Raw genomic sequence first — 112,657 nt, 5'->3', positions numbered from 1 at the left:
GCAAGCAGGGCCCCGGCCTGGTCACCGCCGCGGACATCGCCCCGCCGGCCGGCGTCGAGGTGCACAACCCCGACCTGGTCCTGGCGACGCTGAACGCCAAGGGCAAGCTGGAGATGGAGCTGACCGTCGAGCGCGGTCGCGGCTACGTCTCCGCCGTCCAGAACAAGCAGGTGGGCCAGGAGATCGGCCGTATCCCGGTCGACTCCATCTACTCGCCGGTCCTCAAGGTCACCTACAAGGTCGAGGCGACCCGAGTCGAGCAGCGCACCGACTTCGACAAGCTGATCGTCGACGTCGAGACCAAGCAGGCCATGCGCCCGCGTGACGCCATGGCGTCCGCCGGCAAGACCCTGGTCGAGCTGTTCGGTCTCGCCCGCGAGCTGAACATCGACGCCGAGGGCATCGACATGGGTCCGTCCCCGACGGACGCCGCCCTGGCCGCCGACCTGGCGCTGCCGATCGAGGAGCTGGAGCTCACCGTTCGGTCGTACAACTGCCTCAAGCGCGAGGGCATCCACTCCGTGGGTGAGCTCGTCGCCCGCTCCGAGGCCGACCTGCTCGACATCCGCAACTTCGGTGCGAAGTCGATCGACGAGGTCAAGGCGAAGCTGGCCGGTATGGGCCTGGCGCTGAAGGACTCGCCTCCCGGCTTCGACCCGACCGCCGCCGCCGACGCGTTCGGCGCCGACGACGACGCGGATGCGGGCTTCGTCGAGACCGAGCAGTACTGAGCTCGGGTCCGACGGACGGATCTTGGGTGCGGGTGCGCTGTGCCTGATCGCGCACACGCGACGGAGTCGCATAGTCGACACCGCCCCGCGCCCCTTCCGGGCGCCTCTTCGAGGCGTCCCGGATCTCCGACGGGCGACCGCCCGCTCGGATACTGACTCCGGTACCTGATACGGCCGGGGCAGACACCTAGGAGAAACACCATGCCGCGTCCCACCAAGGGTGCCCGTCTGGGCGGCGGTGCCGCGCACGAGAAGCTGATGCTGGCGAACCTCGCCCGCTCCCTCTTCGAGCACGGCCGCATCACCACCACCGAGGCCAAGGCCCGTCGCCTGCGCCCGGTCGCCGAGCGCCTGATCACCAAGGCGAAGAAGGGCGACATCCACAACCGTCGCCAGGTGCTGCAGACGATCACCGACAAGGGCATCGTCCACACCCTCTTCACCGAGATCGCTCCGCGCTACGCCGAGCGTCCGGGTGGCTACACCCGGATCACCAAGATCGGTAACCGCCGTGGCGACAACGCGCCCATGGCCGTGATCGAGCTGGTCGAGGGCGAGATCGCCAAGAAGGCGACCGTCGCCGAGGCCGAGGCCGCCACCAAGCGTGCGGTCAAGGAGTCCGAGGCCGCTGCCGCCGAGGCGCCGGCCGAGGAGTCCAAGGACGCCTGACGCGTCCGACGGATGCGTGTGTGCACGGACGGGTCCGCTCCCTCACGGGGGCGGGCCCGTCCCGCGTTTTCTGAGAGGAACTCTGGTGAGTGACGAGGTGGAACCCGGTCACGTCCGGGTGCGGCTGGACCTGTCGTACGACGGCAAGGACTTCTCCGGGTGGGCCAAGCAGCGCGAGGGCCAGCGGACGGTCCAGGGCGAGCTGGAGGACGCGATCCGGACCGTGACGCGGTCCAAGACCACGTACGAGCTGACGGTCGCGGGCCGGACGGACGCCGGGGTGCACGCCCGCGGCCAGGTCGCGCACGTCGATCTGCCCGTCGAGGTGTGGGCCGAGCACGAGGACAAGCTGCTGCGCCGGCTGGCCGGCCGGCTGTCGCACGACGTGCGGGTGTGGCGGGTCGCGGAGGCGCCCGCCGGATTCAACGCGCGGTTCTCCGCGATCTGGCGGCGGTACGCGTACCGGGTCGTGGACCACCCGGCGGGGGTCGATCCGCTGCTGCGCGGGCATGTGCTGTGGCACGACTGGCCGCTGGACGTCGACGCGATGAACGCGGCCGCCGAACGGCTCGTCGGGGAACACGACTTCGCCGCGTACTGCAAGAAGCGCGAGGGTGCCACGACCATCCGTACGCTCCAGCGGCTCGACTGGGAGCGGGACGCGGACGGGGTGATCACCGCGACCGTGAAGGCCGACGCGTTCTGCCACAACATGGTGCGGTCGCTGGTCGGCGCGCTGCTGTTCGTCGGCGACGGGCACCGGCCGGTGGACTGGCCGGGGAAGGTGCTGGCGGCCGGGGTGCGGGACTCGGCGGTGCATGTGGTGCGGCCGCACGGGCTGACCCTGGAGGAGGTCGGCTACCCGGCCGACTCGGAGCTCGCGGCCCGCAACCGGGAAGCGCGCAACAAGCGCACGCTCCCCGGGCGTTCCGGCGGTTGCTGCTAGTCCGTCAGGTGGATTCAGCGGCCGGGCAGTTGACGGCCAGGTCGCTGTTGACGGTGAGGTACGGGCGGACGCCGCCGACCGTCGGGTAGATGTCGGTCTTGTTGCGGTCGACGATGTCCCCGACGATCCGGCCGATCCGCACCGGCTCGGCGTCGCCGGCCAGCCGCAGCGCCAGGTCCCAGATCGCGCCCTCGTCGCCGCGGGCCGCCTTGAGCTGGGAGGTGCGCAGGGTGAAGCGGAAGCTCGTCGGGTCCAGGACGGTGACCTCGGCCGAGATGTCGGCAGCGGACTCCGCGCGCGGGGTGCCGATGACGAACGGCTTGGTGTCCTCGGTGAACGAGGTGCCGTAGAGCCGGCCCTGGACCGTCAGCGACGTCTCGGTCTGACGGATCGACAGCGCCTCGGCGTGCGCGGGGCGGTGCCAGGCGCGCAGCGCCAGGTAGCCGTCCACCGTCGGGTAGGCGATCATCCAGGTGAACGGGGAACCGGGCAGCGGCTCCAGGCCCAGCAGGTTCTTGCCCTCGGCGAGGTGGGAGACGACGCGGCGGCGCGCCTTGTCCTCGTCGCGGACGACGTGCAGGTCCCAACGGCCCTCGTCCAGCCGCAGCTTGGCGCGGTCCAGGACGGCCGTGTAGGGCGCGCCCGGAGTGGCGGGGGTGGCGAGGGGGACGCTGACCGGCTTGCCCTCCTTGCGGCGGGTGACGGTCAGCGAGAGGTCGTCGCCGGCCAGGCCCTTGCCGTCGACGGAGACGACGATGTTGCCGTCGGCGTCGACGCGGGTGGAGGCGGTGGCCTTCAGCGGCCGGCGGACTATCTCCTTCAGCGCCTCGGACACCGGCTTGCGGGCCGGCTGGGCGACCGGGCGGTGCCGCAGCGGCCGGATGACCTTGCCGATGGTGCGGCGCAGGCTCTGGCCCAGCGGGACGGTCTTGTCCGGGGCGGCCGCGGCGTCGGCGGACCGCGGGGTGGTGTCCACGCCGAGGCCGCGGATCAGGTCCTCGTAGGCGTCGGCGATCTGCTCGGGGGCGTAGCGCTGGGCGGAGACCTGGGCGGCGGCGCCCATGGTGCGGCGCAGTTCGTCGTCCTCGATGAGCCTGAGCAGGCCCTTGGCGATGCCCTCGCTGTCGCCGACGGGGACGAGGAGGCCGTCCTTGCCGTCGGTGATGATCTCGCCGGGGCCGTGCGGGCAGTCGGTGGCGACGACGGGGACGCCGCAGTTCATGGCCTCCACGATCGTCATGCCGAACGACTCCTCGCGGGAGGTGACGGCGGCGATGGAGCCCTTGGCCCACTCGGTCTCGATGGGCGAGTGGGCGCCCATGAGGGTGATCGTCTCGGTGAGGCCGAGGCGCTCGATCTGGGCGCGGAGCTTGGCCAGTTCGGGGCCGCGGCCGTAGATCCGCAGGTTCCAGTCGGGGCGCTTGGCGTGCACGGTCGCCCAGGCGGCGACCAGCAGGTCGTAGCGCTTGACCGGGATCAGGCGGCCGGCGGCGACGACGAGCTTGGTGGCCGGGTCGGCGGGCTCGACCTCGCTGGGCGGGCAGCCGTTGGGGATGCAGATGATCTTCGTCTTGACGTCGGGGAACTGCTCGCGGTGGGTGCGGGCGTCCGCCTCGGAAACGGTGGTGTGGGCGTCCAGGTGCGGGATGGCGCGGTCCTGGGCGGCGCGGATGTTCGGCTCGTGGGTGCCGTAGATCCGGTGCTCCTGGCCGATCTTCAGGTAGCGGTCCTGGCCGAAGCCGGCCAGGTACATCACCAGGCCGGGGCGGGTGGCGACGACGACGTCGGCGTCCGTCTCGGCGAGGTGGTCGGCGACCCGGCGGTCGGTGAGGGCGCTGAAGTGGGCGCCCTTCGCCTCCTTGGGCGGGATGTAGGCGCTGTCCTGCGACAGAAGCGGGTCGCCGCGGTCGGCCCCGTGGTCCTCACGGGTGTCGATGAGGTTGACCAGCTTGACCTTGGGGTGGAGCGGCAGCCGGGGGACCTTGCCGGTCCGCAGGATCGACACGATCTCCACGTCGTGCCGGGCGGCGAGCGCACTGGCGACGTTGAACGTGGAGCGGATGGTGCCGCCGATGCCGTACGCGTTCTGCAACAGGAAAGAGATCTTCATGGCGGTGTGTGCGCGACACGCCTCTGCCGGCGCCGCGTCCGTCCTTCCCCCTGGCCTGGGTACTCGGGGTCCGTCCCCTGCCGGCCGGTCGTGGAGACCGGTCTGTACCGGATGAGACCGCCGACGGGGGGTTCGGTTGCCTGGGCAGCCTACATTGTGGCCTCTGTCACGCGTCGGGCGGTGGTCGGCGGGGACCGTGCCGGGGGTGAACCGGGGGCGTGCGGGTGGACCGTCGTGCGCCCTCTGGTCGTCTGCGCGTTCGCGTTTCGTGCTCGCGTCGTGATGTCCCCGTGCGTCAATCGTGGCGCCGCCCGCTCATCCTGAGATCTCGACGAGATCGAGGCGTCCCCCGGGGGACCCGACACCGGAATGACCGCCGGTGGCCGGGGTGCGGGACGCGGGGCCGCGGGGAGCGGCGGTGCGACGCCGGTGTGGCGTGACGGGCCCCGGCCCCTGGCGACTGGAAGGGTGGGGGACGTGAAGGCGAGAACGGCGGCCGCGCTGTGTGCGGCCGTGACGGTGGGAATGCTGGTGCCGGTGGCCGGCTGCGCGGGGGACCGGGCCGGGGCCGGGCACGGGAACGACGGGAAGCGCTCGGTGGGGTCCGCCGACGCCCGGGACCGGGGGCCGGCGGCCGGAGAGTCGCCCGGTGCGTCCGAGGAGAGCGGTGACGGGCGGCGGGCCGGGCGGCTCGGCGGCGTCGAGCTCACCAAGGACGAGGTGTCCGGGCTGGTGATCGAGCAGGCGCCACCGGGCTCCGCCGGCCGCGGCACGCCCACCGCCGACCGGGCCGCGTGCCGGCCGCTGGCCACGGCCCTGGGCTCGCAGCCGCGGCCGCGGCCGCTGGAGTCGGTGATGTCCACGTTCGCGGGCGAGCAGGACGGGCCCGACGAGGGTCTGCTGGGGACCGTGCGGGTCGCCGAGTACCGGCCCGGCGAGGCCGCGGCCACGCTCCGCGGACTCCGGGACGCGGCGGCGGGCTGCGCGGGCGGGTTCACGATGCGGACGGGCGAGGGCGAACGGCAGGTGTTCGACGCGGTCGAGAACGTGGCGGCGCCCCGGCTGGGGGATGAGGCGGCCGCCTATCGGCTCACCAATGCGGTGGAGGAGGCGCCGACGCTGATCACTGTGGTGCGGTCGGGGGAGGTGCTGTCCATGTTCTTCGCCACGAGCCTTGGGGATCCCGGGCGGGCGGAGATTCCGGAGCGGTTGGTGGGGGCGCAGGTGCGGCGGGTTGAGGCGGCGGGGTTGCGGCCGACGGGTGCCGCCGATGACAAGGGGGGCGGTGGGCCGGGGGTGCTGCCGCAGGGGGACGAGGGGTAGCGCCTGCGGCGGGCGGTGCCCCGGTCCTGCCCCTTCGCCGATTCCCGGGGGCAAGCCCCCGGACCCCCGAAACCGCGCTCCGCGCGGTTGTCCTCAAACGCCGGACGGGCTGAGTGGTCAGCCCGCCCGGGGGTGCGGGGGCTCGCCCCCGCAAGAAACGGTGAAAGGGCGGGACCGGGGCACCAGCCCGCCGCAGGCGCCCCCCGTCAGTGGGTGACCGACGACGCCGCCGCTGCCGCAGCCGCCGCCCGCCCCCGGGCCAGGACGCGGCCGAACGCGTACGTCGAGATATCCCGACCGGCATCGAGCGCCTTGCGCTCGTCCGCGGTCACCGGCCTGTTGTCCGCGTTCCCCGCGACCGTGAAGTACGCGTACCGCCCCTCCGCGTTCGCCGTCAGCCGGCAGGCCGTCGCCTGGCAGAAGGCGGCGGCGCCGTCGCCGGACAGAGCGGCGATGTTGCCCGCCGACTGGGCCTTCGCCTTGTCCGCGGCGGCCTTGGTGTCGAAGACGGCGACGCCGACCGTCACGGCCACCCCGTCGCGTACGTAGGTGGCGCGCAGCACCTGGCGGCAGCCGTTGGACGACAGGACGGAGCCGAGTGCGCCCTGGGTGACGGAGGCGCAGTCGGTGGTGGCCGCGGTGGCGGTCCGCTCGTACGTCCGGCCCGACAGGGCGGGCTTGGCGTCGGGGAACAGCGTTCCGGTGGTCAGCGGGGCCTTGTCCTTCTCCGCGCTGGAGATGAAGGCCCGGGGGTCCTGGGGCGGGGGCGGGGCGACCGGGGCGAAGGTGGGTTCGGGGGTTCCGGGGGTTCCGGGGGAGGAAGCGGGCGCGGAGGCTCCGGCGGCCCGCTTGCCGCCATCGCCACCACCGCCGTCCGACCGCACGATCGCGGTGGCCACGATCGCCGCCACCCCGCCCGCGGCCAGCACCCCACCGCCGATCATCAGCAGCTTCCGGCGGCGGTCGCGCGCCGCCGTGTCCGCGGCGAGCGCCGCCCAGTCCGGAGTTCCCCCGCCCGGCTCCCCCTGCCCAAAGCTCATGGGGCGCATCGTAGACCGGGCGCCCGCCGGGTAAACGGGTTGGTGGCGTCCCGGAAAGCCGACACAATGCGCGCTATGGGGCATGTCGAGGTCGCGCACGTCGAGTACTACCTGCCGGACGGCCGGCCGCTGCTGGGGGACGTGTCCTTCCGGGTCGGCGAAGGGGCCGCCGTCGCGCTGGTCGGCGCCAACGGCGCCGGGAAGACGACGCTGCTGCGGCTGATCGCCGGGGACCTCCAGCCGCACGGCGGGACGGTCGGCGTCGGGGGCGGGCTCGGGGTGATGCCGCAGTTCGTGGGGTCCGTACGGGACGAGCGGACCGTGCGCGACCTGCTCGTCTCCGTGGCGCCGCCGCGGATCCGGGAGGCCGCCGCGGCCGTCGACGCCGCCGAGCGCGCGATCATGACCGTCGACGACGAGGCCGCGCAGATGGCATACGCCCAGGCCCTGTCCGACTGGGCCGAGGCGCGCGGCTACGAGGCCGAGACCACGTGGGACATGTGCACCATGGCGGCGCTCGGCGTGCCGTACGAGCAGGCCCAGTGGCGGCAGGTGCGCACCCTGTCCGGCGGCGAGCAGAAGCGCCTGGTGCTGGAGTCGCTGCTGCGCGGCACCGACGAGGTGCTGCTGCTGGACGAGCCGGACAACTACCTCGACGTCCCCGGCAAGCGCTGGCTGGAGGAGCGGCTGTGCGAGACGAAGAAGACGGTTCTCTTCGTCTCGCACGACCGCGAGCTGCTCGCCCGTTCCGCCGAGAAGATCATCAGCGTGGAGCCGGGGCCGGCGGGCAGCGACGTGTGGGTGCACGGCGGCGGCTTCGCCACGTACCACGAGGCCCGCAAGGAGCGCTTCGCCCGCTTCGAGGAGCTGCGCAGGCGGTGGGACGAGAAGCACGCCCAGCTGAAGAAGCTGGTGCTCTCGCTGCGGCAGGCCGCCTCGATCAGCCACGAGCTGGCCTCCCGCTACGCCGCCGCCCAGACCCGGCTGCGCAAGTTCGAGGAGGCCGGCCCGCCGCCCGAGCCGCCGCGCGAGCAGGACATCCGGATGCGGCTGCGCGGCGGCCGGACCGGCGTACGGGCCGTGACCTGCGCGGGGCTGGAGCTGACCGGGCTGATGAAGCCGTTCGACCTGGAGGTCTTCTACGGGGAGCGGGTCGCCGTCCTCGGGTCGAACGGTTCGGGGAAGTCGCACTTCCTGCGGCTGCTGGCGGGGGAGGAGGTCGCGCACACCGGGCAGTGGAGGCTGGGCGCCCGCGTCGTCCCCGGCCACTTCGCGCAGACGCACGCGCACCCCGAGCTGATGGGCCGCGCGCTCGTCGACATCCTGTGGACGGAGCACGCCAGGGACCGGGGCGCCGCGATGTCCGCGCTGCGCCGCTACGAGCTCGACCGGCAGGGCGACCAGCTCTTCGACCGGCTCTCCGGCGGGCAGCAGGCCCGCTTCCAGATCCTGCTGCTGGAGCTGGCGGGCACCACGGCGCTGTTGCTGGACGAGCCGACGGACAACCTGGACCTGGAGAGCGCGGAGGCGCTGCAGCAGGGGCTGGAGGCGTACGAGGGGACGGTGCTAGCCGTCACCCACGACCGCTGGTTCGCGCGTGCGTTCGATCGGTTTCTGGTCTTCGGCGCCGACGGGCGGGTGCGGGAGGCGTCGGAGCCGGTGTGGGACGAGAAGCGGGTCGCGCGGGCGAGGTGAGGGCGGCCGGGGGTCCGGGGGGTGCCCCCCGGGAGGGCGCGGCGGACGAGAAGCGGGTCGCGCGGGTGCGGTGAGGCCGGTGGGGGGCCTGGGATCCGCCGCCGGTGGGACCATGTGTTTTGACCCCGCGGGTGGGCGCCCGGTACTCTACGAGTTCGTTATGCGTATTGGCTTGGTCGTTCTCACGCGAGGGGCCCTTACGCTTGTCCGTCAGGCCGATCACCGGCGGTCGGCACGCGGGTTGCGTCCCCGTTGTGCGGCCAAGCTCGCGCGATCGTCCCATGCGGACCGTGTCAGGACCCACACTCACTGAAGAAGCGAAGGCTACGACCGTGCGTACGTTCAGCCCCAAGCCCGGCGATGTCCAGCGCCAGTGGCACATCATCGACGCGCAGGACGTCGTCCTGGGCCGTCTGGCCTCTCAGGCCGCCTCCCTGCTGCGCGGCAAGCACAAGCCTGTGTACGCCCCGCACATGGACATGGGTGACTTCGTCGTCATCATCAACGCCGACAAGGTCCACCTGTCCGGCAACAAGAAGACCCAGAAGATGGCCTACCGCCACTCTGGCTTCCCGGGTGGTCTGCGCTCCGTCCGTTACGACGAGCTGCTCGACAAGAACCCGGAGAAGGCCGTCGAGAAGGCGATCAAGGGCATGCTGCCCAAGAACTCCCTCGGCCGTCAGATGCTCTCGAAGCTGAAGGTCTACTCGGGCGACCAGCACCCGCACGCCGCCCAGCAGCCGCAGCCGTTCGAGATCACCCAGGTCAAGCAGGGCTAAGTCCCGGCCACCGCCGAACCAGAAAGTCTGAGGAGAATCGTGGCTGAGACCACCGCCGAGATGCCGGTCGAGGGCGTCGAGGAGTACACCACCGAGACCGAGGTCGTGGAGTCGGAGTACACCTCCGAGTCCCTCGCGTCCCGCTTTGGCGACCCGCAGCCGGCTGCCGGCCTGGGCCGTCGCAAGAACGCCATCGCCCGTGTCCGGATCGTTCCGGGCTCCGGCAAGTGGAAGATCAACGGTCGCACCCTTGAGGACTACTTCCCCAACAAGGTGCACCAGCAGGAAGTCAACGAGCCCTTCAAGGTGCTCGAGCTCGACGACCGTTACGACGTCATCGCCCGCATCTCGGGTGGCGGCGTCTCCGGCCAGGCCGGCGCCCTGCGCCTCGGCGTGGCCCGTGCCCTCAACGAGGCCGACGTCGACAACAACCGCGGCGCCCTGAAGAAGGCCGGCTTCCTGAAGCGCGACGACCGTGCGGTCGAGCGCAAGAAGGCCGGTCTCAAGAAGGCCCGTAAGGCCCCGCAGTACAGCAAGCGCTAATCCGGCGGTTCGCTGCTTCTGCTCGAACGCCCCGGCGGCACGATCCGTGCTGCCGGGGCGTTCGGCTATACAGCACCCGTGGCCATGCGGCATCCGCGGCCGCGCGCCGCCTGTGGCTTCGCGTCACCCGTACGGGTCAGGGGTCACTCGTACGGGCCACTCGGGGCGGGTACCCCGTATACCTGGGAGACTTCGGTCACCTGGCGGCAACGCTTTGGCCCAGGGCTCGATACCTCAAGTACAAGGCTCAAGGACAAGGGGCTCCCTCCAGGGCCCCGCACTCCCGCGTTTTTCGGAGGACACCAGTGGGACGACTCTTCGGTACGGACGGTGTGCGCGGCGTCGCCAACGCCGATCTGACGGCCGAGCTCGCGCTCGGCCTGTCGGTCGCCGCGGCGCACGTGCTCGCCGAGGCGGGGACGTTCGAGGGCCATCGCCCGGTGGCGGTGGTCGGTCGTGATCCGCGGGCGTCCGGGGAGTTCCTGGAGGCCGCCGTGGTGGCCGGACTGGCCAGCGCGGGCGTCGACGTGCTGCGGGTCGGCGTGCTGCCGACGCCCGCCGTCGCGTACCTCACCGGCGCGCTCGGCGCCGACCTGGGCGTCATGCTCTCCGCCAGCCACAACGCGATGCCCGACAACGGGATCAAGTTCTTCGCCCGCGGCGGTCACAAGCTCGCCGACGAGCTGGAGGACCGCATCGAGCGGACGTACCGGGCGCACGCCACCGGCGAGCCCTGGGACCGGCCCACCGGCGCCGGCGTCGGCCGCGTCCGCGATTACGACCAGGGCTTCGACAACTACGTCGCCCACCTGATCGGCGTCCTGCCCAACCGCCTCGACGGCCTCAAGGTCGTCATCGACGGCGCGCACGGCGCGGCGTCCCGCGTCTCGCCCGAGGCGTTCTCGCGGGCCGGCGCCGAGGTCGTCACCATCGGCACCGACCCCGACGGGCTCAACATCAACCACGAGTGCGGCTCCACGCACCTGGAGAAGCTGCGGGCCGCGGTCGTCGAGCACGGCGCGGACCTGGGCGTCGCCCACGACGGTGACGCCGACCGGTGCCTCGCCGTGGACGCCACCGGCGCCGAGGTCGACGGTGACCAGATCCTCGCCGTCCTCGCGCTCGCGATGCGCGAGGCGGGCTCGCTGCGGAAGAACACCGTCGTCGCCACCGTCATGTCCAACCTGGGCTTCAAGCTCGCCATGGAGCGGGAGGGCGTCCGGTTCGTCCAGACCGGGGTCGGCGACCGCTACGTCCTGGAGGAGATGAAGGCCAACGGCTTCGCCCTCGGCGGCGAGCAGTCCGGGCACGTCATCGTCCTCGACCACGCGACGACCGGCGACGGCACGCTGACCGGGCTGATGCTGGCCGCTCGCGTCGCGGCGACCGGGCGGCCGCTGCGGGAGCTGGCCGGGGTCATGGAGCGGCTGCCTCAGGTGCTCATCAACGTCCGGGACGTCGACAAGACCCGGGTCGGGTCGTCGCAGGAGCTTGCCGAGGCTGTGACCGACGCGGAGCGGGAGCTGGGGGCCACCGGGCGGGTGCTGCTGCGGTCGTCCGGGACGGAGCCGCTGGTGCGGGTGATGGTGGAGGCCGCCGATATCGAGCAGGCTCGGGCTGTGGCTCAGCGGCTCGCTGATGTGGTGAAGTCGGCGCTCGGGTAGCGCCGGGTGCGGGCGGGATGGGGTGCCCCTGTCCCGCCCTTTCTCCGTTTCCTGGGGCTGCGCCTCAGACCCCCTTGTCGCGGCTTCGCCGCTCGTCCTCAAGCGCCGGACGGGCTGGTGGGGGCTGATCACAGCTTGCGGAGCGACAAGCGCTGCACCTTGTGGTCCGGGCCCTTGCGGAGGATGAGGCTCGAGCGGCCTCGGGTGGGGGCCACGTTTTCCAGGAGGTTGGGCTTGTTGATGGTCCGCCAGTTGCGGCGGGCGAAGTCCAGGGCCTCCTCCTCCGAGACCTGGGTGTAGCGGCGGAAGAACGAGTCGGGGTCCTGGAAGGCCGTCTCGCGGAGCTTCTTGAACCGCGAGTAGTACCAGCGCTCGATGTCCTCGGCCCGGGCGTCCACGTAGATGCTGAAGTCGAAGAAGTCCGCGAGCCCGACCCGGGTCCGGCCGTCGCGGCCGGGCAGGGCGGGCTGGAGGACGTTGAGGCCCTCGATGATCAGGATGTCCGGGCGGTGCACGGTGAGGCGCTCGTCGGGGACGATGTCGTAGATCAGGTGGGAGTAGACGGGCGCGGACACCTCGTCCTTCCCGGCCTTCACGTCCGCCACGAAGCGCGTCAGGGCCCGGCGGTCGTACGACTCCGGGAAGCCCTTACGGGACATCAGGCCGCGCCGCTGGAGTTCCGCGTTGGGCAGCAGGAAGCCGTCCGTGGTCACCAGCTCGACGCGCGGGTGCTCGGGCCAGCGGGCCAGCAGGGCGCGCAGCAGCCGGGCCGTGGTCGACTTGCCGACCGCGACGCTGCCGGCGACGCCGATGACGAACGGCGTGCCGCGCTGGGCGCCCTTCTCGCCGAGGAAGGTGTTCAGCGCGCCGCGCAGGCTTCCACTGGCGCCCACGTAGAGGTTGAGCAGCCGGGAGAGCGGCAGGTAGACGTCGCGGACCTCGTCCAGGTCGACGACGTCGCCGAGCCCGCGCAGGCGCTCGACCTCCTCCGCGGTGAGCGGGAGGGGCGTGTTCTCGCGCAGCGCGCTCCACTCGGCACGCGTCAGGTCGACGAAGAGCGACGCCTGGTGCGTGGGCGAGTGAGCCGTGCGGCGTCGTTGCTGCGGCTGCTCTGGGGTGGTCGGCACGGGGCCCATTGTGCGTGGGAGGCGCGGGGCGATCACTGCGGGGTGTGGGGTTCGGGGTACCAGCGGGGCGCCAGGCGGAAACTTCAGGGATCTTCCGGGGTCTGCGGGGTACCCGTAGGGGACCCGGCGGCGCGGGGGAGTGAAGATCCGGCGCGGGCCCTGTACCTACTCGCGGGTCAGGAATACGGTCCCACCCTCCGGCCGCCCCGGCATCCTGCGAGGGACCCCCCGTGTTCGTTCTCCGGCTCGTTCTCCGGCTCATCCGCAAGACCTTCCACCGTGTCACGCGCCCCCGCGCCGGTGTACCCGGCGCACGTCCTGGGGCGCACGAGGCGAGTGACGCCTTCGCCGAACGGGTGCGGGCCGAGCTCTGCGACGACCTGCCCGACGAGGACCTCGGCCAGGACCTGGGGGACTGCCTCGACCAGTACCACTTCGGCAGCAAGCCGCGCTGCGAGGAGGTCGAGTACCTGGAGCTCGTCCAGGAGGCCATCGACCGCATCGAGCGCGGACGTTGACCGGCGAGGGGTGACACCGGGGCCGTACGCTGCACTCCATGTGCGGAATCGTGGGTTATGTGGGAGGGCGGTCCGCCCTCGACGTCGTCTTGGCCGGGCTGCGCCGGCTGGAGTACCGCGGCTACGACTCGGCCGGGGTCGCCGTGCTCGCCGACGGCGGGCTCGCCGCGGCCAAGAAGGCGGGCAAGCTCGCCAACCTGGAGAAGGAACTCGCCGACCGGCCGCTGCCCTCCGGCACCACCGGCATCGGCCACACCCGCTGGGCCACCCACGGCGGTCCCACCGACGCCAACGCCCACCCGCACCTCGACAACCCCGGGCGGGTCGCCGTCGTCCACAACGGCATCATCGAGAACTTCGCCGCCCTCCGCGCCGAGCTCGCCGAGCGCGGGCACGCGCTGGCCTCCGAGACGGACACGGAGGTCGTCTCGCACCTGCTGTCCGAGGCGTTCTCCTCCTGTGGGGACCTCGCCGAGGCCATGCGGCAGGTCTGCCGCCGGCTGGAGGGCGCGTTCACGCTCGTCGCGGTGCACGCCGACGACCCCGACGTGGTCGTGGGCGCCCGCCGCAACTCGCCGCTGGTGGTGGGCGTCGGCGACGGCGAGGCGTTCCTCGCCTCCGACGTCGCCGCGTTCATCGCGCACACCCGCGAGGCCGTCGAGCTGGGCCAGGACCAGGTCGTCGAGCTGCGCCGGGACGCGGTCACCGTGACGGACTTCGAGGGCGCGCCGGCGGACGTCCGGGCGTACCACGTGGACTGGGACGCGTCCGCCGCCGAGAAGGGCGGCTACGACTACTTCATGCTCAAGGAGATCGCCGAGCAGCCGAAGGCCGTCGCCGACACGCTGCTGGGGCGCATCGACGCCGCGGGGTCGCTGACGCTGGACGAGGTCCGCATCCCGGCGTCGGTGCTGCGCGAGGTCGACAAGGTCGTCATCGTCGCGTGCGGGACGGCGTACCACGCGGGGATGATCGCCAAGTACGCGATCGAGCACTGGACCCGCATCCCCTGCGAGACCGAGCTGGCCAGCGAGTTCCGCTACCGCGACCCGATCCTCGACCAGCGCACGCTCGTGATCGCCATCTCGCAGTCCGGCGAGACGATGGACACGCTGATGGCGCTGCGGCACGCGCGCGAGCAGGGCGCGAAGGTGCTCGCCATCTGCAACACCAACGGTTCGACGATCCCCCGGGAGTCGGACGCCGTGCTGTACACGCACGCCGGGCCCGAGGTCGCGGTCGCGTCGACGAAGGCGTTCCTGACGCAGCTGGTGGCCTGCTACCTGGTCGCGCTGTACCTGGGGCAGGTGCGCGGGACGAAGTGGGGCGACGAGATCCAGTCGGTGATCCGGGAGCTGGACGGCATCGGGACGCAGGTCGAGGAGGTCCTGGAGACCATGGAGCCGGTGCGCGAGCTGGCGCGCTCGCTGGCCGGCAAGAACACCGTCCTCTTCCTCGGCCGGCACGTCGGCTACCCGGTGGCCCTGGAAGGCGCGCTCAAGCTCAAGGAGCTCGCTTATATGCACGCCGAGGGCTTCGCGGCCGGTGAGCTCAAGCACGGGCCGATCGCGCTGATCGAGGACGATCTGCCGGTGGTCGTCGTCGTCCCGTCGCCGCGCGGGCGGTCCGTCCTGCACGACAAGATCGTCTCCAATATCCAGGAGATCCGGGCCCGGGGCGCCCGGACGATCGTCATCGCCGAGCGCGGCGACGAGGCGGTCCGGCCGTACGCCGACCACCTCGTCGAGATCCCGGCCACCCCGGTGCTCCTCCAGCCGCTCGTCGCCACCGTGCCGCTGCAGGTCTTCGCCTGCGAACTGGCCACCGCCCGCGGCAACGAGGTCGACCAGCCGCGCAACCTGGCGAAGTCGGTGACCGTCGAATGATCGTCGGAGTCGGCATCGACGTGGCCGAGATCGAACGCTTCGACGCGGCGCTGCGGCGCACGCCCGGGATGGCCGGGCGGCTCTTCGTCGAGCGCGAGCTGTACCTGCCGAGCGGCGAGCGGCGCGGGATCGCCTCGCTGGCCGCGCGGTTCGCCGCCAAGGAGGCCCTGGCGAAGGCTTTGGGCGCGCCGCCCGGGCTGCTGTGGACGGACGCGGAGGTGACGACCGGTGAGCACGGGCGGCCCGGGCTGACCGTGTCGGGGACGGTCGCGGCGCGGGCGGAGCTGCTGGGGGTGCGGTCGTGGCATGTGTCGCTCAGCCATGACGCGGGGGTGGCCTCGGCGGTGGTGATCGCGGAGGCGTGAGCCCTCGCGGTGTGATCTTCGAGCTGGCGGGGGCGGTCGGGGCGGTGCAGGATGCCGCGCATGACGGACGCCACGCACCTCACGTACATTGCGGCCCCTGAAGGGGTCGCCCCCGCCGGTGGCTACAGCCACGTCGTGACCGGGACCGGCCGGCTGGTCGCGATCTCGGGGCAGGTCGCCCTCGACGAGGACGGACACCTCGTCGGGCAGGGCGACATCCGCGCCCAGACGCGCCAGGTGTTCGAGAATCTGCGGCGGTGTCTGGCGGGGGCGGGGGCTTCCTTCGGCGACGTCGTGAAGTTGACGTACTTCCTGACGGACGTGGCGCATCTGCCGGTGATCCGAGAGGTGCGGGACGAGTTCGTGGACGCGGGGCGCCTGCCGGCGAGTTCGGCCGTGCAGGTCGTTGCACTGTTCCGGCCGGATCTGTTGATCGAGGTGGAGGCGTTCGCGGTGGTCGGGGGGTGATGCCCCGGTCCCTCCCCCAGAGGGGGCACCCCCATTCGCCGTTTCCTGGGGCTGCGCCCCAGCCCCCCTTTTCGCGGCTTCGCCGCTCGTCCTCGAACTCCCCCAGAGGGGGTGCCCCCAACGGGCTGATTCGGCCCGTCCGGGGGTGCGGGGGCGGCCTCACCCCTCCCAGGACCACAGAACGTCCGCCACCGACGCCGCCGTCGACCCACGCCTGCGCAACTCCGTCGCCAGCGCCGTCACGCGCTCCTGCGTGAGTTTCACCTCCACCCCCGAGGTGACCAGGTAGGCGTGGGCCACCGCCACGGCCACCCGGAGGTTGGAGCGCTCCAGCCAGCGGAGCTGCCCCAGGGTGTGCGCGAGGGCGGCCGCTCTCGCGCGGGCCCCGTCGTAGACGTCGTGGCCGGCCAGCACGGCGCGGTGGCGTTCGACGGCGGCGATCGGCACGCCGTAGTCCTCCGGGGCCGGGTCGTCCTCCCCCGCTTGCCGGGCGACGTCGAGGATCCAGGAGAGGTCCACGTGCAGCGTCATGCGGTGCCCTCGATCTCGTCGATGAGGTCGCCGTATCCGTCCAGGACTTCCTGCGCCGCGGCGAGGAAGGTCGCGCGCAGTTGCTCGTTGTCCGCACGGATCAGCTGCTCGACGTACTCGTTCACCGGAATGTGGCGGGTCTCGGCGGCCTGTCTGGCCATTTCGGCGGCGGATTCATCGAGCCGGAGGTTGACTTGGGTCTTCGCCATGCGAGGGAAGCTATCACCTGCTATCACCTTGTGGATGCCGTTCACGGCGGATCCGTGAGTATGGCTCCCCCGGCCATCTCTCCCGCGTATCGTCGGCAGTTGACCTCGAGAGCGGTAGGCGCGGAAAGGGACGGACGTGCATCCCGCAAAGGAACGCATCGCCGCGGTGTTCGGCGACACCCAGGGCAGCGGCTACCTGCTCACCCCCCGGGTGGTCCTCACCGCCGCCCATGTCGTCGGCGGCTGTGACGCGCCGCGGGTGATCGTGCCCGGTGGTGTCGGGCAGGTGGGCTGCCGGGTGGTGTGGGCGCGGGACGACAGCCGGCGGTGTGACGCCGCGCTGCTCGTCGCGGAGCGGGACGTCGTGCCGGAGGACGTGGCGGACGGGTTCGAGCCGCTGGTGTGGGGGCGGGCGTACGACCTGCGGGCCTGGGGCGGGGCGCAGGCGATCGGGTTCCCGCAGGTGCAGCGGGACGGGCACGGCGAGCTGGACACCGAGCAGCTGCTCGGCACGCTCAAGCCGGGCAGCAACCTGCTCAGCGGCCGGCACGTCCTCGACTGCGCGTACGGCGCGCCCGAGCCGCCGGGCGGCGGCGGTTCGCCGTGGGCCGGGATGTCGGGTGCGGGCGTGTTCGTGGACGGGCTGCTCGCGGGTGTGGTGTGCGCGGACCCGGCCGGCTGGCGGCACGGGCGGCTGACGGTGACGCCGTCGGCCACGCTGTGGGCGGACTTCCGGTTCCTGAGCGAGTGCCTGCTGGCCGGGCACAAGCCGGAGTCGCGGTCGCTGGCCTCGCCCCGGCAGCTGGAGACCGAGGAGTTCGAGCGGCGGTTCCGCGAGTACGTGATCGAGAAATCCGGCGAGCTCACGATCATCGGGCTGACCCTCTCCGACGGCGAGGCCGAGACGTGGCCGCTCGACACCGCGTACCTCAGCCTGGAGCTCGTCGGCCGGGCGCGGGACGCGCGCCGGGACGGGTTCGGGCTGCGGACGGCCGTCGAACCGCCCGACCGCTCCGAGCCGACGCCCCGCCGCGCGGAGGAGGCGCTGGCCGGGCACCGGCGGGTGCTGCTGCGCGGTGCGGCCGGCTCGGGCAAGACGACGCTCCTCCAGTGGCTCGCCACCGTCACCGCGCGCGGTGATCTGCCGCCGGGGCTGGGGCACTTGAGCGGCTGTTTACCGCTGCTGCTGCCGCTGCGGAACCTCGTCCGCGGCGGGGAGCCGCCGCAGCCGGAGGAGTTCCTGGCCGCCGCGGCCCGTCCGCTGGCCGGGCTGCCGGCCGCGCAGGGCTGGGTGACCCGCCGGCTCACCGAGGGCACGGTGCTGCTGCTGATCGACGGGGTGGACGAGGTCCCCGAGGCGGACCGCAGACGCACGCTGGCCTGGGTGAAGGACCTGCTCGCCGCGTATCCCGAGGCCCGCTACATGATCACCACGCGGCCGTCGGCGGTCCGCGAGGGCTGGCTCGCCGACGCCGGGTTCGTCGAGCTGGAGCTGCTCCCGATGGGCCGCGCCGACGTCCTCGCCTTCATCGACCGCTGGCACACGGCCGCCGGGCAGGCGCGGGACGAGCGGCTGCGCGGCTTCCGGGACGCGCTGGCCGCCGCCGTCGTCACCAAGCGCGACCTCGGCCGGCTGGCCACCAACCCGCTGATGTGCGCCCTGATCTGCGCCCTCAACCGGTCCCGGCGCGGCTACCTCCCGCACGGGCGGATGGAGCTGTACCGCGCGGCCCTGGACCTGCTGCTGATCCGGCGCGACCGCGAGCGGGACATCGCGGTGGGGCTGGAGGGCCCCGAGCTGGAGCAGGCGCAGCCGGCGCTGCTCCAGAAGATCGCCTACTGGCTGATCCGCAACGGGCGTTCACAGATCGAGTGGCACAAGGCCGTGGAGATCCTCGACCGGGCGCTGCCCGCCATGCCCGCCGTCGCCGCGCGCGGCAGCGCCGAGGAGATCCTGCGCCACCTGGTGCTGCGCAGCGGCCTGCTGCGGCAGCCCACGGCCGAGACGCTGGACTTCATCCACCGCACCTTCCAGGACTTCCTGGGCGCCCAGGCCGCCGTCGACGACTGGGACTTCGACCTGCTCGTCAACAACGCCCACGACGACCAGTGGGAGGACGTCCTGCGGATGGCCGTCGGCCACGCCCCGCCCCGCGCCCGCGGCGAGCTGCTGCGGATGCTGCTGGACCGCGGCGAACGCGAGGAGCACCACCGGCACCGGCTGCGGCTGCTCGCCGCCGCCTGCCTGGAGCACGCCACGGAGATCGCCCCGGACGTACGGGACCGCGTCGAGCGGGCCGCCGCCGAGCTGGTGCCGCCGCGCGACACGGAGGCGGCGAAGGCCCTCGCGGAGGCCGGACAGGTCGTCCTCGACCTGCTGCCGGGGCCGGAGGGGCTGAGCGACGAGATGGCGCATGCCGTGGCCGTCACCGCGACGGCCGTCGCGGACGACCGGGCGATCCCGCTGCTGGCCCGCTACGCCCGGCACCCGTTCCGCCAGGTGCGTGCCCAACTCGCTTGGTCTTGGGACAACTTCGACACCCGGCACTACGCCGACGCCGTCATCGGCGAACTCTCCCACGACGACGGGCTCGCCTTCGTCGCCAAGAGCGTCGCGCACCTGCGGGAGCTGGCCCGGCTGGGCGGGCGGCCCGAGGTGTGGTGCCGGGGGGTGTGGCGGCCCGAGGAACTGCGGGAGGTGGTGACGCCCGTCCTGCGGGACCTGTCCCTGAGGGAAGGGCCGGAGGACACCGACCTCCGCTTCCTCCGCGACGCCCCGCCGCTGCGGTCCCTGCGGATCGCCGACACCCGGCGCGTCACCCACCTGGGGGCCGTCCCCAGCGGCGCCCTGGAACGCCTCAGGCTCTCGCTGCGGGAACGCCCCGACGGGCTGGAGCGGCTGCACGGAATGGCCCGGCTGCGCTCCCTCCACCTCGACTGGCTCCAGCCGGAGGGCGAGCCGCCGGCCCTGCGGCTGCCGGCCGGCCTGGAGGAGCTGGTCCTCGGCCGCTGGGCCTCCGCCTGGGAACCGGAGGCCGTCCGCCTGGAGGGCCACCCCTGCCTGCGCCGGCTCTCCTTCGAGTACTCCCTCTTCCCGGCGGACGCCCGCGCCGCGCTCGCCACGCTGCGCGGTCTGCACACCCTGAGCATCATGGGCGAGGACCCGCGCTTCCTGGAGCGAGCCGAACCCCTGCCCCGCGTCCGCCACCTCTCCCTCGGCCTCGACTCCCTCACCGGCCTCTCCCACCTGCCGTCCGCCTACCCCTGCCTCAAGGTGCTCACCCTGCACACGCCCGAGGGTACGGGCGAGGTGATGGATCTGTCGTTCCTGCGGGAGCTGCGGGGGGTGGAGGTGTACATCAAGCACTCGGGGCCGGTGATGAACGCCCACTTGCTGACGGGCTATCAGGAGACGATGCGGGGGCGGTTCCTCACGTATCGGGGGGAGTGAGGGGGTCCGGGGTATCGGGGGAGTGAGGGGGCCCGGTGCGTCACCTGTCGGCGGTGCCTCGGCGAGGCGGCGGTCCAACTCCGCGTCCAGCCGCGCCTCATCTTCCGGATCCGGGTCGTAGCCGTTCCAGGCGCGCAGCGCCTGCCGGACGCGGTCCACCTGCCGGATGCGGTCCACCTGGGCGTCGTCCCGCGCGGGGCGGGCGGCGCCACCGGCCAGGCGGATGAGGTACGCGCGCAGCGACAGGCCCTCCGCGGCTGCGGCTGCCGCGAGGCGGTCCCGGATCTCGGCCGGGACGGGGATGTGGGCGTCGGGCATGGATTCCCCTTTCGGCGAGTGAACAGACCGGCTGCTAAGCGCTCTCCGGGCGGTATCGGCGCAGTTCGCCAGTGTCGAGGGTCCACTCGCCAATGGTGATCTTGTCGCCGAAGGCGTAGGGGGCCGTGCCCTCGTACACGGGGGCGCCGTCGTGTACGCCGATGTGCCAGTGGTGGACGCACGTGCCTCGGCGCGGGTCCACGATCAGGTAGTGCGGCATGCCCATGGCGGGGTAGTCCCGCAGCTTGCCCTCGTAGTCGTTCTCCGGGTTGGTGGCGGAGACGATCTCCACGGCGAGCCGTGCGGCATGGGGGTCGATGCCCCGCGCGTCCTCCGCGCTGCCGTCCGCCTCGAAGGCGGACTCCGGGACGACGAGCACGTCCGGGCGCCGGAGCTTGCCCAGGGTCACGTCCTCGACGTCCCCCAGGTTCACGGCGACGAGATCGCCGGTGAGCTGCGGGTCGAGTTGGCGCCGGATGCGCAGGGCGTTGAGGCCGTGGGTCCGGGGCGGGCCCATCATCATGATGATCTGTCCGCCGCTGATCTCCGGCGGGGCGAACCCCGGGGGCGGCACGAGCTCGCCCCGGCACTCGCGCAGGTGCCGGTACGTCTCGTCAAGACTCAGGGTCTCAGTCTATCCGCGCCGCTCCGGGGCGATGTGTCCAAGACGCCCGTACGGAAAGGGAGTTCGAGGGCCCTTCCCGGGGTGTGTGCGCCGGGCCGGGTCCCGCCCTCACCCCGCCGCCACGTCCTCCCACACCCCCCGCAGCTCCTCCGCCACTCCCATCGCGGTGATCGGCGCCTCGCCCAGGGCGCGCGCCGCGAGGCCGTGGAGGTACGCGCCCACCGCGGCCGCGTCGCGGCCGGTGAGGCCGGCGGCGAGGAGGGAGCCGGTGAGGCCGCTGAGGACGTCGCCGCTGCCGGCGGTGGCGAGCCAGGGGGTGCCGGTGGGGTTGACCCTGACGGGGCCGCCGTCCGGGGCGGCGACGACGGTGGTCGAGCCCTTCAGGAGCGCCGTCGCGCCGTACCGCTCGGCCAGGGCGCGGACGGAGGCGAGGCGGGCGCCCTCGACCTCCTCGCGCGCCGTGCCGAGCAGCGCGGCGGCCTCGCCGGCGTGCGGGGTGAGGACGGTCGGGGCGCGGCGGGCGCGGACCGCGTCGGGGGTGAGCAGGCGCAGCCCGTCCGCGTCCACCAGGACCGGGACGTCGGAGGACAGCACGTCGTCGAGGGCCCGCCGCGCCTCCGAACCGTCGCCCAGGCCCGGGCCGACGACCCACGCCTGGACGCGGCCGGCGTCGGCCGGGCGGCCGGAGGTGACCAGCGTCTCGGGGAAGCGGGCGATCACCGCGTCCGCCCCGGGGCCGGCGTAGCGGACCGCCCCCGCGCCGCCGTGCAGCGCGCCCGCGACACACATCACCGCCGCGCCCGGGTAGCGGGCCGAGCCGGCGACCACGCCGACGACGCCCCGCCGGTACTTGTCGCTCTCCGCGGCGGGGCGCGGCAGCAGCCGGGCGACGTCCGCGTGCTGGAGCGCCTCGACGTCCGGGACGGCGGGCAGGTGGGGCCCGAGGCCGATGTCGACCAGGCGCAGCGCCCCCGCGTGCTCGCGGGCCGGATCGACGAGGAGACCGGGCTTGTACGTGCCGAAGGTGACCGTCGCGTCGGCCCGTACCGCGTCGCCGCGCACCTCGCCGGTGTCCGCGTCGACCCCGCTGGGCAGGTCGACGGCGACGACGAGGGCGCCCTCCGCCGCCCGCACCAGCGGCAGCGCCTCCGGGCGGAGGCCGCCCTTGCCGCCGATGCCGACGATGCCGTCCAGCACGAGCTCGGCCCGCTCTATGGCCCGTATGCCCGCGGGGCCGGCGTCCCGCGTACGCCCCCCGGCGGCCAGCAGCGCCCGTACGCCGCCCTGGTGCGCCCGCTCCGGCGTGAGGAGCACGGCGGTCACCCCGGCGCCGCGCCGTGCGAGACGGGCACCGGCGTACAGGGCGTCGCCCCCGTTGTCCCCGCTGCCCACCAGCAGCGCGATCCGCGCCCCCGACACCCGCCCCAGCAACCCCGCGCACGCGGCGGCGAGGCCGGCGGCGGCGCGCCGCATGAGAGCGCCCTCGGGGAGTTCGGCCATGAGCGCTCGCTCGGCGGCCCGTACGGTGTCCACGCGGTAGCCGGTTCTCATGCCGTCCAGTGTCCCCGGCGGCGCGGTGGGGCGGCACGCGGGTGGGGTCGATCGGTGGCCCTTACGGCGGCCGTCCGGGCGCCGCCGCGGCCCGTGCCGGAGCGGTGTCCGCGGCCCTGGTCCCGTACCCCCGGCCCCCGGACCGCGCCCGCCGGGGCCGTGGCCTGAGACACTGGCCGGGATGAACGAGACACCGATGCGCGCCCGTGCCGTGGTCGATCTGGCCGCGTTGCGGGCCAACGTGCGCGTTCTGCGGGCCCTCGCCCCCAAGGCGCAGCTGATGGCAGTGGTCAAGGCGAACGCGTACGGGCACGGCATGGTGCCCTGTGCGCGGGAGGCCCGCCGGGCGGGGGCGGCCTGGATCGGGACGGCCCTGCCCACGGAGGCGCTGGCGCTGCGCGCGGCGGGCGACAGGGGCCGGCTGCTGTGCTGGCTGTGGACGCCGGGCGGGCCGTTCCGGGAGGCCGTCGAGGCCGATGTCGACATCTCGGTGAGCGGGCTGTGGGCCCTGGAGGAGGTGCTGGCGGCGGTCCGCGCCGCCGGCCGCCCGGCCAGGGTCCAGCTGAAGATCGACACGGGCCTAGGCCGCAACGGCTGCACCCCCGGCGACTGGGAGAAGCTGGTCGCCGCCGCCCGCGAGGCGGAGATCGGCGGCGCGCTCCGCGTCACCGGCGTCTGGTCGCACTTCGCCTGTGCGGACGAGCCCGGGCATCCGTCCATCCGGGCCCAGCTCGACGTCTTCCGGGACGCGGTCGCGTACGCGGAGGCCCAGGGCCTCGACCCCGAGGTGCGGCACATCGCCAACTCGCCGGCGACGCTGACCCTCCCCGAGGCCCATTTCGACCTGGTCCGCACCGGGGTGGCCGTCTACGGGATATCCCCGAGCCCCGAGATCGGCACCCCGGCCGACTTCGGGCTGCGCCCCGTGATGACCCTGACCGCCTCCCTGGCGTCCGTGAAGCGGGTGCCCGCGGGGCTGGGCGTGTCGTACGGCCACCAGTACACGACCCCCGGCGAGACGACCCTCGCCCTCGTCCCCCTCGGCTACGCGGACGGCATCCCGCGCGCCGCCTCCGGCACCGGCGAGGTGCTGATCGGCGGCAGGCGGCGGCGGATCGCGGGGCGCGTCGCGATGGACCAGTTCGTGGTCGACCTCGGCGACGACACGGCGGAGGCGGGTGACGAGGCCGTCCTCTTCGGCCCCGGCGACCGTGGCGAGCCCACCGCGGAGGAGTGGGGGCGGGCGACCGGGACGATCGGGTACGAGGTCATCACGCGGATCACGCAGCGGGTGCCGCGGGTCTACGTGGGGGCGGACGACCCGTCGGACGGGGCCGGTACGCCCGTCGGGCCGGGGGCGGCCGGATGACCGAGGCGGGCGGCGTCCCGGACCCGGCCCTCGGCGCCGTCGCCGCCGCGGCGGCCCGCTCCGGCCGGGCCGGCGCGTCCGGCTGGCTGCGCGGCGCCGGGGTCGCCGGCGCGGCCGTGGGCGTCCTGGCGGCCGGCGCGGCGGCGGGCGTCGCCGTGGAACGGCTGACCGTCGGCCGCGGCATGCGCCGCAAGGCGCGGCTGGCCCTGGACTCGACGGGCCCCTACGGGACGCTGCGCGGCACCCCGGGGACGGCGGTCGCCGACGACGGAACCGAGCTGTACTACGAGGTCGAGGAGGCGACGGGCGCCGCTCGGGGATCCGGCGGGCCGCCCGTGACCGTCGTCTTCAGCCACGGCTACTGCCTCAACCAGGACTCCTGGCACTTCCAGCGCGCCGCCCTGCGCGGCGCCGTCCGCGCCGTCTACTGGGACCAGCGCAGCCACGGCCGCTCCGAGCGGGGGCGCGGGCAGCGCGACGGCAACGGGACGGTCTCCATCGACCTGCTGGGCCGCGACCTCAAGGCCGTCATCGAGGCGGCGGCGCCCGAGGGGCCGCTGGTGCTGGTGGGGCACTCGATGGGCGGGATGACCCAGATGGCGCTGGCCTCCCAGTACCCCGGGCTGATCGAGGAGCGGGTGGCCGCCGCGGCGTTCATCGGCACGTCCTCCGGCCGGCTCGCCGAAGTGACCTTCGGGCTGCCCGCCCTGGGCATCAACGTGGTGCGGCGCGTGCTGCCCGGCGCCTTCCGGCTGATGACCGCCCAGACGGAGCTGGTCGAGAAGGGGCGCCGGCTCAGCGCCGATCTGCTCGCCGGGGTCTACCGGCGGTACTCGTTCGGCGCCCGGGACGTCGACCCGGGGGTGGCCCGGTTCGCCGAGCGGCTGCTGGAGAGCACCCCGGTCGACGTCGTCGCCGAGTTCTACCCGGCGTTCGCCGAGCACGACAAGACGGCGGCGCTCGACGTCTTCCGCGGGCTGCCGGTGCTCGTGCTCGCCGGCGAGAAGGATCTGATCACTCCCGCGTCTCACAGTGAGGCCATGGCCGCGGCGCTTCCCGACGCGGAGCTCGTCCTCGTCCCCGGGGCGGGGCATCTGGTGATGCTCGAACAGCCTTCGACGGTCGACGCCCGCCTGGCCGATCTGCTCACGGGGGCGGGTGCGGGACGCTGTGACGCGGCGGAGGCGCGGGGGAGGGGTGAGGCGTGAGGGTGCCCCGGCCCCTCCCCTTCGCCGATTCCCGGGGGCCGGCCCCCAGACCCCCGGAACCGTGCTCGGCGCGGTTGTCCTCAAACGCCGGACGGGCTGGGTAGGTGGCCCCCGTCCCCGCCCCCACACCCCGTACCATCGGGCGGTATGAACGCCCCGCTCGACTCCTCCGCCGTGCCCGCCCCCGGCGCCTCCGGCGCGACCCGTACGGCCGCCGCGCAGCTCACCGTCCGGACGTCCGAGGAGATGCGGGAACTGGGCCGCAGGCTCGCCGGGCTGCTGGGCGCCGGTGACCTGGTGCTGCTCTCGGGCGAACTGGGCGCGGGGAAGACGACGCTGACGCGGGGGCTCGGCGAGGGGCTGGGGGTCCGGGGGGCCGTCACGTCGCCGACGTTCGTGATCGCCCGGGTGCACCCGTCGCTGACCGGCGGGCCGGCCCTCGTGCACGTCGACGCCTACCGGCTGTCCGGCGGGCTCGACGAGATGGAGGACCTGGACCTCGACGTCTCGCTGCCCGAGTCGGTGACGGTCGTGGAGTGGGGCGACGGCAAGGTCGAGGACCTGTCGGAGGACCGTCTCCGCGTCGTCATCGAACGCGCGGTGGGCGCCGAGGCGCCCGCGCCGGACGGTGACGACGCCGATGCCGCCGACGACGTCCGTACGGTCACGGTGAGCGGCGTGGGGGAGCGCTGGGCCGGGGTCGATCTGTCTCCGCTGGCCTTCTCCTAGCGCCTACGTCCACGCCCCCGCCGCCGCGGCCCGTTCCGCGTACGCCGTGAAGTCCACCGGCTCCCGGCCCAGCACCTGCCGCACGCCGTCGGTCACGGTGGCCGTGTGCCCCTCCCGGTGGAGGGCGAAGAGGGCGTCCAGGGCCCTGACCGCCGGCTCCGGGAGGCCGGCGGCCAGCAGTTCGGCGCGGTACTCCGCCGGGGTCAGCTCCACGTACGCCATCTCCCGGCCGGCCGCCCGGCCCATCACCGTCACGGCCTCGTCGAACGTCAGGGGGCGCGGGCCGGACACCTCGGTCACGCCGTCCGTGTGCGCGGTGCGTGTGAGCAGTGCCGCGGCCACCGCCGCGACGTCGTCCGCGTCGATGAACGGCTCCGGGACGTCCCCGATGGGCAGGGCCAGGCGGCCGTCGAGCAGCGGGCCCCGCCACAGGTCCTCGTCGAAGTTCTGGTTGAAGTTGTTCGCCCGCAGGACGGCCCACTCCGCTCCGGAGGCGCGTACCGCCTCCTCGGCCGTGGCCATGCCCTGCCCGAAGTCCGGGCCGACGTGTTCGATGCCCCGGCCCGAGAGGGCCACAAACCGGCCGACGCCCGCCCGTACGGCCCGGGCGGTGAACTCCGGTACCGCCTCGTACCCCTCGTCGGGGGCGACCAGGTAGACGGCCGAGACGCCGTCCAGGGCGCCGGACCAGCCGGCGGGCTCGGTCCAGTCGAAGCGGACCTCGCCGGAGCGGGACGCGGCCCGGACGGGTACGCCCGCGGCGCGCAGCTCGCGCACCACGCGGCGGCCGGTCTTGCCGGTCGCCCCGAGGACCAGGACCGGGCGCGGGTCGGTGGGAGACATAAGGCTGTTGGTCATGCGGACGAGTCAACCCGGCGCCCGGCGCACGGGACATAGGCGGTCATCCGCCCTCCATGTCCGGTCGTCCGCGCCGACCGCGCGGCTCCGCATATCGTGCCGATCATGGACCCCTTCGACGACCTGCTGCGCGGCGTGCGCGCCAACGGCGCCGTCTTCGCCGGCTCCGTGCTGACACCGCCGTGGACGCTGCGCTTCGCCGAGGACGCCTACCTCACCCTGTGCGTCCCCCTGTGCGGGATGGGCTGGATCGTCCGGGACGACGGCGGGGAGCCGCAGCCGCTGCGCACGGGCGAGGCCGCGATCGTGCGCGGACCCGAGCCGTTCGCCTTCACGGACGACCCCGGGACGGGCCCGGACGCGGGGGGCGGTGACGGTCCCGCCATGCTTCTGGCCGGCGCCTACCGCGTGCCCGGCGAAGTGCCCCGCAGGCTGCTGCGCGCCCTCCCGCCGGTCGCCGTCGTCCCCGACGAACACGACTGCGCCGCGATGCGCGGCTACCTGGAGGCGCAGCTCACCACCGGTCTGCCCGGCCGACAGATCGTGGTCGACCGGCTGCTCGACTGGCTGCTGGTGTGCACGCTGCGCCAGTGGTTCGACCGGCCCGGGGCCGCCCCGCCCGCCTGGTACCTGGCGCTGGGGGACGACGTGGTGGGCCCCGCCCTGCGCGCGATGCACGACGCCCCGGAGCGGGCCTGGGCCCTGCCGTCGCTGGCCGCGGTCGCCGGGGTGTCCCGTTCCACGTTCGCCAAGCGCTTCCAGGCGCTGCTGGGCGAGCCGCCGCTGACCTACCTGACGGAATGGCGCATGGCGCTGGCCGCCGACCTGCTGTCCGAGCCCGGCATGACGGTGGCCGCCGTGGCCCGCCGCGTCGGCTACGCCGATCCGTTCGGCTTCAGCACGGCGTTCAAGCGGGTCAGGGGCGTGAGCCCGAGCGCCCACCGGGCCGAGCCGGAGCCGTCGTCGGTCTTGCCGTCGCCCGTCGCCCGGCTCGCGCGGGCGTCAAAGCCGGCTCGCGAGAAGTAGCCGACAAGGTGTCGGGAAGATGTTGCGATGTTGCCGTCGGGCGTGGTGACATGGAGGCAGAGACATGGTTAGGCATGCCTGACCTTGACCGGCTGCCCGAGGAGGCGTTCATGTCGGCCCACGAGCCCCAGCCCTCAGCGGCCATGGACGATCGAGGGAGCGACGAGCGGACGCCCTCGGTGCGCGACCTCCTGGCCGCCTGCGCCGCCGCCGACGCGGTCTCCACACCGCCGCGGGCGCCGGCGCCCGGTCCGGTACCGGACGCGGACGCGGACGACGAGGGGGAGCCGGACGGCCCGCACCGCCGGGCCGCGGCCTGACGTGAAGCGGTCTGACGTGAAGCGGCCTGACGTGAAGCGGTCTGACGTGAAGCGGCCCGTGCCGTTACGGGACCACGACTACGGGACCACGACCACCTTGGTGCCCTTGGGCGCGAACTCCCACATGGCCAGCCCGTCGGCCGGCCTCTCGCGGAGACCGCCCGTCTTCTTCGCCGGGTCCGGCTGCGGCGGAGAGCCGTCCACGGCGGCGCTGAAGCCGAAGACGACCCCGTTCGCGTCCCGCAGGAAGCGCACGATGTGCTCCAGGCGCACGCCGTCCGACCCGGGGCCGTTGAGGTCGCGGGAGGTCACCGCGTACGTCCCCGGCTGCGGGTTCACCGTGCTGGGCGTGACCTCGAAGGACCGCACGTCCTTCGTGTCGCCGCTCACCAGCCACACCCGCTTCTGGCCCACCGAGTAGACGACCCGCTTGCCCGTGCCCGAGCCGCTCGGCACGGCCGGAGGGGCGTCCTTCCGCGTGGCGCCCTTGCCCTTGTCGTCCTTGCCCGAACCCTTGGCGTCGCCGGGCGTCGCGGAGGCGGCGGCGGACGAACGGTGGACGCGGTGGGGCGCGGCCGACGCCTCGTAGGCGAGGTAACCCACCACGGCCAGTGCCGCCGCGGTGAGCCCGGTCACGAACACCCCGGAGCTGCTGCGTGCCACCCTGCGCACCCTTTCGTCCCCCGTACGGCCATGCGGCGTACGGTCATCCGCCCCGACCGTAGCACTCGGGCGCACCCCCGCCGCGCCCCCGAGACGCCTCCGGGGCGCCCCTGGGATCCCCCTGAACCGGGCCCACGCGGGCACCGGCGGCCCCACGGCGCGCCGTAGGCTTGTCATTGTGCTGCTGCTCGCTCTTGATACCGCCACGCCCGCCGTCACCGTAGCCCTCCACGACGGGGACTCCGCCGTCGCCGAGTCCCACCAGGTGGACGCCCGCCGCCACGGGGAGCTCCTGCTGCCGGCCGTGGACCGGGTGCTCGCCGAGGCCGGCCGCACGCTGGACGAGCTCACCGGCGTCGTCGTCGGCGTCGGCCCCGGCCCGTACACCGGCCTGCGCGTCGGCATCGTCACGGCCCTGACCTTCGGCGCGGCGCTCGACGTGCCGGTGCACGGCCTGTGCTCGCTGGACGGCATCGCCTACGCGGCCGGGGCCGCCGGGCTGGCCGGCGAGTTCGTGGTGGCCACGGACGCCCGCCGCAAGGAGGTCTACTGGGCGCGCTACGCCGACGCCCGGACCCGCGTCACCGAGCCCGCCGTCGACCGGCCCGCCGAGCTGACCGAGCCGCTGGCCGGGCTGACGGCCGTCGGCGCGGGCGCCGTCCTGTACGCCGACGCCTTCACGGACGTCCGGGCCGACCTGCCACAGCACCAGTCGGCGGCGGCGCTGGCCGCGCTCGCCGCGGAGAAGCTGCGCACGGAGGGTCCGGACGCCGGGTTCCTGCCCGTCCAGCCGCTGTACCTGCGCCGCCCGGACGCCCAGGTGCCGGCCAACTACAAGGTGGTCACGCCGAAGTGAGCCCTTCAGCGAGCCCGTCCGCGGGCCCCTCGGATCCCGGGGCGGAGACCGTGCGCGTCCGTGAGATGCGCTGGTGGGACATCCCGGCCGTGCTGGAGCTGGAACGCGCGCTGTTCCCCCAGGACGCCTGGTCCAAGGGGCTGTTCTGGTCCGAGCTGGCGCACGCGCGCGGCGCGAACGCCAACCGGCGCTACATCGTCGCCCAGGACGCCGCCCGTCGTGTCGTCGGCTACGCGGGCCTCGCCGCCGTCGACGGCACGGGCGACGTGCAGACCATCGCCGTCGCCACCGACCACTGGAGCACCGGCCTCGGCACCCGGCTGCTCCGCGAACTGCTCGCCGCCGCCACCGCCTTCGAGTGCCGCGAGGTGCTGCTGGAGGTCCGGGTGGACAACACCCGCGCCCAGCGCCTCTACGAGCGCTTCGGCTTCGAGCCCGTCGGCATCCGGCGCGGTTACTACCAGCCGGGCAACGTCGACGCGCTCGTGATGCGCCTGCCCACGGAAACGGAATCCGACGGCGGCCCCGCCGCGGACACCAACGCAGTGCAAGAGGGAATGACCCATGGCTCCACTGACTGACGAACCGCTCGTCCTCGGCATCGAGACCTCGTGCGACGAGACGGGCGTCGGCATCGTCCGCGGTCACACCCTGCTCGCCGACGCGGTCGCCTCCAGCGTGGACGAGCACGCGCGTTTCGGCGGCGTCGTCCCCGAGGTGGCCTCCCGGGCCCACCTGGAGGCGATGGTCCCCACCATCCAGCGGGCGCTGAAGGAGGCCGGCGTCTCCGCCAAGGACCTCGACGGCATCGCCGTCACCGCCGGCCCGGGCCTCGCGGGCGCCCTCCTCGTCGGCGTCTCGGCGGCGAAGGCCTACGCCTACGCCCTCGGCAAGCCGCTCTACGGCGTCAACCACCTCGCGTCGCACATCTGCGTCGACCAGCTGGAGCACGGCGCCCTGCCCGAGCCGACGATGGCCCTGCTGGTCAGCGGCGGCCACTCGTCCCTGCTCCTCGCCCCGGACATCACCTCCGACGTCCGGCCCCTCGGCTCGACCATCGACGACGCGGCGGGCGAGGCGTTCGACAAGGTGGCCCGCGTGCTCAACCTGGGCTTCCCCGGCGGGCCGGTCATCGACCGCTACGCCCGCGAGGGCGACCCCGGGGCCATCCGGTTCCCCCGCGGCCTCACCGGCCCCCGCGACCCCCTCTACGACTTCTCCTTCTCCGGTCTCAAGACCGCCGTCGCCCGCTGGATCGAGGCGAAGCGCGCGGCGGGCGAGACGGTGCCGGTGGCGGACGTCGCCGCCTCCTTCCAGGAGGCCGTGGTGGACGTCCTCACCCGCAAGGCCGTCCGCGCCTGCAAGGACCACGGCGTCGACCACCTGATGATCGGCGGCGGCGTCGCCGCCAACACCCGCCTCCGCGCCATGGCCGAACGCCGCTGCGAGGACGCCGGCATCACCCTGCGCGTCCCCCGCCCCAAGCTCTGCACCGACAACGGCGCGATGGTCGCGGCCCTCGGCGCCGAAATGGTCGCCCGCGGCCGCGCCTCCTCCTCCTGGGACCTCCCGGCGGACTCGTCCCTGCCGGTGACGGAGCCGCACGTGCCGGGCACGCACGAGGAGACGGCCGGCCACTCGCACGGGCACGGCCACTCGCACGGCCATGCTCATGGGCACGATCACGACCACGTACACGAGTTGAGCAAGCAGAACCTGTACGACGCCTAGCCCGCCCACGGCGGGCGCGTCACGGTTCCACGCGCCCGCCGCCGCAACGGCCCGCTCCCGTAGGCCCGTTCGCGGCATTCCGCCCCGAGCCGCCGCGCTGTACCTTTACCCGGTGTCGAGGGGGCAGCGTGAATCCTTCCTGGCGCAAGCCCGCGCCGCTCGGCTGGTCGGCCGCGCGCGAAGGGCAGTACACGACCGCGGCGCCCCTCCTGGGCGGCGCGAGCATCACCCTGCTGGGGCTCGTCATCACGGACCGCGACAGGTTCCGCTGGCCGGACCCGACGCTGTTCGCCCTCGCCCTGACCGCGCTCTTCATGGTCATGGCGGTGGTCTGGGGCGTCCGCTCCCGGCAGTACCTCTACTCGCGCGGCGACGTCGAAGCGTGGTGGGGCCCGCTCTCCGAGATGCCCGCCAACCGGCACGCGGAGCTCATCCAGGACCAGCGGGAGCACTACTCCACCTGGGCCAGGCTGGCCGGCCGAGCGGACTTCTGCTACACGTCCGGGCTCCTGTGCCTGGCGGCGGGAAGCAGCCTGGCCCTGGCCCCGCCGGCCCACGCGGCGGCACCCGCGTGGCGGTGGTGCGCCGCGGGGACGACGGCCGCCCCGGTGGTGGCCGTGCTCCTCGCCTGGGCGGTGCGCTTCTTACGCGACGTCCTGCGGAGCTGAGGGCGACGGACCGGCCGCCCGACCGCCCGATCACGACCCGACCGACACAGCGACAAGGAGCACCATGCCCCCACGCCAGTGCCCCGCCTGCGACGCCGCCCCGAGCGAGCGGGACACCCACTACGCGGACTGCCCGTTGCAGGACGTCCCGCTGTCGCAGGTCGCCGGCCTGACGCTCGACGAGGCCCGGGCGAAGGCGGCGCGGTGGCGGTCGCGGAACGCCTGACCCACGGAGGTCCGCCTGGTCCCTTCGGCGTCAGGGAAGCAGGACGGAGGTGTCCAGCACGAGGTAGGGGGCGGGAAGCGCGAGCTTCTCGCCGAGCTCAGTGCTCGTGGTGGTCCGATAACGGCTTCGGCCCGGGTGCCGGGAGTCCTCGACGGGCTCGGAGTGGACGTACACCCGGCCGTCCTCCCGGTTGACGAGCACGTAGACCGGGACCTTCGCGGCGGCGTAACTGCGGTACTTGGGACCGGTGTCCGTCTCGCGGTGGTCGGACGTCACCTCGCCGACGAGGGCGAGCAGGCCCACCGGGTACCAGCCCCTGTGGGCCTTGTAGTGCGCCTCGTCCGGTTCGGTGGGCGGGTGCTTCAGGACGTAGAAGTCGGGGATGGCCAGGGTGCGCGTCCCGCCGTCGCCGTTCCTGCCCAGGCCCGCGCGGAAGCCCATTCCCGTACCCGCCTACCGGACCCCCGCCGAGTACAACTGACGGGTGAGTTCGAGCCGCGCCTTGCCGTGGCCGTAGTCCGGCGGCGGTGGCACGATCACCATCCCCTCCAGGTACTCCGGCCGGATCGGCGCCTCGGACGCCTCCTCGAACGCGATCAGCAGGTCGACGGGATCCTGCCCCCGCGGCCCGTCCGCCGGCCCGGCGGGGGGATCGGTGTTCATCGCTGCCTGCCCTCCCTCGCTCCCCGTCGGCTTACCGCTCACACCGGGGCTACGCCCGGACCGGCTGCCCCAGCAGCATCGTCGGGGCGCCCGCCACCCGCGTAAGGACGATCACACAGGAGTTCACCCCTTCGAGCTTCAGCTTCTTGCGCAGTTCCTCCGGCTCCACCGCCGAGCCCCGTTTCTTGATGACGGCCACGCCGATGCCGCGCTCGCGGACGAGGGCCTTGAGTTTCTTGAGGTTGAAGGGGAGGACGTCGGTGATCTCGTACACGGAGGCGTACGGGGTGGGGTGGAGTTCGTCGGAGGTGATGTAGGCGATCGTCTCGTCGATCAGGCCGCCCGACACCTCGGCCGCGACGTCCGCGACGAGGTGGGCGCGGATGACCGCGCCGTCCGGTTCGTAGAGGTGGCGGCCGACCGGGCGGACGGCGGGGTCGGGGAGGCCGGTGCCGGTCAGGGTGGTGCCGGCCGGGAGGAGGGTCGCGCGGCGGGTGCCCGGGGTGGTGCCGAACCACAGGACGGCTTCCTTCACGTCGCCGCCGTCCGAGATCCACTCCGCCTCGGCGTCCTCGGGGATCGCCTCGTGCGGGACGCCCGGAGCGATCTTCAGGGCGGCGTGCGGGGCCGTGCGGGCCGTCTCGACGGCCCAGGACAGGGGCGGGGAGTACGCCTCGGGGTCGAAGATGCGGCCCCGGCCGCCGCGCCGCGCCGGGTCGACGAAGACCGCGTCGTACCCGGAGACGTCGACCTCCGTCACGTCCGCGCAGCGCACCTCGATCAGGTCCGACAGGCCCAGGGCCGCCGCGTTGGCACGGGCCACCGCGCACGTCAGCGGGTCGCGGTCGACGGCGAGGACGGAGACGCCGGCCCGGGCCAGGGCGATGGCGTCGCCGCCGATGCCGCAGCACAGGTCGGCCAGGCGGCGTACGCCGAGGTCCGCGAAGCGGCGGGCCCGGTACGTGGCGACGGAGGCGCGGGTGGCCTGCTCGACGCCGTTGGGTGTGAAGTACATGCGGTACGCGTCCTCGGTACCGAACTTCGCCACCGCCCGCTGCCGCAGCCGCGCCTGCCCGAGGGCGGCGGAGACCAGTTCGGCGGGGTGGTCGCGGCGCAGCCGGGTCGCGACGGCCAGCTCCCGGGCCGGGTCGTGGTCGCGCAGCTCCTCCAGGAGCCGGCGGCCCTCGTCGGTGAGGAGGGCGGCGAAGCCGTCGACGGCGGTGAGGGCGCTGGTATCGGTGTTCGGGGCGGGCACGGTTCCATTCTCGTGCACCACTCGTCCCGCCCCCTCCACGGTGCGATCACTCGAATGAATGAACAAGAATCGTTCTTGTGACTCCGCCTGGAACCGGCCCACACCGCGGCCGAAACCGCAGCCGAATACGCAGCCGCATCCGCCGCTCCGCCCGCCTCTCCCTCGTCCCGCTCTGCGCCGCCGCCCTGCTGCTCTCCGGGTGCTCCTCCGGGTCGGACGGCCCGAAGAAGGAGGGCGGGGGGACGGGGTCCGGCACCACGAGGGCCGCCGAGCAGCCCAAGGAGAAGCGGAGCACCCCCGCCCCGGACCCCGCCGCGTACCGCCGCTGGGGGCTCGACAAGCCGCTCGCCCCGCCCCCGGCGCCGCCCGCCACCCGGCTCACCGAGCACCACAAGGGCGGGACGCCGCAGATCGTCCGGCGGGTGCCGACCAAGGACAAGGTCGTCTTCCTGACCTTCGACGACGGCGCCGAGAAGGACCCGGCGTTCCTGCGCATGGCCAAGGACCTCAAGCTGCCGTTCAGCATGTTCCTGACGGACAGCGCCGCGCGCGCCGGGCGCGGCTACGGCTACTTCGACGAGCTGCGCGCCCTCGGCAACGGCGTGCACAACCACACGCTCACCCACCCCAATCTGCGCACCCTTTCCGCCGAGGCGCAGAAGCGGGAGATCTGCGGGCAGCAGGAGACGCTGAGGAAGCGGTTCGGCAAGCGGCCGGAGCTCTTCCGTCCGCCGTACGGCAACTACAACGACGCCACCCTGGCGGCGGCCGGCTCCTGCGGGGTCAAGGCCGTCGTGCTGTGGGAGGCCACGATGCAGATCAATGACATGAGGTACGCCGAAGCGGGGAAGCTTCGTCCCGGCGACATCGTGCTCGCGCACTTCCGCGGTCCCGCCGAGCTCAAGGGCACGACCATGACGGGGATGGTCGCCAACATGGTGCGCAGCGTCCAGCGGCAGGGGTTCACCGTGGCGCGGCTGGAGGACTACGTCTGACAGCGGGCGCGTCACCGGATGAAGGGGCGCGCGACGCGCCCGGAAGCCCCCGGCGCGCGCCCGCAAATTGGCACTCCGCTTGACCGAGTGCTAAGCGCGTCATAGTCTCGGCTCCGTTGGCACTCTCCACCGGCGAGTGCCAAACACAGCGACGGGCAGGTCCGGCACCCGCGACGACGGATCCACCTGGTCGCCACCTCAGACAATTGACCCCGTGAGATCTCCGAAGGGGGAGGTCGGATCGTGACGACCGCCAGCTCCAAGGTTGCCATCAAGCCGCTCGAGGACCGCATCGTGGTCCAGCCGCTGGACGCCGAGCAGACCACGGCCTCTGGCCTGGTCATCCCGGACACCGCGAAGGAGAAGCCCCAGGAGGGTGCCGTCCTCGCCGTGGGCCCGGGCCGATTCGAGAACGGCGAGCGCCTGCCGCTCGACGTCAAGGTCGGCGACGTCGTGCTCTACAGCAAGTACGGCGGCACCGAGGTGAAGTACAACGGCGACGAGTACCTCGTCCTCTCGGCCCGCGACGTGCTCGCGATCATCGAGAAGTAGTTCACCCCGAAGCTTTCGAATTCTCGAGGCTTTTGTTCTGTGCCCCTGGTACCCGCGTCCAACAACCGGGCGCCGGGGGCGCAGTTCGTTTGAGAGACACGGCGAAGGATACGTAACCCATGGCGAAGACCCTGAAGTTCGACGAGGACGCCCGTCGCGCCCTCGAGCGCGGCGTCAACAAGCTTGCCGACACGGTCAAGGTGACGATCGGCCCCAAGGGCCGCAACGTCGTCATCGACAAGAAGTTCGGCGCCCCCACCATCACCAACGACGGCGTCACCATCGCGCGCGAGGTCGAGCTGGAGGACGCGTACGAGAACCTGGGCGCCCAGCTCGTCAAGGAGGTGGCGACCAAGACCAACGACATCGCGGGTGACGGCACCACCACCGCGACCGTGCTGGCCCAGGCGCTGGTCCGCGAGGGTCTGCGCAACGTCGCCGCCGGTGCCTCCCCGGCCGCCCTGAAGAAGGGCATCGACGCCGCGGTCAAGGCCGTCTCCGACGAGCTGCTCGCGACCTCGCGTCCGATCGACTCCAAGTCCGACATCGCCGCCGTGGCCGCGCTGTCCGCCCAGGACAAGCAGGTCGGCGAGCTCATCGCCGAGGCGATGGACAAGGTCGGCAAGGACGGCGTCATCACCGTCGAGGAGTCCAACACCTTCGGTCTGGAGCTCGACTTCACCGAGGGCATGGCCTTCGACAAGGGCTACCTCTCGCCCTACATGGTCACCGACCAGGAGCGTATGGAGGCCGTCCTCGACGACCCGTACATCCTGATCCACCAGGGCAAGATCTCCGCCATCGCCGACCTGCTCCCGCTGCTGGAGAAGGTCATCCAGGCCGGTGGCTCCAAGCCGCTGCTGATCATCGCCGAGGACGTCGAGGGCGAGGCCCTCTCCACCCTCGTCGTCAACAAGATCCGCGGCACGTTCAACGCCGTGGCCGTCAAGGCCCCCGGCTTCGGCGACCGCCGCAAGGCGATGCTGGGCGACATGGCCACCCTCACCGGTGCCACCGTCGTCGCCGAGGAGGTCGGCCTCAAGCTCGACCAGGTCGGCCTGGACGTGCTCGGCTCCGCCCGCCGCGTGACCATCACCAAGGACGACACCACCATCGTCGACGGCGGCGGCAACTCGGACGAGGTCGCCGGCCGCGTGGCCCAGATCAAGGCCGAGATCGAGACCACCGACTCGGACTGGGACCGCGAGAAGCTCCAGGAGCGCCTCGCCAAGCTCGCCGGCGGCGTGTGCGTCATCCGCGTCGGCGCGGCCACCGAGGTCGAGCTCAAGGAGAAGAAGCACCGTCTGGAGGACGCCATCTCCGCGACCCGCGCCGCGGTCGAGGAGGGCATCGTCTCCGGTGGTGGCTCCGCCCTGGTCCACGCCGTCAAGGTGCTGGACGACAACCTGGGCAAGGACGGCGACGAGGCCACCGGTGTCGCGGTCGTCCGCCGCGCCGCCGTCGAGCCGCTGCGCTGGATCGCCGAGAACGCCGGCCTGGAGGGCTACGTCATCACCTCCAAGGTCGCCGAGCTCGACAAGGGCCAGGGCTTCAACGCCGCGACCGGCGAGTACGGCGACCTGGTCGCCGCCGGCGTCATCGACCCGGTGAAGGTCACCCGCTCCGCCCTGGAGAACGCCGCCTCCATCGCCTCCCTGCTGCTCACGACCGAGACCCTGGTCGTCGAGAAGAAGGAAGAGGAGCCCGAGGCCGGCCACGGCCACGGTCACGGCCACGCCCACTGAGGCCACGCCCACCGAGGCACCGGCAGCACCGCCGAGGCCCGGCACCCCCGAGGGGGTGCCGGGCCTCCGGCATGTCCGCGCCGCGGCGCGTCAGTTGGGCCCGTACCTGCGGCCCGTCGAGGACGACACCCGGGCGACCGCACCCCGCGGCATCAGCTTCGACAGACCCGTCAGCGCCTTGTACCGCGGATCGGGCACCGACAGGGACTTCCCGCGCGCCAGGTCCTTCAGCGCCGCGTCCACCAGCCGGTCCGCGTCCAGCCACATCCAGCCCGGGATGTTGTCCGTCCCCATCCCGGCCCGCGCGTGGAACTCCGTCCGGACGAAGCCCGGGCACAGTGCCATCAGCCGCACCCCGCTGCCCGCCAGGTCCCGCGCCGCGCCCTGGGTGAACTGCACCACCCACGCCTTGCTCGCCCCGTACGTGCCGCGCGGTACGAACGCGGCGACGGACGCCACGTTGATCACCCCGCCGCGCCGCCGCTCCCGCATCCCGCGCGCGGCCGCCATGGTCAGCCGCAGCACCGCCTCGCAGTGCACCTTGAGCATGGTGAGCTCGTCCTGGACGGTGACCTCCAGGAAGCGGCCCTTGTTGCCGAACCCGGCGTTGTTGACCAGCAGATCGACGGGTTGCTTCCGGTCCGAGAGCCGTTCCTCGACGGCGGCGATGCCGTCCTCCGTCGAGAGGTCGGCCCGCAGCACCTCCACCTCCACCCGGTGCCGGTCGTGGAGTTCGGTCGCCTGCTCGCCCAGCCGCTTCTCGTCGCGGGCCACCAGCACCAGGTGGTGACCTTCGGCGGCCAGCCGTCGCGCGAAGGCCGCGCCGATGCCGGCCGTCGCTCCCGTGATCAGTGCAGTCGTCATACGGGAACGTTAGTGCCCGGCGACACCGCGTGGCGGCTTGCCTTCCGTCAGGCCGGTACCTCCTCGGCGGCCGGGGGCGACGCCACGTACCGCTCGGCCTTCGCCCGCAGGTCGGGGTGCAGCCCGTCGCCGGCCGCCAGAACACGGGGCAGCAGCGCCCGTTCGGTCGTCCGGGCGCGGAAGGCGAAGGCGACGCTGACCTCGTGACCGGGGCGGTGGACGACGGTGACGGGATCACCCGCACGGACCTCCCCCGGTTCGAGCACCCGCAGGTACGCGCCCGGGGCGGCCTCCTCGGTGAACCGCCGCATCCAGCCCCGCTCGCCCAGCCAGTCCGCGAACGTCCGGCAGGGGATACGCGGCGAGGTGACCTCCAGCAGCAGCCGGTCGCCGACCCGCCACCGCTCCCCGATCCGGGCGCCGCTCACGTCCACCCCGGACGTGGTGAGGTTCTCGCCGAACGAACCGTCCGGCAGCGTCCGGCCCAACTCCCGCTCCCAGCGGTCGAGGTCCTCCCGGGCGAAGGCGTACACCGCCTGGTCGTCCCCGCCGTGGTGCTTCCACGAGACGACCGCGTCACCGGCGAGCCCGCCGCCGGCCTCGCCCTTGGGCCCGGGCGCGGCCACCGCCACCGGGCCGGCCACGGGCCGCTTGTCGATGCCGGAGGCGAGGCCGGCCGCGAAGGCGCTGCCCGGCAGGGAGCGGTCGGCGGCGGTACGGGGAAGGCCGACGTTGACGGAGAGGATGCGCATCCGACGAGGTTAGGCGGTGGGCGCGGCCCGAGGCCGCCCCGGACGCCCCAAAGGCCCCGGGTGGTATTTCCGGTCTCCTCCAAGCGCCGCTTATGCTTTTTCTATGATCGAGGCCCGCCACCTGCGCGTGCTGCGCGCCGTGGCCACCACCGGTTCGTTCTCCGCCGCCGCCCGTGAGCTGGGCTGCACCCAGCCCGCCGTCAGTCAGCAGATGAAGGCCCTGGAGCAGTCCGCGGGCACCCCGCTGCTCGTCCGCACCGGCCGGGAGACGCGGCTCACCGAGGCGGGCCGGGCGCTCGTCCGGCACGCCGCCGGCATCCTCGCCGGGCTCACCGCCGCCGAGGAGGAGATCGCCGCCATCGCCGGGCTGCGCGCCGGCCGGGTGCGGCTGGTCTCCTTCCCCAGCGGCAGCTCGACGCTGGTCCCCACCGCCCTCGCCGGGATGCGCGCCGCCCGTCCCGGCATCCAGATCTCCCTGGAGGAGGCCGAGCCGCCGCGCTCGGTGGAGATGCTGCGGGCCGGTGACTGCGAGATCGCGCTGGCCTTCCGCTACCCCGAGACGCGCGGTCCGGGCTCTCCGGCCGGCGCGGACGCGGAGGCCGACGGGGGCTGGGGCAAGGACGACCTCGTCGTCCGGCCGCTGCTCACCGACCGGCTCGTCGGCGTGGTCCCCGAGGGGCACCCGCTGGCGGACGCGGAGCGGATCGGCATCGACGAGTTCGCCGGCGAGCCGTGGATCGCGGGTTGCCCGCGCTGCCGCCGGCATCTGGTCGAGATCTGCGAGAACGCGGGCTTCACCCCGCGGATCGACTTCGCGACGGACGACTACCCGGCGGTGTTCGGCCTGGTCGGTGCCGGTCTCGGGGTGGCGGTGATGCCGGAGCTCGCGGTGGAGTCGGTACGCCACCGGGGGGCCAGGACGGTGCCGGTGGAGCCGGTCGTGGAGCGGGAGGTCGTGGCGCTGACGCTGCCCGACCTGGCGCGGGTGCCGGCCGTCGCGGAGATGCTCGACCGGCTGGCGGCGGCGGCGCGCCGCTGACCGTCGGCCGGCGGCCGCGGCCCCGGGGCCGCGGGCGTGCCCGCCTCACGTCCGCCGAACACGCTTCGTGACCGGGCGGGGGCGTGCTTCACCCTCCGCCGCGGGGCCGGCCGGCGCGCCTGGTGGCCCGGGGGCTCCGGTGGTTCCAGAGGGTGTCCGCCCGGCCGCCCCGGGTGCCCCCGGTGTACCCGGCGGCCGCCCGTCCGCCCCGCCGGCCTCACGCGCTCATCGGACTCGTGCCGCCCGCCGGTACGGGCCGCTGTCGCGCCCGGCCCATGAGCTCCTCGCGTTCGTCCTCGGTGAGTCCGCCCCACACCCCGTAGGGTTCCCGGACCGCCAGCGCGTGCGCCGCGCACTCCGCGCGCACCGGGCAGCGCATGCAGACCTCTTTCGCCGAGGCCTCGCGGGCGCTGCGGGCGGCGCCGCGCTCGCCCTCCGGGTGGAAGAACAGCGAGCTGTCGACGCCGCGGCAGGCGGCCAGCAGCTGCCAGTCCCACAGGTCGGCGTTGGGGCCGGGGAGCCGGGAGAAATCTGCCATTGCGTGTCCCCTCGAAACGGATCGAAGCGCATCGATGCGACGGTGGTGGGACCGCGGTGGTACCGGCGGGCCCGTCAGGATCCCTATGAGCAGATGAAAATATGACTCATTGCGAATCTAGCCACAGTTGTCCGCGAATGTGAAGAAAAACGGCTCCAAGCGGGCAAATGGGGCACGACTCGAACGATCTGACGAGCGCCCCCCGTGCGCCCTGCTCCGTATCCGGGCCCTCACGTAGAGTGCCGAACACGGCCGACCAAGCCCGTAACTCTTTCGGGTGACCGTCGTTGAGAGTGCGGAGGCGGTTGGCGAATGCAGCGGTCGGGCAGGTGTCCGAGATGGTCCGCGGCGGTCTGCTCAGCAGGCGTCTCGCCAATCGCGCAGGTGACGATCAGTACCAGCCTGGAGGCTCAAGGTGACGCGCATCAGCTGCGGAGGACGGCCATGACATCCGTCCTCGTCTGCGACGACTCCCCGCTTGCCCGAGAGGCGCTCCGGCGTGCGGTGGCGACCGTGCCCGGCGTCGAGCGCGTGACGACGGCGGCCAACGGCGAGGAAGTCCTCCGCCGCTGGGGCGCCGATCGTTCGGACCTCATTCTGATGGACGTACGCATGCCCGGTCTGGGTGGCGTCGAGACGGTGCGCCGGCTGCTCTCCGCCGACCCCGGCGCCCGCATCATCATGCTGACGGTCGCCGAGGACCTGGACGGGGTGGCCCTCGCGGTAGCCGCCGGCGCCCGCGGCTACCTGCACAAGGACGCCTCGCGCGCCGAGCTGCGGGCCACGGTGACCCAGGCGCTCGCCGACCCCACCTGGCGGCTCGCCCCCCGGCGGCTGCGCTCGGCCGAGATGGGCGCGGCGCCCACCCTCACCGCCCGGGAGATCCAGGTGCTGGAGGGCATGAGCCACGGGCGGTCCAACGCCGAGATCGGCCGCGAGCTCTTCCTCTCCGAGGACACCGTGAAGACGCACGCCCGGCGGCTGTTCAAGAAGCTGGGCGCCTCGGACCGGGCGCACGCCGTGGCCCTCGGCTTCCGCTGGGGCCTGGTCCGCTAGCGGCGGAGCGGGTACGCGGCGCCGCGCGGTCGCGGCGCGTGGTCACACCTCGGGCGACGACGGCCGGTGTCGGCAGGGCCGTCGACGGGAGGAACCGGAAGGGCCGGACGGACCCCGCGCGGGCGGGGCGTCCCGGGCCGCGCGGTGCCGGGTGACGCGCACGGCGACCCCGCGGCGCCGACGCCCGGCGCCGAAAGCCCGACGGATGCCGCATCCTTGAGGTGTGACTCCTCCCCGCCAGAGGCCGGCTCTTCTCGCTCGGCCAGAAGAGACCTCATGACGGACAGGCGCAGCCCGTGGTCGTACGGCCGGACGTCGGACGGCACGGGCCCAAGCTATCGGGGGAGTCGTGGGCGCGGGGCGGGTATACCCGGAAGGGGGCGACGCGAGACGTGAGTGCGAGGACACCGACGCGTAACGGTTCGACGCACAACTATGAAGGCGGTGCCGTGGATCGTCGGACACCCAGGCACCATGGACCGATGCGCGACGACGAGACCCCGGGGCCGCTCCTCGCCACGGGTCCGGCCGCAGCCCCCCCGACGGGCCCCGGCGCGGGCCCGGCCACCGGCGCACCCGCGGGAGCGCCCGCCGGCGCGGCGCCGTCCGGAGCGGCGGGGCCGGGCGAGATCGGCGCCCTCGTCACCCGGGCCGTCGAGGGCGACCGGCGCGCCACCCACGACCTGCTCGCCCTGGTGCACCCGCTGGCGCTGCGCTACTGCCGCACCCGGCTGTCGCGGCTGCCCGGCGACGCCCGGCACTTCGTGGACGACCTCGCCCAGGAGGTCTGCCTCGCCGTGCTCTGCGCGCTGCCCCGCTACCGGGACACCGGCCGGCCCTTCGAGGCGTTCGTCGTGGCCATCGCCGCGCACAAGGTCGCCGACCTCCAGCGGGCGGCCATGCGCCACCCCGGCAGCACGGCCGTCCCCTCCGACGAGATGCCCGAGCAGCCCGACGACTCCCTCGGCCCCGAGGAGCGGGCGCTGCTCAGCAGCGACGCGGAGTGGGCCAAGAAGCTCCTCGCCAACCTCCCGGAGAACCAGCGCGAGCTGGTGCTGCTCCGGGTCGCCGTGGGGCTGACCGCGGAGGAGACCGGGCAGATGCTGGGCATGTCGCCGGGCGCGGTCCGAGTCGCCCAGCACCGGGCGCTGAGCAGGCTGCGGGCGCTCGCCGAACAGTGAGCGCCACTGCTTGGCAGGCCTTGGTAGGAACGTCCAAGTGACGCGATCCTCACCGATCGTGGAATGGGACACCTGCGGCGGCCGTTAGCATGGGAGTCCTCGCTGAGGCAAGGGGGTTCCGGGTCCCGCGGCGGCAGCCGCCGGTGGTGACGGCCCCGCCCGGCCCCGCCGCAGAACTCCGTATTTGGGAAGGTGTCATGACTGACCACGCCGCCGGGATGCCCGCCAAGTTCGCGATGCTCGGTCTGACCTACGACGACGTCCTGCTGCTGCCGGGCGCCTCCGAGGTGCTGCCGAACGCGGTCGACACCTCCTCCCGCGTCTCCCGCAACGTCCGGGTGAACATCCCGCTGCTCTCCGCCGCCATGGACAAGGTCACCGAGGCCCGGATGGCCATCGCCATGGCCCGCCAGGGCGGCGCGGGCGTCCTCCACCGCAACCTGTCCATCGAGGACCAGGCCAACCAGGTCGACCTGGTCAAGCGCTCCGAGTCCGGCATGGTGACCGACCCGATCACCGTCCGCCCGGACGCCACCCTGGCCGAGGCCGACGCGCTGTGCGCCCGCTTCCGCATCAGCGGCGTGCCGGTCACCGACCCGGCGGGCAGGCTGCTCGGCATCGTCACCAACCGCGACATGGCCTTCGAGACGGACCGCAGCCGCGCCGTGCGCGAGGTCATGACGCCGATGCCGCTGGTCACCGGCAAGGTCGGCATCTCCGGCGAGGACGCCATGGAGCTGCTCCGCCGCCACAAGATCGAGAAGCTGCCGCTGGTGGACGACGCCGGGGTGCTCAAGGGCCTCATCACGGTCAAGGACTTCGTCAAGGCCGAGCAGTACCCCAACGCCGCCAAGGACGCCGAGGGCCGGCTGGTCGTCGGCGCGGCGGTCGGCGTCGGCGCCGAGGCGTACGAGCGGGCCCAGGCGCTCGTCGAGGCCGGTGCGGACTTCCTCGTCGTGGACAGCGCCCACGGCCACAGCCGCGGCATCCTCGACATGATCTCCAAGGTAAAGTCCAACATCGACGTGGACGTCGTCGGCGGCAACGTCGCCACCCGCGACGGCGCCCAGGCGCTGATCGACGCCGGTGTGGACGGCGTCAAGGTCGGCGTCGGCCCCGGCTCGATCTGCACCACCCGCGTGGTCGCCGGCATCGGCGTCCCGCAGGTCACCGCCATCTACGAGGCCGCGCAGGCGTGCCACGCGGCGGGCGTCCCGCTGATCGGCGACGGTGGCCTCCAGTACTCCGGCGACATCGCCAAGGCCATCGCCGCCGGTGCCGACACGGTGATGCTCGGCTCGCTGCTCGCGGGCTGCGAGGAGTCGCCGGGCGAGATGGTCTTTATCAACGGCAAGCAGTTCAAGTCCTACCGGGGCATGGGCTCGCTCGGCGCGATGCAGTCCCGCGGCCAGGCGCGCTCCTTCTCCAAGGACCGCTACTTCCAGGACAACGTCCTCTCCGAGGACAAGCTGGTGCCCGAGGGCATCGAGGGCCAGGTGCCCTACCGCGGCCCGCTGGCCTCCGTCGCCCACCAGCTGATCGGTGGACTCCGGGCGTCCATGGGCTATGTGGGATCCGCCAATGTGCAGGAGCTCAAGGACAAGGGCACCTTCGTGCGGATCACCTCGGCGGGGCTCAAGGAGAGCCACCCGCACGACATCCAGATGACGGTCGAGGCGCCGAACTACTCGCGGCGGTGAGCGCCGGTGGGGCGGGGCGGGGTCTCTCCCCGCCCCGCCCCTTCCCGTTTCTCGCGGGGGCCGGCCCCCGCACCCCCGAAACCGCGCTCCGCGCGGCTGTCCTCAATCGCCGGACGGGCTGAGTGGTGCGCGCGTCGGTGATACTGGAGTGCGGCAGTCGTAGAAGGAAAGGCCACACACGTGACTGAGATCGAGATCGGGCGCGGCAAGCGCGGACGCCGGGCGTACGCGTTCGACGACATCGCCGTCGTCCCCAGCCGGCGCACCCGTGACCCGAAGGAGGTCTCGATCGCCTGGCAGATCGACGCCTACCGTTTCGAGCTGCCGTTCCTGGCCGCGCCGATGGACTCCGTCGTCTCCCCCGAGACGGCCATCCGCATCGGTGAGCTGGGCGGCCTCGGCGTGCTCAACCTCGAGGGCCTGTGGACCCGGTACGAGGACCCGGAGCCGCTGCTCGCGGAGATCGCCGAGCTGGACGAGCACGCCGCCACCAAGCGGATGCAGGAGATCTACGCCGCGCCGATCAAGGAAGAGCTGATCGGGCAGCGCATCAAGGAGGTCCGCGACTCCGGTGTCGTGACCGCCGCCGCGCTCTCCCCGCAGCGCACCGCGCAGTTCTCCAAGGCCGTCGTCGACGCCGGTGTCGACATCTTCGTCATCCGCGGCACCACCGTCTCCGCCGAGCACGTCTCCGGCGCCGCCGAGCCGCTGAACCTCAAGCAGTTCATCTACGAGCTCGACGTGCCGGTGATCGTCGGCGGCTGCGCCACGTACACCGCCGCCCTGCACCTGATGCGCACCGGCGCGGCCGGCGTCCTCGTCGGCTTCGGCGGCGGCGCCGCGCACACCACCCGCAACGTGCTGGGCATCCAGGTCCCGATGGCGACCGCGGTCGCCGACGTGGCCGCCGCCCGCCGCGACTACATGGACGAGTCCGGCGGCCGCTACGTGCACGTCATCGCCGACGGCGGCGTGGGCTGGTCCGGCGACCTGCCCAAGGCCATCGCCTGCGGCGCCGACGCCGTGATGATGGGCTCCCCGCTCGCCCGCGCCACCGACGCGCCGGGCCGCGGCCACCACTGGGGCATGGAGGCCGTCCACGAGGACGTGCCGCGCGGCAAGCGGATGAACCTGGGCGCCGTGGGCACCACCGAGGAGATCCTCCTCGGCCCCTCGCACACCCCCGACGGGTCGATGAACTTCTTCGGCGCGCTGCGCCGGGCGATGGCGACCACGGGCTACAGCGAGCTCAAGGAGTTCCAGCGGGTCGAGGTGACGGTCGCGCCGTCGCAGCACGACAACCGCTGACGTTCCGTCTTGTGCGGCCGAAGGGCCCGGATCGCTTCGGCGGCCGGGCCCTTCGGCGTCTTCGGCCTCGTGCGGGCGGCCGGTCTCCGCCGTCAACTCCGTATAAAGGTTCGGTGATGGTGAATACTGGCGACTTATGGCGCAAAGTAAGTCGTTCAGCGGCAGGGACATGGGCATCGACCTCGGCACCGCCAACACACTGGTGTACGTGCGGGGGAAGGGAGTGGTGCTCAACGAGCCCTCGGTCGTGGCCGTCAACGCTGATGACGGCAGTGTGCTGTCCGTGGGTTCCGAGGCCAAGGAGACCATCGGCCGCACCCCCTCGAACATCGTGGCCATCCGCCCGATGCGCGACGGCGTCATAGCCGACTTCGAGGTAGCCGAGCGGATGCTGCGGCACTTCATCAAGAAGGTCACCGGGAACCGGCGGTTCTCCCGGCCGCGGGTCGTGGTGTGCGTGCCGTCGGGCATCACGGGCGTCGAGCGCCGGGCCGTCATCGAGGCCGCCTCCCAGGCCGGGGCGCGCGCCGTGCACCTCGTCGAGGAGCCCATGGCGGCGGCGATCGGCGCGGGCCTGCCGGTCAGCGAGCCCACCGGTTGCATGGTCGTCGACATCGGCGGCGGCACGACGGAGGTCGCCGTCATCTCCCTGGGCGGCATCGTCACCGCGCGGTCCGTGCGGACGGCGGGCGACGCGATGGACGCGGCGATCATCTCCTACGTGAAGAAGGAGTACGCGCTCGCGATCGGTGAGCGCACCGCCGAGGAGATCAAGCTGAGCATCGGCTCCGCGGCGCCCACCGGGAAGTGGACGGCCGCCGGACTCGCCGCCGTCGCACGGCAGTTGGAGAAGCACCCGGAGGCCGACGGGGGTGGTGACCCCGAGGAGACGCAGGGGCTGCTGCCTCCTGACCGGTTCTCCATCCGGGGGCGGGACCAGGTGAGCGGTCTGCCGAAGACGCTGTCGCTGACCGCGGACGAGATCCGGCACGCCTTGAGCGAGCCGGTGGACGCGATCGTGATGGCGGTGCGGCAGACGCTGGACGAGACGCCGCCGGAGTTGTCGGGGGACATCATGGACCGGGGGATCGTGCTGACGGGTGGGGGTGCGTTGTTGCGGGGGCTGGATGTGCGGTTGAGTCGGGAGCTGGATATTCCGGTGCTTGTGGCGGATGAGCCGCTGGATTGTGTGGCGGTCGGGACGGGGCGGTGCGTCGAGGACTTCGCGAAGTTGCGGACGCTGCTTGACGCGCAGCCGCGGTTGCCGGCCAGCGGCCGGCTGTAGGAGGCCCCAGGCCCGCCCCTTCCCGTTTCTTGCGGGGGCGGGCCCCCGCACCCCCGAAACCGCGCTCCGCGCGGTTGTCCTCAAGCGCCGGACGGGCTGAATCGTGCGCTCGGGCGCGATATTCAGCCCGTCCGGCGTTTGAGGGCAAGGGGGTCTGGGGCGCAGCCCCAGGAATCGGCGAAGGGGCGGGACCGGGGCACCTCACAGCCGGTACGCCGCCCCCGCCGGACTGGCGCCCCGCGTGTCCAGCAGGAGCTGCGCCTTCACGGCCAAGCCCTGCAAGTCGTACGTCCGGTGGTGCTGGAGGAGCACGGTGAGGTCGGCCGCGGCCGCCGCCTCGTACAGGCAGTCCACCCGCGGCACGGGCCGGTTCATGACGCGCCACTGCGGCACGTACGGGTCGTGGAAGCCGATCTGGGCGCCGAGTTCCATCAGGCGGCAGGCGATCTCGCGGGCGGGGGAGCCCTCCTGGTCGCCGATGTCGGCCTTGTAGCCGACGCCGAGGAGGAGGACGCGGGCGCCGCGGGCGGACTTGCCGTGTTCGTTGAGGAGGGCGGCGCAGCGCTGGGTGACGTAGCGCGGCATGCGGCCGTTGACCTCCTGGGCCAGTTCGACCATGCGGAGCGGGTAGCCGAGGCTGCGGCCCTGGTAGGAGAGGTAGTTGGGGTCGATGGGGGTGCCGTGGCCGCCGACGCCGGGGCCGGGGCGGAACGCCTGGAAGCCGAAGGGTTTGGTCTCGGCGCAGCGGACGACGTCCCAGAGGTCGACGCCGATGTCGTGGCAGAAGACGGCCATCTCGTTGGCGAACGCGATGTTGACGTGCCGGTAGTTGGTCTCCCACATGCGGACCGTCTCGGCCTCGCGGGGCCCGCGGGCGCGGACGATCTTCTCGCAGAAGCGGCCGTAGAAGGCGGCGGCGGCCTCGGTGCAGGCGGGGGTGAGGCCGCCGACGACCTTGGGGACGCGGGCGACGCCCCGGTCCCGGTTGCCGGGGTCGGCGCGGCCGGGGCAGTAGGCGAGGTGGAAGTCGCGGCCGGCGCACAGGCCGGAGCCCGCCTCCAGCAGGGGGCGTACGACGTCCTCGGTGGCGCCTGGGTGGACCGCGGACTCCAGGAGGACGGTGGTGTGCGGCCGGAGCCGGGCCGCCAGGGCGCGGGCGGCGTCCTCGACGGCCCCGAGGTCCAGCGCCCGGTTCTCGCCGAGCCGGGTGGGGGCGCAGATGACGGCCGTACGGACTCTGCCGAGCTCGGCGTCCTCCGTCGTGGCGCGGAAGCCGGCGGCGAGCATCCGGCGGAGCTCGGCGGCGGTGAGGGTGCCGCCGTCCTCGGCGGGCGGGCGGCCGGCGCGCAGCTCGGCGACGGTGTGCGGGTCGGGGTCGTAGCCGATGGTGACCAGGGAGGCGGCGGTGGCGGCCTGGGCGAGCGGGAGGCCGAGGTGGCCGAGGCCGATGACGGCGAGGTCTGCGGGCATGTGCGAGCGGTCCTTCCCGGTGAGGAGCCGTGGGGTCCTGCGGGCGGGGACGCCGGACCGATCCCCGAACGTTGACGAATGACGTAGTCGGATGTCGTAGATCAGGTTAAGGGGATATACGACATATTCCGGGCATTGTCGCGTCAGGCGTCGCCATTCGTGTCACGGGTGTGGCGGGAGACGGCCGAGGGTTCGGTGCGGCGCGGGATGACCGTGGGATGACTTCTGCCCGGGCGGGTACCCGGCACAGCCGGGCCGCCGGATCTGGTGCAGCATCGGAGGTGACGCCGGCGGGACCGGCGGTGGCCGGCAGGCACCGGCGGACGGACGGCACACGCAGCGGACGCGGCAGCGGGAGGCAGCGGTGAGGACAGCGACACTCGGGCCGGCCGAGCGCGGCGAGGCGCTCGCCCGGATGGCGGAACGGGAGCTCGACATCCTGGTGGTCGGCGCCGGCGTCGTCGGCGCGGGCACCGCGCTCGACGCCGCCACGCGCGGCCTGGCCACCGGGCTCGTCGAGGCCCGGGACTGGGCCGCCGGCACCTCGAGCCGGTCCAGCAAGCTCATCCACGGCGGCCTGCGCTATCTGGAGATGCTCGACTTCGCCCTCGTGCGCGAGGCCCTGAAAGAGCGCGGCCTGCTGCTGCAGCGGCTCGCCCCGCACCTCGTCAAGCCCGTGCCGTTCCTCTACCCCCTCCAGCACCGCGGCTGGGAGCGGCTCTACGCGGGCTCCGGCGTGGCGCTGTACGACGCGATGTCCGTCTCCTCCGGCCACGGCCGCGGACTGCCCGTCCACCGGCACCTCACCCGGAAGCACGCGCTGCGCGTGGCGCCCTGCCTGCGCAAGGACGCCCTGGTCGGCGCCCTCCAGTACTACGACGCCCAGATGGACGACGCCCGCTACGTCACCACCCTGGTGCGCACCGCCGCCGCGTACGGCGCCGCCTGCGCCAACCGGGCGCGCGTCGTGGGCTTCCTGCGCGAGGGCGAACGGGTCGTCGGGGCGCGGGTGCGCGACCTGGAGCAAGGTGGCGAGTACGAGGTACGGGCCCGGCAGGTCGTCAACGCGACCGGAGTGTGGACGGACGACACCCAGCAGCTCATCGCCGAGCGCGGGCAGTTCCACGTCCGGGCGTCCAAGGGCATCCACCTCGTCGTCCCCAAGGACCGCATCCACTCCACCACCGGGCTCATCCTGCGCACCGAGAAGAGCGTCCTCTTCGTCATCCCCTGGGGCCGTCACTGGATCATCGGCACCACGGACACCGACTGGGACCTGGACAAGGCCCACCCCGCCGCGTCCAGCGCCGACATCGACTACCTGCTGGAACACGTCAACTCGGTGCTCGCCGTCCCGCTGACCCGGGACGACGTACAGGGCGTCTACGCCGGACTGCGCCCGCTGCTGGCCGGGGAGTCGGACGCGACCAGCAAGCTCTCCCGCGAGCACACCGTCGCCCATCCGGTGCCGGGGCTCGTGGTCGTGGCGGGCGGGAAGTACACCACCTACCGGGTGATGGCCAAGGACGCGGTGGACGAGGCGGTGCACGGGCTCGCGCAGAAGGTCGCCGACTGCGTCACCGAGGACGTGCCGCTCGCCGGCGCCGAGGGCTACCGGGCGCTGTGGAACGGCCGCGCGCAGCTCGCCCGGCGCACGGGCCTGCACGTCGCCCGCGTCGAGCACCTGCTCAACCGGTACGGCTCGCTGGTCGGCGAGGTCCTCGACCTGGTGACCGCCGACCCCTCCCTCGGCCGGCCGCTCGGCGGTGCCGAGGACTATCTGCGCGCCGAGGTCGTCTACGCCGCCTCCCACGAGGGCGCCCGGCATCTGGATGACGTCCTCACCCGCCGCACCCGCATCTCCATCGAGACCTTCGACCGGGGCACGCGGTGCGCCCGGGAGGCGGCCGAGTTGATGGCGCCCGTGCTGGGCTGGGACGCGGAGCAGGTGGAGAAGGAGATCGCGCACTACGAGAAGCGGGTGGAGGCGGAGCGGGAGTCGCAGCTCCAGCCCGACGACCGGACGGCGGACGCGGCGCGGCTGGGGGCGCCGGAGATCCAGCCGTTGGGGTGAAGGGGCGCCTCCGTCAGCAGAACTCCGCGCGCAGCAGCCGTTCCTCCGCCGCCGCGTCCACGCCCGTGTCCGAGTTGGCCCGGTAGGTGAGGACGTGCCGCCCGTCCGCCGTCCCCATCGTGCCCGCGTACGAGCCGTTGATCTCGCCGTTGTGCCCCCACAGCGTCACCCCGCACGGGAGGCGCACCGGGAAGAGGCCCATGCCGTACCGGCCGCGCGAGGCGCCCGTGTCGCGCATCAGGCGGAGGGCGCCGACGGGGAGGAGCTCGCCGCTCAGCAGGGCGGCGAAGAAGCGGTTGAGGTCCGGGAGGGTCGAGACGAGTTCGCCGGCCGCGCCCGCGACCGAGGGGTTGAGGTCGGTGACGTCCGCCGGTCCGCCCCGGGGCGTCGGGGAGTAGGCGCGGCCGTGCGGCTCGGGCAGGGTGACTCGGGTGCCGGGGAGGCTGGTCCCCGTCAGGCCGAGGCGCCGGATGACGCGGCGGCGTACCTCTTCGGCGTAGGGACGGCCCGTCACCTGACGGATGGCCATACCGAGGAGTACGTAGTCGGTGTTCGAGTAGTGGTAGCGGGTGCCGGGCGGGGCGTACGGGCGGTGGCCGAGTGCGGTCCGTACCAATGCCTCGGGCGGGTGCGTCTCGAAACGGTGGCCCGCGAACCCCGTGCCGAAGGACGAACGGAGCAGCGTCGCGTCGTCCGTATAGGAGAACAGACCGCTGGTATGGGTGAGGAGTTGGCGGATCGTGACCTTCCGTCCGCTTTCCGCACTGCTTGCCGTCCGGCTCCCCGCGCGGCGCAGCCAGGCCGCGGCCCGCCGCGGCAGCAGTCCGGCCACCGGTTCGTCCAGCCGCAGCCGGCCCTCGGCGGCCAGCTGGAGGACGACGGTCGCGACGACGGTCTTGGTGATGCTGCCGGCCCGGAAGCGGTCCGTGCGGCCGATGCGCCGCCCGGTGCGCAGGTCCGCCACCCCCGCGGTGGTGAACCGGGAGACACCGTGAGCATCTTGTGACAGCTCGGCGGCGCCGGGAACCGGTCCTCGTGCAACGATGTCCTGTACAGGGGAGCGGGCAGGGTCGCCATCGCACGCCGTCGTCAGGGCCGTGACGGTGCAGCACAGCGCGGTCATGGCCGCCGTGAGGCGCGAGAAGGCACTGCGCGTCGGCATGCGCTCATCATCCATGGTCGCCCGGACCCTGGCCTTCCTCTGGTCGGCGGATGAGAGACAATGGTCCCTCGGCCGGGGTCGGTTGGTCGCAGAGCTGAATGCCAGAGGGGACGCATGTCGGACGCGGAGCAGACGCAGGGCACGACCGGGCGCCTCCTCGCCGGGCGCTACCGCCTCGGCGACGTGCTCGGCCGGGGTGGCATGGGCACGGTCTGGCGGGCCACCGACGAGACGCTGGGACGCGTCGTCGCCGTCAAGGAACTGCGCTTCCCCGCCAACATCGACGAGGACGAGAAGCGCCGCCTCATCACCCGTACCCTCCGCGAGGCCAAGGCGATCGCCCGGATCCGCAGCGCCGGCGCCGTCACCGTCTTCGACGTGGTGCACGAGGACGACCGCCCCTGGATCGTCATGGAGCTCATCGAGGGCCGCTCGCTCGCCGACGTCATCCGCGAGGACGGGCCGCTGAAGTGGCGGCGCGCCGCCGAGGTCGGCCTCGCCGTCCTCGACGTGCTGCGCGCGGCCCACCTCCAGGGCATCCTGCACCGCGACGTGAAGCCGTCCAACGTGCTCATCGCCGACGACGGCCGCGTCGTCCTCACCGACTTCGGCATCGCCCAGGTCGAGGGCGACCCCTCGGTCACCTCGACGGGCATGCTCGTCGGCGCCCCCTCGTACATATCCCCGGAGCGGGCCCGCGGCCAGAAGCCCGGCCCGCCGGCCGACCTGTGGTCGCTGGGCGGCCTGCTCTACGCGGCCGTCGAGGGCGCCCCGCCGTACGACAAGGGGTCGGCCATCGCCACCCTGACCGCCGTCATGACCGAGCCGCTGGGCCCGCCGAAGAACGCGGGTCCGCTGGAGGGCGTCATGTACGGGCTGCTCGCCAAGGACCCGCAGAAGCGGCTGGACGAGGCGGGCGCGCGGGCACTGCTGACGGAGGCCGTCAACGCGCCCGACGAGCGGCTGCCCGCCCGGACGCCCGCCACGGACGCCACGCAGGCCATCGCCGTGCCCAAGGGGCTCGCCGGGCCCGCCGCCGCTCAGGGGGCCGATCGGGCCGGTGGTCCCGGTGGTGGCGAGCGGACCGAGCGGACGGCGCGGCCCGAGCGGCCCGCGTCCGGGAAGGCGGCGCGGAAGCCCGTCGCCGCCTCGGCGTCCTCCGAGCGGCCCGGCGGGGGCTTCGGGGCCCCCGGTTCCGCGGGTGTGGTGGGTTCCAGAGGCTCCAGAGGATCCGCGGGGGCCCAGGGGAGCGGCGAGACGTCCGGCAGCGCCTTCCGGCCGCTGCGCGACGCGCCCCTCTCCGGCTCCGCGGCCACGGCACGCACCGAGCCGGCACCGACGGGCGGCGCCTACACCGAGACCCTGGTGCGGATGCGCCCTCCGGTGCAGAAGCGTGTGCTGCTCCTGGTGGTGGCGGTGGTCGTCCTGGCGGTCATCGGGACGGTCATCGCTCTCGTCGTCCAGAAGTAGCGAGACCGGCGTCCCGCTTCCGGCGGGTCCTCGGGGCGGCCGGGCCTGGTCCGTCGCCGTCGCTGTCCTCGGATGAACGCGGGCGCGCGACGGGAAGGTCCGGACCGGTGGCCGGTGTTGTGTACGGAGTCCGAACAGCCGGGTGAGCGGCCCGTGTTCGGTGGGGTTCATCAGGTCCGACGATCTGAGCGGTACGCGCCCGCCGTGGCGCGTTCGGCACGTATCGTGAAGGGCCGGGGACGGAACGCAGCCGTGCGGCACCGCCAAGTGCCCGTCGGCGGCGGCCGGATCGGGCGTCGGGTGCAGGGATCGCGCGCTTTGGGGAGGCGTCGTGGACGACTATGCGGGCCGGGTGCTCGCCGACCGGTACCGCCTTCCGCTGCCGCCGTCCGACGCGTTCGAGCTGGTCGAGACGCGCGCGTTCGACACGTACAGCGGCCAGGAGGTGCTGGTCCGGCAGATCCCGCTGCCGGAGGTGGTCGACGCCGAACTCGTCGAGGGCGGGCCCGGGTCGCCCGCGCCCGGCCGCGCGGGCGGGACGGGCCGGCAGCCGGGACGGACGGTCGCCGGGGCCTCGGACCCGGCGGTGCGCCGCGCGCTGGACGCCGCGACGGCCGCCGCGCGGATCCCCGACCACCCCCGCCTCGACCAGGTCTTCCACGTCTTCGCCGAGGCGGGCAGCCTCTGGATCGTCAGCGAACTGGTCCCCGCCCGCCCGCTCGCCGCCGTGCTCGCGGAGCGCACCCTCTCCCCGCACCGGGCGGCCGAGGTCGCCGCCGACGTGCTCACGGCCCTCCGCGCCCTGCACGCCCAGGGCTGGACCCACCGGAACATCACCACCCGCACGGTCCTCATCTGCGAGGACGGCCGGGCCGTCCTGACCGGCCTGGCGGCGGGCGCGGCGGAGGAGGCGCTCTGCGGCTACGACCCGGTGCCCGCGGGGGAAGCGCGGGGGGACACACGGCCGGGCGCGGACGCGGGTGCGGGCGAGAACACGGGCGCCGGTGCCGGAACAGGCGGTGCGGGGGCCGGCGGTACGGGCCCCAACGGCGGGTTCCCGGGCGGCGGGTCCCCGGGCGGTGGGCTCCCCGGTGACGGGCGGCCCGTCCCGCACGGCGCCCGGCGCGGGCCGCGTGCCGACGCCATCGCCGCGTACCGGGCCGGCACCCTCGCCGCCGCCCGCGCCGGACGCCCCCCGACGAGCGCCTCCACCTGGGGCGGCGGAAGCGCCGCCAGCGGCACCGCTCCGGCCCCCGGCACCGCCGCGCCCTGGAGTGCCGACGCGCTGGTGGGCGGTGCGGCGCCGGGACCCACCGCGCATGACGAAGGAGCGGGCGGAACCCCGTCGTCCGCCGAAACCGCGGCCCCTTCCCCATGGGGGAGGACGGCCGGCTCCGCCGGGGCGCTCGCCGCCGAGCGGGCCCGGCAGGCGCGGATGCTCGTGGTGGGGCCGGTCACCGAGCGCTGGGCGCCCGAACAGGCGTGGCCGGTGCGCGAGGACTGGCAGTTGGCCCCGCCCGTCGGCCCGGCCGCAGACCTCTGGGCGCTGGGCGCCCTGCTGTTCCGCGCGGTGCAGGGCCACGCGCCGTACCCTGAGGAGAGCGCCGCCGAGCTCGTCCGGATCGTCTGCTCCGAACCCCCGGCCTACGCCGAGGAGTGCGGCGCCCTGCGCCCGGTCGTCGAGTCGCTGATGCGCAAGGACCCGGAGGAGCGGCCGGACTTCGAGGAACTGCGCGGCTGGCTGCGGTCCCTGATCCGGTCCGCCCCGGAGCCGGACGTCGGCAGCCGTACGGTCACCGTGCCGCCGCCCGTGCCCGGCGACCCGGCGGCGGCACCGGCCGCCAAGGGCGGCGCCCGGCTGCCGATCGTCCGCCGCCGCGGCGAGCTCGTGCGCCGCCGCCGGGGACGCGGGGCCGCCGCCGCGCCTCCGGCCCACGGCCGGCACAAGCGGGCCGACCGCGGCAGACCACAGGTGCCGGGCGGCGTCGCCGCCACCGGACACCTCCAGGAGCAGCACGTCTACGCGGCCCCGCCCGCCCACCGGCTCGGCCGGCTCCTGTTGGGCGCCGTCCTGCTGCTGCTCATCGGCGCGGTGCTCTACGCGCTGCTGTTCATGCCGCGCGCCTCGGAGAGCGCGGGCGCCGGGCAGGGGACGCGGCGGACGGCCGACGCGCTGAGCGCGGCGCCGGGCGCCGGCGGCACGGCCGGCCGCTCGGACGTGCCCCGGGAGGAGGAGGCGACCGCCGAAGCCGGCGGCGCGGCCAAGGGCTTCACGCTGCGCCGCGACCCCAAGGGGTTCACCGTCGCCGTGGCCCGGGAGTGGCAGCGCCGGGGCGACAACGAGCGCGGCCAGGTCGTCTACGCGGACGGGGACTTCGAGCTCATCGTGGTGCCGGGCCGGGACAAGGTGTCCGAGTTCGGGGCCGATCCGATGGCGTACCAGCAGGAGAAGGAGCCGGAGCTGGCCGCCTTCCGGTCGTCCTCCTGGTCCGCCTCCTCCGGGCTGCGGCGCGTGGACGTGGGCCGGACGGCCGGCGCCGAGGGCACGTTCAACTGGAACGACGGCAGCGGACGCCAGGTGTACGTCCGCAACTCGGCGGTCATCCGCGACGGGCGCTACCACGTGATCCAGGTGCTGGGACCGATGGACGGGCAGCGCTCGGTGGACGGCTTCTTCGATCAGGCGACCGCTACGTACCGTGCCGGTGGCGACTGACGCGTCGTCACGGTCCGTGCCGCGGCGCCTATTTCCGCGCACGTCGTGCGGGGGTCTCCGGAAGTCCGCGGTGCCGGGTGCGGATGACCGGGAAATCGAACGCCGGTATCGCGGTGATCCGGTCGCCGGGAGGCGTCGTCCCGTCCGGAAGGCCCGACGGCCGAACACGGGTGGTAATGGTCCGGAAATTCGCTCGGGCGAAATTCTGAGCGACGGAAATGCACACCGTAATCGGGAACGGGAAATACCCGGGTGGCGCGTTCGGAATGATCACGCTGTGTTGATATCGAGTTGTGTTCTCCGTGGAACTCGTCACGCATCGGAGTAGGGTTCGCCTCGGGTACTCTCCCTGGAATGTCCCGTGCTCGTATCGGCATGGAGGTCGCCATTCCCCCGTGTTCGAGTTCGCGCGGTGTGCTTCGCGCACCGCGTGGCGCAGATACTCCTTTGCGCCGGAATATCCCTGAAGTGGTTGTTGGGGTAACTGTGGGTCAACCATGCTGTACGGGAGGGGAGTCACGGTGCGTGATCCCCTGGAGACGCGAGGCGTTGTGTCCGCCGGTTCGGATGGTGTGAGCGGTGCAGGTGCTTCAAGTGCAGATGGAGGTCGGGGTCGACCCCGCGGAGGTGGGGCGGGCCCGCAGATGGGCGCGGTCGCGGCTGGCGGGGTCCGGGATAGGGCTCGACGAGCCGCTGGCCGAGACGCTGATCCTGCTGATCTCCGAGCTGGTGACCAACGCCGTGGTGCACACGGGCCGCCCGGCCGTGCTGCGGATGTTCTTCCCGGGGGTCCCCGGGGCGGCGGGGGCGACGGGGGCCTCGGCCGTCGCGGGGCCGGCGGCGGGCGGCTGCGGCGCCGGCACGGTCCGCGTCGAGGTCGTGGACATCAGCACCCGGCCGCCACGCCGGCGGTGCGCCAGGGGTGACGAGACGGGCGGCCGGGGCCTGGAGCTGGTGGACGGGCTGGCCGACCGCTGGGGCTGGCAGCAGGAGGGCTCGGGCAAGCGCATCTGGTGCGAGATCGACCGGGGTCCCGTACCGGCGCGGACGCTGCCCCGCTGGAACGGTGCTTTCGAGCCACAACACGCCCTCACAAATGGGGCGTAGGAGGCAAAGTCCAGACCAGGTGTTGACGGGAAGTGTTCACCTGATCACCCTTGGATGAAGCGATTCGTTGCGAGGGGACGTCGAGACGCCCAGGTGACCCCGGACGACTTGGCGAGTACGGGTCGCGGTCCGGCGCGACGACAGGGCTCAGGCGCCGGAGCTGGGCGGCGGCGGCGTGCGGTGCCGTGCTCGGGGTGCGCATCGAGGCGCCGCCGCCGGCTCGTCTCCGCGGATGGCCCGTATCCGCCCGTCCAAACCTCCAGGGGTGAACCGCGTCACAGATTCGGGGCGGTTGCCGTCCGGACGGGGGCCGATGCGGTCCTTCCCGGTGGAACGGTTTCCCGGCCGCCTCGGGGTGAGGTGCCCGTCGGGGGCCGGTCCGGGCCCTCGGGCCGCCACTCGGAGCAAAACGGGCATTTCGCGGTAACGACCCTTTGCCAGGGAACCTCTTGGCCTCTGAGGGAATCATTCTTGGAGAGAGGGGCGGATATGACACAGCAAGCTGAGCCGGGCGCGATACCGGACGAGGCGCCGGCGGCCGCACCCGACGACTCCGCCGGGGCGGACGGCGCCGGAGACCGGGAGCGGGCGGACCGGGCGGATCGAGAGGACCGCGCGGCCCGCACGGAGGGGAAGGGCCCGTCGGACCGGGCGCGCGCACCCCGCCACCCGGACGGCTTCGGTGCCGCGTTCTGCGCCTCGATGGCCGCGCTCTGCGCCGAGGTCGTCGTCGCGGCCAGCGTGGGCGTCCTCGTCCTGCTGTCGCGGGAGCACCAGGGGCTGCCCACCGCCCCCGCCCTCGCCGTCGCCGTGGCGCTCGGCGCGCTGCTGCTCACCGTGCTGCTCAGCGGGTTCGTCACGGCGGCGGCCGTCATGCCCGCGCTGGAGCTCTCCCGCCGCGCCGCCGCGCGCGCCGGCCGGCCCGAGGGCCGGTGGTGGACGGTCGGCGCGGTGCCGGCGGTGGCCGCCGCGCTGGTGGTCGTCTTCGGCGCCGTGGCGGCGCTCGGCACCCTCGCGCCGGCCCACCCCCTCAAGTACCTGACCTGGTGGGGCGTCCTCACCGCCGGCCTGCTGCCGCCCGCCCTCGCGGCGCGCCGCGCCGCCCGCCGGGTGCGGGAGGACCGCCCCGGGAGCGTGGCCCGGCGGGTGGCCAGGGACGGCGTCCTCGCCTGGCTGCTCGTCGGCGCGATCGGCGCGACCGCGTACGGGACCGGGCTCGCCACCGTCTACCAGCCGCCGAAGCTGCACCGCTCCGACATCGCCGGCGTCTGGAACGACGGCCGCGGCGGCGTGGTCCGGCTGAAGGAGGACGGCAGCGCGGTCGCCGACGGGCTCGACACGTTCGAGTGGGACGGCATGGGGCACGACCGGATCCAGGACTGCAAGGGCTCCGGCAGCTGGACCCCGGTGAAGGAGAGCGGGGCCGTCGTGGGCGTCGGGCTGAAGATCGACGCCTGTGGACGGTACGAGAAGAACTGGAGCGTCGGCGGCACGGCGAAGGAGCCGCGGATCTTCCACGAGATCGGCAAGCAGGGGTCGGGCAAGCGGTACATGCTGAAGAAGATGCACGGGTCCAGGGGCTGAGGGGTTGAGGGCGCGCGGCTTCGCGGGGCGAGGGCGCGCGGCCTCGCGGGCCGGGGTCCGGGCGGGCGCGGGCCGTGCGGCCCGGGGCGGTGACCGGGTCCGGACGCGCGAACGGCGGGTCACCGGGCGGGCTGGCCGTGCCCCGGTGACCCGCCGCCGTTGCTGACAGGACGGGTGTGCGCCGTGCGGTTACCGCGCGGGCTTCTTGCCGGTGATGCCCAGGTGCACCAGCAGCGCCAGGTTGGGCTTGAGCTCGGCCTGCTTGACGCCCCAGCCCTGGAAGCCCTTCTGGTGGGACGCGACGCCCGCCAGCATCACGACCAGCGAGCCGGCCACGGCGGCGGCGCTGACGTCCTTGTCCACCTTGTTCTTGGCCTGGAGCTCCTTCACGGATTCGGTGAGGGAGTCGGTCACGGCGTTGAGGATCCGCATGCGGATCTTGGCGAACCGCTTGTCCCCCTCGGCCGCGCCCAGGTCGATCACGCGCAGGATCGCGTCGTTCCGCCGCCAGAAGGCGAGGAATCCGTCCACCAATTCCTCGGCGGCCTGCCGGCCGGCCTTGCCCGCCCAGGAACGGCCGGCCACGAGTTCCCTGAGGCCCGTCCCTTCCTTCGCCACTTCCTCGGCGAGTTCGAGAACAGCGCCCTCGACGTCCGGGAAGTACTGGTAGAAGGTCGCGGGCGAGGTGCCGGCCCGCCGGGCGACGTCGATGACCTTGACGTCGCGATAGGGGGAGGAGCTGAGCATTTCCCCGAGGCAGTCGAGCAGCTTCTGTCGCGTCGCCTGTCCTCGGCGGCCGGCCACCCGGCCGTCGACGGTGCGTACTTGTCCTGTCATGCCGTCAGCTTACCGAGGGGTGATCGGAGCGCGATTCGGTCGCATGCAAATGGGGGCGGGGGTGTGAATAGGGATGGATAAGCAGGTCAGAGGCGTTTTGGAGGGCCGATTTCCGGGCGGTCGCGGATTGGCCCGTACCGGTGAATTGTCTTATCGACAAGTCGTGGATCCGACCGTCCGGCCCGGTGCGGCGGAGGCCGCGCGGGAGGCCGGGACGGGGGGTGGCGCCGGGGCCGGTTCCGGCGCCGTACGGGCCCGTCCGGTGGCTCGCCGGGGCCCCGCTGGTCCGTACGGGGGGCGGCGGGGGGAACGCGGTACGGGCTCCGTCGGCGGCCGCGCGGGACCGGGCGTCCGTCGCTACCGTGGCCGGTGCGACACCCCGCGCGGCCGTCCGGCCCGCGCGGGCCGGACCGGTGCGGTGCGGAAGGAAGGGAGCGGGCGCCATGGGCGCAGCGACGGACGGAGCCCCGCGGACCACGCCGTGCTGGGCGGACGTGACCCTGCCCGACGTCGAGGCGGGCAAGCGCTTCTACGGCGGGCTCTTCGGCTGGACCTTCGAGGAGGGCGACCCGGAGGCGGGGCCGTACGCGCGGGCCCTGCACGAGGGCGCGGAGGTCGCGGCCCTCGCGCCCAAGCCGGACGGGCGGATGCCCACGGCCTGGTGCGTCTACTTCTCCTCGCCCGACGCCGAGGCCACCGCCGAGCGGATCCGGGCGGAGGGCGGACAGGTCGTCACCGGCCCGGCCCGGGCGGGCGGGTACGGCACGCTGCTGCTCGCCGCGGACCCGGGCGGGGCCGTGTTCGGCGTCTGGCAGGCCGCCGCCCACCGGGGGTTCGGCAAGCGCGGCACCCCCGGCGCGTACGGCTGGGCGGAGGTGTACACGCGCGAGCCGGCGGCCGTCGACGCCTTCTACGAACGGGTCTTCGGCCTCACGGCCCACGACCTCGGGGAGCCGGGGGAGGGCGACGGGTTCGACTACGTCGTCTGGACGCCCGCCGGGGAACCGCTCGCGCCGGAGCGCGCGGTGGCCGGACGGGCCGTCATGGACGAGACGACCTTCCCGGCGGCGATGCCCGCCCACTTCCTCGTCTATTTCGTGGTCGCCGACTGCGACGAGGCGTGCCACACCGCCCGGCGGCTCGGCGGCCGGATCCGGCGGGAGGCGCGGGACTCGCCGTACGGGCGGTTCGCGGTGCTGACGGACGACCAGGGGGCCGACTTCGCCGTCATCGACACGGCGCGGGCGGGGGAGGGCTGAGGGCCGTACGAGGGGAGTCTGTCGGCCTCCTGTGGACAGTGCTTCCGCAGGGTCCGACCCCTGCTGCAACGCCTGATGTCGCTGTGCATCGAGGGGCCGGGCAGCCCCCTGTGGCGGGTGGGAATCCCCCTCGGTGCGGGGGCGGAACTTCCGCTTTCGGCATGGACACGCCGAAGCACGACCCGGGTTCGCAACCACCGCCCCGGCCAGGGAGAATCAGGGGGCGTACCCCGGGATAATTCGCGGTGAGACGCTGCACGGGGCCGGAACAATCCTTTCGAGCCCCCACGGGGAGGTGGCAGGCCAGTTGGAGCAGCTCACACAGCACGACCCGAGACGGATCGGCCCGTTCGAGGTGCTCGGCCGGCTCGGGGCCGGCGGCATGGGACTGGTCTATCTCGCCCGTTCGGCGTCGGGCCGACGGGTCGCGATCAAGACGGTCCGTACGGAACTGGCCGAGGACCAGCTCTTCCGCGTCCGCTTCACCCGTGAGGTGGAAGCGGCCCGGGCGGTCAGCGGCTTCTACACGGCCGCCGTCGTCGACGCCGACCCGCGGGCCGCCGTGCCCTGGCTGGCCACCGCGTACGTCCCCGCACCGTCCCTGGAAGAGATCATCAACGAGTGCGGGCCGCTCCCGGCCCAGGCGGTGCGCTGGCTGGCGGCCGGCATCGCCGAGGCGCTCCAGTCGATCCACGGCGCCGGGCTCGTCCACCGCGACCTCAAGCCGTCGAACGTGCTGGTGGTGGAGGACGGGCCGCGCGTCATCGACTTCGGCATCGCCTCCGGCGTCTCCAACACCCGGCTGACCATGACCAACGTGGCCGTCGGCACCCCCGCGTACATGTCCCCCGAGCAGGCCAGGGACTCCCGCAGCGTCACCGGCGCCAGCGACGTCTTCTCGCTCGGCTCCACCCTCGTCTTCGCCGCCACCGGCCACGCGCCCTTCCACGGCGCCAACCCGGTCGAGACGGTCTTCATGCTGCTGCGCGAGGGCCCGGACCTCTCCGGCCTGCCCGACGAGCTGCGCCCGCTCATCGACTCCTGTATGCAGATGGCGGCCGAGCACCGGCCCAGCCCGGCCGACCTCCAGGCCCAGCTCGGCCCGCACCTGTTCGCGTCCGGCGGGGGCGACGACAGCGGCACGGCGTCCGCCTGGCTGCCGACCGACGCCGTCTCGCTCATCGAGCGGCGCCGCGCCGGGCAGCGGCCCGCCGCGGCCCCCGCGCGGGGCCGCTCCGGCCGTTCCGCCGTCCCTCCGCCGCCGGCGCGGCCCCCGGCCGAGCCCCCGTACGACCCCTCCCGCGCCGCCCAGCCGCCGAGCTGGAGCGACGCCCGGGCGACGGGCCCGCACCACGGCCGGCCCGCGGGCGCGCCCGACCCGCGCGGCGCGTCGGCCGTGGCCTCCGCCCCCGTCTCCGCGCCCCTCCCGGCCCCGGCACAGGGCCGGCACGCCGCCGCGCCCGCGCCCGCCTACGCCGACGACGGCTCGGTACGGCTCTCCGGCGCGCAGCTGCCGATCGGCCCCGGCCCGCGCGTCGCCGACGCCCGCGAGCCGTACGCGCCCTCGGCCGCCGGCACCGCCACCGGCTGGGTCCGCCCGCCCGGCGGCACCGCGGCCCCCGCGGCACCCGACCCGGCCCCCAACGCGACGGTGGACCCGGCCCGTTGGCGGCCGTGGCGGTTCCGGATGTCCAACGACGTCTGGGGCACGCCCGTCGTCACCGGCGACCTGGTCTACGTCACCTCCTTCGAGGTGCACGCGCTCGATGTGGCCAGCGGGCGGCGGCAGTTCAAGACGCGCGACGTCGCCTGGGCGATGGCCGTCGCCGACGGCCGCATACACGCCTCCGACGGCCCGACGCTCTACGCCCTCGACGCCGCCGACGGCGGCGAGCGCTGGCGGCTGTCCACCGACGGCTGGGTGTACTCGCTCGGCGTCGACCGCGGCACGGTCGTCACCGGCACCCGCGGCGGCGGCGCCCAGGCGTGGGAGGCGGCCACCGGCGAACTCCTCTGGGAGACCTCCGGCCTCCAGACCGACTTCGAGACCCCCGACTGCGGCCCGGCCGTCCAGGACGGCACGGTCTTCCTCTGGTCCGACGCCCGGCTGCGCGCCCTCGACGCCCGCTCCGGCACCGAGCGCTGGAGCTACCCCGTCGGCGACACCGGCTCCTGCGGCGGCGTCCCCGTCCGGCTGCACGCCGCCCCCGACGGCGTCGTCTACGTCGCCGCCGGCACCCGCCTGCTCGCCATCGACACCGCCCGCGGCGACGTCCGCTGGCGCTTCGAGGCCCCCGCGGTCTTCCTCAGCCCGCCCGCCGTCGGCAACGGCGGCGTCTACGCGGCCGACTACCTCGGCACCGTCTACGCCCTCGACGCCGCCGGCGGCCAGGAGCGGTGGCGCATCGCCACCGAGGCCCGCCAGTCCACCGAACCCGTCCTCGTCTCCGACGGCCTCGTCCACCTCGGCAGCGGCGGCGCCCTCTACACCCTCGACGCCGTCACCGGCACCCCCCGCTGGCGCTTCGCCGCCGGCGGCGACATCGTCGGCTCCCCCGTCGTGGCCGACGGCCGCGTCCACTTCGGCTCCGCCGACCACTGCCTCTACGCCCTCGACGCCACCGGCGGCCAACTCCGCTGGAAACTCGCCACCGGCGGCGAGATCACGGGCACCCCTCTGGCCTCGGGCGGCGTGGTCTACGCCTGCAGCAAGGACCGCTGCGTGTACGCCCTGGACGCGGCGAAGGGGACGGGGCAGGCGCGGCGGTAGGCCGCCGCCGTCCCCGGTGGGCGGGGCCGCTCCGGTGGGGGCCGCCCCGGTGGGAGGGCCGCCCCCACCCGCCGCCGACTCGTGCGGCGCGGCACCGGCCGGCGGAGCGGCCCCGCCGTCCTCCGGGCGCCCGGCAGGCCGCGGGGAAGCGGGGGCGTGCCGGGTGTCCGCACGGACGAGGGCATGGTGCGGGCACGCCACCCCGGCACCGGCGTTCTCCGGGGCCTCCATCGCCATCCCCCGTGAAGCCGTGCGCCGTGACGGCTTTGGTCCACAGGCGTCCTTCCGGCTCGGCGTAATAGAGAAGACGGATGTCAGTGGTGACCCTCATGATGGGGGTACTGGTCACCGATTCCGGGCCGGCGTTTCACTCCCCTTCTCTCGCCTGCGCAGACAGGCGACTTCGACGTGGGCGGAAGCGGGATGCCAGGGCCCGGTGGGCAATTGGAGCGGAGGCGACACGATGCGATGGAACGAGATGGCGACGATTTCCCCGCTGTGTGCGGCCGTACGCGGCAACGACGATGACGAGCACCTGGGGTTCTCGGCCCGCCGGTGAGCGGCGCCCGGATTCTCCTGTCACACAAGGGCGAGATCATCGGAAAACATGGCAAGGCAACGGCAACAGCACGGTAGTGCGGTGCGGTTCATAACCACCTGGGGGCCCGGCGCAGCGTCCTGAGACGACGGCGCCGGCCCCCGCTCGCCTTCGAGCAGAGGGTGAGCAGGACGGTCAAGGCCGCGGCGCCGATCGGGAAGTGTGCTGTGGAATGCCGCACAGAGTGACTCCTTTCTTCGGTCGGGGGACGGCCGAGGAGGACTCTCGCCGGGCCGGTGTTTGTCCGCCAGTGCGAATGTGCTCGTTCGCATGTCAGCGGTGCCCGATTGACGGACAATGCAGACGTGCCCCAGGACAGTCGCCCCGGGGGAGGCGGAAGTGGGAAGGCCGGGCCGTCCGCAGGAAGGAGCGAAGGGGAGGAGCGCGGAAGCCAACGAACTCGCGGCGCTGTTAAGGAGCGTGACGTCCGGCCGGACGGTACGCCAATTGGCCGCTAGGTATACGGCCGGTAAGACCGCCTGGAGCGAGTACCGTTCCGGGGCGCGGATGATTCCCCTCCCCCTGCTGCGGGAGGTGGTCGACGACATGATGCCCGACTCGCCGGCGAAGGACCGGTTGTGGCGGAGAGCGAGAGCGCTGCACGCCGCCGCCGCGAAAGCGGGCGATGCCGTCGCGCCGTACGGTTCCCCGGCGAAACCGGGATCCGGCGAACCGGGGAACGGCCGGGACGACGGACCCCTGCTCGCGGTATTCGGCCCGGTCCGGCACCGCCGGGACGCCGCGTGGGCGCCCGTCGGCCCGCCACAGCGGTGCGCCCTGCTGGCCGCCCTCCTCCTGCGTGACGGCCGCGGCGCCACCCTGGCGGAGCTCGTCGGCGATCTCTGGGGCGCGCACCCGCCACGGTCCGCCGTCGCGGCCCTCCGCACCCACGCGTCGGGCCTGCGCAAAGTGCTGGGCGGAAGATCGGTTCTGCTCAGCGACTCGGGCGGCTACGCGCTGCCCGTCCGGCGGGGGCTCGTCGACCTCCACCGCGCCGAGGACGCGGGTGGAAGCCCTGACGGCCCGGGAACGAGTCGTGGCCCACCGCCTTCGGGCGGTGGGCCACTCGCCGTCGCGCGGGGTGAGGCGTTGCGTCAGCCTGCGTGGTGGGTGCCCGTGCTGTGATCGTCGTTGCCGCCGGTGACGACAGTGGTGTGGTCGTCGTTCGTGCCGGTGGTGAAGGTGGTGTGGTCGTCGTTCGTGCGGTCGGCACCCGTGGTGTGGTCGTCGAACGGTGCCGCGACGATTCCGGCCTTGCTGCCGATCACGGTGGTGTGGTCGTCCGCGAGCGCGGAGCCCGCGCCGAAGGCGGTGGCGGCACCGGCGATCGCGAGGACCGCGAATGCCTTCTTCGCACGGGTGAGCTTGGTCTGGGACATGGCAACTCCTGGGGAAGATGTGATCTGTGTTACTGAAGGTGCACGTGTGGTCCGCAGTCTAGGCAGACGGGTGATGGGAACGCGAGCCTTCTCACCCTCAACCCCCTACATGTAGCGGGGAGTTGGTGCCCTTGGTGGCGCGGTGTGCGCTAAGTGGTGAACTGCTGTCGAAGCCCTTGCTTGCCGGGCTTCGGCGTTGGCCTTGTCCGTGATCGACCGGGTTGATCCGCGCCCATGGTGCTGTTGCCGGCAGCGCTTGCCGGAACCAGGTCGCAGAACGACGGAGTGGTCGGGGGTGCCGGATCAGCCCCGGTGGCCGCCGGCGGGGGGAACGGTGCCGTGGTCGTCGACGGGGGCGACCGTGCCGTGGTCATCCACCGGGGCCGCCGAGGCGGTGCAGACGTCGCGGCCGGTGTGGTCGCTCGCGAGAGCCGAACCGGCGCCGAGGGCGGCGGTCGCGCCGACGATCCCGAGGACGATGAACGCTTTCTTCGTATGGCCGAGTTTGTTGTGCGACATGGGTATCCCTTGAGAAGCGTGTGACTGCAGCGTTCTCAGATGTATCTGATGCGTTCGAACATGGCAGAGACGCAGAGGGAAAGCCAGCGGACGCGACACAACTCCGGGGCACGTAGCGGTTGTTGTTGGTAACAGGCGACACCGGAAGGGTGATCGCGCAAGCGCCGGGCCGTGGGGGTCGTGGCGCGCATTGGCCCACTGGCCACACCTCGGCCTTCGACTTTCGAGGGGGCCGTTGTCAGTGGTTTCCATGAGAATGGAGGCACTGGTCAGCAGGGACGGACCGGTCTCCCTGCCGTCAACGTTCCCGCCTGTCGTCGACGGGCGTGTTCGGCATGGGCGGCCACGGGTGCGACGTCGTCGTGCCGGGTCCGGCGGCTTCGACGAATCGGGGGTGGCGATGCGGGTGGGCGGAATGTGGCCTCGCGGGATGAGCGGCCGAGGGCGGCCGGGCGTCGGCGGGGATGACCACGCGGGATGAGTGGCGGGCACGGTAGGCGGGTGCTCGGCCCGAGAGGTGTGCCCGAGGGCTGGTACGTCGCCGGGGCGCTCCGGTGGGGTCGGCGGCCGTGATCCGGTGCCACGAAGCCGATGGGCGACCCTCGTGATGTTCGGAGGGTCGCCCGGGGCGGCGGCCGGACGATCAGCCGGCGTGGTGCTCGTCGATGCCGGCGGTGGTGGCGCCGCCGTGGTCGTCCGTGGCCAGTCCGGCGGACGAGGCCACCGCCGGCCAGCTGCCGCCGTGGTCATCCGCTGACGCCGGCAGCGCGCTGAGGGTGACCGCGACACCGGCTATCGCGAAAGCGGCCAGCAATCTGCGGGGACGGTGGGCTGTGGCGCGAGCCATGGGTGACTCCTTTTGCTCGTATCGGTTGCTGGGATCTGTGTTCCGCGGTCGTCCACTGGTGCGCCTCGGGCTTCGGTGGAGCGGGGTCCGTCGGTGAAACGGCGAGGAGCCGACACCGACGGCACCCCCTCCGTGTCGTCGATGTCGGCTCCCGGCCGCGACCGTACGAACGGGGCCCCCGTTCCCCGTCCACTGGTTCCCTTGGCCGACGAGCCTGGTGGGCGGCCTTCCCCCGCGGCACCGCCCGAGGAGGCCGTCCGGCCGGCGTCCCAGCCGGACGACCGGTTCGTCAGACCGGCTCGGAGCCGGCGTGGTCGTCGAGGACCACGGCCGGTACGCCGCCGACGCCGTTGACTTTCGGCTTGGGCGCTTGTGCCGCCAGGCCGGTGGTGCTGCCCGCGTGGTCGTCCTGCGGTGTGGGCAGAGTGGGCTTGAGCTTCTTGTCCTCGCTCATGTCGTTCAACTCCGTGGCTGGGTGCGAGTCGTGCGGTACAACGGGGATGCAGAACCCGCCCGGCGACTCCCCCGAAGGCCGCCGGACGGGCTGTTGTTGCTGCCAGGACTCTGGTACGTCCTGTCGGTGAGGCCACACCCACGACCCGCCTGCCCCCCGACGCGACGGATCGATATCCCATAGGTTGACGGGTCGCGATAAACGTTCGATGAACGGGCGCGTTTAGGCGCTCCGATCGCCTGGGTGTGGTGGTGGCACTCCCTTGGAGGAACGGTACCGGCCGGGCGCCTCTGCCCGGCCGGGTGCTCTCAGACTGTGGCCAGGGAGAGGAGTCCCTGGACCGTCCGGGCCTCCCGCTCGTGCCCTAGTTGCTCGAAAACGGTGAGCGCGTCCGCCCAGCAGGCCCGGGCGCGGCCCGGTTGCCCGAGGGCGTCCAGGCATCTCCCGAGCGTCAGCAGGATGCTGCCCCGGCGCCATTCGCCGCTGATGCCTCGGATCCGGGCCAGGGCCTGTTCCGCGTGGGCGGCACCACGGGCGTACTCGTGGGTGGCCAGATGCACCTCCGCCATGCGGTAGAGCGTCCAGCCCTCCCACATGCGCTGCCTGTGGTCGCGGAATACCGGGAGCGCCTCGTCGAACTGAGCCAGCGCCTCCTGATACCGGCCGGCACTGGTCAGCGCGGTGCCGTAGGCGTACAAGCCGTTGGCGAGGCGCCAGGACACGTTGGTGTCGCGGTAAATGGCGAGGCACCGCTCGGCGAGCGGCACGGCGGAGCGCGGTCGCCGGGTCTCCGTATGGACGCGGGAGAGGTTGCTCAGCGCGCTCGCCTCACCGTTGAGGTTGCCGTCAGCACGGAAGCACGCCAGCGCTTGGTTGCAGTACTCCTCGGCGTCCTCGTACCGCTGCTGGTAGATGGCGATGATGCCGCGCACGTTCGCGGCATAGCCGCAGGAGACCGGGTCCTGGCACTCCTTGCCCAGCCGCACGGCGTGCATCGCCTGCTCGTCGGCTTCGGCGAAGCGTCCGGAGAAGTTGCGGACCTGGGCGAGGATGGTGCGGGCGCGGGCTTCCGCCCGGCTGTCCCCCGAGGCCTGGGCGGCGCCGAGCAAGGCGGTGGCGGCGTGGGCGTACAACCGCGAGTAGGCCCCCGACTCGGTGAGGTCCTTCGCGACGAACAGCAGGTCGACGGCGCGCTGTAACGTGCCCCCCGAGGGACGGGCATGCTGCCGCGCACATGCCAACAGGCAACCCGCCTCGGTGAACAGCCAGTCGGCTGCCGCCCCGCTGTCCTGGAAGACGAGCCCCGGGTGCTCGGTCGGACCGATGTGCTGGACCAGTTGCTCCCCCGGCCGCTCCAGCACGTACACCCCCGCCGCCGTCGACAGGTAGAAGTCCAGCAGGCGCGACATCGCCGCCTCGCGTTCCGCCGGGGGCTGTTCGTCGCGTTCGGCGCAGGAGCGGGCGTAGAGGCGGAGGAGGTCGTGGAAGCGGTAGCGGCCGGGGGCGGCGGATTCGAGGAGGGAGGCGTCGACGAGGGTTTCGAGGAGTTCTTCCGTGGTGTCGACGTCGAGGTCGAGGACGGCCGCGGCGGCCGGGAGGGAGATGTCCGGGCCGTCGGGGAGGCCGAGCAGGCGGAAGGCGCGGGCCTGGGCCGGTTCGAGCTGGCCGTAGCCGAGTTCGAAGGTGGCCTTGACGGCGAGGTCGCCGGCGCGGAGTTCGTCGAGGCGGCGGCGTTCGTCGCCGAGCTTGCGGGAGAGGACGGAGACCGTCCAGGTGCGGCGGGCGGCGAGGCGGGACGCCGCGATGCGGATGGCGAGCGGCAGGAAGCCGCAGGCGGCCACGGTGTCCATGGCCGCGTCGCGCTCGGCGGCGACGCGTTCGGTGCCGACGATGCGGGTGAAGAGGACGAGGGCCTCCTCGGGGCTCATCACGTCCAGGTCCACCAGGTGCGCGCCGGCCAGGTCGACCATGCGGGTACGGCTGGTGACGAGGGCCGCGCAGCCTTCCGTGCCCGGGAGCAGCGGGCGGACCTGGGCGGCGTCGCGCGCGTTGTCGAGGAGGGCGAGGACGCGGCGGCCGTCGAGGGTGGAGCGGAAGAGGGCGGAGCGCTCCTGGAGGCCCTCGGGTATCGCCGAGTCGGCGACGCCGAGGGCGCGCAGGAACGCGCCGAGGACGGCCTCGGGTTCGGCGACGACGGGCCCGGTGCCCTGGAGGTCGACGTACAGCTGCCCGTCGGGGAAGTGCTCGCGGGCCGCGTGCGCGACGTGCACGGCGAGCGTCGTCTTGCCGACGCCCCCGATGCCCGCCACCGCGGACACCGCCATCACCCGGCCCTCGGCGGTCGCCAGTTGGTGGCTGAGCTCCTGGACGAACGCGTCCCGGCCGGTGAAGTCGGGGACGGTGGCCGGGAGCTGGGCCGGCCGGACGAAGGCCAGGCCCGTGCCGGCGCGGTCGCCCGACGGGTGCGGCGCGAGGTCGGCGTCGCCGCGCAGGATGCGCTGCTGGAGCTCGGAGAGCTCGGCGCACGGCTCGACGCCCAGTTCGTCGTCGAGCAGCCGCCGGGTGTCGGTGTACACGGCCAGCGCCTCGGCCTGCCGGCCGCTGCGGTACAGGGCGAGCATCAGCAGTTCGCGCAGCCGCTCGCGCAGCGGGTGCGCGGCGGTGAGCGCGGTGAGCTCCGAGACCGCCTCCGCGTGGTGGCCGAGCTCCAGGTCCAGGTCGAGCCGGGTCTCCACCAGGCCGAGCCGCCACTCCTCCAGGCGGGCGCGCTGGGTGTCGGCGTACGGGCCGGGGACGTGCGCGAGCGGCTCGCCGTCCCAGACGGCCAGCGCCTCGGTGATCAGCGCCCTGGCCCGGGTGCCGCTGCCCGCGGCGCGGGCCTTCTCCGCCTCGGCGGCGAGGCGTTCCGCGGAGTCGATGTCCAGGCAGCCGACGCCGGCCCGGAGCGCGTACCCGCCCGCCTCGCTGGCCAGTACGTCCGCGTCCGGCCCGAACGCCTTGCGGAGCCGGGACGCGTAGGTGCGCAGCGCGGCGAGCGCCGCGTGCGGGGGGTCGTCGCCCCACAGCGCGTCCACGAGCTCCGCGGCCGTGGCCGTCCGGCCGCCGCGCAGCAGCAGCGCGGCGAGCAGGGCCCGTTGCTGGGGCGAACCGGTCCGCAGTTCCTCGCCGCCGCGCCAGGCGCGGACGGGCCCGAGCACGGCGAAGCGCAGTCGCTGTCCGTGCCCTGTGTCGCCGGCCATCGTGACCCCCTGCTCGTCCTGCTCGGTGGCACCGGCCAGTCTGCCCTGTCCGGGGCCCCGGCGTCAGCACCGGTCCGGCCCTCTCCACAGGGCCTTCAAACGCTGTGGACGGGCCCCGGCGGGGGGAGTCCGGGGGCCGCGCGGCGCTCCGGCGGAGGCCCGGAGTCCGCCGGGCCGCCGCTCCGGCGGGCGGGGGTACGGGGGGTGGGGCGCGGGCCCGCAGCGACGTGAACAGGGGGATGTGGGCGGACCGGTTCCCTCAACTGCCCGTGCGGGGAAGGGCGTCGGGTGCCCGGCGGGCCGGCCCCGGTGGTGCCGTGGCGCGGGTGTCCGGGGACCGGGCGGGGGTCCCTCCGGGGGCGGACGGCGGTTCCGGGGGGTTCCGTGGGACGTGGCGTACGGCCGGATGTCGCTGTCGAATGCTCCAGGGGGCCGGGCCCGGAGGGTGACGAGAGTCGCAGGGGGTTGGTGGGGTGGGTGGGGTGAGTGGGGGAGGGGATGGGGGTGGTTCGTCGTCGCCCCGCGTTACCGTCCGGCGTCACCGTCTGTGTCACTGTCCGGCGTCACCGTCCTGTGTGGCCGCCCCGCCTTACCGTCCGGTGTGGCCGCCTCGCCTCACCGCTTCGCGTAGTCCGTGAACCCCTGCCAGTCGACGATCACGCACGCCTCGTCGCCCACCACCCACGCGTCGTGGCCCGGCGGGCACGACATCACGTCACCGGGGCCGAACTCCTCCTCCTGCCCGTCGTCCATCACGACCTTGATCCGGCCCGAGACGACGTACGAGGTGTGCGCGGCCTGGCAGCTGTCGGTGCCGGCGATCGGCCCGACGTGCGCGGACCAGCGCCACCCCGGCTCGAACGTCGCCCGGCCCACCGGTCCGGTGCTCAGGCTCACCAGCTCCAGCCGCCCCTTGCCGTCCTCGAACGGCCGGACCTCCTCCGGGGCGTCGAAACTCTTCCGCATGAGACCGGCCATGGCGCTCTCCTCGGTTCGTCGGTCCTCGGACGTCCGGCCGGCCGGTACCCGGCCCGCCCTCACGAACGTAGGCGCGCGCGGCGGCGGGCGGCGAACGGTGTGGGCCGGACGGGTGACGTCGGGGGCGGGTGACGTCGCGGACGGGACCGGGCGGCGGGGAGGGCGGGAGTCGTGCGCCGGGTCCGGGGCACGGGGTCCGGGGCGCCCCCTCCGAGCCCCGGGCCCCGGACTCCGGACCCGGTGGGTCCGGCCGGGCCTCAGCCGCGCTCCTTCGCGGCGGGTATCGGCGCGAGCTCCGCGTGGCGGACGGTGAAGCCGCCCGACTTCAGCGGGACGAACGGCGCGGGGGCCATGCAGGTGCCGACGCGCGCCGCGGTGGGGACGCCGCCGACCTCGTCCACGTTGCTCACCGCCCAGTGGAACCCGAACCGGCCCTTGCCCGGACCGCCGGTCCGGGCGCTGAACCCGTACCGCTTGCCGGCCTCCCCCGGGATGTCGGACTTGGTGACGATGGCGGTGAACGTCGCCGTGTCCCCGCCCGTGACCAGGCAGTCCACGGCGGCCTCGGCCCGTCGGGTCGTGTGGTCGGCGGCCTGCCAGTGCGACCAGGAGACCGTGCCCCGGGCGTCGGTCGGCAGGCCGTGCTTCAGGTCGGGGTCGGCCCGCGGGCGGCTGAACGGTACGGACCTCGCGTCGACCTTGAAGCGGATGACGTCCCGGGGGACGTAGGCGAAGTCGAGACGGGCCTCACCGGTCACCCGGGCCGGGGCGGCCTTGGCCGGCCGCGTGGGCTGCGCCTGCCGGGCCGGTGCCGCGGAGTCCGACGCCGAGGCGGCGGGGCCGAGCCCGGAGACGGCGGCGCACGTGGCGGCCACCGCGAGCGCCGCGGCCACCGTCCGCCGGCGGACGGCCGTACCGCCGCGCCCGCGTCCCCCGCCGTTCTCGTACTCCCTGGTGCCTCGCATGCTGAACTCCCCTTTTCGGCTGCCCGGTTCGGTGATCACCACTCTTCCGGTCGTGGGGGCGGCCCGCCATCTGCCGATCGGCGGATCCGCGGGGGCCGCGGCACGTCGGTCTCTGCCGTTCGGCGGCCCGGCTTGAACCTCACGTCGCGTGAGGAGGCAGGGTGGTGCCGTGACCGCTTCCCCTTCTCCTTCCGCTTCCCCTTTCATGACCTGGCGCGTGGGCCCCCTGGCCGAGGCCAGCGGGCTGACCGTGCGCACCCTCCACCACTGGGACGGCTTGGGGCTGCTCAGCCCGTCCCGGCGCACCGCCGGCGGCCACCGGGAGTACACGGAGGCCGACGTCGTCCGCCTCTACCAGGTGCTCGCGCTGCGCGGCCTCGGGCTGAGCCTGGAGACCATCGGCCTCTGCCTCGACTCCGGCGTCGACCCCGCCCGCGTCGTCCGCGACCACCTGGCCGAGGTGGAGGCGTCGCTCGCGCGGCTCGGCGCCCTGCGGCAGCGGCTCGTCGGACTGCGGGACGCGCTGGACGCACCCGGAGACGGAGACGCGGACGGGCCCGGCCGGCCCTCGTCCCCGATCGGCCCGCTGCTCGACGCCCTGCGCGCGACCGGCGGCGCCGCCGACCACGGCGAAGGGGTGCTCCGGCGGCACCTGGACGCCGACGGCGTCGACGTCCTGCGCACCCGCGCCGCCGGACTCGGCCCCGCCGCGCACTACCTGCTGGAGGTCGAGTGGCCCGAGCTCTACCGCCGCGCGGAGCGGCTGCGCGTGGACGGCGTGCCGCCCGCCGACCCCCGGGTACGGCGGCTGGCCGCCCGCATGGACGAACTGAGCACGCTGTTCACCGGCGGCGACCGCGAGGTCTCGGCGGGCGTGCGGCGGGCCTGGGACGAGGACCCGGCCGCCCTGTCCGGCGACCCGGACGCCCCGGCGGACGGCTGGCGCGACCTCTCCGCCTACCTCGACGCCGCGCGGCGGGGGGTACGCGGATGAGCCGCCGTGCCGGGGACCGCCGGCAAGTGCGCCTCCTTAAGAAGGACTTCCGTAAGAGGGACTTCCGCGCACACGTCCTCGCCCTGATCCCGCTGCTTCCCCTTCTCCTCCTCGCCCTCCCGGCCTGCTGCGCCCTGGCGGCGTTCGGCGCGCTGCCCTGGTCGGTGCCCGTCGTCGCCCTGCCGGTGGCCCTGGCCGTGCTGTGGGTACGCCGCTTCCTGCGGATCTCGGGCCGGAGGGCCTGAGGGGGCGGGCCTTTTGCCGGAGGGGGCGGCCCTCACGCCCTCACAGCGTCTTGACCAGCCGCGCCGCCTCCGCCAGCGGCAGCGACGGGTACGTGCCCCGGACCGCCCGGACCGCCGCCGCCACGCCCCGCTCGTCGCGGATCCGGCGGAGGGCGGGGGCGTCGACGGCGGCGCGGAGTTCGTCGAAGGAGGCGAAGGTGCGGGTGTACCAGTCGCGCCGCCTGCGGCGGTCCGCGTACGCCTCCGCCGTGCCGGCGAGAACGGTTCCGAGCGCGGCGCAGAGGGCGAGGGCCCAGAAGGCGTGGGCGGCGTAGGCGACGACGGCCAGCACGAAGGCGACGGCCGCGCCGCACCACAGGGCCAGGCGGGGAAGGTGCATGGGCGGGTGCCTCCTGTGTCGTGCGGTACCGCTCGGGCCGGCCGCGGCCGCCCCGAGCGCTGCGATCGCCGCGGCCGGTCCGGAGCGTTGCGGTGCGCCGCGGCCGGTCCGGAGCAGGTCGGTCCGCAGCGCGGTCGCCGCGGAGTGCGGCCGCTCGGACCCTAGCCGTTCAGGCCGTCGCCACCGGCCACTGTCCGCCCGGGAACGCCCGGTTGTCCTTCGCCTCGCCCTCCACGGCCGTCATCTGCTGGGCCTGGGCGCCGAGCGCGGCGACGAGCGTGGTGACGGCGGTGATGATGAGGGCGGTGTTGACGCCGGCCTCTTCGACGATGATGGCCGCGCCGGCCGCCGAGAACACCACCGAGCCGAGCGCGGCGATGGCCGCGATGATGGCGGCGATGAACTTCACCAGGATGACGCCGAGGGCCACGTAGAAGGCGAGGCCCGCGACGGCGCAGAGGGTGAGCGCCGTGGCGATCTTGTCGGAGCTGGTCGCGATCTGCGTCGCCGCGGTGGGCTGGAGCTTCACGGCCGAGGTGTAGGCGGTCGCGCCGTCGCCCTTCCACTGCTTGGGGGCCCGGAGCGCGTCGGCGGCGACGTTGCCGGCCACGTCGGTGGCGTGCCCGCGCACGTCGTGCTGCCAGGTGTAGGCGTCCTTGAAGGCGGTGACGGGGACGGCGGCCCCCTTGAGGAGCTCGCCGATCTTGTTCAGGATCCACTTGCCCAGCTCGATCAGCTTGTTGGCGCACCAGATCAGCGCCTTGCCGATGATCTCGGGCACGTACCACTTGTTGGCGGTGGACTCCGCCTTCGGGCCCACCTGGTTGAGCTTCGCCGTCAGGTTGGTGAGCCCGGAGTTCAGCTTGTCGATGGTCGCCGTGTACTGCGCGGCGTTGAATGCCACGTTTCCCCCTGTTGTGCCGTTCCCGCGGTGCCCGCGGTGCGGTGCCTGCCGTTCCCGTCGTTCCTGCGGCGCCTGCGGTGCCGCGGTTCAGTACGCCTTGTTGACGCTCTTCGTCGTGTCCACCTCGTGGTCGTCGTACGCGCGGGCGTTGGCCGCCAGCGCGTCCGCGACCTCCTTCATGCGGTCCCGGCCCTCGGAGGTCCGGGAGGAGATCTGGTCCACCGCGTCCATGTAGGCGGACACGAGGACCTGGAACAGACCGGCCTCCAGGCGGGTCATGCGCAGGCCCTCCACGGTGTTGTGGATGCCGCCGAGCGCGGTGCTCTGCTTGTCCCACATCCCCGCGTCGGTGCGGATGCCGTCGGTGATGACCTTCAGATCGGGGTCGCCCATGGGCTGCTTCCTCCGGTGGTGTGCGGCCGATTCCCTGCGGCCGGCTGGGACGGATCTGCGTGTGAACGCGCGCGGCCGGAGCCGGCCCGGCCCGCTCAGTCGGCGAACCGCGCCGGATCGGCGAGGATGGCCATGGCCTCCTTGAACAGGCCGTCCAGCTGGGGCGCGGACGGCCCCCGGGAGGCGCCGGCGGCGAGGCGGTCGCGGGCGTCGGACAGGGCCTCGGCGAGGGCCTGGTTCAGCCGCACGGCGGACCGGCCGGCCGCCCACGCGGGGTTCACGGAGCAGGAGACCAGCGCCCCCTGGGCCACGGTGACGGCCACCTGCCCGCCGGCCGACTCGCCGGTGAACGTCTCGGGTTCGGTCGCGGCGGGCCCGGCGATCGCGTCCAGGTCGAACAGGGACAGCATCTCCTCGGCCACCTCGTCGAGGCGGCGCGGGAGGACGTACCGGAGGTCGGGCTCCGGCACCTCGGGCGGCGCTCCGGCGGGTTCCGCTTCGCGCCCGGGTCCGCGCCCGGCGGTGCCGGCGGTGAACGGCGAGGCGGCGTCGAGCCGTTCGGCCCGGTGCTCCCAGTCCGTCCCCTCCAGCGACCGCGACCAGCCCTCCAGCCGCTCCCGCAGCGCGGATTCGTAGGCCGCGGTGACGGCGGCGTCCAGGCCGTCGGGCGCCTGCCGCCGCTGCCAGTCCGTGACGAGGGCGATGCGCTCGGGCAGCCCGTCGACGGCGAGCCGTACGCTGACGGCGCCTTGGGGGTCGCTGCCGGTGACCTCCCGCGGTACCTGTTCCCGCAGGTCCGACATCAGCCGTTGGATGCCCAGGATGTGCTCCCGGGCCTGGTGCAAGTCCGCGAACGGGTCGCCGTTCACCGATCCCCCTTCGTTGAGCACGGCACGGAGCCGCCTCTTCCGGAAAACGGGTGAACGACGCCGCGTGCTTGACGTGGCGTGCACGCTAACACGCCGCTCTCGCCCGGCCGAGGGATGCGGGAGGGATTCCGCTTGACTCCTGAGTCGGATGTGGCGCCGGTACCGGCCAGGCACGCTGGACGCGGACGGTAATCACCGCCGGTGGGCCGGTGGTTCGGAGCCGATGCCACCGGTTGTCCCCTGCGTCTCGTCCGGCGCATCCGCCCCTCGCGAACGGCTGTGCGCCGCAGGGGCGGTTCGCTCCCTACCGGCCGATCGGCCGCCCCCGTACGGTTCGTTCCGCTCTGGCCGACTCGCCCCACTCCTTCTCTCTCCGGCCCTCTCCGCCCTCTCCGTCCCCCTCCGCCCCTGTCCGTCCTCAGCGTTCAACTCGGCCCAGGAACACCGGATTCGTCATCGCCGCCATCGCCCCCGGCAGCTCCCGCCCCGCGGCCGGGCGGCGGACCTCCGCCCGGACGTACGCGGCGCGCGCCGGCGTCGTCCGCCACTCCACCCGGCCGTCCGCCGGGAGCGGTACGGACAGCACCGTGCCCTGGTCCGTCACGAACGCCGCCGTGCAGCCCGCCGGCGCTCCGGTGACCGCCAGGCGGACCGTCACCTCGGTGGCGGGCCCGGCCGGGAGCCGGCCGCCGATGCCCGCGTGGGCGCCCCCGCCCGTCGTGACGGCGAAGGACAGGCCGATCGCCGAGGACTCGGCGATCCAGCTCCGCCCCGCCCGGATGCCCGCCAGGACGGCGTCGTGGGACAGCTCGTCGGCGAGCACGACCGTCTGGGGGAGGCCGACGGTCTGCGGCTCGCGGTGGGCGTCGCTGTTCCCCATGGCGGGCAGCCACCGGCCGCCCTCCCGGGCCGCGCCGGCGAGCAGGGCGTCCCAGGTGGCGACGGCCATCTCGTCGTCCGGAGTGAACGGGCCGTTCCACACCTCCACGGCGTCCGCGTGCTCGTAGCCGAACTTCCAGGAGCAGCCGACGCACGTGCCGTACGGGTGCGCCGGGACGACCAGGCCGCCGGCGCGCCGGACCGCCCGGGCGTGCCGGCCGAAGGCGTCGTCCCGGGCGCGGTAGCGCCAGTCGACGAACGTACCGGGGTCGGTGCCCAGGGCCAGGACGTGGCCGTTGCGGGTGGTGACCTCCTCTCCGGTGAGGATCAGCAGGTCGTCGCCCCACAGGCCCTGCCAGGCGGCGTGGCCCGAGGTGGTGTTGTGCTCGGTGGTGACGATCCAGTCGAGCCCGGCGGCGCGCGCCGCCGCCGCTATCCCGGCCGGGGTGCGGAGGCCGTCCGAGTGGACGCTGTGCAGGTGCCCGTCGCCGCGGTACCAGGCCCGGCCGCGGCCCTTCGCCCGCCGCGGCGGGTACACCGGCTTCGGCGTGGTGCCCGGCGGGCCGTACCGGAGGGTCACACTCACCTCGTACGCCATCCCCGCCGGCGCCACCGTGTACGGACCGAGGACGACGTGCCAGGTGCCGGGCCGGACGGGACCGGGCAGATAGCCGGGGGTGGCCCGTTCGGCGCTGATCGCGAACTCCGTACGGGCGCCGCCCGACCAGCCCCGGAAGCCGTCGGGGCCGGTACCGCGCTCGTCGAAGATCCCGATGTCGCAGGCGTTGCCCGGTACGCCGGGCGGGACGGGCGGCCGGTCGTACGTGTACGAGACCGCGATCTCCCGGACGCCGCGCGGCACTTCCACGGGGAGGTAGAAGAAGTCGGGCGCGCCGGCCGGCAGCCTGCCGGTCACCTTGCGCGTCTCCGTCGTGCCGCTGCCGCCGGGCGCCGGTGCGCCGGCGGCGTGAGCGAACGTCACGCCATCGAGCCTAAGGGCACCCGCCGCTCCCGCGACAGCCGTCAGTTTCAGGACACCCCGTCGTCCCACCCGCCGCTCCACCCGGACCTCCAGCGCTCGTGCCGTCTCGTCCTGTGCCGCCCTGTTCTACGCCACCCGCGCGCTCCGCGGAACGGGCGGTGCGACGGACGGCGGATGACGGTCGTGTGTCGCCCGTTCGACATGGGTCACGCGCGGCCGCCCAGGGATTACCGTGGGTACAGGCGACAGACGGAGGTTCTCCCGCATGCGGATCGCGACCACGGTCTTCCTCACGGACGAGACGATCACCCCGGTCCGGCTCGCCCGAGAGCTCGAACAGCGCGGCTTCTCGGGTCTCTACCTGCCCCAGCACACCCACATCCCGGTCGAACGGACGACGCCCTCGCCCGCGGGCGACCCGCTGCCCCGCGAGTACGGGCGGGCCTACGACCCGTTCGTCGCGCTGGCCCAGGCCGCCGCCGTCACCCACCGGATCACCGTGGGGACGGGCGTCGCCCTCGTCGCCCAGCACGACCCCGTCGTCCTCGCCAAGCAGGCCGCCACCCTGGACCACCTCAGCGGCGGCCGGTTCACCCTCGGCGTCGGGTACGGCTGGAACGTCGAGGAGGCCGCCGACCACGGCGTCGAGTGGGCGACCCGGCGCCGGCTGGTCCGGGACCGGATGGCGCTGATGCGGGCGCTGTGGGAAGAGGAACCGACCCCGTACGAGGGCGAGTTCGCGTCCGTGCGGGCCAGCTGGGCGTACCCCAAGCCGGTGCTGCCGCCGCGGCAGCGGGTCGGCGCGCCACCGCTCGTCGGGCCCCGGACGCTGATCGGCGGGGCCGCCGGTCCCGGGCTGTTCGCGGCCGTCGCGGAGTACGCGGACGGCTGGCTGCCCATCGGCGGCGGCGGGCTGCGCGAGGCACTGCCCCGGCTGCGGCAGGCGTGGGCGGACGCGGGCCGGCCGGGGGAACCGGCCGTGGTGCCGTACGCCGTCCACCCGTCGGCGGGCAAGCTCGCGCACCTCGCCGAGCTGGGCATCGAGGAGGTCGTGGTGGGGCTGCCGGCGGCGGGGGAGGGGGAGGTGCTGCGGGCGCTGGACGCGCATGCGGAGTTCCTGTGAGGGGTGGGGTGCCCGGCCCCTCCCCCAGAGGGGGCACCCCCATTCGCCGCTTCCTGGGGCTGCGCCCCAGACCCCGCTTTCGCGGCTTCGCCGCTCGTCCTCAAACGCCGGACGGGCTGGATAGCCCGTCCGGCGTTTGAGGACAGCGCCCGAAGGGCGCTTGGGGGGTGCGGGGGTTCGCCCCCGCAAGAAACGGTGAAAGGGCGGGACCGGGGCAAACCCCCATCTCGCGGACCGTGAGCATCCGCACAAAAACCCTGGCGGAATGCCCCCTGGCCTCCCCCCTTTGCCCTCGTATGCTCGGGGAATGACTTCGAGCGCACAACGGCCCGTCCCGCCACCGCCGACCGCGAACGCGATGCGACGCGCGCTCAAACGGGCCCGGGACGGCGTCGCGCTGGACGTCGCCGAGGCGACCGTGCTGCTCCAGGCGCGCGGGGACGACCTGGAGGACCTCTGCGCCTCGGCCGCCCGCGTCCGGGACGCCGGGCTGGAGGCCGCCGGCCGGCCCGGGGTCATCACCTACTCCAAGAGCGTCTTCATCCCCCTCACCCGCCTCTGCCGCGACCGCTGCCACTACTGCACCTTCGCCACCGTCCCCGGCAAGCTCCGCCGGGCGGGCGAGGGGATGTTCATGTCCCCGGACGAGGTGCTGGCCGTCGCCCGCCGCGGTGCCGCGATGGGCTGCAAGGAAGCCCTGATCACCCTCGGCGACAAGCCCGAGGACCGCTGGCCCGAGGCGCGCGAGTGGCTCGACGCGCACGGCTACGACGACACCCTCGCCTACGTCCGGGCGATCTCCATCCGCATCCTGGAGGAGACCGGGCTGCTGCCCCACCTCAACCCGGGCGTCATGTCCTGGACCGACTTCCAGCGGCTCAAGCCCGTCTCGCCGTCCATGGGCCTGATGCTGGAGACCACCGCGGAGCGGCTGTGGAGCGAGCCCGGCGGCCCGCACCACGGCTCGCCCGACAAGGAGCCCGCCGTCCGGCTGCGGCACCTGGAGGACGCGGGCCGCAGCTCCGTGCCGCTGACCAGCGGGCTGTTGCTGGGGATCGGGGAGACGGCGGAGGAGCGCGCCGAGTCGCTGTTCGCGCTGCGCCGCGTCTCCCGGGCGTACCACGGCATCCAGGAGCTCATCCTGCAGAACTTCCGCGCCAAGCCGGACACGGCGATGCGCGGCATGCCCGACGCCGAGCTGGACGACCTGGTCGCGACGGTCGCCGTCGCCCGGCACATCATGGGTCCCTCCGCCTGCCTCCAGGCGCCGCCGAACCTGGTGGACGAGGAGTTCGGCCGGCTCATCCGGGCGGGCGTCGACGACTGGGGCGGCGTCTCGCCGCTCACCCCCGACCACGTCAACCCCGAGCGGCCCTGGCCGCAGATCGACGAGCTCGCCGCGCGGTCCGCCGCCGAGGGCTTCGAGCTGAAGGAACGTCTCGCCGTCTACCCGGAGTTCATCCAGCGGGGAGAACCCTGGCTGGACCCGCGCATCCTCCCGCACGTCCGCGCGCTGGCCGACCCGGAGACCGGGCTGGCGCGCGAGGACGCCGTCGTGGAGGGCCGCCCCTGGCAGGAGCCGGAGGAGGTCTTCGTCCCCACCGGCCGCACCGACCTCCACCGCACCATCGACAGCGACGGCCGCACCGGCGACCGGCGGGCCGACTTCGACGAGGTGTACGGCGACTGGGAGGCGCTCCGCGAGGCGGCGGTCCCCGGCATGGTCCCCGAGCGGCTGGACGGTGACGTCCGCGCGGCGCTGCGGCAGGCCGCGGACGACCCGACGCGGCTGACGGACGCCGAGGCGCTCGCGCTCCTGCACGCCGACGGCCCGGCCCTGGACGCCCTCTGCGGCATCGCCGACGACCTGCGGCGGGCGACGGTCGGCGACGACGTCACGTACATCGTCACCCGCAACATCAACTTCACCAACGTCTGCTACACCGGCTGCCGCTTCTGTGCCTTCGCGCAGCGCCGCACCGACGCCGACGCCTACACGCTGTCGCTGGACCAGGTCGCGGACCGGGCCCAGCAGGCGTGGGAGGTCGGCGCCGTCGAGGTCTGCATGCAGGGCGGCATCCACCCCGACCTGCCCGGCACCGCCTACTTCGACATCGCGCGGGCGGTGAAGAAGCGGGTGCCGGGGATGCACGTGCACGCCTTCTCACCCATGGAGGTCGTCAACGGCGCGTCCCGGACCGGCCTTTCGATCCGCGACTGGCTCGCCGCCGCCAAGGAGGCCGGCCTCGACAGCATCCCCGGCACGGCCGCCGAGATCCTCGACGACGAGGTCCGCTGGGTGCTCACCAAGGGCAAGCTGCCGACGAAGGACTGGGTGGAGGTCGTCACCACCGCGCACTCGCTCGGCATCCGCAGCTCGTCCACGATGATGTACGGGCACGTGGACCAGCCCCGGCACTGGCTCGGCCACTTCCGGAAACTGGTGGAGATCCAGAAGGAGACGGGCGGCTTCACGGAGTTCGTGACCCTCCCCTTCATCCACACCAACGCCCCCGTCTACCTCGCCGGCATCGCCCGTCCCGGGCCGACGATGCGGGACAACCGGGCGGTGACGGCGATGGCTCGCGTGCTGCTCCATCCGCACATCACCAACATTCAGACGAGCTGGGTGAAACTGGGCGCCGAGGGTGCCGCCGAGATGTTGCGGTCGGGCGCCAACGACCTGGGTGGCACGCTGATGGAGGAGACCATCTCCCGGATGGCGGGCTCCTCGTACGGCTCCTACCGCTCGGTGCGCGACCTCGTCGCCATCGCGGACGCGGCGGGGCGGCCGGCGCGGGCGCGTACGACGCTTTACGGGGAGGTGCCGGAGGAGCGGCGGCTGGCCGCGGAGGCTTCGGACGGGCATCTGCCGCGGTTGCTGCCGGTGTTGGGGGCGGAGGGCTGAGGGTGCCCCGGGCCCGCCCTTTCACCGTTTCCTGGGGGCGAGCCCCCAGACCCCCTTGTCCTCAAACGCCGGACGGGCTGATCTTTCAGCCCGTCCGGCGTTTGAGGACAACCGCGCGGAGCGCGGTTTGGGGGGCGGGGCCGGCCCCGCAAGAAACGGTGAAAGGGCGGGACCGGGGCACAGCCCCCCGCAGGGGCACCCCCCGTGTGTTGCCGACCTGTCGCACACGCTCGATCGGACGGCAACACTCCCCCGCATAAGGTGTCCCGCATGTCTTCACCCCAGAACCCCCACCAGCCCCAGCAGCCGCACCCCCCGCAAGCCCCGCAGGGCGGCGGCTTCGGAGGCCCGCCGCCCACCTGGGGCCCGGAGGGGACGGGCCATGCCCAGCCGACGATGGTCGGCGGTCAGCCGGCCGTCCCACCGCCGCCCCCGCCGCCGGGCCACGGCTCCGTACCGCCGCCGCCCGGCCCGGTGCCCGGCGGTGGTCCCGGGCCGTACGGGGGCGGGACCCCCGGCCCGTACGGCGCCGGGCCGGGCATGGCGCCCATGCCCGCGCCCACGCCGCCGCCCGGGCGCGGGAACAAGAAGGTGCTCGCCATCGTCGGCGGTGTCGTCGCCCTGGCGGTCATCGGCGGCGGCATCGCGTTCGCGCTCAAGGGCGGGTCGGGGGACGACGACAAGAAGGAGGACGCCAAGGGGGCGTCCACCGCGCCCAAGGACCCGGCCGGCCCGCAGGCGTCGGCCTCGGCGCCCGCGACGGGCGGCGGCCAAGGCGCGGACAAGCCGGCGGACGGCGGCCGCAAGGCCCCCGCGGGCTGGCAGACGCAGGTCTACGAGCGGCACGGCTTCGCCTACGACGTCCCCGGCAAGGGCGAGAAGTGGAAGGTCCTGCCCGGCGACACGATGCTCTCGTACACCGCCGACGGCAAGCCGGTCGTCGCCATGACCGGCACCGCCAACTTCCATGAGGGCGGCTGCTCGTCGAACCCCAACCCCGACACCTTCGGCGAGGCCGGCAAGGGCCAGCTCGCCACCGTCGGCACCACCGGCGGCGGCAAGGACGGCGACCTCCAGACCAACGCCCGTAACTGGGCGGGGAACTGGGGCGTGATGGCCTACGGCGGCACCGGCGCCAACAAGCCGAAGATCGAGGTCGGCCAGGCGACGCCGTGGAAGCACAACGGCATCGAGGGCTACACCGCCACCGCGAAGGTCAAGGTCACCCACCGGCCGAGCGCCTGTGTGCCGCCCACCGCGATCGTGAAGAGCATCGCGCAGAAGCTGCCGGACGGCACCTTCCACGGCTGGGTGATCTACGCGGACCAGGGTGTCCCGGACGCGCTGTCCGAGGAGCAGATCGACAAGATCATGCAGACGGTCCGCCCGGCCGCCGCGCACTGACCGGGCCCGCGGCGCGATCGACGGCGTGTCACCCGAGGGCCTCGGAGGGGTGTGGCCCCCGGGTGCCGCCCGGCACCGGGCCGGTGCGTCGCCGAGCCGGCGCGCGGCGGCCGGACCGGTGCGCGACCGCGCGTCGTTACTACGCCACGCGTCGCTACGTCACTCGCCGTCCGTGACGGTCGCGGTGAACGCGCTCCACGCCTCGGGGGTGAAGCCGAGCACCGGGCTCTGCGGGTCCTTGGAGTCGCGGACGGCGATGGCGCGGGGGAGCGGGGAGGCGACCTCCACGCAGTCGCCGTGCGCCAGCGAGTAGGAGGACTTGCGCCAGGTGGACTTGCCCTGCTGAATGGCCATGGTGTTGCTCCGTTGCCTGTGAGTACTGCCTGTGGTCAGAAACGCCGGTTTCCCGAGGTGGAACCGACGGTACGCGCCAACATCAGGTGCTGAGCCGGCTGTTCACCCGACCGGATGGCATATTCCAGGCACCCCTTCCGCGGAGGTGGCGGCAGGTGTACCGTTCCGCCTCTCGCGTGACGGGGGTTGTGGCAGGGGCTACGCGCGGGCGCCGTCGGCGGCCCGGTACTCCTCCGCGACGTGGAGCATGAACTGCCGTGAGTGCTCGGCGTTCAGTGCCTGCATCCGCAAATGCTCGTACATCACGCTGTACGCCTGGACGTCGTTCGGCTTCTCCAGGTAGAGGTCGCTGGTGATCCCCTCCAGGTACACCGTGCTCGCGTCCTGCGGGTCGTGGAACTCCAGGATGCAGAACTTCCCGTACATGCCGGGGTGCGCGCCCACGTCGTACGGCAGCACCTGCACGGTGATGTGCGGCTGGAGGCTGAACTCCACCAGGTGCTCCAGCTGTTCGCACATCACGGCCCGGCTGCCGACCACCCGGCGCAGCGCCGCCTCGTCGATGACGGCCCACAGGCGCAGCGGGTTGTCCGGGTCGCTGATGCGCTCCTGCCGCCGCATCCGGACCTGCACCCGGCGCTCGACCTCCGCCGCGGTGGCCTCCGGCCAGGAGCCCTCGGTGACGGCACTGGCGTATCCGGGCGTCTGGAGCAGCCCGGGGACGAGCGACGCCTCGTAGATGCGCAGCGAGGCCGCGTCCGTCTCCAGCCCGATGTAGACGCTGTAGGGGATGTCGCCGAACGCGTGCCACCAGCCTTGCTGGCGCGACTCCTTGGCCATCTGCATCAGCGAATCGACGATGCGGTGGTCCTCGACCCCGTACACCCCGCAGAGGTCGCGTACGTCGCGCTGGCTGATGCTGCGGCGGCCGTTCTCCAGCCGGCTGATCTTCGACTGCGACACCAGCAGCCGTTCGGCGACCTCCTCCGCCGTCATCCCCTTGAGCTCACGGAGCTTGCGCAGCTCCTGCCCCAAGCGGCGCCGCCTTACGGTGGGATTGACACTGGACGCCACGGGACGCACCTCCGGCTCCGTCATGCTGCTGTCTCCTGCTCCCGCAGCCTGCCACCACCGGCCGGGGCGGCGCTGGAAAACGCCGACACAGGATCTCGCTCACGGTGACCGTGGTCACGACGGCGACATCCCCGCCGGAAGCGCCCGGCGGTGCGCCCACTGTGCCCCGGGGTGCGCCGGGGCGGTCGGTCACGCCGTAGGCCGCGATTCCGTTTCGGCGTTCCCTGTGGGGTCCGGGGGGTTGCCGCCCCGCGGCCCCCGCGGCGGGCGCGGACCCTTCCGGTTCCGCGGCCGAGGGGGTGTGGTGCGTAACGCTCGTGCCTGACGTGCCTGACGTGCGGGTGCGGCGTACCCGGTGGCGCGGTCAGCGCTCCGTCGCGGCCGTCACCTCACCGGGATCGCCGCGTCCTTGACCGGAGTTGACCGCTCCGCCCCGCCGCGCCGCCGCCAGTGCCGCGCCGCCGCCTGTGCCGCGCCGCCGCCTGTGCCGCGGCGTCCGGTGGCCGCGGTGGCACCGCGTACGCGGCGGCGCGGCGGTGCGACGTCGCCACGGCGGACGCCCGCCGGTACGGGTGCGACCGGCCGGGCGGCCGCCGACGACCGGCCGCGGCGGCGCCGGTACGGGTGTTCCGTACCGGCGCGCGGATTCAGGTGACGCGGTGCCGGATACGGCCCGGCGGCCGGGGCCGCGGTGGCCGTGGGCGGCCGGCGGTGGTCGTCGGCGGCCGTCGGTTGTCGTACCCGGCGGTCACCGGCCGGCGGTGGTGGTACCCGGCGGACACCGCCGCCCCGCGTTCACCGTGCCGGGTGTCACCGCGGTACGCCGCGTCGCCCGTCCGGTGCTCCCCGCGGCCTGCCGTGGCGCGTCACGAGGCCGCCGCGCGCGCCATCACCTGGCCGCGGTGCCCCGCTTGCTGAGGAACGGTTTCAGCAGGTGCCACGCCGCTGCGGACGGCCGCCGTCCGGCGGCCCGAACCGCCGTTCCCGCCGCCGGCCACGGCCGCGGCCCGGCGCGGCTGTGCCGCGACGCCGTTCTGGACGTCCATCACGGCGTGCGCCACCAGGCCGCCCATGGGGTCGTGCCGGATGAGGTCCCGGAGCCTGGAGCGCGACGAGCGGCCCTCGTTGCCCGGATAGAGGTGCTTGCCCAGGCCGACCGCGTGGGCCAGCGCGGCGAGCGCCGCGGTCCGCGGGTCCGGCGGCACGCCGGTGCGGATCGCGCTGTCCAGCCGGGCCCTGATCTCCCTGCTGATGGCCGTGTCCGTCGCCTGGTACCGGGTGGTCGGCAGCACTCCGCACATCTGGCCGGCGACGGCGTGCACCATGCCGCACCGCTCCAGATGGCTGAGGTACGTCTGACGCAGCCCCAGCCGGGGCCCGCCGATCCAGTGGACCGCGCGGACCGGACTGCCGCGGCGGCGCAGCAGTTCGAGCGCGGTGTCCAGGGTCGGATCTCCTGTCGGCCGTGGCATCACCACGGCGATACGATCCCCGTCAGGGGCTATCCGTCCGGCCAGAGCCAGCTCCACTAGCTGGGCTCCGGCGAGACCGAGGTCGAGCGACTGCGGCTGCGCCGTGGTCCCCGTGGCCGGGTCCAAGGCGAGCAGCAGAAGCTCCTCCGGAATTGTTCTGCGGCTCCTGCCCATCCATGCCTCCCCGCGTGGATGAGTGACAGGGTGACCCCTCTCACATTGGTCTGTCGAGAGTGCGTGGTGGCTTCGGGTGGGAACCGGTAGGTATGTCGTCTCGTCTTGCACATGGGTGAAGCCGGGGAAGCCGCCTGCCGGGTGGTCGCGCGGTGGCACGCCGACGGCAGAGCACACTGGTAGACGTTGAGAATGTCCGGAACGGCGGAGCGCGCGGCGCTTCGTCCCGGCGTACGGCGTGGGAATCGAGGAGGCATCGGTGGCGGGCGAGTCCCCCGACAAGTCTGAGCAGGGGAAGCCGTCGGGGGAGGCGGCCGGCGGTGAGCGCGACCCGAGGCTCGGGATGCACCGGGAGTCCGGAGCGGCCGTGGCCGTGGCCGGCGGCACCGGTTCCCACGCGGACCAGGACGACCAGGACGGCGACGAGAACGCCGACGAGGGCGCCAGGGGCGGCAAGGACGGCGAGAGAGACGTGAAGGACGCCGGCGGGGACGCCGCGTCCTCCTCGGCGTCCTCCTCTTCGGCGTCTTCGGCGTCTTCGGCCTCTTCGGCGTCCCGGTCGGACACGAAGGATGCGAAGGCCGCGAAGGCCGGTGCCTCCGCCGACGCTTCCGCCGCGGCGCCCGAGGGCGGCGCGGAAACCGATGCGGATGCAAAGCCCGCCGCCGCGGGAGCGGGCCGGGTGCCGCCCGGCGACGCCCGGCTGAAGGCCGCCGTCGCCGCCTGGATGGCGAACGCGGACGACGAGGGGGCCGAGGGCGGATCCGAGGACAAGGCCGAGGGCGAGCCTGGAACCGAGAAGGGGTCCCGCTCCGGCGCGTCCCCGTCCGCTTCCGGCGCGTCCCCGTCCGCCGACACCTCCCCCGCCGACCAGCCGACGCAGCTCATCAAGGCCCCGGCACCGGCCGGCGACGCCGCCGCGCCGAAGAACGGCGGTGGCCGCGACGGTTCGGACGCCCGTCCCGTGGACCGGCCGACCGCCGCCTTCGGCGTCGTCCGCCCGGAGGCCGGGACGAGGACGGACCCGAAGAGCGGCCCGGAGAACGAGCCGAAGAGTGCCCCGAAGGGCGGCGCGAACGGCGCCGGACGGGATGCCGGGAAGCCCTCCGGCTCCTCCTCCGCCGACCAGCCGACCGCCCTGCTCAAGGCCCCGGCCGTCCCGCCGGAGGCCCCCGCGGGCGGTGCCCGTCCGGGTACCGACCAGGGCCGGAGCAGCCGGTTCGTCCCGCTGAAGTCGGACGACGAGGCGCCCGCGCTCGGCAAGAAGGCCGCGCCCGGCGCCCCCTCGGCGTCCGCCGGCGCACCTGCCGCCCCCGCGCGGCCCGCGGCGCCGGAGCGCCCCGCCGTCCCCGTCAAGGTCACCCCGCCCGCCCCCGCCGCCCGCCCGGTCCCCGGTCCCGCGGGCCCCGGCGGCCCCGAGCGCACCACGCAGACGCCGATGCCCGTCGGGCCGGACGGCGAGAAGCAGGCGCCGCTCGACCTGCTGGCCCAGCTCACCAACAGCCCGCCGCCGCCGGAGACGCCGGTGCGGACCGCGATGCGCCGGGTGAAGATCTGGACGCCCATAGTGGTGCTCCTGTTGGTCGTGTTCTGCGTGGTGCAGGCGTTCCGTCCGCTGCCCGACCCGTCCCTGGCACTCGGCAAGCAGGCCGCCTACACCTTCGGCGGCGAGAAGTTCGACATGAAGTGGCCCACCGAGGGCCAGTCCGCCGCCAAGGTGCTCGGCGTCGGCGACCTCGGCACGTACGGGCCGCAGAAGCCGGTGCCGACGGCGAGCATGGCCAAGGTCATGACGGCGTACGTCGTGCTGCGCGACCACCCGCTGAAGATGCGCAAGGGCCCGGGCGGCCAGGACGTTCCCGAGCAGGGGCCGACCGTCACCATCGACGAGCGGGCGGAGAAGGAGGGCAAGGCCAAGGACGAGTCGGCCATCCGCGGCCTGCGGGCCGGGCAGACCTTCTCGGAGTACGACATGCTCCAGATGCTGCTGATCCCGTCCGGCAACAACATCGCCCGCCAGCTCGCGCGGTGGGACGCCGGCTCGGAGGAGGCGTTCCTCAAGAAGATGAACGACACCGCCAAGCAGCTCGGCATGAAGAACACCACGTACACCGACGCCAGCGGTCTCAACAAGACCACCGTGAGCACGGCCGTCGACCAGGTGCTGCTCGCCGAGCAGGTCATCAAGGACCCGGTCGTCCGGTCCATCACCACCAAGCCCAACACCCCGATCAAGGGCCTCAACGAGGGCATCAACAGCAACATCGACGACCTGCTGATCAAGCACACCGGTGTGCTGGGCATCAAGACCGGCTCGTCCTCGCCCGCCGGCGGCACCCTGATGTGGGCGGCCCGCAAGCGGCTGAACGGCGAGGAGGTGCTGATCGTCGGCGCCACCATGGACCAGCACTTCAAGGGCGGTCCGGACGTCAACGCCGAGATGAGCCTCAAGATGGTCAAGCGCGTCAGCTACGAGCAGCTCACCGCCGTGCAGAACGCCCTCCAGCAGGCCGTCGTGGTCAAGAAGGGCCAGGTCGTGGGCTACGTCGACGACCGGCTCGGCGGGAAGACCGAGGTCGTCGCCACCAAGGACGTCAAGGGCTACGGCTGGGGCGGCCTGCGGGCGAAGTTCGCCCTGGACAAGAAGAAGGGCGCGGCGCTGCCGCACTCGGCCAAGGCCGGCACGGTCGTCGGCGAGCTCGTCGTCGGCAGCGGGCCCGACGCGGTCCGGGTCCCGGTGGCGCTGAAGAAGGCGCTCAGCGAGCCGTCCTTCGGCTCGAAGCTCACTCGCCTCGGCTGACGCCGGGGTTCGTCTCGGCCGGGGGCCGGGAGCCGCCTCGGCCGAGACGAGCCCGCCCGCCTCGGCCGAGCGGCCCGAACCGCCTGTCCCGGGCCCGTTCCGGATCCGTTCCGGATCCGCCTGTTCCGGTTCCGGTCCGGCTGTCCGACCCGGTCCCGCCCCGCCTGTTGCCAGGCCGGTCCCCGATCCCCCGTCGCCGCGCCGGTCCGGTCGGGTCCGGCGGTACCGTCCGGCCACCGGCCCGTACGCGGGCCTACAGCCCGGTGGCCGTTCCGCGGTCGGCTTCCGTACGCGGCCCGGACCGTCCCGCCGGCCCGCCGACGCCGTTCGCAGCGGGTGCCCGGCACTCGTAACGCCCCGGGGCCATTTCGCGATCCGGGGGCCCCGGTCCCGCCCGTGCTAGCGTCGCGCGGGGTCCGCGCAGGTCGCGGGCCCGTCGTGTGCCGGACCCGATCGCGTACCCGGAGGCACCGGGGTGGTCGAGGCATGCGGGAAGATGGGGGAAGACCTCGGGGAGACGGGGAGAGCCGCAGTGACCACCGTGGGCCCGGCGCGGGCCGGGAAATCCGAAGAGCAGGCAGGCGCCGCACCGGCAGGGGCGGACGCCGCTCCGGCACGCCCCGGCGCGTGGCCGCGGGCCCGCGCGGCGCTCACCGGCACCGTGCCGGTCACCCTGTTCGTGGCCGCGGTGCTGCACGTGGTGTGGCGGTTCGTCTTCGCCAACAGCGGCGGCGACCTCGCGGCGCAGGACGCCTGGGCCGAGTTCGCGCTCCAGCACCCCACCTCCGCGTACAACCTCGCCTGGTACGGCGGCATGCACCCCGTCTCGTACAGCGTGATCTCGCCGTACCTGATGGCGCAGCTCGGTGTGCGTCCCACGATGATGATCGCCGGGACCGTCGCGTCCGGGCTGATCGCGCTGCTGCTGGTGCGCAGCAAGGCCGTCCGGCGGCCGCTGTGGCCGTCGCTGTACGGCGCCTTCGCGCTGGTCTGCAACGCGATCTCCGGGCGGGTGACCTTCGCGCTGGGGTCCATGTTCGGCCTGGCGGCGGTGGCGGTGATATTCGCCTGGCCGACGCGCTGGCGCGTGGAGCGCCGGTACCGCTGGACGCGGGCGCTGCTCGCCGCCCTGATGGCGGGCCTGGCGACGGCGTCGAGCCCGGTGGCCGGCCTCTTCGTGGGCATAGTGGCCGCGGCGCTGTGGCTGAGCAGGCGCCGGGCCGCCTCCTACTCGCTGGGTCTGGCGCCGGTCGTGGTGGTGGGCCTGTCGGCGTGGCTCTTCCCGTTCTCGGGGCAGCAGCCGATGGACGTCCCCTCGACGGTCCTGCCGCTGCTCTCGGGCGCCTTCGCGCTCGCCTTCGCCCCGCGCTCCTGGCGGACGGTCCGGATGACGTCCGGGCTGTACGTCGTCGGCGTGATACTGGTGTGGCTGATCCCCTCCCAGATCGGCACCAACATCGCCCGGCTCGGCATGATCTTCGGCGGCGTGGTGCTGCTCGCCGCCCTGCAGGAGGCCGAGGTACCCCCGCGGGCGCAGTGGCTGCGCGCGGGCCGGATGTGGACCGCTTCCGTCCTCGCGCTGGTCACGGTGACCGTCTGGCAGGTGGTGAACTCCACCGCCGACATCATCAACACCACCCCCGCCGCCTCCTGGGCGCGGGAGATGGCGCCCCTCGTGGACCGGCTGCAGAAGGTCGACGCCGACCGCGGCCGGGTCGAGGTCGTCCCCGCCCGCAGCCACCGCGAGGCGTCCGCCCTCGCCCCGTACGTCAACCTGGCGCGCGGCTGGAACCGGCAGGCCGACATGAAGCGGAACCCTGTCTTCTACAAGGAGGGCCTGCTCAACCCGCAGAGCTACCGCACCTGGCTCGACCGCTGGGCCGTGCACTACGTGGTCCTGCCGATCGGCGAGCCCGACCACGCCGCCGTCAAGGAGGCCGAGCTCGTCGGCAAGGGCCAGCCCTACCTCGACGAGGTCTGGTCCGACGCCAACTGGCGCCTCTTCGCCGTCAAGAACCCGACACCGCTCGCCGCGCCCCCGGCGGAGGTGCTCCGCGCGGACGCCGACGAGCTCTCCCTCACCGTCCGGTCCCCCGGGCCCGTCCTCATCCGCATCCCCTACACGCCCTGGCTGGGCCTGGTGGACGAGTCCGGAAAGCCCGTCGAGCCGCCGAAGTCCGGCCCCGACGGCGGGCCGGCGGTGAACGAGCGCGGCTGCCTCACCAAGAAGGTCGAGCAGCCGCCGGGCGAGGACGACCCCGAGGACGACTGGACGGTGCTGCACGCGCCGCACCCCGGTACGTACCGCATCGGCGCGCCCTACAAGTTCCCGCGCGGGACGGGCTGCCCCGACGACATGGCGCCGTAGCGGCGGCGGAGCCGGTACCGGTCGTCACCGGCCCGGCGCGGGTGCCGCGCCGGTGGGGTGCCCCGTACGGCGGGCGCCCGTCACCCGTTCGTCCGCACCCGGTACCGGCCGACGGAGATCACCCGTTCGTCGTCGCGCGGCGTGCGGCACCGGCCACGGACCGTTTGGCTCGGAAGTGCGCGGAACCTCCCACCTGCTGCGGCACATCGGTGTGCCGCGTCCGCGCACGGAGGAACGAGCATGCGTACTGCACGAGTGCTGGCCGGAGCCGTCCTGACCATAGCTGTCGCCGGGCTGCCCTGCGCCCCCGCCTTCGCCGGGGACTTCGACAAGCTGGAGATCGAGCCGGGCACCGCGTCGCCGGGCGCGACGGTCACGGTGAGCACGCTCGCCTGCGGCAAACACGGCATGGGCTCCGGTGACGCGAGCGCCGTCGGCGGGCCCTCGGCGTTCGAGCTCAAGCCGGGCACCCACAAGGAGCTGGTGGTCGGCCAGTTCAACGTGCCGGAGGCGGCCAAGGCCGGCACCTACGGCATCGGCGTGAAGTGCAAGAACGGCAAGGAAGCCACCGGCGACCTGGTCGTCACCACCGGCTCGCCGTCCTCCGCCCCCGCCAAGCCCGGCAAGGCGGCCAACCCGCCCAAGGGCGGCATGCAGACCGGCGCCGGCGGCACGAGCGAGGGCTCGGGCACGGCGGAGATCATCGCGGGTGCGTCCGTGCTGGGCGCCGCCGCGGTGGGCGGCACCTGGTTCCTGCGCCGCCGCGCGGGCACCGACCGGGCCTGACGGCCCGTTCCGCCCGCCGGTGCCCGGCCCGCGTCGGGGCCGGGGACCGGCGGGCCGGCCCGGGGGCTTCAGGGGGATCGGCAGGGAGGGGCGACGGGGGGGCGACGGGGGGACCGCCGTACATCCGCCGGTGGAGGACGGTGACACCTCGATGCTCCGGACGACGCGCGCCACACTGACCGTGCCGGTCGCCTGGCTCGGCTCGCGGCCCGTGGCCGCCGCCGTACTCGTCGCGGCCGGTCTGTTCTCCGGCTGCTGGCTGATAGACAGCGGGTCCCGGGCCGCCGCCCCGCCGCCGCAGCCCTCCCGGGCCGAGGCGTTCCCCGCGGGCGGGACGGGCGCCCTGGCCCCGCACCGCCGCGACCCGCTGATCCGGCCGCTGCCGCCCGTCACCCCGGTCCGGGTGCGCATCCCCGAGATCAAGGTCGACGCCCCGCTGCGCGGGCTCCGGCTGCTCCCGGACGGCAGCCTCGCCAGCCCGCCGCGGGAGGACAAGAACCTCGCCGGCTGGTACGAGTCCGGCACCGCGCCCGGTGCCATCGGCACCGCGGTCGTCGCCGGCCACGTGGACACGCCCACCGGGCCGGCCGTCTTCTACAACCTCGGCGCCCTCAAGAAGAAGGACCTCGTCGAGATCGTCCGCGCCGACGGGCGCACGGCGGTGTTCACCATCGACGCGATCGAGGTGTACGACCGGGGGGACTTCCCGTCCCGGAAGGTGTACGGGGCTTCGGGGCGGGCCGAGTTGCGGGTGATCACGTGCGGGGGCGGGTTCTCGGAGGAGCGCCACGCGTACCTGGGGAACGTGGTGGTGTACGCGCACCTCGCGAAGGTCGTCGAGGTGGGGGCGGGGGCCGGGTCTTCGCCTTCTTCCTCGCCGTCTCCGCCTTCTTCGGCTCCCCCTTCGCCCGAGCCCTCGTCCCCGCCGTCGTCCTCTCCTCTTCGGGAGGCCGGCCCTCCGGTGAAGCGGGCCGGACCGTCGCGGGCGTCCGCACCGGCGCGGTCGGCGGCGCCGAAGGCGGGTGGCCGCGGCACCGGTACCTCGCCCTCGGCCGCCGCGCCCGCGAAGTCCCGGACGGGTGGCCGTCCTTGACGGGCAAGGCGGATCAGGGCAGCCGCGCGCGGGCCCGCTCCCGCCGTATCTCCACCTCGTCCGCCGTCAGCGGGGCGCGGATGGCGGACACGTCACCGACCCGCAGGTCACTCGGGGTGCGGTACTCCTCGCGCATACCGATGACCGAGATCTCCACCTCCGACTCCGGCTGCCAGAACGTCCGGTAGTACGGCGCGTTGGCCGGGCCCTCCGGTATCTCCACCAGCGGCACCCCGCGCCGCTCCAGCAGGCGGCGGAGCTTGTCGAAGCGGAGCCGGGGGGTGAAGCGCCCGTACCGTTCCCGGAGCACCGGCTCCACGAACGCCCCTCTCCGGAACGTCAGTCGATGCACCTGGAGGGTGAAGTGATGTGCCTCCCACGGGGATCCGGCCGACTCACGGGTCCAGTGGAACTCGGCCAGGCCGTGGTCCCGGCACAGGCCGTACTCATGGACGTTGTCCCCGAAGTCCGGACCGAGGACCTCGGCGACGCGCTCGGGGGAGTCCGCCGGGCGCAGGCCGAGCACGGTGCCGGTGGTGACGACGTCCACGTAGAACGCCAGGGAGTACGGGGTCACGCGGCTGCCCTCCGGGTGCGGTGGCCGACGAGGGGGCGGGGTGTCAGTCCGTCGCGGCCGGCGCCGGCTCCTCCCCGCCCTCCTCCGGCGCACCCAGCGCCTTGAGCACCTCCAGGATCGCGTCCCCGTACTTCACCAGCTTGTTCTCGCCCACGCCGCTCACGGCCGCCAGGGCGTCCAGCGAGTCGGGCCGGACCGTCGCGATCTCCCGCAGCGTCGCGTCGTGGAAGATGACGTACGCCGGGACGCCCTGCTCCTTGGCCGTGGCGGCACGCCAGGCGCGGAGCTCCTCGAAGACCGGCACCGCCGCCGCCGGCAGCTCGGCCGCCGCCGCGCGGCTCCCCGACCGGCCGCCGCCACCGCCGGACGCGGACTTCGTCCGGGCCGCCTTCCGCTCCGGCTCGCGCCGCAGCAGCACCTGGCGCCGGCCGCCGAGCACGTCCCCGCTGGCGTCGGTGAGGACGAGCGTGCCGTACTCGCCCTCCACCGCGAGCAGCCCCTCGGCCAGCAACTGCCGTACCACGCCCCGCCATTCGACGGCGCTGAGCTCCGTGCCGATGCCGAAGACGGTGAGCTGGTCGTGGTCGAACTGGATGACCTTGGCGGTCCGCTTGCCGAGCAGGATGTCGATGATCTGGCCGGCGCCGAACTTCTGCCGGCGCTCGCGTGCCAGCCGGAAGACCGCCGAGAGGAACTTCTGGGCGGCGACCGTGCCGTCCCAGGTGACGGGCGGCGCCAGGCAGGTGTCGCAGTTGCCGCACGGCTCGCCGTGCTGGCCGAAGTAGGCGAGCAGCCGCACGCGGCGGCACTCCACCGTCTCGCACAGGGCGAGCATCGCCTCCAGGTGGGAGGCCAGCCGCCGGCGGTGCGCCTCGTCGCCCTCCGAGCCGTCGATCATCTTCCGCTGCTGGACGACGTCCTGGAGGCCGTACGCCAGCCAGGCCGTCGACGGCAGGCCGTCGCGCCCGGCGCGGCCGGTCTCCTGGTAGTAGCCCTCGACGGACTTCGGCAGGTCGAGGTGGGCCACGAAGCGGACGTCCGGCTTGTCGATGCCCATGCCGAAGGCGATCGTGGCGACCATCACCAGGCCGTCCTCCCGCAGGAAGCGCGCCTGGTTGGCGGCGCGGACCCGCGCGTCCAGGCCCGCGTGGTACGGCAGCGCCTCGACGCCCTCCCGCACCAGGAACGCGGCCGTGTCCTCCACGCTCTTGCGGGAGAGGCAGTAGACGACGCCCGCGTCGCCCGCGTGCTCGCCGCGGATCAGCTCCAGGAGCTGCCGGCGCGGCTCGTTCTTCTGCGCGATGCGGTACTGGATGTTGGGCCGGTCGAAGCTCGCCACGAAGTGACGGGCGTCACCGAGCTGCAACCGTGCCGCGATCTCCCGGCGGGTGGCGTCCGTCGCGGTCGCGGTCAGCGCGATGCGCGGTACGTCGGGCCAGCGCTCGTGCAGCGCGGACAGGGCCAGGTAGTCGGGCCGGAAGTCGTGGCCCCACTGGGCGACGCAGTGCGCCTCGTCGATCGCGAAGACCGAGACCTTGCCGCGGTCCAGCAGGTTCATCGTCGATTCGAGACGCAGCCGCTCCGGGGCGAGGTAGAGCACGTCCAGCTCGCCCGCCAGGAACTCGGCCTCGACCATGCGGCGCTCGTCGAGGTCCTGCGTGGAGTTCAGGAAGCCCGCGCGGACGCCGAGGGCGCGGAGCGCGTCCACCTGGTCCTGCATCAGGGCGATCAGCGGCGAGACGACCACCCCGACACCCGGTCTGACCAGGGCCGGGATCTGGTAGCAGAGCGACTTGCCGCCGCCCGTGGGCATCAGGACGAGCGCGTCGCCGCCCGCGACGACGTGCTCGATGATCTCTTCCTGCGCCCCGCGGAACGCGTCGTAACCGAAGACGCGGCGCAGCACGCCGAGCGCCTCGCTCGACGCTTCGGGCTCACGGGTCGCGGTGGTCTCGGTGGGGTCGGCCATTCGGGCAGTCTACGAGGAACGGCACGGCCGGGCGGGTGATCAAGGAAGCCTGTGGACGGCGGGCCGGTTGTGGACAACGCCGTCACTCCCTGGTGTCCCGGCCGGCGCCCGCCTCCTACGCCACCTCGATGCCGTACTCCTGCACCAGTGCCTCCAGGCCCCCCGGATACCCCTTGCCTCCCACCACGAAGTCCCAGTTCCCGCCCGGCCGCTTCCGGAACGAGCCCAGCACCAGCGCCGTCTCGCCCGGCCGGCCGTCCGAGACCTCCAGCTGCCCGAGCTCCGCCCCCGCCGCGTCCGAGAGCCGTATCCGGGCGTCCGTGAAGCGGGAGAGATCGGCCTCCGGATCGACCTCGGGGTCTATGGCCGCCGCCAGCACCAGCCGGTCCGCCGGCTCGGGCAGCGCGTCGAACGCGACCCGCAGCGCCGCCTTGTCCCCGGGCAGCGGATCGACCGACCGCACGGTGCCGTCGGGGGTGCGGGGGTTGTTGTAGAAGACGAAGTGCTCCTCGCTGAGCACGCGGGAGCCCCGGCAGACCAGGGCGCAGACGTCCAGGGCCACGCCGCCGGACCAGGACATGCCCAGCACGTTGTGGTCGGCGGGCTCCGCGGCGTCCTCTCCGGGAGCGGCCGTACGGGACGCCGCCCCGCCGTCCGCCGGCCCTGCCCCGTCCGCCGGTCCCAGCCGCCCCCGCAGCCCGTGCTGCGCCAGCAGCCCCACCAGCTCCTCGCCGTTGACCAGCGTCAGCGGCTTGCCGTTCGCGAACGCGTACGAGCCGGGGCCGAACCGGGACGTCGTCACCAGGACGCCCTTGTTCGCCCCCGCCCCCTGCACCGTCCCGAACAGATCCCGGACCGCCGTCGGGGGCACCGTCTTCCGGTACCGCTTCACCTGCACGATGATCCGGCCGCCGCTGATCGGATCCGGGTCCAGCGCCTCGACGTCCACCCCGCCGTCGTTCGACCGGGTCGTCATCACCGCCCGCATCCCGCGCGCCCGGAACAGCTCCGCGACCAGCGCCTCGAACTCCACCGGGTCCATCTCGAACAGGTCCGGGTCGCCGTCCTCCCCGCCGCCGTGCGACACCACGCCCCGGCCGACCTCGTCCGGCGTCCGCTCGGCCCGGACGGCGGTGCGCTGGTCCGGCCGCGCCGACAGCCGCCCGCCCAGCCCGTCCACCAGGCAGTCCGGCGCGCTCACCTGCTCCAGGTGCAGCCGCCCGAACGCCGCCCGGTCCACCGTGACCGCCGCCAGCACCAGCCGCGCGCGCCGTCCCGTCACCGGGTCGTGGTCGTCGACGAAGCCGTTGAGGACGACGGACTCCAGCGCCCCGAACGCGTCCGCCGCGAACAGCTCCCGCACCGCCAGCAGCACGCACTGCGCCACCACGTCCCGGTACAGCGCCCGGCGCTGGGTCACCGGGCGGGCCGTCTCCTTCTCCTGGTCGGCGGTCGGCATGTAGCGCACCGACTTCACCTCGGGCACCACGTCGAACCCCGGCAGCTCCCACTCCAGCACCAGCTGCCGCGCCCCCGGGTCGTAGGCCGCCGACACCTGGTGCGGGAACTCCTCCGGCCAGGCGGACGACGCGTACAGCGCCGCCGAGAAGTACTCCACCACCGCGTCCGGATCACCCGCCCGCAACGCCGCCACCAGCTCCGCGACGCCCGCGTTGTGCTGCCGCACCTGCGCCAGCCGGGCCGCCGCCCACTGGTCGTACTGCTGCCGGTACGCGGCCAGCTGCCGCTGCCGCAGCGCCTCCGCCTCCTGCGCCGCCCGCAGGTCGCGCTCGTACTGCGACCGCCGCCCGAACCCGTACCGCGCCGGATCCGGCAGCGGCGCCGGCATCCCCAGGTGGCCCGGGTTGAAGGGCTCCAGCACCTCCGGCTCCGTCAGCCGCGCCGCCGAGAACGCCGGCGCCGCGCACCCGGTGCGCAGCAGCCCCTCCAGCTCCGCGACCCGGGCCTCCAGCTCCTCCGTCCGGCGCCGCGCCTCGGCCTCCCGCGCCTGCCGGTAGGCCGTCCGCCGCTCCCGGTCCAGCCGCGCCGCCTCCCGCTGGGCCGCCCGCTGCGCCCGTTCCCGCTCGCGCTGCTCCTGCACCTCGGCCCGGTGCCGGAGCTCCTGTTGGCGGTTCTGCGCGCGCTGGGTCTCCGCCCAGATGCCTATCAGTCCGTTGGAGCGACGAGTCATGGCGGATTCAGCCCTCCCCCCGAGACCGATCCGTCCCGGAACCGCGATACGTACTGGCTCCATGACCAGCGGTGACCCGTCAACTCTAGTCGCGGCGGGATGGTGCCGGACTGGCGGTCCGTCAGACGCGGGCCGGCGCTTCGAACTGCTCCGCCTCGGCGTCCAGCAGCTTCTCCATCGGACTCACGCCCACCGCGCCGCCGACCACGATGCCCACCAGAATGGCGCCCAGCAGCATCGCCGTGGAACCCCAGGAGGCCATGGCCTCGACGGGCAGCGTGTACGCGCCGATCACGCGGGCCGCGCACTCGGTGAGCAGGGCCGCGCCCCAGACGGCGCTGTAGCGGCGCTCCAGGCTCCGGAAGCGGGCGTTCCCCGACGTCAGGCGGTCCCACGCGGCGGCCTTCGCCGAACTGCCCTTGACGAGCATGGGCTTGAGGCCGGCTGTCATCAGGGGCGTGCCCCGGACGGCGGACCAGAGGATGGCGCCGCCGACGAAGCTGCTGATGACGGAGTCCTTGGCGATCATCAGCCGGGCGTCGCCGGTGGCGAAACTGAGCAGCAGGGAGAGGAGGTTGACGACCAGCATCACGCCGGCCAGCCCGTTCACCGCCCGCTCGCGCACCAGGCTGAGAACGGTGCGGACGGCGGGCACCACGCTGCTGAGGGCCAGGGAGAGGACGAGGCTGAGCCCGAAGCCCTCGTGCAGCAGGTAGTAGCCGCCCAGCGGCACGGCGACGTCCAGCAGCAGCGGCATGAGGGCGGTGGAGAGCGGGTTCCCCTCGCGCGCCGGGGCGCCGGGGGTGGTGGCGGTGCCGGGCTGGTCCGTTGCCTGCGACATGCTTGCTGCTCCTGGGCTGTTCCCGGGCGGATCCCGGGGTGTTGATCACAGCTTCGCGGAGCGGGGGTGCCCGGCGGCAGGGCCGGGTGTGGGGGATACGGCAGGACGAATGTCATGGGTGGGGCCCGCCCTCGTGCCCCACCCAGGGCCCAGGGATCAGCCGAGCAGCACCGGAAGCGTCCGGACGCTGTTGCTGATGAAGGAGGGGAGCGGGAGGAGTTCTTCCGGGGCGGCGGCGAGCGAGAGGTCCGGGAAGCGGGTGAAGAGGGCCGGCAGGGCGGTCTCGGCCTGCAGCCGGGCCAGCGCGGCGCCGACGCAGAAGTGGGCGCCGTGCCCGAAGGTGAGGTGGCGCTTGTTCTCGCGCGCGGTGTCGAAGGCGTCCGCCGACGGCCCGTACTGCTCGGGGTCCCGGCCCGCCGCAACGTACGAGGCGAGGATCGCGTCGCCGCGCCGGATCACCGCGCCCTCCAGCGGGATGTCCTCCCTGGCGTAGCGCATCGGGAAGTGGGCGACGGGCGAGTCCCAGCGCAGCGTCTCCTCGACCACCGCCGTCCAGGGCAGCTCGCCGGCGCGGACGCGGGCCAGCTGCTCGGGGTGGGTGAGGAGGGCGCGCACCGCGTTGGTGACGAGGTTGAGGGTGGTGCCGTGACCGGCGACGAGCATGAGGAGCAGGGTGCCGATGAGCTCCTCCTCGGAGAGCCGGTCGGCGTCCTCCCGGGCGGCGATCAGGTCGCTGATGATGTCCTCGCCGGGCGCCGCCCGCTTCTCGGCCACCAGCGCGGCGAGCAGGGCGAGCAGCCGGCGACGGGTCGCGAGGACCTCGTCGGGCCCGGTGGCGCTGCTGGTCAGGCTGGCGGAGAGGGCCCGGAACTCGTCGTACCGCTCCTCCGGGACGCCGAGCAGGTCGCCGATCGTCCGCATGGCCAACGGGTAGGCGAACAGCGCCCGTACGTCCACCGGCCCGGGCGGCTGCGCGGCGAGCCGGTCCAGCAGCCCCCGCACGTTCGCCTCGACGGGCGCGCGCATCCCGGCGATGCGCCGGGGCGTGAACGCCTGGGTGACCAGGGTGCGCAGCCGCCGGTGGTCGTCGCCGTCGGCGGTCACCATGCCCGCCGGCGCGACGAAGTTGATGAGCGGCCAGCCCTCCGGCACCGAACCATCGCGCAGCAACGTCCAGTTGACCGGGTCCTTGACGACGCGCGGGTCGGTGAGCAGCTCGCGCAGCAGCCGGTGGCGGGTGACCACCCAGGCGGGTATCCCGTCCGGGAGCTCGACGCGGACGACGGGACCGGTGTCGCGCAGCCGCCGGACCTCCTCGTGGAGGTCGGCTCCCGTCACGTCCAGGCGGAAGGACGGTCTGTCGTCGGTGCGGGTGTCGTCGGTGCGGATGTCGACCATGGCGGGCCTCCAGCGGCGGCTGTGCGGTGTCGGGTGGCGGTGCTCGGTACGACGGGACTGAAGCGCACGGGCAGGGCGGTGAGCGCGCGGGCCCAGGGGGACGGCCGGTAGGCCAGCTCCCCGGCGGGCACGGCGAGCCGGATGTCGGGCAGGCGGTGGACGAGGGTGTCGACGGCGGTGTGCGCGATCACCCGGGCCTGGTCGCGGGCCGGGCAGGTGTGCGGGCCCGCGCCGAACGCCAGGTGGGAGCGGTTGCCGGGGACGATCTGGCCGTCCGGCGGCAGCACGGCGGGATCGTGGTTGGCGGCGGCGAGGCCTAGCAGCAGCGCGTCGCCCTCGCGCACGTACCGCCCGCCGAAGCGCAGGTCGCGGGTGGCGTAACGGCCCGGGAAGTTCTGCACCGGCGCGTCCCGCCACAGCACCTCGTCGAGGGCCGCGTCCACGGTGAGCCGGCCGCCGGTGACATGGGTGCGGAAGCGGGTGTCGGTGAGCAGCAAGCGGACCGTCGCCGCCGTCCAGTTGGCGGCGGGACCATTGCCCGCCACGATGATGACGGCCAGGTGGTGCAAGACCTCCTCGGGCGACAGGCCCTCGGGGTGCGCGAGCAGCCAGGAGGTGAGGTCGTCACCCGGCTCGGCCATCTTGCGGTGCACGAGGTCGCCGAGGATCCGCTGGAGCGCCTGGTTGGCGGCGGTCGCCTCCGGGCCGCTGTCCACCATCCCGCGCACGGCGGCGATCAGTTCGGGCGCCACGTCGTCGGACAGCCCGAGCATCCGGGAGGCGGCCCACAGTGGCAGCTGCTGCGCGTACTCGGCCAGGAGGTCGGCCTCGCCGCGCGGGGCGATCGCGTCGAGGAGCATGTTCGACAGCTGGGCGATGCTGCGGCGCAGCCGGTGCTGGTCGAGGCGGGCGAAGCCGTCGTTCACCGCGCGGTAGAGCCGGCGGTGCTCGGGCCCGTCGGCGAACAGCACGGTCGGCCGATAGCCCATCATCGGCAGCAGCGGCGAATCGGGCCGCACCAGCCCCTCGCGCAACGCCCGCCAGCGGCGCGAGTCGTGGGAGAAGCACTCCTCGTTGCGGGTGACCTCCAGCAGCTCCCGGTAGCCGATCACCAGCCAGGCGGGAACGCCCGGCTCCAGCTCGACGGGGACGACCGGGCCGTGCTCGCGGCGGAGGCGCTCGTAGAGGGCGTGGGTGTCGCCGGTGAGGACGTCGCCGTAGAGGGCGGCGGCGGGGGTCGGGTGGGGTGGCGGGGGGTGGGGGGATGGTGTGGGGGTCGGGTGTGGGGGTGTCGGCTGCGGGGGCGTCGGTTGACCGGCCGTTGATTTCCCGGCCGTTGGCTGGTGGGCCGCCGGCCGGTGGGCTGCCGGCCGGTGGGCTGCCGATTGGTGGGCCGGGCAGCCGGGCGGGGGCGGCGGGACGGACGGGGGGCCCGCCGGAGGCGGCGGGGTCGGCTGGTGCGCGAGGGGTGCGGCGGGCGCGGGGGCCGGGGGGTACGCCGGGGGCTCCGGGTGGGGGTGGCTTTCCCGGGCCGCCCGGTTCTGCGGGGCGGCCGGCGCCGGGGGGACGCGGGGGGTCCCCGAGGCGTCCGACGTTTCCGGGGCGTCCGACGTTTCGGGTGCGTTCGGTGCGTTCGGTATCGGGGCGGTCATGACGCCGGTGCCTCCAGCGACGCGGCGGCCGCGGCCGTGTACAGGTGGTCGACGAGCGTGACCAGCGCCCGCGCGCTCGACGCCCGGTCGCGGGCGTCGCAGAGCATCACCGGGGTGTCCGGGAGCAGGTCCAGCGCCTCCCGCAGCTCCTCCGCCGGGTACACCGGCGCGTCCGGGAACGCGTTGGCGGCGACGGCGAACGGGACGCCCAGGTCCTCCAGGTGCCCGAGCACGTCGAAACTCGCCTCCAGCCGGCGCGTGTCGATCAGGGCCAGCGCACCGAGCGCGCCGTGCGTCAGATGCCGCCACAGCGGGAAGAAGCGCGGCTGGCCGGGGGTGCCGAAGAGGTAGAGGACACGACGCCGGTTGAGGGTGATCCGCCCGAAGTCCATGGCCACGGTGGTGGTGGCCTTGCCCGGCAGCACGTCGTCCACGCCCTGCCCCGCCTGCGTCATGGTCTCCTCGGTGCGCAGCGGCGGGATCTCGCTGAGCGAGCCGATGAGCGTCGTCTTGCCGACGCCCAGCGGGCCGGCGATCACGATCTTCACGGACGTGCGCACGGTCGGGGGAAGGTAGCGGCCGCCCTCAGAGTTGGCGGAGTCCATCGAGTACCTCTTTCAGCAGGGCGGGATCGTGCCGGTCGGCGGCCGTGACCGGGGGACGGGCGACGACCAGGCCGGCGTCGAGCAGGTCGGCGAGCAGCACCTTGATCACCGCGACCGGCTGGCGCAGATGGGCGGCGACCTCCGCCACGGACAGCAGCCGGACGCAGAGGTCCAGGATCTCGGCACACTCCGGGCCGAGGTCGGATGTGTGCTCACCGGCGGACGCGGCGGCCCCGGTGGTGCCGGCGCTTTCGGCGGCCACCACCAGGGTCTCCAGCGCGAGGCTGTCCCGGGAAGGGGCCACCCGGCCGCCGGTGATCACATAGGGGCGTACCGGCCCCGCGCCGGTCGCGCCGCTCACGGAGTGGCGGTACGGGCGCGGGGCGGGCTGCTGAGGTGCTGCCCTATGCGCACCACCATGTGCTGCATCTCCCGCGCGACCAGCCCGGCGTCCACGTCCGCCGCCGTGGCCACGGCCAGCGAGGCGCCCGGCCCGGCGGCCACCAGGAACAGGAAACCGCCGTCGAACTCCACCATCACCTGACGCGGCGTGCTCCCGTCGCCCGCGAGCTGCGCCGCAGCCTCGTGACCGAGCGAGAGCAGGCCGGAGCAGATCGCCGACAGACGGTCGGCGTCATCGGTGGATATGTCGGGCGAACCGGCCAGCCGCAGCCCGTCGCGGGACACCACGAGCGCGTGCCGCACCGCGGGCACCCGCAGGATGTCGGCGAGCAGCCACTCCAGATTCCCGTTCGTACTCAACGCGATTCCCTTTCGCTGTCGTTCGGCACACGGGGCCGCGCCGGTTCTGCCGCTTCCGCTTCCGGTTCCGCTTTTGCGTCCGCTTCCGCTTTCGCTTCTGCTTCCGCTCTCGCTTCCGCGGTGTCGGCCGGGCCCGTCGGACGCGGTCGCTCCGCCGGAGCCGCTGCTTCCGCCGGGCCGGCCGAACCCATCGATCCGACGGAGCGTTCCGCCCGGACGGGTTCCGACGCGCCGGCGTGACGCGACGAGCCGACGGGGTCCGGCAGCTCGTCGCGTCCCAGCGGGCCGGCGTGGTCCGATGGGCCGACGTACTCGGACGGGCCGATGTGACCCGGCGAACCGGCGAGTTCCGGCGAGTCGATGTGATCCGACGAGTCGACGCGATCCGACGAGTCGATGTGATCCGGCAGCTCGGCGCGCTCCGACGGCCCGACGTGGCCCGGCGGGCCGACGTGGCCGGGCGGGCCGACGCGAACCGGCGGTTCCTCCGGTCCTGATGGTCCGACGGAAGTCTCCGACCCCGCGCCACCACCCGTGCCGTCAGCCCCCGCTGACGGGACGAAACCCGCCCGCTCGGCGGCCTCCGCTCGTACGGCAGCTCCCGCTCCCACGGCAGCTCCTTCCGCTGCGGCAGTATCCGACGGGCCGACCGGACCGGTGGCCTCCGCCGCCATTGTGGCCTGTGGCGTCCGGGGGGCCACCGCCGCCTCCGCTTCTCCACCGCCACCCGCCTGCGGCGATGCCGCGGCGGGCGCCGCCGGGGGCATCTGCGCGGGCACCTCGGCGGATGTCTCGGCTGCCGCCCTCGCCGCCGGTTCCGCCGGGGGAGCCGGCGCGGGCACGCCCACCGGCGTACGGGCACTTCCGGCAGCCGTCTCCGCCGTCTCCGCCGCTTCCGCCGCCTCCTCGCGCCCCAGCCGGGTCCCGGCCTGCAGGCTGCTCATGAAGGCCGCGGCCTGCTGCGGTGACCGGACGGGCTCCGGGTTCCGCGTCGCTGACGCCGGAGCCGCCGTCCTCCGAGCCGCCAACCTCCGAGGCGTCGCCTCCTGAGCCGGCCCCTGGGCCGGGCCCGCCGCCCGGCGGCTGCGCCGGCGCGGGAGCCCGCCGGGGGTGATTCCGGCGGGTTCCGAGGCGCCGGCGCCCGGGACTTCGGGGCGGCGCGGGCCCGTACCGTGCCCGGCGGCACCGTCCGTCCCCGGGCCGGCGACGGCGTGCGCGGCGTGCCCGTCGCGTACCCCGGCCTCGTACCCGTCCCGCACCCCGGCCTCGTCCTCGAAAACGTCCTGACGCGGCATCGGCTCCGGCCGCGCATGCTCCCGCCGCACGTCCCACGCCGGAGCGACGCCGCCCGGTGCGTCCGGTGCGTCCGGCGTGCCGGGGGTGCCCACCGTGCCCGCTCCGGCCGCCGGCGCCGACGGAACACCCGCGTCCGCCACGGCGGCCGCTCCCGCGGCCGTCCGCGCGCGCCGCCGTTCCGCCTGCTCCCGCTCCGCCTGTTCCCGCAGCCCCGGCGCGCGCGGGGGCGCGGGGGTGGCCGGGGTCGTCGGCCCCTGGCTGAGCAGGGCGGACGGGACGAGGACGACGGCCCGGACGCCCCCGTACGCCGACGGCGAGTCCAGCTTCACCGAGAAGCCGTAACGCCGGGCCAGCATGCCCACGGCGGCCAGGCCGAGCTGCGGCTTCGCGCCCAGGCCGCGCCCCTGGGCCGCCGCGCCGCCGGCGAGCCGCACCTCGGCCTCGGCGAGGGCCTGTTCGGTCATCCCCAGCCCGCCGTCGTCGATCTCGATCACGGCGCCGCTGTGCACCGGGCGGATGCCCACCAGCACGGTCACGGTCGGCGGCGAGTAGCGGGTGGCGTTGTCGAGCAGCTCGGCGACCGCGTGGATCAGCGCCTCGACCGCACGCGGCTCGACGGCGGCGTCCCGCGCGCCCTGGACGCGGACCCGCTGGTACTCCAGGATCCGCGACTGCGCGCCGCGCACCACGTCCAGCAGCGAGACCGCGTCGGGCCACTGCCGTCCGGGCCACGCGCCGCACAGCACCTTCATCGTCTGCGCCTGCCGGGCGAGCTGCGCCGCCGCGTGGTCGGCGCGCATCAGACCGGCCATCAGCACCGGGTCCTCGGCGCTCTGTTCCAGGACGTCGAGGCCCTGCTGCTGGGCGAGGGCCATCACCTGGATGCGGTCCGCCATGACCAGGAACGCGGCGCGCCCGGACTCCTCGCGGTCCTTCCGGGTCCGGATGGCCGCCGCCGTCCGGGACAGCAGCGCGTCGTGACGGGCGGCGAGGGCCGCGGCTTCCGGATCGCCGTCGGGGACGGCGTACAGCGGCTTCGGAACATCGGACTCCGGAACGCCCTCCAGGACCGCGGGCAGCCGGACGTCGACGAGTCGCTCCAGCTCCTCCGTCCAGGCGCGCTGCCGGTCGCCCAGCCGGGACCCGTACTCCGTGGCGGCGGCCAGTTCCTCGCGCAGCCGCGCGGACAGGCGCCGGGCGCGGATCAGCAGCGGCGTGGCGATCACAGCGGCGGTGGCCGTGCCCGCGGCCAGGCCCAGGGACACGGCCTCCGTTATCGGCATCATCAGACGGTTCCCGGGAGGCGATCTTCAACTGGAGGACGGCCGTCAGCGTACGGGGCGGGGCGGCGGTGGTGGAAGTGTTGGGTGTGTCCTGACGCTTGGTCGAATTTCGGGCGATTCCTCCGCGTCCTCCGCGAAAGCACGCCCAGGCGAAGGAAGATCCGTTCGGTCCGTGCCCCACTCGGACCCCTCGCCGGGCATCACACCGCGCGTCCGGACGGCGGCCGGGCGGACGTCATCCCGCGTTCTCCTTCGGGGTTTCCCCTTCGGCGGCTTTTCCGGCGGAGCACACGCGGCGGCCCGCACTATGGCGCAGAAGCCGAACTGTGGGCGGGACTCGGCACTCCCGCCCACCCTGCCCCACCCCTCACCCCCGTCGGACTACCGCAGGCCCCCGCTGCTCCGCGCCGCGGCCGACAAGCAGCCCGTCGAGTGGGAGGAACCCGAACCCCCGGCCCCGGATCGCCGGGATGAGATCAGGCAAGGCGGTGGCATCCACGGTGGACGCGTCGGCGGAACTGGTCCGTCCCACGTGCATCAGCACGATGGCGCCGGGGACGAGGGCGTCGAGCACCCGCCCGACGACACGTTCCGTCGTGATGCCACCGCCGGCGCCCTTCCACCCCAAGGTGTCGACGGTCCAGCGGACGCAGGTGTACCCCTCGGCGTTCACCTCGGCGACGCACTCCCGGTCCACCTCCCCGTAGGGAAACCGGAACAGCCGCACCGGCGGCCGCCCGACCGCCCGCTCCACGGCCTCCGCGGCCGACCGCACCTCTTCCACCCGCTGCTCCCGGGTGAGGCCCGGAAAGGCGGGGTGGGTCATGGAGTGGTTGCCGATGGGGTACGCGCGGGCGATCCGGCGCGCGGCGCCGGGGTGCACGGAGGCGAACCGCCCGGTCATGAAGAACGTAGCGCTGACCCCCCAGGCCCCGAGCACCCCCAGCACCTCATCGACACCTTGATCCCCACCCCCACAGTCAAATGTGAGGGCAACCTTCCGCTCCCGAGTGGGCACCACCTCCATGTCCCGCCCGTCGAACGCTCCCTCGTCACCCCGGGCCACCCCACCCCACCGGACAACCCCCACCCCGGCCGCCCCGGTGACCATCCGCAACAACCCACGCCGCCCCACGTCCCCGGCCAAGCGCCCGCCCTCCCGACAGAGTCTCCGAAAGGATCACTCTGCAGCGCAGCCACCACCCCTCCGCCCCGCCGTCCCCACCGAGGCGCACGGAGTTGACGCACGAACGCGTGAGATTGCCGCCCGATACCCGACTCGCGATACTGAAGAACCGGGATGCCATGGAGGGGGGCCCGATTCAATCGGTGCTGGAGAACATCGTCATCGGCCTGGTGACCAGCTTTCTCGGCGGCGCGTTCGTGTGGCTGTGGGAGCGGGCCAAGCGGACGCGCGAGGTGAACAGAAGAGCGCGCTTCTTCGGCGTCCGCCCCGGCCAGACGTGCCTCGTCGTCCTCGGCAACAAATACAACGCCCCCAAGGCGACCGCCTACCCCGACACCCGCGCCGCCGTGGAACTGGCCCTACTGGCAGGCGAACTGGGCTGCGACGTCACCGTGGAACCCGGCAACTACCGTGGCGGCAACGGCGACCGCACCGAATTCTGCGTAGGCGGCCCGGAAGGCGGCGCCAACGTACGCACAGGCGGCCACCTCGCCGCTCACCTGCCCGGCGTCACCCTCCACCCCTACAACACCGCGGGCGCCGACTCGATCGCGATAGAAGTCGACGGCGAAAAACACCTCTTCGACCGCGGCAACCGCGAACACGTCCTCGTCGCCAAGTTCACCCCCGCCGAGTCCACCAGCCCGGTCTTCCTGGTCTGCGGCCAAAGCTCCCTGGCCAACCTGGCCGCCATCCACTACCTCCGCCGCGAATTCGCGACAGTCGCCGAAAGCATCCCGTCCGTAGAGCGCTTCTGCATCCTCATCACCGTCTCCGACACCCACACCTACGCCCACCACCGCGCGACCCTGAAACGCGACGTGACCACGGCGGCCTTCACGGCCTGAGGGTCCCGCCCGGGTCTCTGTCGCGCACATGACACAGGGTGCGCCCTCCGCACCGCACGCAAAAGACCCCGGACCGTAACCGGCCCGGGGTCCTCGCCCAGGTGCCCCCGGGCAGATTCGAACTGCCGACACCCGCTTTAGGAGCGAGGTTGGGCGATCACGGGCGTGACCTGGGTGGTGTGCACTCAGGCTGGTCTCATCTCGTCGCTCCACTCGGCACTGTGGATCCCCGTAAGTCCCCGCCTGTTCTGGCACGAGAGTGGCACGGGTGAGCTGCCTGCCCTTGACGAGCGGAACGTATCAGCGTCGCGACCAACGGTGCCATTTACCGGTGAGCAGGCGGTTACATCCCATGAGGAGAACGAAGCACGCTGCGAGCAGAGCTAGACATTCGAAGAGATCAACACTCACGCCACGATGGGCTACGGCGAGCACCCCGCAGGCTAGGCCAAGGAAACAGACGGCCAGCAAGAGAAGGAAGGCAAAGAAGGCGATGAGTGGACGCAGCGCTTGCATGTTGGCCTCTCGACTCGACTCAACTGGCGACCCTAGCAGTGGACTTGACCGCGCCCGCACCTGTCCGCCCTCCTTGACCCACACCTCTCCCGGCTCCCATCCCGTCTGCCTTCGACCCACACGCATGTGGAGCGGGCGTGGTCCATGGCGTCCAGGTGGAGCGCGCCACTGTACGAACGACCTGGACGCCATGGGCCGCGTCTGCTCGGCTTGTCCTGGGTCGAAGGTAGGCGGGATGGGAGCCTCCCCACGCACGCCACGATGCACCGGCACCCGCAAGCGGCGCCCCCTCCCATCCCGGAGTTGGAGCGCCCCCGCCGGAGGCATCGTTCTGACCCTCACCTTTCCCGGTCCGCCGTACGATCAGTGGCGCGGGTCCGCCGCCGGGCTGCCCGGCGCCGTAGGCAGGCCGGGCGAGCCCGAGCGAGCGGCCCCGCGCGCCGCGCCGTGCGCGGCGGGCCTTGATGAGGTAGAGAAACTTGTAACAGTTCTTAGGCGATCAGCTTGCGTCCATCGTGAGACCGGACATGAGGGGCATCATCCCGCATCGCATCCTGTACTCGGATCGCAAAAACGTCGGCCATCCGCTCAGAAGCTTCTTCCACCGTCAGCCACTCGATAGCGGTCGATTCGTCGGAAAGCTGCTCTCGTCCTTCTTCTACGTGGCACCGGAAAACCAAGGCAACGATTCCGCGCGAAATGTTCTTGTAGACACCGGTGAGTCGGTCTGCCTGCACCTTCAGGCCCGTCTCTTCGTAGACCTCGCGCCGGAGGCCATCCTCTGGGCTTTCGTCCAGCTCAAGCACCCCGCCGGGAGGCTCCCACGTGCCGTTGTCGGCCCGACGGATCGTGAGGACCCTGCCATCTTCTCGGGTCACGACTCCCGCCACGGATACCGAGTGAAGCGGCGTTGACCCTGTTCCCGTCTGGCTGCTACTCATGTATAGGAGCATAGGAGACTGGTAAGGACTATGGCGAGTAATGGCACGGGTTCCTCGGGCAAGCCGAAGTACCTCCAAATCGCGGACGACCTGTCGGAGCAGATCCGAGCGGGTGTGCTCGCTCCCGGGTCGGCCGTCCCAAGCGAGACGGAGCTCATGAGTCGGTATGGCGTGGCCTCCGGCACCGTGCGAAAGGCGATTGCGGAACTTCGAACGACACAGTTGATCGAGACGCACCATGGTCGGGGGTCCTTCGTTCGATCCCGTCCGCCGGTGCAGCGCAAGTCCTCCGACCGCTTTCGGAGGGCACACCGCAAGGCAGGCAAGGCGGCCTACCTTGCTGAGGCTGAACAGTCCGGGGGCAAGCCCTCAGTGGCAGTGTTGTTCATCGGGCCGACAGAGGCGCCGGCTGAGATCGCGGATCGACTCGGAGTCGGCCCTGGGGCGAAGGTGCTTGCTCGACGGCGTCGCTACTTCCGGGATGGTGTCCCGACCGAGGAAGCCACTTCCTACCTCCCCTGGGAGGTCGTGAAGGACGTCCCAGAGATGTTCCAGGAGAACCCAGGGGGTGGCGGTATCTACGCCCGACTGGAGGAGCACGGGCACATGCTCGCCGAGTTCAACGAGACAGTTCGGGCGCGCCTGGCCTCCAAGGCGGAGACTGCGGCCCTTGCTTTGAGCCCGGGGGCGCCCGTGATCCATCTCGTGCGCAGTGCTGTTTCTGATGAGGGCAAGGTGGTGGAGGTGTGCGACACAGTGATGGCTGCTGATCAGTTCGTCTTGGACTACCGCTTCCCCGCGCAAGACTGACGCTCCGTCACTTCGACCCATCCCGAGATTCTTTCTCGGGGTGGGTTGACTCCTGTACATGAGTCGGGCACTCTTCTATCACTCACTCATGTACATGAGTGCAGGAGTTGATCTCAGTTAGAGGATATGGTCATGCCGTCCTTCAAGATCGACCTTTCGACCGCTGTGGTGTTCGTCGCGACGCCGCCGGTTCCGAAGCTGGTGAACAAGCAGACCGCTGAGCGCGCGGTGGACCGTGAGTCCGGTGCTGGCCTGTCCACGGTGGGCCTGCTGATCTCGGATGAGGGGGAGGGGAACCTGTACCAGGTGACCGTTCCGGAGACGGGCCTCCCCGAGGGTCTGGTCCCGGGTACGCCGGTGTCGGTGGTGGGCCTGAGGGCTCGGGACTGGGAGAACGAGTTCAACGGTCAGAAGCGTCACGGGATCTCGTTCCGCGCGGTTGCGGTCACGGCGGCGGTCTGACGATGACGGACATAGCCATGGTCCTCGAAGCCTCGGGCGCCTTGGCCGGTGCCGGTGGCTTGGGGTACGCGAAGGTCCGCGCGCCCCGTGTGTACTGGTCGCTGGTCGGCATGCCGGCCACCTGGGGTCGGTTCACCTGGACGTATCGCTCCACCATGGACGTGTGCGGGCTGACGGTTCAGCCGTCCGGTCTGCGGGCGTTCATGGTCCGCAACGTTGCCCGCCGAGAGGTCCAGCAAGTGCCGCCTCGCATCCGCCGGGTGCGCGCAACACTGACCGGGCTTCGGGTCACGTTGCGACTTCCGGCCGGGTTGGAACCGGCGGACTTGGCGGCGGCCTCGGAACGGCTGCGCCATGCCTGGGGTGTGCACTCGGTCCACGTGATCGAAACCCGGCCCGGCTTCGTGGAACTGCGCATGACAGGCTACGACGTGCTTCGCCGCGTGCGGATGCCCCGTAAGGCCCAGCCGGCCGACATGGTGATCCCGGTCGCGCTGCGGGACGATGGCACCGCGTTCGTGCGCGACTACCGCACGGTCCCGCACGGGCTGACCTTGGGCGCGAACCTGTCGGGCAAGTCCATGTTCCAACGCAACCTGATCAAAGGGTTGGCGTCGCTGCCGGTCGCGCTGGTCGGCGTGGACTGCAAACGCGGCGTCGAACAGTCCGGCTACGCGCCGCGCCTGTCGGCCCTGGCCACAAACCCCGACCAAGCGGTCTCTCTGCTGAACGTGCTGGTGGCGGAGATGGAAGAACGCTTCGATCTCCTCGCCGCACACGGTGCGGTGGACGTGTGGGAGCTGCCGGAGAAGGTACGGCCGGTGCCCATCGTTGTCCTGGTCGATGAGGTCGCCGAGCTGTTCTTGACCGCCTCGAAGAAGGATGAGGAACGCCGGGATCGGCTGGTCACTTCACTGATCCGCCTTGCCCAGATGTCCCGCGCGATCGGCATCTACCTGGAGATCTGCGGACAGCGCTTCGGGTCCGAACTCGGCAAGGGCGCCACCATGTTGCGCGCTCAGCTCTCCGGCCGGGTCGTGCACCGGGTCAACGACAAGCAGACCGCCGAAATGGGCCTTGCGGACGTCGCCCCCGAAGCCGTTCCGGCCGCGTGCCTGATCCCGGCCGACCGCCCCGGTGTCGCGGTCGCGGCCGACTCCTCAGGGGGCTGGTCCCGCATCCGCACCCCCTGCATCTCCGCCGCCGAAGTCGTCGAGGTCTGCCAGCAGTACGCCCACCTCGTCCCGGACTTCCCCGCCCTGGAGCCCTTCCGCCCCCACGTGCCCACCGAAGCACGCACCGGCGACTGATCCCCCCTCCGCACCAACGGCACACCCGATCTTGTGCCGCGTCTCTACCCCGTCATGCCCAAACCCGCATCGACTCGAAAGGGAAAGACAGTGGAGCGCTGGAAGTTCGACATCGCCATCAAGCTGGGCGACCGCTTGTACGCCTTTGACGGCGACACCTTCACCACGGACGGGGCCGACCCCCGCGACCTCGCCCGGCTCGCCCTGACTGAGCTGGTGGAGAAGTACCCCCAGTTGCGGGACGG

At 73.5% G+C, this 112,657-nt stretch carries 98 protein-coding genes and 1 tRNA gene (1 of these 99 cut by a window edge); 53 read left to right on the top strand and 46 right to left on the bottom strand.

All coding sequences use genetic code 11. The features are described 5' to 3' along the window. From ACH4PU_RS18520 to truA, 3 genes are all read left to right on the top strand, one after another. On the top strand, positions 1-731 hold the 3' portion of the coding sequence (locus ACH4PU_RS18520; protein ID WP_004946635.1) for a DNA-directed RNA polymerase subunit alpha. The gene continues 292 nt to the left of window position 1, outside the view; only the last 731 of its 1,023 coding nucleotides appear in the window; its start codon lies off the left edge, out of view; it ends in the stop codon at positions 729-731. Positions 732-932: 201 nt separating this feature from the next. Further along, a complete protein-coding gene (rplQ, locus tag ACH4PU_RS18515) occupies positions 933-1,400 on the top strand; it encodes a 50S ribosomal protein L17 (RefSeq protein ID WP_398272810.1) in 468 nt (155 codons plus the stop codon). A gap of 85 nt (positions 1,401-1,485) precedes the next feature. Beyond that, on the top strand, positions 1,486-2,346 hold the full coding sequence (truA, locus tag ACH4PU_RS18510; protein ID WP_398272808.1) for a tRNA pseudouridine(38-40) synthase TruA: 861 nt from the start codon (positions 1,486-1,488) through the stop codon (positions 2,344-2,346). Between the two features lie 4 nt (positions 2,347-2,350). Here the strand turns inward: truA and ACH4PU_RS18505 are convergent, their stop codons facing one another. Beyond that, the gene (locus ACH4PU_RS18505) at positions 2,351-4,456 is read right to left on the bottom strand and encodes a glycosyltransferase (protein WP_398272805.1); all 2,106 of its coding nucleotides are present in this window, start codon (positions 4,454-4,456) and stop codon (positions 2,351-2,353) included. Between the two features lie 477 nt (positions 4,457-4,933). On the opposite strand from ACH4PU_RS18505, the gene ACH4PU_RS18500 reads away from it, so the two are divergent. After that, positions 4,934-5,779 (top strand): hypothetical protein, encoded by an 846-nt coding sequence (locus tag ACH4PU_RS18500; RefSeq protein WP_398272803.1) that lies wholly within the window; start codon positions 4,934-4,936, stop codon positions 5,777-5,779. A 206-nt stretch (positions 5,780-5,985) separates the two neighbouring features. Here ACH4PU_RS18500 and ACH4PU_RS18495 read toward each other — a convergent pair whose 3' ends face one another. After that, positions 5,986-6,819, bottom strand: coding sequence for a hypothetical protein (locus ACH4PU_RS18495; protein WP_398272801.1), 834 nt, complete (start codon positions 6,817-6,819; stop codon positions 5,986-5,988). Between the two features lie 75 nt (positions 6,820-6,894). Here ACH4PU_RS18495 and ACH4PU_RS18490 point away from each other — a divergent pair, with 75 nt between their 5' ends. The 4 genes from ACH4PU_RS18490 (at position 6,895) to glmM (ending at position 11,500) form a co-directional block, all read left to right on the top strand. Continuing rightward, complete coding sequence (locus ACH4PU_RS18490) at positions 6,895-8,514, top strand: ATP-binding cassette domain-containing protein (protein ID WP_398272799.1); 1,620 nt, start codon at positions 6,895-6,897, stop codon at positions 8,512-8,514. Between the two features lie 332 nt (positions 8,515-8,846). Continuing rightward, positions 8,847-9,293, top strand: coding sequence for a 50S ribosomal protein L13 (gene rplM / locus ACH4PU_RS18485; RefSeq protein ID WP_004951311.1), 447 nt, complete (start codon positions 8,847-8,849; stop codon positions 9,291-9,293). A gap of 39 nt (positions 9,294-9,332) precedes the next feature. Continuing rightward, positions 9,333-9,836: a 30S ribosomal protein S9 gene (rpsI, locus tag ACH4PU_RS18480; protein WP_223769818.1), complete on the top strand. Its 504-nt coding sequence runs from the start codon at positions 9,333-9,335 to the stop codon at positions 9,834-9,836. A gap of 305 nt (positions 9,837-10,141) precedes the next feature. Beyond that, complete coding sequence (gene glmM / locus ACH4PU_RS18475; RefSeq protein ID WP_398272795.1) at positions 10,142-11,500, top strand: phosphoglucosamine mutase; 1,359 nt, start codon at positions 10,142-10,144, stop codon at positions 11,498-11,500. Between the two features lie 128 nt (positions 11,501-11,628). On the opposite strand, the gene coaA is transcribed toward glmM, so the two are convergent. Then, complete coding sequence (gene coaA, locus ACH4PU_RS18470) at positions 11,629-12,636, bottom strand: type I pantothenate kinase (protein WP_398272793.1); 1,008 nt, start codon at positions 12,634-12,636, stop codon at positions 11,629-11,631. Between the two features lie 221 nt (positions 12,637-12,857). Here coaA and ACH4PU_RS18465 point away from each other — a divergent pair, with 221 nt between their 5' ends. From ACH4PU_RS18465 to ACH4PU_RS18450, 4 genes are read left to right on the top strand one after another with little or no spacing between them, the layout of a single operon-like run. Further along, positions 12,858-13,145 carry a hypothetical protein gene (locus tag ACH4PU_RS18465; protein WP_398272791.1) on the top strand — a complete coding sequence of 96 codons (288 nt, stop codon included), beginning with the start codon at positions 12,858-12,860 and terminating at the stop codon, positions 13,143-13,145. A 38-nt stretch (positions 13,146-13,183) separates the two neighbouring features. Further along, the gene (glmS, locus tag ACH4PU_RS18460) at positions 13,184-15,031 is read left to right on the top strand and encodes a glutamine--fructose-6-phosphate transaminase (isomerizing) (protein WP_398272789.1); all 1,848 of its coding nucleotides are present in this window, start codon (positions 13,184-13,186) and stop codon (positions 15,029-15,031) included. After that, entirely contained in the window at positions 15,028-15,396 is a 369-nt protein-coding gene (locus ACH4PU_RS18455; RefSeq protein ID WP_398272787.1) for a holo-ACP synthase, read from the top strand. Before glmS ends, ACH4PU_RS18455 begins: the two co-directional genes overlap by 4 nt. Positions 15,397-15,447: 51 nt before the next feature. Then, a complete protein-coding gene (locus ACH4PU_RS18450; protein ID WP_398272785.1) occupies positions 15,448-15,864 on the top strand; it encodes a RidA family protein in 417 nt (138 codons plus the stop codon). 159 nt (positions 15,865-16,023) lie between these two features. Here the strand turns inward: ACH4PU_RS18450 and ACH4PU_RS18445 are convergent, their stop codons facing one another. Together ACH4PU_RS18445 and ACH4PU_RS18440 are read right to left on the bottom strand one after the other, a co-directional pair. Beyond that, the gene (locus ACH4PU_RS18445; RefSeq protein WP_398272783.1) at positions 16,024-16,395 is read right to left on the bottom strand and encodes a fic family toxin-antitoxin system, toxin component; all 372 of its coding nucleotides are present in this window, start codon (positions 16,393-16,395) and stop codon (positions 16,024-16,026) included. Continuing rightward, entirely contained in the window at positions 16,392-16,604 is a 213-nt protein-coding gene (locus tag ACH4PU_RS18440) for a hypothetical protein (RefSeq protein ID WP_398272781.1), read from the bottom strand. The genes ACH4PU_RS18445 and ACH4PU_RS18440 overlap by 4 nt, the downstream gene beginning before the upstream one ends. Positions 16,605-16,740: 136 nt before the next feature. On the opposite strand from ACH4PU_RS18440, the gene ACH4PU_RS18435 reads away from it, so the two are divergent. After that, positions 16,741-20,055, top strand: coding sequence for an NACHT domain-containing protein (locus tag ACH4PU_RS18435; protein WP_398272779.1), 3,315 nt, complete (start codon positions 16,741-16,743; stop codon positions 20,053-20,055). A 352-nt stretch (positions 20,056-20,407) separates the two neighbouring features. Here ACH4PU_RS18435 and ACH4PU_RS18430 read toward each other — a convergent pair whose 3' ends face one another. Then, on the bottom strand, positions 20,408-20,947 hold the full coding sequence (locus ACH4PU_RS18430; protein ID WP_398272777.1) for a Uma2 family endonuclease: 540 nt from the start codon (positions 20,945-20,947) through the stop codon (positions 20,408-20,410). Between the two features lie 159 nt (positions 20,948-21,106). Continuing rightward, positions 21,107-22,549 (bottom strand): NAD(P)H-hydrate dehydratase, encoded by a 1,443-nt coding sequence (locus ACH4PU_RS18425; protein WP_398272775.1) that lies wholly within the window; start codon positions 22,547-22,549, stop codon positions 21,107-21,109. Positions 22,550-22,730: 181 nt separating this feature from the next. Between ACH4PU_RS18425 and alr the strand changes: the two genes are divergently transcribed. From alr to tsaE, 3 genes are all read left to right on the top strand, one after another. Further along, a complete protein-coding gene (alr, locus tag ACH4PU_RS18420) occupies positions 22,731-23,918 on the top strand; it encodes an alanine racemase (RefSeq protein ID WP_398272773.1) in 1,188 nt (395 codons plus the stop codon). Beyond that, positions 23,915-25,126, top strand: a complete 1,212-nt coding sequence (locus ACH4PU_RS18415) for an alpha/beta fold hydrolase (RefSeq protein WP_398272771.1) — start codon at positions 23,915-23,917, stop codon at positions 25,124-25,126. Before alr ends, ACH4PU_RS18415 begins: the two co-directional genes overlap by 4 nt. Before the next feature lie 147 nt (positions 25,127-25,273). Beyond that, positions 25,274-25,855: a tRNA (adenosine(37)-N6)-threonylcarbamoyltransferase complex ATPase subunit type 1 TsaE gene (gene tsaE / locus ACH4PU_RS18410; RefSeq protein ID WP_398272768.1), complete on the top strand. Its 582-nt coding sequence runs from the start codon at positions 25,274-25,276 to the stop codon at positions 25,853-25,855. A gap of 3 nt (positions 25,856-25,858) precedes the next feature. Here the strand turns inward: tsaE and ACH4PU_RS18405 are convergent, their stop codons facing one another. Then, complete coding sequence (locus tag ACH4PU_RS18405) at positions 25,859-26,713, bottom strand: NAD(P)H-binding protein (RefSeq protein ID WP_398272766.1); 855 nt, start codon at positions 26,711-26,713, stop codon at positions 25,859-25,861. 105 nt (positions 26,714-26,818) lie between these two features. Between ACH4PU_RS18405 and ACH4PU_RS18400 the strand changes: the two genes are divergently transcribed. Both ACH4PU_RS18400 and ACH4PU_RS18395 read left to right on the top strand, forming a co-directional pair. After that, the gene (locus tag ACH4PU_RS18400) at positions 26,819-27,739 is read left to right on the top strand and encodes an AraC family transcriptional regulator (protein ID WP_398272764.1); all 921 of its coding nucleotides are present in this window, start codon (positions 26,819-26,821) and stop codon (positions 27,737-27,739) included. A 74-nt stretch (positions 27,740-27,813) separates the two neighbouring features. Continuing rightward, positions 27,814-28,059: a hypothetical protein gene (locus ACH4PU_RS18395; protein ID WP_398272762.1), complete on the top strand. Its 246-nt coding sequence runs from the start codon at positions 27,814-27,816 to the stop codon at positions 28,057-28,059. 78 nt (positions 28,060-28,137) lie between these two features. Here ACH4PU_RS18395 and ACH4PU_RS18390 read toward each other — a convergent pair whose 3' ends face one another. Next, a complete protein-coding gene (locus ACH4PU_RS18390) occupies positions 28,138-28,722 on the bottom strand; it encodes a hypothetical protein (protein WP_398272760.1) in 585 nt (194 codons plus the stop codon). A 178-nt stretch (positions 28,723-28,900) separates the two neighbouring features. Here ACH4PU_RS18390 and tsaB point away from each other — a divergent pair, with 178 nt between their 5' ends. The 5 genes from tsaB (at position 28,901) to ACH4PU_RS18365 (ending at position 32,203) form a co-directional block, all read left to right on the top strand. Further along, complete coding sequence (gene tsaB, locus ACH4PU_RS18385; RefSeq protein WP_185942511.1) at positions 28,901-29,578, top strand: tRNA (adenosine(37)-N6)-threonylcarbamoyltransferase complex dimerization subunit type 1 TsaB; 678 nt, start codon at positions 28,901-28,903, stop codon at positions 29,576-29,578. Continuing rightward, entirely contained in the window at positions 29,575-30,159 is a 585-nt protein-coding gene (rimI, locus tag ACH4PU_RS18380; RefSeq protein WP_398272758.1) for a ribosomal protein S18-alanine N-acetyltransferase, read from the top strand. The genes tsaB and rimI overlap by 4 nt, the downstream gene beginning before the upstream one ends. Next, on the top strand, positions 30,143-31,309 hold the full coding sequence (tsaD, locus tag ACH4PU_RS18375) for a tRNA (adenosine(37)-N6)-threonylcarbamoyltransferase complex transferase subunit TsaD (RefSeq protein WP_398272755.1): 1,167 nt from the start codon (positions 30,143-30,145) through the stop codon (positions 31,307-31,309). Before rimI ends, tsaD begins: the two co-directional genes overlap by 17 nt. Before the next feature lie 128 nt (positions 31,310-31,437). Next, positions 31,438-31,977: a hypothetical protein gene (locus ACH4PU_RS18370; protein WP_398272753.1), complete on the top strand. Its 540-nt coding sequence runs from the start codon at positions 31,438-31,440 to the stop codon at positions 31,975-31,977. Between the two features lie 64 nt (positions 31,978-32,041). Continuing rightward, entirely contained in the window at positions 32,042-32,203 is a 162-nt protein-coding gene (locus tag ACH4PU_RS18365) for a hypothetical protein (protein ID WP_398272751.1), read from the top strand. Positions 32,204-32,233: 30 nt separating this feature from the next. Here ACH4PU_RS18365 and ACH4PU_RS18360 read toward each other — a convergent pair whose 3' ends face one another. From ACH4PU_RS18360 to ACH4PU_RS18350, 3 genes are read right to left on the bottom strand one after another with little or no spacing between them, the layout of a single operon-like run. Further along, positions 32,234-32,644, bottom strand: a complete 411-nt coding sequence (locus ACH4PU_RS18360) for a Uma2 family endonuclease (RefSeq protein ID WP_398272749.1) — start codon at positions 32,642-32,644, stop codon at positions 32,234-32,236. Positions 32,645-32,656: 12 nt separating this feature from the next. Further along, complete coding sequence (locus tag ACH4PU_RS18355; protein WP_398272747.1) at positions 32,657-32,866, bottom strand: hypothetical protein; 210 nt, start codon at positions 32,864-32,866, stop codon at positions 32,657-32,659. A gap of 49 nt (positions 32,867-32,915) precedes the next feature. Next, positions 32,916-34,121 (bottom strand): methyltransferase domain-containing protein, encoded by a 1,206-nt coding sequence (locus ACH4PU_RS18350; RefSeq protein ID WP_398272745.1) that lies wholly within the window; start codon positions 34,119-34,121, stop codon positions 32,916-32,918. Between the two features lie 77 nt (positions 34,122-34,198). Here ACH4PU_RS18350 and ACH4PU_RS18345 point away from each other — a divergent pair, with 77 nt between their 5' ends. The 3 genes from ACH4PU_RS18345 (at position 34,199) to groL (ending at position 37,413) form a co-directional block, all read left to right on the top strand. Then, a complete protein-coding gene (locus tag ACH4PU_RS18345; protein WP_398272743.1) occupies positions 34,199-35,116 on the top strand; it encodes a polysaccharide deacetylase family protein in 918 nt (305 codons plus the stop codon). 243 nt (positions 35,117-35,359) lie between these two features. After that, the gene (gene groES, locus ACH4PU_RS18340; RefSeq protein WP_004955293.1) at positions 35,360-35,668 is read left to right on the top strand and encodes a co-chaperone GroES; all 309 of its coding nucleotides are present in this window, start codon (positions 35,360-35,362) and stop codon (positions 35,666-35,668) included. A gap of 119 nt (positions 35,669-35,787) precedes the next feature. Further along, on the top strand, positions 35,788-37,413 hold the full coding sequence (gene groL, locus ACH4PU_RS18335; RefSeq protein ID WP_185942517.1) for a chaperonin GroEL: 1,626 nt from the start codon (positions 35,788-35,790) through the stop codon (positions 37,411-37,413). Positions 37,414-37,503: 90 nt separating this feature from the next. Here the strand turns inward: groL and ACH4PU_RS18330 are convergent, their stop codons facing one another. Together ACH4PU_RS18330 and ACH4PU_RS18325 are read right to left on the bottom strand one after the other, a co-directional pair. Then, complete coding sequence (locus tag ACH4PU_RS18330) at positions 37,504-38,277, bottom strand: SDR family NAD(P)-dependent oxidoreductase (protein WP_398272740.1); 774 nt, start codon at positions 38,275-38,277, stop codon at positions 37,504-37,506. Positions 38,278-38,324: 47 nt separating this feature from the next. Continuing rightward, the gene (locus tag ACH4PU_RS18325) at positions 38,325-39,029 is read right to left on the bottom strand and encodes an MOSC domain-containing protein (RefSeq protein ID WP_398272738.1); all 705 of its coding nucleotides are present in this window, start codon (positions 39,027-39,029) and stop codon (positions 38,325-38,327) included. 103 nt (positions 39,030-39,132) lie between these two features. On the opposite strand from ACH4PU_RS18325, the gene ACH4PU_RS18320 reads away from it, so the two are divergent. After that, a complete protein-coding gene (locus tag ACH4PU_RS18320) occupies positions 39,133-40,068 on the top strand; it encodes a LysR family transcriptional regulator (RefSeq protein WP_398272736.1) in 936 nt (311 codons plus the stop codon). Between the two features lie 217 nt (positions 40,069-40,285). Here ACH4PU_RS18320 and ACH4PU_RS18315 read toward each other — a convergent pair whose 3' ends face one another. Beyond that, positions 40,286-40,606 carry a WhiB family transcriptional regulator gene (locus tag ACH4PU_RS18315; protein ID WP_398272733.1) on the bottom strand — a complete coding sequence of 107 codons (321 nt, stop codon included), beginning with the start codon at positions 40,604-40,606 and terminating at the stop codon, positions 40,286-40,288. Positions 40,607-41,050: 444 nt separating this feature from the next. On the opposite strand from ACH4PU_RS18315, the gene ACH4PU_RS18310 reads away from it, so the two are divergent. The 5 genes from ACH4PU_RS18310 (at position 41,051) to ACH4PU_RS18290 (ending at position 47,136) form a co-directional block, all read left to right on the top strand. Further along, complete coding sequence (locus ACH4PU_RS18310; protein ID WP_003948568.1) at positions 41,051-41,662, top strand: response regulator transcription factor; 612 nt, start codon at positions 41,051-41,053, stop codon at positions 41,660-41,662. A gap of 482 nt (positions 41,663-42,144) precedes the next feature. After that, positions 42,145-42,843 (top strand): sigma-70 family RNA polymerase sigma factor, encoded by a 699-nt coding sequence (locus tag ACH4PU_RS18305; protein ID WP_398272731.1) that lies wholly within the window; start codon positions 42,145-42,147, stop codon positions 42,841-42,843. Positions 42,844-43,040: 197 nt separating this feature from the next. Further along, positions 43,041-44,543, top strand: coding sequence for an IMP dehydrogenase (guaB, locus tag ACH4PU_RS18300; RefSeq protein WP_398272729.1), 1,503 nt, complete (start codon positions 43,041-43,043; stop codon positions 44,541-44,543). A 180-nt stretch (positions 44,544-44,723) separates the two neighbouring features. Continuing rightward, positions 44,724-45,851, top strand: a complete 1,128-nt coding sequence (locus ACH4PU_RS18295) for a GuaB3 family IMP dehydrogenase-related protein (RefSeq protein ID WP_004955655.1) — start codon at positions 44,724-44,726, stop codon at positions 45,849-45,851. Positions 45,852-45,987: 136 nt separating this feature from the next. After that, on the top strand, positions 45,988-47,136 hold the full coding sequence (locus ACH4PU_RS18290) for a rod shape-determining protein (protein ID WP_398272727.1): 1,149 nt from the start codon (positions 45,988-45,990) through the stop codon (positions 47,134-47,136). 201 nt (positions 47,137-47,337) lie between these two features. Here the strand turns inward: ACH4PU_RS18290 and ACH4PU_RS18285 are convergent, their stop codons facing one another. Next, positions 47,338-48,606 carry a nucleotide sugar dehydrogenase gene (locus ACH4PU_RS18285; RefSeq protein ID WP_398272725.1) on the bottom strand — a complete coding sequence of 423 codons (1,269 nt, stop codon included), beginning with the start codon at positions 48,604-48,606 and terminating at the stop codon, positions 47,338-47,340. Positions 48,607-48,970: 364 nt separating this feature from the next. On the opposite strand from ACH4PU_RS18285, the gene ACH4PU_RS18280 reads away from it, so the two are divergent. Further along, positions 48,971-50,680 (top strand): glycerol-3-phosphate dehydrogenase/oxidase, encoded by a 1,710-nt coding sequence (locus ACH4PU_RS18280; RefSeq protein ID WP_398272723.1) that lies wholly within the window; start codon positions 48,971-48,973, stop codon positions 50,678-50,680. 13 nt (positions 50,681-50,693) lie between these two features. On the opposite strand, the gene ACH4PU_RS18275 is transcribed toward ACH4PU_RS18280, so the two are convergent. Further along, a complete protein-coding gene (locus ACH4PU_RS18275; RefSeq protein ID WP_398272722.1) occupies positions 50,694-51,842 on the bottom strand; it encodes a serine hydrolase domain-containing protein in 1,149 nt (382 codons plus the stop codon). A 114-nt stretch (positions 51,843-51,956) separates the two neighbouring features. Here ACH4PU_RS18275 and ACH4PU_RS18270 point away from each other — a divergent pair, with 114 nt between their 5' ends. The 4 genes from ACH4PU_RS18270 to ACH4PU_RS18255 all read left to right on the top strand — a co-directional run bounded on the left by ACH4PU_RS18270 (position 51,957) and on the right by ACH4PU_RS18255 (position 58,719). Next, positions 51,957-53,312, top strand: coding sequence for a protein kinase (locus tag ACH4PU_RS18270; RefSeq protein WP_398272720.1), 1,356 nt, complete (start codon positions 51,957-51,959; stop codon positions 53,310-53,312). Positions 53,313-53,643: 331 nt separating this feature from the next. Further along, positions 53,644-56,028: a protein kinase gene (locus ACH4PU_RS18265; protein WP_398272717.1), complete on the top strand. Its 2,385-nt coding sequence runs from the start codon at positions 53,644-53,646 to the stop codon at positions 56,026-56,028. A gap of 579 nt (positions 56,029-56,607) precedes the next feature. Further along, positions 56,608-57,135, top strand: a complete 528-nt coding sequence (locus tag ACH4PU_RS18260; protein ID WP_398272715.1) for an ATP-binding protein — start codon at positions 56,608-56,610, stop codon at positions 57,133-57,135. 489 nt (positions 57,136-57,624) lie between these two features. After that, on the top strand, positions 57,625-58,719 hold the full coding sequence (locus ACH4PU_RS18255) for a hypothetical protein (protein ID WP_398272713.1): 1,095 nt from the start codon (positions 57,625-57,627) through the stop codon (positions 58,717-58,719). 189 nt (positions 58,720-58,908) lie between these two features. On the opposite strand, the gene ACH4PU_RS18250 is transcribed toward ACH4PU_RS18255, so the two are convergent. Continuing rightward, entirely contained in the window at positions 58,909-59,556 is a 648-nt protein-coding gene (locus ACH4PU_RS18250; RefSeq protein ID WP_185942532.1) for a TetR family transcriptional regulator, read from the bottom strand. 443 nt (positions 59,557-59,999) lie between these two features. Between ACH4PU_RS18250 and ACH4PU_RS18245 the strand changes: the two genes are divergently transcribed. From ACH4PU_RS18245 to ACH4PU_RS18235, 3 genes are all read left to right on the top strand, one after another. Continuing rightward, a complete protein-coding gene (locus ACH4PU_RS18245; RefSeq protein WP_398272711.1) occupies positions 60,000-60,815 on the top strand; it encodes a VOC family protein in 816 nt (271 codons plus the stop codon). 307 nt (positions 60,816-61,122) lie between these two features. Further along, a complete protein-coding gene (locus tag ACH4PU_RS18240) occupies positions 61,123-63,585 on the top strand; it encodes a PQQ-binding-like beta-propeller repeat protein (RefSeq protein WP_398272709.1) in 2,463 nt (820 codons plus the stop codon). A 1,105-nt stretch (positions 63,586-64,690) separates the two neighbouring features. Continuing rightward, entirely contained in the window at positions 64,691-65,308 is a 618-nt protein-coding gene (locus ACH4PU_RS18235; protein ID WP_398272707.1) for a hypothetical protein, read from the top strand. On the opposite strand, the gene ACH4PU_RS18230 is transcribed toward ACH4PU_RS18235, so the two are convergent. From ACH4PU_RS18230 to ACH4PU_RS18200, 7 genes are all read right to left on the bottom strand, one after another. Next, positions 65,278-65,562 (bottom strand): hypothetical protein, encoded by a 285-nt coding sequence (locus tag ACH4PU_RS18230; RefSeq protein WP_398272705.1) that lies wholly within the window; start codon positions 65,560-65,562, stop codon positions 65,278-65,280. The genes ACH4PU_RS18235 and ACH4PU_RS18230 overlap by 31 nt on opposite strands. 303 nt (positions 65,563-65,865) lie before the next feature. Continuing rightward, positions 65,866-66,081, bottom strand: a complete 216-nt coding sequence (locus ACH4PU_RS18225) for a hypothetical protein (protein ID WP_398272703.1) — start codon at positions 66,079-66,081, stop codon at positions 65,866-65,868. A 643-nt stretch (positions 66,082-66,724) separates the two neighbouring features. Next, complete coding sequence (locus ACH4PU_RS18220; RefSeq protein ID WP_398272701.1) at positions 66,725-66,928, bottom strand: hypothetical protein; 204 nt, start codon at positions 66,926-66,928, stop codon at positions 66,725-66,727. A gap of 289 nt (positions 66,929-67,217) precedes the next feature. Next, positions 67,218-67,382, bottom strand: a complete 165-nt coding sequence (locus ACH4PU_RS18215; RefSeq protein WP_398272697.1) for a hypothetical protein — start codon at positions 67,380-67,382, stop codon at positions 67,218-67,220. 308 nt (positions 67,383-67,690) lie between these two features. Next, the gene (locus ACH4PU_RS18210; RefSeq protein ID WP_398272695.1) at positions 67,691-70,621 is read right to left on the bottom strand and encodes a BTAD domain-containing putative transcriptional regulator; all 2,931 of its coding nucleotides are present in this window, start codon (positions 70,619-70,621) and stop codon (positions 67,691-67,693) included. A 615-nt stretch (positions 70,622-71,236) separates the two neighbouring features. After that, positions 71,237-71,599 carry a cupin domain-containing protein gene (locus ACH4PU_RS18205; RefSeq protein ID WP_398272693.1) on the bottom strand — a complete coding sequence of 121 codons (363 nt, stop codon included), beginning with the start codon at positions 71,597-71,599 and terminating at the stop codon, positions 71,237-71,239. A 257-nt stretch (positions 71,600-71,856) separates the two neighbouring features. Further along, positions 71,857-72,564, bottom strand: coding sequence for a hypothetical protein (locus tag ACH4PU_RS18200; RefSeq protein WP_398272691.1), 708 nt, complete (start codon positions 72,562-72,564; stop codon positions 71,857-71,859). Between the two features lie 205 nt (positions 72,565-72,769). On the opposite strand from ACH4PU_RS18200, the gene ACH4PU_RS18195 reads away from it, so the two are divergent. Further along, positions 72,770-73,558, top strand: coding sequence for a MerR family transcriptional regulator (locus ACH4PU_RS18195; protein WP_398272689.1), 789 nt, complete (start codon positions 72,770-72,772; stop codon positions 73,556-73,558). A gap of 26 nt (positions 73,559-73,584) precedes the next feature. Further along, the gene (locus ACH4PU_RS18190) at positions 73,585-73,803 is read left to right on the top strand and encodes a hypothetical protein (RefSeq protein ID WP_398272687.1); all 219 of its coding nucleotides are present in this window, start codon (positions 73,585-73,587) and stop codon (positions 73,801-73,803) included. 40 nt (positions 73,804-73,843) lie between these two features. Here ACH4PU_RS18190 and ACH4PU_RS18185 read toward each other — a convergent pair whose 3' ends face one another. From ACH4PU_RS18185 to ACH4PU_RS18165, 5 genes are all read right to left on the bottom strand, one after another. After that, positions 73,844-74,182 carry a hypothetical protein gene (locus ACH4PU_RS18185; RefSeq protein ID WP_004952073.1) on the bottom strand — a complete coding sequence of 113 codons (339 nt, stop codon included), beginning with the start codon at positions 74,180-74,182 and terminating at the stop codon, positions 73,844-73,846. 169 nt (positions 74,183-74,351) lie between these two features. Next, on the bottom strand, positions 74,352-75,086 hold the full coding sequence (locus ACH4PU_RS18180) for a hypothetical protein (RefSeq protein WP_398272685.1): 735 nt from the start codon (positions 75,084-75,086) through the stop codon (positions 74,352-74,354). A gap of 87 nt (positions 75,087-75,173) precedes the next feature. Beyond that, positions 75,174-75,479: a hypothetical protein gene (locus ACH4PU_RS18175; protein WP_398272683.1), complete on the bottom strand. Its 306-nt coding sequence runs from the start codon at positions 75,477-75,479 to the stop codon at positions 75,174-75,176. A gap of 95 nt (positions 75,480-75,574) precedes the next feature. Beyond that, entirely contained in the window at positions 75,575-76,348 is a 774-nt protein-coding gene (locus ACH4PU_RS18170) for a hypothetical protein (protein ID WP_398272681.1), read from the bottom strand. A 418-nt stretch (positions 76,349-76,766) separates the two neighbouring features. Further along, positions 76,767-78,278, bottom strand: coding sequence for a CehA/McbA family metallohydrolase (locus ACH4PU_RS18165; protein ID WP_398272679.1), 1,512 nt, complete (start codon positions 78,276-78,278; stop codon positions 76,767-76,769). A 196-nt stretch (positions 78,279-78,474) separates the two neighbouring features. Between ACH4PU_RS18165 and ACH4PU_RS18160 the strand changes: the two genes are divergently transcribed. The 3 genes from ACH4PU_RS18160 to ACH4PU_RS18150 all read left to right on the top strand — a co-directional run bounded on the left by ACH4PU_RS18160 (position 78,475) and on the right by ACH4PU_RS18150 (position 83,644). Then, positions 78,475-79,332 (top strand): TIGR03619 family F420-dependent LLM class oxidoreductase, encoded by an 858-nt coding sequence (locus ACH4PU_RS18160; RefSeq protein ID WP_398272677.1) that lies wholly within the window; start codon positions 78,475-78,477, stop codon positions 79,330-79,332. 307 nt (positions 79,333-79,639) lie between these two features. Continuing rightward, entirely contained in the window at positions 79,640-82,240 is a 2,601-nt protein-coding gene (locus ACH4PU_RS18155) for a bifunctional FO biosynthesis protein CofGH (protein ID WP_398272676.1), read from the top strand. Positions 82,241-82,510: 270 nt separating this feature from the next. Next, positions 82,511-83,644, top strand: coding sequence for a hypothetical protein (locus ACH4PU_RS18150; RefSeq protein ID WP_398272674.1), 1,134 nt, complete (start codon positions 82,511-82,513; stop codon positions 83,642-83,644). Positions 83,645-83,803: 159 nt separating this feature from the next. On the opposite strand, the gene ACH4PU_RS18145 is transcribed toward ACH4PU_RS18150, so the two are convergent. The 3 genes from ACH4PU_RS18145 to ACH4PU_RS18135 form a co-directional block, all read right to left on the bottom strand. Continuing rightward, positions 83,804-83,998, bottom strand: a complete 195-nt coding sequence (locus tag ACH4PU_RS18145; protein ID WP_398272672.1) for a DUF397 domain-containing protein — start codon at positions 83,996-83,998, stop codon at positions 83,804-83,806. A 198-nt stretch (positions 83,999-84,196) separates the two neighbouring features. Then, a complete protein-coding gene (locus ACH4PU_RS18140; protein WP_398272670.1) occupies positions 84,197-85,072 on the bottom strand; it encodes a helix-turn-helix domain-containing protein in 876 nt (291 codons plus the stop codon). Positions 85,073-85,938: 866 nt separating this feature from the next. Further along, the gene (locus tag ACH4PU_RS18135) at positions 85,939-86,718 is read right to left on the bottom strand and encodes a GPP34 family phosphoprotein (RefSeq protein ID WP_398272668.1); all 780 of its coding nucleotides are present in this window, start codon (positions 86,716-86,718) and stop codon (positions 85,939-85,941) included. A 259-nt stretch (positions 86,719-86,977) separates the two neighbouring features. On the opposite strand from ACH4PU_RS18135, the gene ACH4PU_RS18130 reads away from it, so the two are divergent. From ACH4PU_RS18130 to ACH4PU_RS18115, 4 genes are all read left to right on the top strand, one after another. Beyond that, the gene (locus ACH4PU_RS18130; protein WP_398272666.1) at positions 86,978-89,518 is read left to right on the top strand and encodes a D-alanyl-D-alanine carboxypeptidase family protein; all 2,541 of its coding nucleotides are present in this window, start codon (positions 86,978-86,980) and stop codon (positions 89,516-89,518) included. A gap of 532 nt (positions 89,519-90,050) precedes the next feature. Further along, positions 90,051-91,886, top strand: coding sequence for an MFS transporter (locus tag ACH4PU_RS18125; RefSeq protein ID WP_398272664.1), 1,836 nt, complete (start codon positions 90,051-90,053; stop codon positions 91,884-91,886). Between the two features lie 240 nt (positions 91,887-92,126). Next, positions 92,127-92,672 (top strand): hypothetical protein, encoded by a 546-nt coding sequence (locus tag ACH4PU_RS18120; RefSeq protein WP_398272662.1) that lies wholly within the window; start codon positions 92,127-92,129, stop codon positions 92,670-92,672. 151 nt (positions 92,673-92,823) lie between these two features. Next, positions 92,824-93,765, top strand: a complete 942-nt coding sequence (locus tag ACH4PU_RS18115; protein WP_398272660.1) for a class F sortase — start codon at positions 92,824-92,826, stop codon at positions 93,763-93,765. A 13-nt stretch (positions 93,766-93,778) separates the two neighbouring features. On the opposite strand, the gene ACH4PU_RS18110 is transcribed toward ACH4PU_RS18115, so the two are convergent. The 11 genes from ACH4PU_RS18110 to ACH4PU_RS18060 all read right to left on the bottom strand — a co-directional run bounded on the left by ACH4PU_RS18110 (position 93,779) and on the right by ACH4PU_RS18060 (position 107,366). After that, positions 93,779-94,342, bottom strand: a complete 564-nt coding sequence (locus ACH4PU_RS18110; protein WP_398272658.1) for a hypothetical protein — start codon at positions 94,340-94,342, stop codon at positions 93,779-93,781. Between the two features lie 43 nt (positions 94,343-94,385). Next, positions 94,386-96,311 carry a DNA helicase RecQ gene (gene recQ, locus ACH4PU_RS18105; RefSeq protein ID WP_398272656.1) on the bottom strand — a complete coding sequence of 642 codons (1,926 nt, stop codon included), beginning with the start codon at positions 96,309-96,311 and terminating at the stop codon, positions 94,386-94,388. Positions 96,312-96,426: 115 nt separating this feature from the next. Next, a complete protein-coding gene (locus ACH4PU_RS18100; protein ID WP_398272654.1) occupies positions 96,427-98,502 on the bottom strand; it encodes a restriction endonuclease in 2,076 nt (691 codons plus the stop codon). Positions 98,503-98,623: 121 nt separating this feature from the next. Then, a complete protein-coding gene (locus tag ACH4PU_RS18095) occupies positions 98,624-99,343 on the bottom strand; it encodes a VC0807 family protein (RefSeq protein WP_398272652.1) in 720 nt (239 codons plus the stop codon). Between the two features lie 156 nt (positions 99,344-99,499). Further along, positions 99,500-100,741: a cytochrome P450 gene (locus ACH4PU_RS18090; RefSeq protein WP_398272650.1), complete on the bottom strand. Its 1,242-nt coding sequence runs from the start codon at positions 100,739-100,741 to the stop codon at positions 99,500-99,502. After that, positions 100,678-102,393, bottom strand: a complete 1,716-nt coding sequence (locus tag ACH4PU_RS18085) for a cytochrome P450 (protein ID WP_398272648.1) — start codon at positions 102,391-102,393, stop codon at positions 100,678-100,680. The genes ACH4PU_RS18090 and ACH4PU_RS18085 overlap by 64 nt, the downstream gene beginning before the upstream one ends. Further along, the gene (locus tag ACH4PU_RS18080; protein ID WP_185942566.1) at positions 102,390-102,998 is read right to left on the bottom strand and encodes an ATP/GTP-binding protein; all 609 of its coding nucleotides are present in this window, start codon (positions 102,996-102,998) and stop codon (positions 102,390-102,392) included. Before ACH4PU_RS18080 ends, ACH4PU_RS18085 begins: the two co-directional genes overlap by 4 nt. Further along, complete coding sequence (locus tag ACH4PU_RS18075; RefSeq protein WP_398272645.1) at positions 102,979-103,359, bottom strand: DUF742 domain-containing protein; 381 nt, start codon at positions 103,357-103,359, stop codon at positions 102,979-102,981. Before ACH4PU_RS18075 ends, ACH4PU_RS18080 begins: the two co-directional genes overlap by 20 nt. Then, the gene (locus ACH4PU_RS18070; RefSeq protein ID WP_398272643.1) at positions 103,356-103,760 is read right to left on the bottom strand and encodes a roadblock/LC7 domain-containing protein; all 405 of its coding nucleotides are present in this window, start codon (positions 103,758-103,760) and stop codon (positions 103,356-103,358) included. The genes ACH4PU_RS18075 and ACH4PU_RS18070 overlap by 4 nt, the downstream gene beginning before the upstream one ends. Beyond that, positions 103,757-106,342, bottom strand: a complete 2,586-nt coding sequence (locus ACH4PU_RS18065; protein ID WP_398272641.1) for an ATP-binding protein — start codon at positions 106,340-106,342, stop codon at positions 103,757-103,759. The genes ACH4PU_RS18070 and ACH4PU_RS18065 overlap by 4 nt, the downstream gene beginning before the upstream one ends. A 364-nt stretch (positions 106,343-106,706) precedes the next feature. Continuing rightward, positions 106,707-107,366 carry a polysaccharide deacetylase family protein gene (locus ACH4PU_RS18060; RefSeq protein WP_398273027.1) on the bottom strand — a complete coding sequence of 220 codons (660 nt, stop codon included), beginning with the start codon at positions 107,364-107,366 and terminating at the stop codon, positions 106,707-106,709. Between the two features lie 302 nt (positions 107,367-107,668). Between ACH4PU_RS18060 and ACH4PU_RS18055 the strand changes: the two genes are divergently transcribed. Further along, entirely contained in the window at positions 107,669-108,373 is a 705-nt protein-coding gene (locus ACH4PU_RS18055) for a hypothetical protein (RefSeq protein WP_398272639.1), read from the top strand. A 102-nt stretch (positions 108,374-108,475) separates the two neighbouring features. Here the strand turns inward: ACH4PU_RS18055 and ACH4PU_RS18050 are convergent. Together ACH4PU_RS18050 and ACH4PU_RS18045 are read right to left on the bottom strand one after the other, a co-directional pair. After that, positions 108,476-108,591: transfer RNA gene (locus tag ACH4PU_RS18050), tRNA-Ser, on the bottom strand. 789 nt (positions 108,592-109,380) lie between these two features. Then, complete coding sequence (locus tag ACH4PU_RS18045; RefSeq protein WP_398272637.1) at positions 109,381-109,842, bottom strand: NUDIX hydrolase; 462 nt, start codon at positions 109,840-109,842, stop codon at positions 109,381-109,383. A gap of 18 nt (positions 109,843-109,860) precedes the next feature. Between ACH4PU_RS18045 and ACH4PU_RS18040 the strand changes: the two genes are divergently transcribed. The 3 genes from ACH4PU_RS18040 to ACH4PU_RS18030 all read left to right on the top strand — a co-directional run bounded on the left by ACH4PU_RS18040 (position 109,861) and on the right by ACH4PU_RS18030 (position 112,412). Continuing rightward, the gene (locus ACH4PU_RS18040; protein ID WP_398272635.1) at positions 109,861-110,640 is read left to right on the top strand and encodes a GntR family transcriptional regulator; all 780 of its coding nucleotides are present in this window, start codon (positions 109,861-109,863) and stop codon (positions 110,638-110,640) included. Positions 110,641-110,772: 132 nt separating this feature from the next. Then, positions 110,773-111,102 (top strand): hypothetical protein, encoded by a 330-nt coding sequence (locus ACH4PU_RS18035; protein WP_398272633.1) that lies wholly within the window; start codon positions 110,773-110,775, stop codon positions 111,100-111,102. A 17-nt stretch (positions 111,103-111,119) separates the two neighbouring features. After that, positions 111,120-112,412 carry an FtsK/SpoIIIE domain-containing protein gene (locus ACH4PU_RS18030; protein ID WP_398272631.1) on the top strand — a complete coding sequence of 431 codons (1,293 nt, stop codon included), beginning with the start codon at positions 111,120-111,122 and terminating at the stop codon, positions 112,410-112,412. Positions 112,413-112,657 lie beyond the last annotated feature (245 nt).

The sequence above is a fragment of the Streptomyces sp. NPDC021100 genome (assembly GCF_044333095.1).
In the GTDB taxonomy this organism is placed as follows: domain Bacteria; phylum Actinomycetota; class Actinomycetes; order Streptomycetales; family Streptomycetaceae; genus Streptomyces.
Note: the sequence above shows the minus strand (reverse complement) of the source record. Positions and strands in the feature narration are given on the sequence as shown.

Bases quoted from the DNA above. Each gene is read 5' to 3' on its own strand.
- recQ (WP_398272656.1), bottom strand. From the start codon at position 96,311: ATGGCCGACCCCACCGAGACCACCGCGACCCGTGAGCCCGAAGCGTCG.
- ACH4PU_RS18235 (WP_398272707.1), top strand. From the start codon at position 64,691: ATGATTCCCCTCCCCCTGCTGCGGGAGGTGGTCGACGACATGATGCCC.
- ACH4PU_RS18150 (WP_398272674.1), top strand. From the start codon at position 82,511: ATGTCTTCACCCCAGAACCCCCACCAGCCCCAGCAGCCGCACCCCCCG.
- ACH4PU_RS18270 (WP_398272720.1), top strand. From the start codon at position 51,957: ATGTCGGACGCGGAGCAGACGCAGGGCACGACCGGGCGCCTCCTCGCC.
- ACH4PU_RS18285 (WP_398272725.1), bottom strand. From the start codon at position 48,606: ATGCCCGCAGACCTCGCCGTCATCGGCCTCGGCCACCTCGGCCTCCCG.
- groL (WP_185942517.1), top strand. From the start codon at position 35,788: ATGGCGAAGACCCTGAAGTTCGACGAGGACGCCCGTCGCGCCCTCGAG.
- ACH4PU_RS18090 (WP_398272650.1), bottom strand. From the start codon at position 100,741: ATGGTCGACATCCGCACCGACGACACCCGCACCGACGACAGACCGTCC.
- ACH4PU_RS18095 (WP_398272652.1), bottom strand. From the start codon at position 99,343: ATGTCGCAGGCAACGGACCAGCCCGGCACCGCCACCACCCCCGGCGCC.
- glmS (WP_398272789.1), top strand. From the start codon at position 13,184: ATGTGCGGAATCGTGGGTTATGTGGGAGGGCGGTCCGCCCTCGACGTC.
- ACH4PU_RS18100 (WP_398272654.1), bottom strand. From the start codon at position 98,502: ATGACTCGTCGCTCCAACGGACTGATAGGCATCTGGGCGGAGACCCAG.
- ACH4PU_RS18450 (WP_398272785.1), top strand. From the start codon at position 15,448: ATGCCGCGCATGACGGACGCCACGCACCTCACGTACATTGCGGCCCCT.
- ACH4PU_RS18495 (WP_398272801.1), bottom strand. From the start codon at position 6,819: ATGAGCTTTGGGCAGGGGGAGCCGGGCGGGGGAACTCCGGACTGGGCG.
- ACH4PU_RS18035 (WP_398272633.1), top strand. From the start codon at position 110,773: ATGCCGTCCTTCAAGATCGACCTTTCGACCGCTGTGGTGTTCGTCGCG.
- ACH4PU_RS18425 (WP_398272775.1), bottom strand. From the start codon at position 22,549: ATGAGAACCGGCTACCGCGTGGACACCGTACGGGCCGCCGAGCGAGCG.
- ACH4PU_RS18065 (WP_398272641.1), bottom strand. From the start codon at position 106,342: ATGATGCCGATAACGGAGGCCGTGTCCCTGGGCCTGGCCGCGGGCACG.
- rplQ (WP_398272810.1), top strand. From the start codon at position 933: ATGCCGCGTCCCACCAAGGGTGCCCGTCTGGGCGGCGGTGCCGCGCAC.
- ACH4PU_RS18505 (WP_398272805.1), bottom strand. From the start codon at position 4,456: ATGAAGATCTCTTTCCTGTTGCAGAACGCGTACGGCATCGGCGGCACC.
- ACH4PU_RS18060 (WP_398273027.1), bottom strand. From the start codon at position 107,366: ATGGAGGTGGTGCCCACTCGGGAGCGGAAGGTTGCCCTCACATTTGAC.
- ACH4PU_RS18445 (WP_398272783.1), bottom strand. From the start codon at position 16,395: ATGACGCTGCACGTGGACCTCTCCTGGATCCTCGACGTCGCCCGGCAA.
- ACH4PU_RS18355 (WP_398272747.1), bottom strand. From the start codon at position 32,866: ATGAACACCGATCCCCCCGCCGGGCCGGCGGACGGGCCGCGGGGGCAG.
- ACH4PU_RS18415 (WP_398272771.1), top strand. From the start codon at position 23,915: ATGACCGAGGCGGGCGGCGTCCCGGACCCGGCCCTCGGCGCCGTCGCC.
- ACH4PU_RS18040 (WP_398272635.1), top strand. From the start codon at position 109,861: ATGGCGAGTAATGGCACGGGTTCCTCGGGCAAGCCGAAGTACCTCCAA.
- ACH4PU_RS18145 (WP_398272672.1), bottom strand. From the start codon at position 83,998: ATGGCCATTCAGCAGGGCAAGTCCACCTGGCGCAAGTCCTCCTACTCG.
- ACH4PU_RS18455 (WP_398272787.1), top strand. From the start codon at position 15,028: ATGATCGTCGGAGTCGGCATCGACGTGGCCGAGATCGAACGCTTCGAC.
- ACH4PU_RS18080 (WP_185942566.1), bottom strand. From the start codon at position 102,998: ATGGACTCCGCCAACTCTGAGGGCGGCCGCTACCTTCCCCCGACCGTG.
- ACH4PU_RS18395 (WP_398272762.1), top strand. From the start codon at position 27,814: ATGCCTGACCTTGACCGGCTGCCCGAGGAGGCGTTCATGTCGGCCCAC.
- ACH4PU_RS18365 (WP_398272751.1), top strand. From the start codon at position 32,042: ATGCCCCCACGCCAGTGCCCCGCCTGCGACGCCGCCCCGAGCGAGCGG.
- ACH4PU_RS18220 (WP_398272701.1), bottom strand. From the start codon at position 66,928: ATGGCTCGCGCCACAGCCCACCGTCCCCGCAGATTGCTGGCCGCTTTC.
- ACH4PU_RS18185 (WP_004952073.1), bottom strand. From the start codon at position 74,182: ATGCACCTTCCCCGCCTGGCCCTGTGGTGCGGCGCGGCCGTCGCCTTC.
- ACH4PU_RS18175 (WP_398272683.1), bottom strand. From the start codon at position 75,479: ATGGGCGACCCCGATCTGAAGGTCATCACCGACGGCATCCGCACCGAC.
- ACH4PU_RS18275 (WP_398272722.1), bottom strand. From the start codon at position 51,842: ATGCCGACGCGCAGTGCCTTCTCGCGCCTCACGGCGGCCATGACCGCG.
- ACH4PU_RS18490 (WP_398272799.1), top strand. From the start codon at position 6,895: ATGGGGCATGTCGAGGTCGCGCACGTCGAGTACTACCTGCCGGACGGC.
- ACH4PU_RS18440 (WP_398272781.1), bottom strand. From the start codon at position 16,604: ATGGCGAAGACCCAAGTCAACCTCCGGCTCGATGAATCCGCCGCCGAA.
- ACH4PU_RS18115 (WP_398272660.1), top strand. From the start codon at position 92,824: ATGCTCCGGACGACGCGCGCCACACTGACCGTGCCGGTCGCCTGGCTC.
- ACH4PU_RS18215 (WP_398272697.1), bottom strand. From the start codon at position 67,382: ATGAGCGAGGACAAGAAGCTCAAGCCCACTCTGCCCACACCGCAGGAC.
- ACH4PU_RS18045 (WP_398272637.1), bottom strand. From the start codon at position 109,842: ATGCTCCTATACATGAGTAGCAGCCAGACGGGAACAGGGTCAACGCCG.
- ACH4PU_RS18255 (WP_398272713.1), top strand. From the start codon at position 57,625: ATGACACAGCAAGCTGAGCCGGGCGCGATACCGGACGAGGCGCCGGCG.
- ACH4PU_RS18195 (WP_398272689.1), top strand. From the start codon at position 72,770: ATGACCTGGCGCGTGGGCCCCCTGGCCGAGGCCAGCGGGCTGACCGTG.
- ACH4PU_RS18225 (WP_398272703.1), bottom strand. From the start codon at position 66,081: ATGTCGCACAACAAACTCGGCCATACGAAGAAAGCGTTCATCGTCCTC.
- ACH4PU_RS18205 (WP_398272693.1), bottom strand. From the start codon at position 71,599: ATGGCCGGTCTCATGCGGAAGAGTTTCGACGCCCCGGAGGAGGTCCGG.
- ACH4PU_RS18210 (WP_398272695.1), bottom strand. From the start codon at position 70,621: ATGGCCGGCGACACAGGGCACGGACAGCGACTGCGCTTCGCCGTGCTC.
- tsaE (WP_398272768.1), top strand. From the start codon at position 25,274: ATGAACGCCCCGCTCGACTCCTCCGCCGTGCCCGCCCCCGGCGCCTCC.
- ACH4PU_RS18135 (WP_398272668.1), bottom strand. From the start codon at position 86,718: ATGGGCAGGAGCCGCAGAACAATTCCGGAGGAGCTTCTGCTGCTCGCC.
- ACH4PU_RS18305 (WP_398272731.1), top strand. From the start codon at position 42,145: ATGCGCGACGACGAGACCCCGGGGCCGCTCCTCGCCACGGGTCCGGCC.
- ACH4PU_RS18155 (WP_398272676.1), top strand. From the start codon at position 79,640: ATGACTTCGAGCGCACAACGGCCCGTCCCGCCACCGCCGACCGCGAAC.
- alr (WP_398272773.1), top strand. From the start codon at position 22,731: ATGAACGAGACACCGATGCGCGCCCGTGCCGTGGTCGATCTGGCCGCG.
- ACH4PU_RS18290 (WP_398272727.1), top strand. From the start codon at position 45,988: ATGGCGCAAAGTAAGTCGTTCAGCGGCAGGGACATGGGCATCGACCTC.
- coaA (WP_398272793.1), bottom strand. From the start codon at position 12,636: ATGGGCCCCGTGCCGACCACCCCAGAGCAGCCGCAGCAACGACGCCGC.
- ACH4PU_RS18405 (WP_398272766.1), bottom strand. From the start codon at position 26,713: ATGACCAACAGCCTTATGTCTCCCACCGACCCGCGCCCGGTCCTGGTC.
- ACH4PU_RS18325 (WP_398272738.1), bottom strand. From the start codon at position 39,029: ATGCGCATCCTCTCCGTCAACGTCGGCCTTCCCCGTACCGCCGCCGAC.
- ACH4PU_RS18230 (WP_398272705.1), bottom strand. From the start codon at position 65,562: ATGTCCCAGACCAAGCTCACCCGTGCGAAGAAGGCATTCGCGGTCCTC.
- ACH4PU_RS18120 (WP_398272662.1), top strand. From the start codon at position 92,127: ATGCGTACTGCACGAGTGCTGGCCGGAGCCGTCCTGACCATAGCTGTC.
- ACH4PU_RS18400 (WP_398272764.1), top strand. From the start codon at position 26,819: ATGGACCCCTTCGACGACCTGCTGCGCGGCGTGCGCGCCAACGGCGCC.
- ACH4PU_RS18160 (WP_398272677.1), top strand. From the start codon at position 78,475: ATGCGGATCGCGACCACGGTCTTCCTCACGGACGAGACGATCACCCCG.
- ACH4PU_RS18250 (WP_185942532.1), bottom strand. From the start codon at position 59,556: ATGACAGGACAAGTACGCACCGTCGACGGCCGGGTGGCCGGCCGCCGA.
- ACH4PU_RS18085 (WP_398272648.1), bottom strand. From the start codon at position 102,393: ATGACCGCCCCGATACCGAACGCACCGAACGCACCCGAAACGTCGGAC.
- tsaD (WP_398272755.1), top strand. From the start codon at position 30,143: ATGGCTCCACTGACTGACGAACCGCTCGTCCTCGGCATCGAGACCTCG.
- ACH4PU_RS18360 (WP_398272749.1), bottom strand. From the start codon at position 32,644: ATGGGCTTCCGCGCGGGCCTGGGCAGGAACGGCGACGGCGGGACGCGC.
- ACH4PU_RS18315 (WP_398272733.1), bottom strand. From the start codon at position 40,606: ATGGCAGATTTCTCCCGGCTCCCCGGCCCCAACGCCGACCTGTGGGAC.
- ACH4PU_RS18030 (WP_398272631.1), top strand. From the start codon at position 111,120: ATGGTCCTCGAAGCCTCGGGCGCCTTGGCCGGTGCCGGTGGCTTGGGG.
- ACH4PU_RS18310 (WP_003948568.1), top strand. From the start codon at position 41,051: ATGACATCCGTCCTCGTCTGCGACGACTCCCCGCTTGCCCGAGAGGCG.
- ACH4PU_RS18320 (WP_398272736.1), top strand. From the start codon at position 39,133: ATGATCGAGGCCCGCCACCTGCGCGTGCTGCGCGCCGTGGCCACCACC.
- ACH4PU_RS18330 (WP_398272740.1), bottom strand. From the start codon at position 38,277: ATGACGACTGCACTGATCACGGGAGCGACGGCCGGCATCGGCGCGGCC.
- ACH4PU_RS18200 (WP_398272691.1), bottom strand. From the start codon at position 72,564: ATGCGAGGCACCAGGGAGTACGAGAACGGCGGGGGACGCGGGCGCGGC.
- guaB (WP_398272729.1), top strand. From the start codon at position 43,041: ATGACTGACCACGCCGCCGGGATGCCCGCCAAGTTCGCGATGCTCGGT.
- ACH4PU_RS18245 (WP_398272711.1), top strand. From the start codon at position 60,000: ATGGGCGCAGCGACGGACGGAGCCCCGCGGACCACGCCGTGCTGGGCG.